Here is a 115,343-nt window from a genome sequence, read left to right as displayed (position 1 = left end):
TTTTATTCAAACATAAACAAGTATAGTGAAAAGATATTTGGATCAGGAAAAAGTGGGTTAATTACAATAAGCAAGTGTCCTCAAGAGATATTAGAAAGAACTTCAATAATAATAAATAAAGATAATATAGAAGCAAGATTTTATGTTGGATTCCCAGCTAGAGGAAGAAGTGTATTGGCTAAGGAATTAGAAAAGATATTATACAATATTGTTCCTAGTATAGTAGAAAGCACATTAATATACACAAATATTAATAAAAATAAGCTTATTGATAGAGTTAAATTAATAGAAGATCAAGAATACATTAGAGCTAACCTTAAGAAAAATAAATTAATTGCTTTTGTAGCAAATGGCTCTATACTTCCAAGAGAAAGTGGAGTTTCTTCAAAGCCATTAAAAAATGCTAAAAAATTTGAATCCCCTAAAGGCCTAGAGGTAGAATTTAATTTGCCAAATAGAGGCTCAATAAAGGGGATGGGAATAAAAGAAGGAATAACACTAATAGTGGGTGGAGGATATCATGGGAAATCTACCATTTTAAATTCATTAGAACTTGGAGTATATAATCATATCGAGGGTGATGGAAGAGAATTTGTTATAACTGATAATACATCTGTTAAAGTTAGAGCAGAAGATGGAAGAAGTATTAAAAATACAGATATATCATTGTTTATAGATAATCTGCCAAATGGAAAAGACACAATAAAGTTTACAACTGAAAATGCTAGTGGAAGCACATCACAGGCAGCAAATATAATAGAAGCAATTGAAAGTGGTTCAAATACATTATTAATTGATGAAGATACATCTGCAACTAATTTTATGATTAGAGATGACTTAATGCAAAGATTAGTTTCAAAAGAAAAGGAGCCTATAACTCCATTTATAGAAATAGTTAAGCCATTATATAAACAAAAAGATATTTCTACGGTTTTAGTAATAGGAAGTTCTGGAGATTATTTTGATGTAGCAGATTGTGTTATTCAAATGGATAATTATGAAGCAAAAGATGTAACTAAAGAAGCAAAGTCATTAATGAGAGGCGAAATAAATAAAAGAATAGAAGAAAAAGATATAAAAATAAATATAAGTTTTGATAGGAAAGTACAAAGAGGAACTATAGAAAGTACTTATAAAGGTGTAAAAATCAAAACTATGGGACTAAGCTCAATTATTATAAATAAGGAAAATATAGATTTAAGATCTGTTGAGCAAATAGTAGATAATGAGCAACTAAATTCAATTGGTGCTATTATGAAGTGGGCAGAAGATAATATGATGAAGAAATCATTACCTTTTGAAGAAATGATTGATTATATATATGAAGAGATAAATAAAAAAGGATTAATTTCTATAGATAAGATATATGGGGGATCTGGTAGCTTATCAATGCCAAGAAAACAAGAAGTTATGGCTGCGTATAATAGATATAGAAAGCTTATATTATAAGAGGAATCATGAGTATATAAATGCTATTTATATACTCATATAAGAATAAGCTGTATCAAAATAGATTTTGATATTAGCCGATGAAAAGTGAAGTTTTAATTAAAACTTCACTTTTGGCATATATATAATAGATAAAAATTTCCATTTAATTTTGGAAATTTATTTAAGTAAGTAAAATCAATGGTTTGATAGGGTATCACGTTTCGTGATACCCTTTAGAAAATTTAATAGAGGAGTTTTTGTAAATTTTGTCCAAAATGAACACTTAAATTGCGTATATAGTATAAATAAAAAAATAGGAGTGTTTCTTATGAGGGAAAAGGAAATATTTAGGGAGTTTAATGGAATTAACTATAAAGAAGAAGAAATTAATGAGTATATGAATTTTGCAGATATAGAAAATGGGAAATTAAGTAAAATAACGAGTGATATTAGAACAAAACTTGCTAAGAATAAGCTTAGAGAAGTTGGGATTTATGTTGAGGAAAATATTTTAGAGAAAGATGAAGTTGTAGAAAAAGTGATAAAGGGAACGGATATTGATATGCTTATGGCAGCAACAGCGGTTAATGTTGTTATGCCAATTCCATTTATGACTGGTGATGGCTACTCTTTTAATAGATTAATTTTTTGTACAAACAAAAGAATTATAATAGTGAATGCAAATTATCATAATAGTATGCAAGGAGTTAAGATATATAATAGAGAAGATATTAAACAGATAGATATGGGAGAAGAGATAAAGAAAAAATATAGATTTAAAATACTTTTAGACTTAAAGAGATATAAATCAAAGCGATTTAAAGTTGTTCTAAAATTTCTATTCCAAGTATTTTGTGCATATTTAATATCAAATGTATTTTCCAAATTTGCTTATATACTTTCAGATAAATCTAACTTTATAAGGATAACTATATTCATGATTTCTATTATAGCTTTTTTATATTTCTTTACTACAAGGCGAAGTCTTAACACAGAATTATTAATCGAATTAAGTGATGGAAAATTTTATGATTTATTAATTAGAAATACGGATTATAAAGAAATACACGAATATCTTTCGAGTATAAATTAATTTTTGGTAGGAGGACATTAGTTTGAATGATACAGATATTGTTTTAGGTATAATAAACAAAGATGAAAAAGCCTTAACTGAGCTAATAAACACTTATGGAAAATTAATTTATGGAGTAATAAATAAGATATTAAATAGTTATGTAGAAATGAATGAAATAGATGAATGCTTTAATGATATTTTAATAAGTCTTTGGAGAAATTTAGATTGCTATGATAGTGAAAAGGGAAGTTTAAGAAATTTTTTAATATCAGTAGCTAAATATAAGGCTATTGATTATAAAAGAATAATTAAGAAAAGCAATATATCATTAGAAATTAAAGAAGAGTTAGTAGAGGGTTCTTTTGAAGATAGCTTAGAACTAGATAATGATGGATTTTTTCATTTATTAAAGAGTTTAAAAGAAGAAGATAAAAATATCTTTATAAAAAGATATTTACTTGATGAGACAGTGGAAAAAATATCAGGAGATTTGGGGTTAAGTAAAGATTTAATTTATAAAAGAATAGCTAGAGGAAGAGAAAAAATTAGAAATAATATTGATAAAGAGTATAAAAATTTATGATAAAGTAGTTAAATATTTTAGGTTAATAACTTATCCTATAGATTATAAAATGGTCTATAGGATATTTATTTTTAACTTAATAAAAGATAGATTAATAAATGCTATAAAGGGAGAGATTTTATGTTTTCATATAAAGATACCATGGATAAGTTAATCAAAGATGAAGTAGATAGTGGAAATGTTGTTGGAGCAAATGTATTGGTTATACATAATGGCAATGAGATGTATCATAACACATTTGGATATGCTGATAAGGAAAATAAAATTCAAATGAAGAGAGATACAATTTTTAGAATGTATTCTATGACTAAGCCAATTACTGCAGTAGCTACAATGATTTTAGTAGAACGAGGAGAAATTGATTTGTGGGACCCTGTAAGCAAGTACATACCTGAGTTTTTAAATCAAGTGGTATATACTTCAGATGGGAAATTAGTTCCTGTAAAAAGAGAGGTTAACATTCAAGACTTACTTAATATGACTTCTGGAATTCCATATCCAGATGAAAATCATGAACCAGGAAGGCAAATGAAAAAATTATTTACTGGTTTCATAGAAAGAAGAAAAAGAGGAGATTCTCCTGATACTATGGAATATATAAAAGCTATTGCAAAGGTTCCTTTATTATTTCATCCAGGAGAAAAGTGGATGTATGGATTATCTGCGGATATATTAGGAGGAATAATAGAAGTAGTATCAGGTAAGAAATACGGACAGTTTTTGAAGGAAGAATTATTTAATCCATTAGATATGATGGACACAGGTTTCTTTGTACCAAAAGATAAGCTAAATCGTTTTGCAAAAAATTATAAATGGGATGAAGAAGTAGGAGAACTTTCCGTATTTAATATTAGTCATTTAGGTGAGTATTATGGAGAAGATGTAGAATTTGAATCTGGTGGAGCAGGACTTGTATCAACTATTGATGATTACAGCCATTTTGCTATGATGATGGTTAATAAAGGTGTATATAACGGAAAACGTATATTAGGACGTAAAACAATAGAGTTTATGGCACAAGATAAATTGACTTCAGAGCAAAAGGTTAATTATCAAGGTGATGGGGTAAGGGGATATGGTTATGGTTCCTTAATGCGTATTTTAATAGATAAAGAGGAAGCGGCTACTAATGCAAGTCTTGGTGAATTTGGATGGGATGGATGGACAGGTAACTATGTTATTATGGATCAAAAGGAAAATATAGTGTTTATGTATTTTATTCAAAGATGTGATTCAGGAGTTACCCCAGTTGTTAGAAAGCTTAGAATGGCTACTTATGCAACTTTAGAATAACAAAATAGTAGATAAAATTGTTTAAACACAATTTTATCTACTATTTCTTAAAACAAATATTCCTAAAACTTTTTTAATAGTGCTGTCATTTCTTCAACACCTTTACTTTGTGTAGTTACAATATTTTCAGCTAGTTTTCTAAGTTCAGGATCTTTTGTATATTTTAAAACATCTTTTGCAATGCCAATAGCCCCTTCATGGTGATATATCATTTCTTGAAGAAAGTTAGCATTAATATCGTTGGTTATTTCAACATCTTGCATTTCCTTAAACATCTTATCCTTCACTTTATTATATTCTTCTAGATATTTCTCAGAGTTCGCTTTGCTTGAAGGTTTCTCTTTTTCAAATTTAGCTTTTAGCTCTTGCATAATTGGAATTTGAGCTTCTTGAGAAGTAATGATATTTTCAGCAATTTTCTTAACTTCTGGGTTAGAACTAAATTTAACGATTGCTTTTGCCATATTTATGCCACCCTCATGATGAGGTATCATTTCTAAGACAAAGTCTAAATTAACATTCCCAGTATTAGGAGCAGCATTCATAGCATTCATCATATTTTTAAATATAGTTTGATATTCTTCATTATATCCTTGTTTTACTTCAATAGTGTTGGAACTATTAATAGCACTAGAAACATATTGAATTGGTGAAACTAAGCTAGCGTTTGTAAGTGATGTTGATATTAATAGTGATAAAAGTAAAATTTTCATAAATATCCTCCTAAGATTTATTCCTAGTTATTATTTCATAAAAAAATAAATATATACTAAGAGTAACATTAGTCATCATAGTACACTAACTTAAATGAGATTTGATATATACATAAAAATATAAGACTTTTATATGTTTTTATTTTCCTAAAACTTCATAAAGGTCTAATAATTCAGAGATTTCATAAGTAGGTTTAAGTGTAGTTTTGTTTAAAATTTTATTAGGGTTGTACCAACATGTATCTATTCCAAAGTTCACTCCACCTTGAATATCTGATGTTAGACTATCACCTACCATTAAGACTTTACTTTTATCATTATAATTTAAATTATTCAAAGTAATTTCAAATATTTTAGGAGTTGGTTTTGATATACCTACTTCTTCTGATATTACAATGTCATCAAAGTATTTAGCTATACTAGATTTTCTTATTCTATTACTTTGAACATCAGAAAGACCATTAGTGATAATGGCTAGTTTATAATTTTTGCTTAATGTTTCTATAATGTTGGCACTTTTACCATATAGGAATGATGAATGAGATAAATGTTTTAAATACGATTTAGAAAATGCAATTTCATCAAATTTTATTTTTAGTTTGTTAGATAATCTTCTAAATCTCTCAACCTTTAACTTTTCTTGGGTAATAAGACCACACTCAAATTCCTTCCAAATAGCAGCGTTGATATCAGAATAAATTTTTAGGTGATAATCTTCTCTATAATCTATATTAAATTCTAAAATTGCTTGTTCAAAAGCATATTTTTCAGACTTTTTAAAATCAAATAATGTTTCATCTGCATCGAATAATATAACTTCATATTTCATAAAAATCCTCCAAGTATTCATTTACATAATTAAAATATAGCATATAATTTTATAATTACGCCATTCAATTTAAATAAAGATAATATTTAATAATATACCACTAATACTAATTATTTTGGTTATTAATTAAAGTATATATAATATAATTTTAAAATTTACAATCTTTTATAATTAAACTACAATATTTATATTGGTTACGACATGACATATGTCATTATAGGAGAAATTATGAGAAAAATATCAGATAAAAATCTTTTGAAATATTATATAAACAAACATAGTATAAAAAATATATTAGATGAAGAAATTATAGAATACGTTCAGCTTCATCTTTTTGAGAATGAAGAATATATATTGCGAGCAGAAGATGATCTTGAATATTATTATTTACTTGTAGATGGTAAGATAAAGGTATCTTATCTTTTTGAAAATGGTAAATCAATGTTTTTAAAATTTTATAGTAGCTTTAATTCAATAGGAGACATAGAATTATTAAAAAATACTAAGATACTTTGTAATATTAATGCTATAGATCATGCATATTTAATAGCAGTACCAGCAGATATACTTAGAAAGAAGTTTATGGGAAATATTAAATTTGTAAGGCATCTAGCAGATTCTTTAAGTGACAAACTTTATGCAACTATCAATAATAGTTCATATAATTTTGTATATCCACTTATAAATAGACTGGCAACATATTTAGTTGAGCATATTAAAGATAAAGATTATATAATTTTAAATTCATCTTTTCTAGAAATTTCACAGTTCTTGGGTACAACTTATAGACATTTAAATAGGACTTTTAAAGAGTTAGAATTAAAATCGATTATAAGATGTGATAATAAAAAAATATACATTTTAGATGAAAAAAGGCTTAGAGAATTATCAAAGAGTATGTTTATAAAATCATTATAATACTTTATAAAGTAAGTTTAATTGTATTTAGGGTATAAGCTTAAATATATAAACAAGAAAAGCTTAGTAATAAGAATATCAAGTTTTTCTTGTGCTATATTATTTAATTTAGAATTGTAAAAGTACCGTAGTAATTTTAAATTGAAGCATAGTTTTCAGTTGCGATACAAATGAAATAACTTAATCTATTTGGCTTGCTTTCAAGTAAGAGATGAATAATTTATAAAAATTATTCATCGAGAAAGCACTTAAAAATTTTGATATATAAATAGTTAATTGATATAATATTTTTAATTTGATTTATATAATATAAGAATTTTATATTTTAAATAAAAGTATAAAATTAAAATGGATTGGGAGTGAAGATATGAAGGAACTAAAGGGGATAGAAGAAAAAATTCTTGATAAGGCATTATATCTTTTTGGAAAAAATGGATCAACGAATGTTTCAATTAGAACAATAGTGAAGGAAGCTGGAGTAAATGTAAGTGCAATAAATTATTATTTTGGTAGTAAGGATAATATGCTGAAATATGTTAAACAATTTTATATAGATAATATTACTCAGGCATATTCACCCTTAGATGATGAAGAGTTAAGTAATGAAGAGAGAATTATTAGATGTGCTAATGAAATTATAGAATATTCATTAAGATACCCAGGTGTGCTTGTTATGAATAAAGAGGCAACTGATTCAAAAGAAAAAGATGAGATGGATATAAAAATAATTGAAAATACAAGAGAAGCAAATAAAAAATTAGATAGTATATTGATAGAAGTTTTAAATTGCAAGGGTGAGGAAGTTAAATATAAAAGGGCTATATTTATTTCGTCTATTATATATCCATTTATGAGTGAAAGCCATGAACTTTTTGATAAAGAAATATCAGATAATATAGAATCAAGGTTTAAATATATAAAGTACATAATTAGAATGTTAAAAGAACATAAGTAAACTATAGACATAGGGGAAATTATCTCATTGATGAAATGAGATAATTTTTTTGTTAAATTTAAAACAAAATGTTTGAAACATATTGATTTAAATTTAACAAAGTCATATAATGAAGGTGGGAGAAATATTGAAATTTAAATTTTGGAGGTAGTGAAATGGCATTTAATAATCTTTTTAGTCCAATAAAAATCAGAGGAATGGAAATAAAAAATAGAATTGAATTTCCTGCAATGGGAACAAAGATGGTAAAGGATGAGAAGGAAGTTACTGATCAGCTTATAAATTATCATGTTGCAAGAGCTATAGGAGGAAATGGATTAAACTTCACAGAAGTATGTTCTGTATATGATAAAGCTGCACCAAAGAACTTTTTATCAATATCAGATGATAAATATATTCCAGGTTTGAAAAAGCTTGCTGATGCAATACATGAAGGTGGAGCAATGGCTGGGGTTCAATTATGGCTTGGCGGTTCAGCTGTATTATTTGGGGATCAAACTGCAATGGTAGTTGTACCAAGTGATTTTAAAGTAGATGGAACAGATTATGTTATTAAGGCTGCAAGTAAAGAAATAATAAATGAAGCTGTCAAGGCATTTGGAGAAGGTGCTAGACGTGCTGTTGAAGCAGGGTATGATACAGTGGAATTTCATGCTGGGCATAATTATACACCACACTCATTCTTAAGTAAGGCTTTTAATAAAAGAACTGATGAATATGGTGGAAGCTTAGAAAATCGTGCTAGATTTTTATTAGAATGCATAAAATCCATTAGAGAAAACATACCAGAAGATATGCCTTTATTTATGAGAATAGATGCTCATGATGATTGCGTAGAAGATGGACTTACTATAGAAGAAGTTATTCAATTTTGTAAATGGGCTAAAGAGGCTGGAGTAGATGTACTTGATGTATCTCGTGGAAACTTTTCAAGCGCAGCTGTAAAATACGAAGTGCCACCAGTTGACCTACCAAGAGGATTTAATGTTGAAAATGCAGCAAGAATTAAGAAAGAAACTGGAATGATTACTGTTGCTGTTGGAAGAATTAATGATCCTGAGCAAGCAGATGAAATAATTAGAAGTGGAAAAGCAGATATGGTTGTTATGGGACGAGCTCAATTAGCTGATCCAGAATTCTGTAATAAAGCTAAAAATGGAAATGTTGATGATATAATACGTTGTGTAGGGTGTAACCAAGGTTGTTATGATGGATTTACAGATCCAAATGTACCATTTATAACTTGTATGAGAAACCCAGCTTTAGGCAGAGAAGCTGAATTCGTTATTAAAAAAGCAGAAAACCCTAAAAACGTATTAATAGTTGGTGGAGGAGTAGCTGGACTAGAAGCAGCTATAGAGTTAAAAGATAGAGGACATAATCCAATTTTATGTGAAGCATCTAATTCATTAGGTGGACAATTTGTTCTTGCTGGCGCAGCACCAAGGAAAGAAGAAATGAAGGAAGCTGCTATTGCAATGGGAGAAATGGCTAAGAGAAAGGGTGTTGAAATAAGATTATCCACACCTGTAACTACTGAGGTAATTAAGGAAATAAATCCAGACGAAGTTATAATAGCAGCTGGTGCAGAACCAATAAAATTAAATGTACCAGGAGCAGATTTACCTCATGTAACTAACTCACATGATATACTTGCAGGTAAATCAAAAGTAAATGGAGATGCAGTTGTTATTGGGGGAGGGCTTGTTGGCTTAGAGGTTGCTGAATACTTATCAGGAAATATTGATAACATAACCGTAGTAGAAATGCTTAATGAAGTAGCAAAAGATTTAGGGCAATTAAGAAAGATTTGTGTTATAGAAAATCTATATCATGAAGGAATTAAAACTATAACAGAAGCAAAATGTATTGAAATAAAGGAAAAATCAATAGTTATAGATAAAAATGGAGAGATTAAAGAGGTCCCATGTGATTCAGTTATAGTTGCAATAGGAGCAAGATCTCGTAACTTTGAAGAAATATCTGACTACTGTAAGGAAAATAATATACCATATCATGTAATTGGTGATGCAGTAAGAGCTCGTAGAGCACTTAATTGTATAGAAGAGGCATCTGAAGTAGCAAGAAAAATTTAATATATTAAATATGTAGTGGTATCTAACTTAGGTGCCACTTTTTTTGTGCAAATAATTAGATTATTATTAAACAGCATTAATAGGTTGAATTGAAAAATTTAAAATGATAATATTTTATTGGTTGAAATATGTATGAAAGGGGTACTATTTATGGAGGAATTTCTAAATATATTGCAAGATTACATCTTGGTTATAGAAGATAGTAAAATAAAATTCCATAATAAGGCACTAAAAGATTTGTTAGGACATAATTTAGAGATGTTAGAATTGATTAAGGAGCAGGCTAAATCAAATAGATACATAACTATAAATGATAAATATAATAATAAAATTACAGTTGAACCTATTATTAAAGACATTACTATAGATGGAACAGAATTAAGATTGATAACTTTAAAGGAGTTAAAAAACAAATCATATAATATATTTGATTTAGAGTTGATATTAGACAACATACCTGTATCTGCATGGGCCAAAGATATAGATGGTAAGTATGTATATACTAACAGAAGGTATGCAGAACTCTTGAAGCTAGATAAATCTCAGATAATAGGAAAAGATGATACTCATTTTTGGAATATGTATCAATCTAATATCTGTAGAAATGAAGATTTAAGGATAATTGAAAACAAGGGGTATTTTGTTGATAAGCAAAAGGTTAGTATAAGAAATGAAGATGTGTGGTTTAATATAATAAAGTTTGCAATTTTAGATGAATGTGAAAAAGTAAAGATCATTATAGGACTTGCAGACAACATAACTGATGAAGTTACTTTAAGTGAAAAGAAAAAGCTTTTAGAACATGAAATTCAAATGGAAACTTTAAAAAATGAGTTTTTTACGAATATATCACATGAGTTTAAAACTCCATTGAATGTAATAATTACTGCAAATAAATTAATTAAAACATACTTGGAAAATGAATTTAAAGAAAACTTAAATGATATAATTCTTAAAAAATATGTTACTTCAATAGAAAAAAATTCTTTTAGATTAGAACGATTAGTAAATAATTTAATAGATATAACGAAAATTGATTCTGGAGATTATAAAATATCTATGCACAATTATAATATTATATCAGTAATAGAAAATGTAGTCTTAGCAGTAATAGATTATATTAGCTCTGAAGACATATCAATAATATTTGATACGAGTGAGGAAGAAAAATTTGTAAAGTGCAATAAGGATAGTATTGAAAGGATAGTATTGAATTTATTATCTAACTCAATAAAGAATATTAATGGAAAGGGAAATATATTAGTTAATATTAATGCATATGAAGATTGTGTAGATATAACTGTAAAGGACAATGGGCAAGGAATTCCACAAGAATACATAGAAAATATTTTTAACAAATTTGGACAAGCTGATAAAGGCTTGTCAAGAAAACATGAGGGTAGTGGATTAGGCTTATTTATAGTTAAATCATTAGTAGAAATGCATGGTGGAGCTATTAGCATAGAGAGTGAAGTTGGATTGGGCACTGAAGTGACAATAAGACTGTATTCAAATGAAATAGAAAATGGTGAAGAAATTAATGAAGAATTAGGGGATCTTATTAATAAATGCGATAAGGAGTTCTCGGATATTTATAATATTTAAATTAGCTTTATTGATGTGTATACATATTTAGATTTATAAAATGACGAAATATATGAACATTATAGTATTGATATCCATCTAATAAGTGAAATACTTAGCTAAGTAAAAATTAGGAGGAGGAAGATGGAACTTATTTCAATATTAAATTTTAAAAAGAAAGCTAGTGTAGAAAGGGCTAAAAAAGGAAATAAGGATGAGTTTTTAGCACTAATAAATGAAAATAAATTGAGTATTTATAAAGTTGCAAAAGGCATTCTTAACAATAAATACGATATAGAGGATGCAATACAAAATACTATTATAAGAGCTTATGAAAAAATAAATACTCTAAAAAATAATGATTTATTTAAAACTTGGATAATTAGAATTTTAATAAACGAATGCAATGAAATAATAAGAAAAAATAAAAGAGTAATATCATTAGATGAAGGTATAAATCAAGCAACATATAACGATGTATATGAAGATATAGATTTAACGAGAGCTATAAGTATGCTATGTGAGGAGTTAAGAACAGTGACAGTGCTATTTTATTTTGAGGACATGTCAAGTAAAGATATAGCAATAATTTTAGATATACCAGAGGGTACTGTTAGATCAAGACTTTCAAGAGCTAGGCAACAATTAAGGAAAGTTGTTGAGGAGGTAGATTTAAGTGAAAATGTCTGATGATATTTTAGATAAAAAAATTAGAGATAAAATAAGTTCTGAGAATTTATATCTTCCACAAAATATCAATGAGGTTTTTGATAAAGCAATAAATAAGGCAAAAAATAAAAGAAAAAATAAATTTAGAAATGTTGTAGGTATATGTGCAGCATTACTTATAATAACTATGTTTTTTGGAGAAACCATAACTACTTATGCAAATAAGATGCCTATTATATCAAATGTATTAGAATTGTTTAAGACAAGTAGATATGAGGATTATGATAAATACTCATCTGAGTTAAATATAACTAAGGAGAGTAATGGTCTAAAGGTAACTATAAATAATGTTATTTATGATGGATCAGAGTTATCTATTTTTTATACAATAGAAAGCGAAACATCAATGAAATATGTGCCTATTTTATTAGTGAATGAAGTTAAAATAGATGATAAAGTTACTTCATTTGGATATGGAGAAAGTGGAAAGTTTTTAGATGATAATAAAGTATATGCAGGAATTAGAAGTTATCATGTAGGCATAAGGTCTATGATTTCTAAGGAAGAGCAAGAAAAGTATTTTTATGGAGGAGATATAGAGATACCAGATGAATTTATGCTTTCTATAAATATTAACAAAGTAGGAGATATTAAAGAAACTGAAATTACTAATGGGGAGTGGACTTTTGATATACCAGTTAGTAATGAAAAGTTAAAAGGAATGGTTAAAGAATATGATTTGAATATTGATTTAAGTAATATTTATCAAAATTCTGCAATTAGTAAACTTATATTAACTCCTATAAATACAACAATTCAAGGATATATAGGCTTAGAAGATATGGATTTATATTTCATGGTTATTGACGATAAGGGTAGGTATATAAGCCAGAAAGATGGAAGTGGATTTGGTAGTACTGATGATGATAGTAATTATAAGTTTTATTTTAACACTAGCTTTGAGCAGGCAGTTGAAGATACTAAATGGTTAACATTTATACCTTATGAGAGAAATTATGCAAGAATTAAAAAGGAAAATATAGGAGAAGATAACGGTATAATAGAGGATTTTAGCTTGAGTGAAGAATTAAATATTAATGGAGAAACAAATCTGAAAAATAAGGCGGGAAATGATTACGCAACAATTACAAGAATAGAAGTTAATAATGGGAAAACTAAGTTATATTATAAATCTGATTATGGGTTATTAGCAGAACTAAAAGAAATTGTGGATAAAGATACTGATGAAGTAATAAAAGCTGTGGATAATTTGGAGTCTAAGGAGTATAATACTACAAGATATTTAGCTGAAACAGGAGAGGTTATAGTAGAATTTAATGGTGAATTAACTGGAGAAAATTACGAGATAAAATATTACGATATATCAGAAAAGGTAACTGTATATAACAATAGTACATTTACTGTTGATTTGAATAGATAGTTTTATAAAAGTACAATCAGTTTGAAATGGTTGTACTTTTATTTTTATTAATTATATAGGGATATATTTATAAGTTTTTTATGTTTCTGGCTATAATGTAAATACATTAAGATAAAATTACCCCATGATAAAATATTGTAAGTTTAATAAAATATATATAATATAAACATAAAATGTTGTTAAGTTGATGATAAAAATACATAAAAATTTCTATTCTACTATATATTTTTAAGGTATTTACAAAAAAAGTAAATATAATATACAATTTATATATAGGGGTTATAAAATAAAATTTTTTTAACGGTATTACTATGTGCTGTAGTTTTATTAATTGGGGTGAGTAGGATTGAAAGTTCAGCGGCAACTAATGAAGTTCAACCTAGAGCTTTAATATGTGATTGTGGAGGAACTTTTTCTGGTCAGACAACAAGTTACACATCTTGGGCTTATATAGGACAAGCAACATATCAAGATAATTCATATTATATTTGTAAAAAATATTCAATAACAAAGACAACAACTTATAGATGCAATAGGTGAGGAGCAGCATATAATCAAAGTTCTACAGAATATAAATGGGAACATGCTCATTAATTAAAGGAATAAATATAAAAGAAACATAGTTTTTACTATGTTTCTTTTATATAATCGAAAATAATTGGGGGAGTAGCTTGATGCTTGAAATCAAAGATTTATTTAAGATTTATAATAATTCAAAAGGATTAAAAGGGATATCTTTTAAATTAAATAATGGAGAAATACTAGGGCTAGTTGGGAATAATGGAGCGGGAAAATCTACTTTAATGAAAGCCTTAATGACATTTTTAAAGGTTGATAGTGGAGAAATTTTGTTGGATGGAGTAAATGTATTTAAAAATCGTGAGATTTTATTGGATAAATCTGCAGCGGTAATTGAGAATATGGGATTTTATAAGGAGTTAACAGGATATGAGCATTTAAAAATGATTAAGAGTATTAGAGGAATATCTGATGAGGATTTTAATGAAATCCTGGAGTTTGTTGATATAGGAAAAGCGTTTAAAAGGCGTACCTCAACTTATTCTTTAGGCATGAAGCAAAGACTTGCAGTAGCAATAGCGCTTTTATCAGCTAAAGAAATCTTGGTTTTGGATGAACCAACTAATGGATTAGACCAAAAAAGTATCATTCGTTTAATTAAGCTTTTAAAGAAGTATAAAGAAAAAGGATATTCAATATTAATATCATCACATACTTTAGCAGATTTAGAAGAACTTTGTGATAGATTTATATTTTTAGATAATGGGAATATAATTAATGAATTAAATAGAGATGAAATTAATATAGATACTTATAATTTCAATATTAGAGAATCTTTAAATGAATCCCATTTAAAATTATTTGAAGGAAATTATGATGAAGAAAATAATCTTATAGTATCAACTGAAGAAACCTTAAGTAATACAATCAACAAGTTAATTACAAATAATATAAAGATTAATTCAGTTGAAAGAACAAATAATAATTTGAAAAAAATATATTTGGATTATTTTGAAGGAGATAAATAATGGGGAAGATAATATATTGGGATTTAAGAAGGGCTTTTAAAAATAAATTAACCTATGGTGTATTAATTTTACTAGTTGCTGTTAATATAGCATTTGCTATGAAATATAATGATTTATATAAGGATGTGAAAAGTAACGTATTATGGCCAGTTAATAATAATATAGAGGCTTTCCAAGGACAAATAAATTACTTTAAGGAAATAGAAACTATAAGACCGTTAGATGAAAATGAGAAAAATTTAGTTAATATGTATGAGAAGAGGATGGAAAGTCAAATAGAAAAGAAGGAAGCCCTAATAAAGGGTGATAATAAAAGAATATTAGCAAGTGAAATAGATGCCTTAAAGGAATCTACCAAAAATAAAGGCTTTGGATCGGATGAGGGATCAAAGTATACGTATGATAGGGAAAGAATATCCCTTCTAAAGTACGAATATATGTATGAAAATAATATAAAATTAATTCAAGGAGATGAATTTTATCCAAGTGGATTAAATTTATTTATGCAGATATCTAATAAAATATATATTATTTTGTTACCACTAGTTTTTGTTTTATTTTCAAGTATGAGTATTTCAGGAGAGTTTGAAGAAAAGACTTATAAGATATTATTTTCTTATCCAATAAAAAAGACGAAAATATTATTATCAAAGTTTTTAAGTAGTTTTATTATATCATCATTCATAGTTATTTTATCATTTATAATTCCATTAATAGTTGGAACCAAAATTACTAAACTTGGTGATATAAATTATCCAGTAGCTATATTTAATAATAATACACTTCTTCCAGCACAAGAAACCTTTATAATAGATTACACTAGTATAGAACCAATGCTACGGATAGTAATAAAAATGTTCTTATATAATTTTATTGTAGCTTTATTTTTTACAGCTATTGGTATACTTATTTCATCATTATTTAAAAATAAAATTGCACCATTAGCAATACTAGGACTTGGAATTACATCATTATATATTTTTCCAGATATGATTGGAGTTAGTGATTTGTTAAATCCAATAGTGTATGCTAATTCTTATGAATTTGTTACAGGAATAAAAACATTATATAACCCAAGCTTAAAAATTTATTTGGTTGTACTTTTAATGCTGGCATTTTCAATTACATTTATAGCATTAAGTGTTTTAAGGGTTAATAAAATGAATTTAGTTGACTAAGTCTAATTAAGAGCTATAAGGGATAAACTTGCACATGACACTTTTTAGATTAACATTACAAATTTACTCTAGGTATATATAGGTTAATAATATATAATATCTATATATAAAATTAATAAAGGTGTGGTGAGTAAATTTTTATGAAAGGTAATAAGATTCAAAAGCCAAAATTTCTAGATGATTTTGAAGAAGTAGAAGATATCATAGAAGAAATAATTGAAGCTGATAAAATTCAAAATAAGATAGTAGAAAATATAGAAATAAATAATATGAATAATAAAGGAGTTACAATAGACTCTTGTATATTTAAGAATGTTGTATTTGAAAATTCATCACTTAGAAATGTAGATTTATTAGACACAAGATTTGAAAACTGTGATTTATCTAATGTCGATTTAGGAGATGGAAGCATACATAGAGTAGAATTTATTAACTGTAAACTACTTGGAGCAAAATTAGATGAATGTAATATAAAGGACGTCGCGTTTCGCGACGCCCTTGGCAAATATATAAATTTATCTTATTCAAAGTTAAAAAATGTATGTATAGAAGATTGTAATTTTAAAGAAAGCATGTTTCAGCAAGTTAAACTTGATAAAGTTAATTTTAATAATGCAGATTTAACTTCTGCATATTTTAATAAAACATCACTAAATAAAATAGATTTGACTACATGTGATATTACTGGAATAGATGTTGAAATAAATGATTTATCAGGTGCAATTGTTACTAGTATGCAGGCATTAGATTTAACTAGATTAATGAACATAGTTATTAAATAATGAAAATATAATTATATTTTCTATAAAGAAGACAGTATAGAGTTTTAATTAATAAAATTCTATACTGTCTTTTTATAGATTAGTTAGTATTTAAAGGAGAGATAAACTATATTAATTTAGCTGATTTTTTCCCAAGCACCAAATTGATTTGAGCCAGGGGTTTCACCTTGAGTCCACCATTTAGCTTTATATTTAACACCGTTATACATAACAATATCACCAGCTACATAAGCTTTAGTAGGACTATAGGCTGGAATCTCTGGTGTTGTATCATTAACAACAGTAATTGTTGCTTTAGCAGTAGTTATTAATCCTTTACTATCAGTAACTGAGTAAGTTAAATTGTAAGCACCAGCTTTAGTTGTATCAACAGTGCCAGTAACAACTATTTTACTAGTTAAATCACCATCTTCTTTATCAGAAGCAGTAACACCGGTTAGAGGGTTAAAGCTTGTACCGATATTAATTTGTTTATTAGCAACTCCAGTAATTACAGGAGCTGTATTTTCAGTAGGAGTTGATCCATCAGGAAGTACTCTTATTAATTTCCAATATTTTGTGTTGGCAGGGGAGCCATCATCTGTAGGAGCTATATACCAAGAAATACATTCATATAAAGCATCTTTATAGACAACTTGATCTCCATATTTGTAAGTTTTACTTGGATCATAGAATTGTTGTCCAGGTTCTAATGCTCTGAGAACAGTTATTATTCTTTCTTTAGTTGTAGTTAATCCCTTACTATCTGCAACTGTATATTTAAGAGTATAATCACCAGCTTTGGATGTGTTAACTGATCCAGAAACAGTTATTTTACTAGTTAAATCACCATCTTCTTTATCAGAAGCAGTAACTCCTGTTAGAGGGTTAAATGAATCACCTAAACTAATTGAAGTATTGGAAATACCTTTTAATGTTGGAGCGTAGTTTCCATTTGCAGGAACATTGGATGGTCTCATTCCATTAAACGTTAAATTCTTAACTCCTCCAAAGCATAGTTTAATTGATCCTGCTAATGAAGCTGTTTCTCCAACTCCGAGGTTTTGCCATCCTGATGATGTTATTGTAACTCTATTAAAATCTCCAATATCTTCAATTGTTGCAGTTCCACCTTGTGGTTGAGCGAATATTGCTGATTTAGGTAAATCAAAACTTACCGTCCAGCCTTTATCTATTGCTTTATCTGTTTTATTTGTAACTTTAATATCATAAGTGTAATTTGGATGATCATATTTTCCTCCAAATACAACGTCTACATCAGTTTGAGATAATCCTGGAATAGAATCATCTGTTACTTTACAATTTCCTATTGCATCTAAGCCAGATTTTAATCTACTTGTTAGTGTATCTCCAAAAGTATATTTTCCTTCATTTATATTAGTAGAGCCTGGTTTATAATTAGGGTTTGGTCCAAAGTCTCCATTCATTACCCATATTAATGCTCCACCCAAGTTTTTATTTTTAATATATTCTACTCTTTTATCTATGGACTTTTCATTTTCAAAAGATAGGAATACTTTCTTTTCATTTTGCCAAACGTATGGAACTCCACCAACTTCATCAAAATAAACTTTTAGATTTGGATCATTTTCCATTAAGTTTAGTACATGCCATAATGGATTTGCTCCTGCAGGATCTAAGACACCATTATTATCTACGTCATCGCCCCAAACATTATATATTCCTATGGCAGGAGTTTTACTAGAGCCGTGCAATCCATTAGTCCCACCTTGTACATTTTCCCATCCTCTTGTATAGTAAGGGATTCCCATAATTATTTTTTCAGGAGGTAAGACTCCTCTATAGTATTTATAAGCCCAATCCATATTTAATGTAGGCATAGCCATTTGTATAGTTTCTCTATCAGCTGGATCAGGATAGATATTAGCTAAGTTTTCAACAAACTCATTCCAACCACCGTGGAAGTCATAAGACATTACACTAAGAAAATCTAAATATTGAGCATAAGAATTATCAGTCATTCCACCAAGAACCCATGAAGATGCAGTTACTGCAGCTGTTTCAAGATACTTTTTACCATCTTGTTTTCCAGCAGCATCAAGCTTTTCTCTTAATGTCTTCATTAATAAGTTATATCTTTCATTTAGTTTGCCTCTTCTAGGTTCAGCTAAATCTTGATCATCTGGATTACCAGAAGTTGATGTTGCAGATGGATATTCGAAGTCTATATCTATACCATCAAAATTATATTTCCTTACAAACTCAACACATGAATCAGCAAAAGTATTGATGCCTTGATCAGTATCTAGCATTGTATAAAACCCTCTACTACCAGCCCATCCTCCAACAGACATCAGTAGCTTTACATTTGGATATTGCTTTTTCATTGTTTGAAGAACATTGAAATGGCCCTTATAAGGTAGAGTTGGATCTAAGGTAACAGCTTTACCATTATGGCTTAGTGGATGATCTGCAAAGGTTTCTTCAATAGCAGCATGCTTATCTCCAAGTGTTATTTTATTAGTCGTTGGATCAATCATTCCAAAGGAGTATTGAATATGAGTTAGAGATTCCCATTGCAAATCTGCAGCATCAAAGTATCCTTGGACTTCGCTTTTATATGCCCATTCAGGGAAATATCCAATTACTTTTCTGCTTAAATCTGTATCGCTAACACCAGAATCTGTTGGTGTTATATTTTCATTATTATTTGTGACAGCAGCTTGAGGTTGTATTGATAGATTAAATAGGGTAAACAGTGAAAGTGTTATTCCAGTTACTATTCTTTTAATTTTAATTTTTTTCATATCTTCCCTCCATAAATATTAATCGAAAAAGGTGATAGAAGTGGCTAACAAATAATGTTAGCCATCTTCAAATTATAAATAGTTAGATGAACTAACTAATTTTTTCCCAAGCACCCCATTGATTTGCGCCAGGAGTTTCACCTTGTGTCCACCATTTAGCTCTATATTTAACACCGTTATACATAACAACGTCGCCAGCTACATAAGCTTTGGTTGGGCTATAGGTTGGGATTTCAGGAGTTGTATTATCAACTACTGTGATTGTTGCTTTAGCAGTAGTTACTAACCCCTTACTATCAGTAACTGAATAAGTTAAATTGTAAGTTCCAACTTTAGTTGTATCAACTGTGCCAGAAACAACTATTTTACTAGTTAAGTCACCATCTTCTTTATCGGAAGCAGTAACATCAGTCAATGGATTGAAGTTTGATCCAATCTTAATCTCCTTATTAGCAACACCATTAATTACAGGAGCTGTGTTAGTTGTATTTTTTTCGGAAACAGTTATAGTAACTGCTGCAGTAGCTTTTAAACCTTTACTATCAACAACTGAGTAAGTTAAATTGTAAGTTCCAGCTTTAGTTGTATCAACAGTACCAGAAACTGTTACTTTACTAGTTAAATCACCATCTTCTTTATCAGATGCAGTTATACCAGCTAAGGGATTAAAAGAATCACCAACGTATATTTGTTTATTAGTAGCTCCATTAATTACTGGTGCAGTATTATTATCAGGAGATGTTGCGCTACCATAAATAAATTGTCTTCCCATTTCAGGTGATGTTGAATACATTCTTTGAGATAATTCAACACTTACTAATCCATCTAGATTATCTATAGATTCAGCAATGTTTAAATCAAAAGATACTGTTTGGCCAGGTTTCATAAGTTTTCCATCATATGAGCCAGAAAAATCTATTACGTAATATCCATTTTCTTGCTTAACAGCAGGACTTGGATGTTGAGCACCTGTTATAGTAATACCATTTGTCTTAATATAAAGCTTTACATTTTTTAGAGTTTTAGCTGCGGTTTCAACAGAGCTAAGAACTTCACCAGATTCACTTAATTTTTCGTTGTTTGTAAAGCTTAGATTTATTGTACTACCGCTTCCCCATGCAGGTTTACTTGTAGTTAATTTAGAAGTTACATTAAGCTTATTATAAGTTAATGTATAGTTGTCTAGACTAGCGGAGCCAAATAGGGCTTCCTTAGTTACTTTTGTAAGTTCATCACGTTTAGTAGATGTTGTTTTAGCATCTTGTGAAGCCATCCAAGCAATCATTCCACCTAAATTATGATCTTTAACATATTTAGCTTTTTCTTGGATTGATCTTGCATTATCATAGGTAAAGAATGCACCTGTTGTTTCATTATATAGATAAGGGGCTTTAGCACTATCATCCCAATATTCTTTTAAACCAGTATATTTTGATTTTAATTGGCTAAGAGCATTGTATGACCATACTCCACCAGCACGACCACCTTCACCATTCTTTATTGGAGCTTCATTAAGAGCACCTGGTGTTGGAGTAAGGTCTGCATCTTTGTTAACTACTGCAGCTGTTCCAAATAATCCAGGGTTAGCAGCATCTGGTCCATTATTACTTACTTTTTCCCAACCACGTGTATAATAAGCTGCTCCAATGACTATTTTTTCAGGTTTAGCTCCGTTTGCAATATAGTAATTAACACTTTCATCAACAGAAAGGCATTCTCCTTTAAATGGAGATTTAGGATTAGTGTAAAGTGCTGTTTGATGACCACTAACTGTGCTCCAGGCACCAGCCATATCGTAAGTCATAATATTAGCAAAATCAATTACATTAAATAATTTTGCTACATCTATTCCTTCATCAACTTTAGCTTTTCCAGCTGGGATAGCAACTGAAAGTTCATAAGTTTTTCCAAGTTCAGCACCTTGCTTATTTAAGGCATTTTTTAAATCCTGCAATAAAGTAATAAAGTTTTCTTTGTCGGCAGGAGTTGCTTTAGTAGTTCCTTCATCATTAGTATTATCAACTGTATCTGGATCCCTAAGGCTAGCTGGGTACTCCCAATCTATATCAACAAAATCCATATTGGTATATTTAATAAACGCCATAACATTTTTTACAAAGTTTGCTCTTATTGAAGGATTAGCAGCTATAACTGAGAAGTCACCTGATTTAGACCATCCACCTAAAGATACTCCTATTTTTAGGTTAGGGTTTTCGCTTTTTAACACTTGGAATGCATTTAGAATACCTCCATTTACATCTCCATAAGTTACGCCAGCATTTCCTAAAGGATGACCAGTAGCAGCATCTTTATCAGTAAATTTTAAAACACCTTGTGCATCAAAATCTACGAATGCAAAATTAAGGTGAGTTAATTGATCAGCAGGAATATCTTTAGGATAAAAATTACCTTGACCTCCCCAGATTGACCAGTCTCCATAATACATTACATTACGATATTTCTGATTAGATTGTTGAATAGCAGTAGGTGTAAAATCGGTAGTAGAATTAACTTCAGCCCTAACTGGTGTAACACCTGTTATTAGCATTGCTGCTATTGCTGTTAATGCAACAATAGGCTTTGATTTTTTATAAAGCTTTTTCCTTATCATAATATTAAATCCCCTTTACAAATTAATTTCTAAATTAATTTAATTCATTTTTTCCCATGGGCCCCATTGAGTTGCTCCAGGGGTTTCTCCTTGGGTCCACCATTTAGCTTTATACATAACTCCGTTGTATAAAACTATATCTCCAGCAACATAAGTCTTAGTTGGACTATATGTCTGAACTGAAGTATCGATTACTGTTATTGTAGAACTTATTGTTGTTGATAAGCCTTTACTATCAGAAACTGTATAGCTTACATTGTAGATTCCTGCTTTAGATGTATCAACTAATCCATTAACAATAATCTTACTAGTTAAATCACCATCTTCTTTATCAGATGCAGTAACTCCTGCTAGAGGATTAAAGGTATCTCCAATATTAATTTGTTTATCTTTAACACCACTAATCATTGGAGCAGTATTGTCGCTAGGAATTGCTGGTGAACCGAATTTAGCAAATATCTTTGAATGTTCATATTGAGAACTTATTCCTTGATTATTTTCTATTTGAGAATCTCTATTTAGTGACCAATAAGAAGTCATTCCAATATTTTTAGATTTAGCATGGTCAACTACTAATTGAGACCATGCTGGAGTAAATATAGGATCTGAAGAACTTTCATAACCTACAGAGACTGTAGCACCAATTTTTGAATAAGCTTCAGAATCAGATAAAGTAGTGTTGGCAAATTTTTGGTAAGCATCTTTTATTTGATTCTTTGTTGAGTCTATTGCTCGTATTGAGGCTGTGCCATAATTTTCTCCAGGAAGCAAAGTACCACTTCCATAGCACATAGCCATTATATTTATATATTTTAGAGTAACATTATTAGATAAATAAGCATCTAATAAATCTATTTGAGTTTGAGTTAAACCAGATGGTAAAACAGGAACAGTTAATGTTACTTCTACTCCTGTAGTGTCTTGTAACATTTTAATAGCCTTTGCATTAGCAATATTGCTTTGTTTATTTTGAGCACCACCTTCAACATCTAAATCTATTCTTGTTAATGCATATCCATTTACTATATCTAGATAGGTATTATAAAGAACATTTACATCTTGAGAAGTTTGCCAAAATGCAGTTCCACTAGCTCCACCAAAAGATATAGTTGCATCACCACCACTTGCTCTTAGGTCCTTTAGAGACTGTTTAATTCCGTTATATTGATTATCATTTTTTCCTTCACTTAAAACAGAATATCCTCCCCAGCCCCAATTGATTTTCCCATTTGTAACACTACCAGTTGATTGTATAAAAGCTAAGTTAAAGTATTTTATACCAGTTTCATCTGATAATTTTTTTAGATTAGCAGGTCCTCCGCCATCATTCCCCATATAGTATCCATTTTTAGTTACCCAGCCCACCATATCAACATAAGGAGCGTTAACTTGTGCAGGCCAATTTTTTGTTCCTAAACCAGCATTATAACTACCGACGTTTGTAGCTGCTTTAGTAATAAATGAAGTGGATGTAAGTGTAACGAAGGTTGTCAAAAGTGTGCAAATAACTTTATTAAGAAAGTTTTTCTTCAATTATATTTACCTCCTAACGATATATTTATTTATTCTCATCTGTATATTGAATGAGGATCTTTTTTGGAGTAGGTAAATATCTAATAATTTGATATTAGATTTAAAGTAAGTTAGATATTTTTAGAAAAAATAAGAGACTCACTTTAAACATTTGTGCATATAAAATATATTCATTTGCTTATTTAAAATGTAGAGTTTTCTTTATTAGATATATAAAATATACATTTTATATATTGGAAAATGTTTTCAAAAGGTTTGTCAAATATCCTAATAAGTATTAATATACTAATCAGAAAATGTTAAATGGTAATTTATTAGATTTCTCTGAAGTGTTTATTAGTTCCTATATTTTGTGAAGTGATAATGAATTATTTAGGAACAAAGAAGTTAATAAATAATAAACAGTAAAGCTTATTATTTCATCGAAGGTAAACACATCACCTCCTTTACAATAAGTGGTATATACCACTTATTTACAATATAAACTATTAGTTAAGTAATGGCAATAGGTTTTCAAAAAAAGTCGAACGATTAATATTATTTTGAAAAATTTGTATGTTGTTTATGAAGTATAATTAAAAAGAAAATGATAAATTTGAATTAAAATATAAGTACATTTAATTAAACTAATAAGTGTGTATTTTATAAGAATCATAAAAAGAAAGCACATAGGATATCTTATTAATTTAAGGTAGGAGTGTGGGAGGTAATTATACTATTAGAGTATTTGATAAAAAGCTGTATCTTAAAAGGATACAGCTTTTTATTAAAATATTATATTAGCAGCAATAACAATTACAGGTAATGTAATTATAGTTCTTTCTATAAAAATTATTAACAGTTGCTTTAGTGATACAGGAATTTTTGATCCAAGTAGAACTCCTCCTACTTCAGACATATATATTAGTTGAGAAACGGAAGTGCAAGCAACTATAAATTTAGTCATATCACTAACTATAGTGTTTGCAGCTAAAACGGATGGTAATAGCATATCAGCAAATCCCACAACTAAAGTTTGTGAAGCCGCAACTGCTTCTGGAACTTGTAATAATTTAAGATATGGTATGAAAGGTAGCCCTAAAACCTGAAATATAGGAGTGTACTCAGCTATTATTAAAGCTATAGTAGCAAGTGCCATAACAACTGGAAGTACTCCAAGCCACATATCTATTACATTTTTAGTTCCCTCTATAAAAAAGTGATTTATGCCGGAATTTTGAGAGGCTTTATCTAAAGCCTTCTTATATCCCCAAGAGAAAGATGAATGTCCATCTGGTATTGATTCATCGTTTTTCTTTTCTTTATTATTATAATATGTATTAGGAATTTTACGTAATGGATAGATTCTTGGCATTATAATAGCAGCGACAATTCCAGAAATACTAACTGTTAAATAAAATGGGATAAATAAATGAGATAATCCCACTGTATCTATTACAATTAAGCTAAAGGTTATTGAAACAGCAGAAAAGGTTGTACTGATTATAGCTGCTTCTCTTTTAGAATAAAATCCTTCTTCATATTGTTTATTTGTTAATAGTATTCCAAGAGTTCCATCTCCAAGCCAAGAAGTTATACAGTCTATAGATGAACGACCTGGTAATGTAAATATTGGTCTCATAACTTTAGTAAGTACTGTACCAAAGAATTCTAATAAACCAAAATTTAATAATAGTGGTAGTAAAAGTCCTGCAAAAAAGAAAATAGAAAATAATATTGTAAGTAAATCATTTAATACAAATGATCCTGTTGAATTACTAATTATAAGTTCAGGACCAACCTTAAATAAAGATAAAATGCAAAATATAGCTCCAAGTACTCTAGCAGCAAACCAAATATTACCTATATTAAATAAGGTGTTTAGAAATTCATTTTTTATAATAAAGTTTGGTTTAAAAACCTTAGCTATTATACTCATGATAGCTGATATGCAAATTGCTATTGTTATTATTAGCGTTAAGGAATCTCCAAGAGATTTAGTTAAGAATTTTGATAAAATTGCTATTGGTATTGTTATTTCTCCATTAAAACTAATAGGAATCATAAATAAAAACATTCCTATTAGAGATGGAACAATAAAGAACAATGGTGATTTTAATGAAAATTCATCTTTAGTTAAGTTTTTCATTCCGGTCTCCTTATATTCAAAAAATTAATATTTATACATTGAATTTTATTTTAATACATTTTTATACATAAAATCAATAGATTTTTATACAAATTTACCTAAAATTTATGCAATGAATTATATATTTAGGATGATTTCTAAATATATGAATATATCTAATTTGATTTATAAATATGGAAAAAGTAATGTTAAGAAGATATAAAATAGTTAAGAGATTCGTTTAGTAAAAATCTGAAAGTTTAAAGCTATATAATAATATTTTCTCCTAAGGATAAACTAAATTTAATTAAATTAAGCAAAGGAGAAATATTTTATGCGTAAGAAGAATTTAATTACATATTTAGTTATTTTTAATTTATTAGCCATATTAATAATATTATTAGGCAAAATTTCAGTATTAAAAAATTTTATAAATGTAATTTTTTCAGTAGTTGTCATACCAATAATATTTGGAATATTTTTATTTTATATACTAAAACCTCTTAATGATATATTTATAAAAAAGAAGATAAAAGGAGGAAGAGCAGCAACTTTAACTTTATTAATTTTCTTTTTTATTGCAGCTGGTGTTATCAAATACTTTGGGGATTATTTCATTGAGCAATTTATGAATTTAAAAACAACATTCTTTAGTATAGTACAAGAGAAAGGTAATCTATATGAAATAGATGAAATTTTTAAAGGGGATATATTTAAATTAGATTATTATGAGAAGTTTTTAGGTGATATACAAAAATATGCTATTTTATTAGCAAGTGGTTTAAGAGGAATATTCGATAAGGGAATGCAATTATTTTCTGATGTTTTACTTGTTATATTAATAGTATTTTATCTTCTTAAGGACGAAGATAAAATTAAAAAGAGTATAATTAATATATTTTCTAAGAAATATAAGTATAAAATTTGTGATATTGTAGAAGAAAGTGATGAAGTATTATCATCGTATATTTTAGGTCAAGCTAAGGTGGCACTTTCATTATCTTTAATGGTTTTTATCGGATATAAAATTATAGGAATGGCAAGTCCACTACTTTTAGCATCAATTACTTTTGTATTAGCATTTATACCATTTGTAGGCTTTTTTATATCAATGATTATTCCATATATAATTGCAATAGCTTCAGGCTGGAATATGATTATAAAATTATCTGTATTAGTAGTAATTGCCCAAACACTTAAGGGAAGAATTATCGTACCACTAATAATGGGAAAAACAATGAATATACATCCAATAACGGATATTTTTCTAGTAGTTGGAGCAGCTAGTCTAATTGGCCCAATAGGAGCTTTTGTAGTAGTACCTGTTTATGCAGTAAGCAAAGTTATCTTTAGGCATTTTAATAAAGAGGTAGAGGAAAAATTGAAAGAGTTCAAAGAGTAAATTATATTATGTAGAAAAAAGATATAAAAAAAATTATAATTAAACAAAGAATAATATCTGGGGGATAGTAGGATGAGAACTAGAAGTAAAGTTAAAAACTCTAATAGAATTGTAGTTAAAGTAGGAACTTCAACATTAACATATGCAAATGGCAAAATTAACTTAACTAGAATAGAAAAGTTGACTAGAATATTATCAGATGTGATGAATTCAGGAAGGGAAGTTATATTAGTTACTTCAGGAGCAATAGGAGTTGGAGTATCTAAGCTTAAGTTAAAGGAAAAGCCTAAGACTATAAGAGAAAAGCAAGCAGTTGCTGCAGTTGGGCAATGTGAGTTAATGCATATTTATAGTAAGTTTTTTGGAGAGTATAGCCATACTGTTGGTCAAGTTCTTTTAACAAGAGATGTAGTTGAAGATAATCATATTAGAGAAAATGTTTGTAATACATTCGAAACTCTAATAGAAAATGGAATAATACCTATAGTTAATGAAAATGACACTGTGGCTATAGATGAAATAGAAAATATAGTTAGATTTGGAGATAATGATAACTTATCAGCTATAGTGGCTAAATTAGTGAATGCAGATCTTTTAATAATATTATCAGATATAGAAGGGTTTTATGATTCAGATCCTAGAAAGAATCCAAATTCAAAATTAATAATGGAAATAGATGAAATTACTCCTGAGCTTGAGGAGTGCTGTGGAGGTGCTGGAAGCAATCTTGGAACAGGTGGAATGATTACAAAGTTAACTGCTGCCAAGACTGCTACTGAATCTGGAGTAGATATGGTACTAGCTAACGGAGAAGATCCTAAAATAATTCTAAATATATTAAATGGCGAGGAAATAGGAACACTATTCAAAAGCTTATAAGAATCTTTTGAAATGTAAAATGTAGAAGGTAGAACTGAAAATGAATGATGTTTTGCTATGTAAAGTTTAAAAATAAATTAGTAATAGATTGAAAAATAAAAGTGAAGGAGAATTATTAATGCCAAGTATTTATGAGTTAGGTAAAAGAGCTAAAGAAGCATCATATGATTTAGGAATAGCATCAACTACTGAAAAAAATAAAGCATTAGAGTCAATGGCAAATGCTTTAATTAACAATACAAATGAAATCATAAAAGCAAATAAAGAAGATTTGGATAGAGCAGTTCAAAAAGGAACATCCAAGGCTATGTTAGATAGATTATCATTAAATGAGTCAAGAATAGAGGATATGGCTAAGGGATTAAGAGAGCTGATAGCTTTAGAAGATCCTATTGGAGAGGTAATAGAAATGTGGAAAAGACCAAATGGTCTTCAAATAGGAAAGCAAAGAGTTGCAATGGGAGTTATAGGAATAATATATGAGGCTAGACCAAATGTAACATGCGATGCAGCAGGACTATGTTTAAAAACAGGAAATGCTGTAATACTTAGAGGTGGTAGTGAAGCTATAAATTCTAATAAAGAAATAGTAAAGATACTAGCTAATGCTGTAAAAGAAGCCGGATTGCCAGAGTTTTCAGTTCAATTAGTTGAAGATACTAGTAGGGAAACAGCATTAGAAATGATGAAATTAAATGAGTATATAGATGTTTTAATTCCAAGAGGTGGAGCTGGGCTTATCCAAACTGTTGTGAAAAATGCAACTGTACCTGTAATTGAAACAGGGGTTGGAAATTGTCATATATATGTAGATGAAGATTGTGACTTTGATATGGCAAAGGATATAATAATAAATGCAAAAACATCAAGACCAGCAGTTTGTAATGCAGCAGAAAAGATGATTATAAATGAAAATATAGCAAATGAGTTTCTTCCAATCATAGTAAAAGCATTAAGAGAAAAGAATGTTGAAATAATTGGAGATGAAAAAGTGAAAGCTTTAATAACCGATGTTAAAGAAGCTTGCGAAGATGATTGGAGTAAGGAGTATTTAGATTATATAATAGGTGCAAAAATAGTGAAAAATGTAGATGAAGCAATTGATCATATTAATAAATATGGTTCAGGGCATTCAGAAGCAATAGTAACAAATAGTTATAAGAATTCACAAAAGTTCTTAAATAAAGTTAATGCAGCAGCTGTTTATGTAAATGCTTCTACTAGATTTACAGATGGAAGTGAATTTGGATTTGGGGCAGAAATAGGAATAAGTACTCAAAAGCTTCATGCAAGAGGACCAATGGGATTAAAAGAGCTTACAACTATTAAATATATAATCTATGGTAATGGACAAGTAAGATAGATTAATAAAATATTAGCATCTTATAAAGTTGTATTTCCTTAAGAAGAAAGGCTTAGCTTAGATTTACAAGCTTTTTTATGGATGAGTTTCAAGTTGCTTTCTAATATAAAAGATGTAGTTACTTTAATGAAATATAAAGTAACTACATCTTTATATAAGAAAAGTTAAAATTACTTTAATTTTATAGTGAACTCTTCACCAACTTGTTTGTAATCACTACTCATCTTACCGCTTTCTTTTGGAAAGGCTACTGCATATGGTGTTAATGTTAATGCCTTTGCATCTTGAGAAAGTTCAGTTTGATTTTTCATTAAACCAGTAGTCATTTCTTCATGAGAACTGTAAAATTTAACTTCGTTTCCTAAATTATCATAGCCTCTTAATTCTAATGAATAGATGTTATTTCTATCTTTATTTTCAATAGAGTAGTAAATCTTTCCACCCACAGCATTACCTCTATATTCATTAAGTGTTATCTGTTGACCATTATCTAATGTAAATGAATTATTTAAATTTATACTATTTGTATTTTTAGATAATGCATCACCATTAGAAGTAAACTCAAACTTCCATGGGCCTTCTACTTTAGTTTCTATTTCGCCTATGTGTAAAAGAGCTTCATCATATTTTATTTCTATATACAAATCTCCTCTTTCTAATTCTTTATTTAATGTATATGAAAGTACATTTTCTTTAGTATAATTATCAATTTTCTTTCCAGAACCTCCAGATGAACTAGATGCTTTCTTACCATTAATATACACATTTCCAAATACCATTATATTTCCGTTATCATCTAGTTTTTCATCTGATTTTACTGTTGTTGATACAATAATTTCATCTTTGTCTAAAATAACTTCATTTAATTGAACTGTTATTCCATTTTTACTTACAGCCTTATTAACTATAGTGCTATATTCATCTAAGTTATCATTAACTCCTAGATAATTTTTTATATCAAACATGGTTAATTTAACTGCTGCAATTACCTCATTACTAAATATTGAGCCAAATACTGTTACGCCTAGAGCTACCATTATAGTTGCTGCAACTATATTTTTATTAAACCTTTTATATTTTTTATTTGATAGACTTTTATTAAATGTTGTATCATATCCTTCATCTACAGAATTTTTAATGATATCATCCAATTTTGAAGAAACTTGTATATCATCTATGTTTATATCTTTCATTTCTATGCTTCCCCCATATATTCTCTTAATTTTATTAAGGTTCTATTTAGCCTGCTTTTAACTGTTCCTAGTGGTAAATTGGTGTTAGTGACTATATCTTTTAATGATTTATCTTCTAAATATCTCATTACTATTAAGTCTCTTTCTTTTTCAGATAGCTTATTTAGAGCGCTTTTTATATCCTCATTAATATCACTTTTATTATCTTCAGATATTAAGTTATTTTCATAATCATTTATATCAACTAAAACAACCTTGCTGTTTTTCTTAATATAATCCTTACAGACGTTCACAATTATTCTTGTTATCCAAGTATTAAAATGTTGAGGTTCTTTTAGTGTCTCTAATGACTTTATTGCCTTTATTATTCCATCATGAACACAGTCTAAAACGTCATCTTCATTTTTTAAGTATACAAATGCTACTCTATATAGTTTTTCTTTAATTGGCTCTATTAATTTTATAAAGCTATCCTTATCGCCTTTTACAGCTTTTTTGAATAATAGTTCATTAACCATTATTAATGCCCCTTTCTGAATCGATTCACATTATAGACGAATAAATATATAAAAAGGTTCCATAAATATTAAAATATAATAAATAAATTTTTTAGATATTATAAAACTATGACAATTATATTACTATTCTTAAAGTAGATATATATATAGAAAAGATAAAATGATAATATTATAATTATAATATATTAAAAATTGCAATTTAAAAGGAGTATTATATGGAGAATAAAATTGAGTTTAGAAGTAAGTATTTTAATGAACTTAACATAAGTGAACTTTATGAAATAGCTAAAGTTAGATATGAGGTTTTTGCTTGTGAGCAAAAGATTACTTGTGAAAATGACTTTGATGATAAAGATAAGAAGTGTGTGCACTTATTTGCAATAGATAATAAAGATGGGGAAGAAAGTGTAGTGGGATATTGCAGATTACTACCACCAGGACTATCTTATGAAGAGGCATCTATAGGAAGGGTGTTAGTTTTAAAAGAGTATAGAGGAAAAAAGTTGGCTAAAGAAATGATGATTAAAGCAATTCAAGAGATACATAAGAATTTTAAACAAGAAAAGATAACAATATCAGCGCAAAGTTATATAAAGGAATTATACAATTCTGTAGGGTTTAAGGAAGCCTCAGAAGAATATGATGAAGCAGGAATTCCACACATTAAAATGAAGTACGGAATATAATGTATTAAGAGGGTTTTATGAGAAATTTCAAATTTAGAAGTGGGGAAAAGAATTATGAGTATATTTATAATATTACTAATGATATTAATAATATCCATAAGTATAACCATTTCAACAGTCAATAGCTATAAAAAATATATTTATAATATTGAAGATATTCCTAGTGAAAGTGATGCAATTATAGTACTAGGGGCTGGAGTTAGAGTAGACGGAACACCATCAGATATACTAGCAGATAGATTAGAAACTTCATTAGAAGTCTTTGAAGCTGGACTAGCAAACGTATTTTTATTAAGTGGAGATCATGGTAGAGAAGAATATAATGAAGTTGGATCTATGAAAAAATATATCTTACAAAATGATATAGATGAAAAATTAATTTTTATGGATCATGCAGGCTTTAGTACTTATGATACAATGTATAGAGCAAAAGAGATTTTTAAAGTTGATAAGGCAATAATAGTAACGAACGAATATCATTTGCCAAGAGCTTTATATATAGCTAAAAAATTAGGAATAGATGCTTATGGAATAAAGTCAGATAAAAGACAATATCAATTGATGGATAGTTATAAAAAGCGTGAAGTTTTAGCACAATTAAAAGATTTTATTTATGTAAATATATTAAAACCAGAACCTAAATTTTTAGGAGAAGCAATTCCTGTAAGCAGCTCAGATGGAAGAGTGACTGAAGACGAAAAGAAATAATTTAGAGTAAAATAAAAGTGAGGTACTAAGTCCTCACTTTTATTTTTAATTAATTATATCTTCATGTGCTATACGAGTTGCTGAAAAATTTAATTCTCCATTTTCTTCAATTATATCAATGACGATAGGCCTTATATCAGTAAGAATTATATTACCATGTATAACTGAACTGTGATTTTTACCATTTAGTACATAATTTAAGATTAAATCTGACTTTTCCATAATTGGTGAAGGGTATATTTCTTCATTAATATCACTACTCATTGCTTTTATAGTTCCTAACTCAATAGGATGGCCACCTATTCCTGTTCTTTCAATAGTCGTATTTTCTAAATTATAAGCTGTATGATTCTTTATATATAGAGTTGTATTGTGTCTATTAAAGTCACTACTAAAAAGCAACCAAGAAACAGGAAATTTTTGAACTTCTCTTTTCATTACAAGCGCTCCTCATTTAAATATTTATTATATATCTTTACCAGGTATTCTTTCAGTATTAAAAATTAAATTATTATCTTCTTCAGTTATAGTAATTACTATTGGTCTTATATCGGTATTAATAACATCATCATAGACAACTAAGCTATATCTGTTTTCACCTAGCACATAACTAAATATTAATTCAGATTTATTTACTATTGTTGTTGAACAAATTTCCTCTTGAGTATCATTACTATTAGGCTTAATAGTGCCTAATTTGATAGAATGTCCTCCTGGACCTGTGTGTTGAATAGTTACGTCCTCTAGTGTTTTTGAAGTATTGTTCCTTACGTAAACAATTATATTCCTTAGATTAAATTGGTTTCCTGTAAAAAGAAAAGGCATGATTTTCTTTATCAATTACATCTCCTTAAAATTAGTCGTTTGATTTATGCTTAAGATTAAATATTAAAGTGTTATTTTCTTCAGTTATAGTGATAGTTATTGGTCTAACATCAGAAAAAATTATTTTATCGTATACTGTTGAGCTATATTTTTCTCAGTTTAGAGTATAACTAAAAATAAGTTCTGATTTTTCTCTTGAAGTTAAGATACACATTTCTTCACTAGTTTTTTCCATTGATTTAATATTTCCTAATTTAATGGGGTGACCACCGTTACCTGTGTGCTCAATAGTACATTTTTCTAAATCCATAGATGTATTGTTAATTACATGAATTACTATATTCATGCTCGCCATAGTAAAAACCAAAATAAAATCTCCTTTCAACAATATATTCATTTAAAATATACATATAAATATTATCTACATTGTACCACTTTGAAACTTTATTGTAAATATATGGTGATGAAGTGAAATTTTATATCAATAAATATAAAATTTCCTTAATAATTAAACCATATAATCAAGCAAATATTTAAATATGGATGCTTAACATAATATTCGTATTTATTTAATAAATAGTTTAACTAATGGCAGTTGTTTAGCTTTAATATTAATATATTATGTAAAAATGGTAGTATTTAAGAAAAAGTGCAAAAAATATGTTGATTAAATACGAATGAAATGATAATATATCTATATAATATTCGAAAATGAGGGGGCTATCATGAATAAATTTTTTAAACTTAAGGAAAATGGAACAGATGTTAAAACTGAATTAATGGCAGGATTAACTACATTTCTAACAATGGCATATATTTTATTTGTAAATCCATCTATCTTAGCAGCAGCAGGAATGGATAAAAATGCTGTTTTTGTTGCTACAATTATTGCAGCAGCTATAGGAACTCTAGTTATGGGATTAGTAGCTAATGTACCCTTTGCACAAGCACCAGGAATGGGACTAAATGCATTTTTTACATTTACAGTAGTATTGGGACTTGGATTCACATGGCAACAAGCTTTAGCTATGGTATTCATTTGTGGAATTATTAATATTATTATTACTACTACAAAAATAAGAAAAATGATAATACAAGCTATTCCTCATTCACTTCAATATGCAATTTCAGGAGGTATAGGTCTCTTCATTGCATTCTTAGGTATTAAGCAAGCACATTTTCTTACTTTCACAGGAGAAGCTGCTAATCAAATTACTTCATCAGGAGACTCGTCAATATTTAACAGTGTGAATTTAGCAATGACTGACTTTAAGGACCCAGTAGCTTTATTAGCATTAATAGGATTAGTAATTACTCTTATATTAATGCTTCTTAAATTCAAGGGTGCAATTTTATTAGGAATTCTTTTAACTACAGTTGTTGGCATCTTTATGGGAGTAACTCAAGTGCCTGACTTTTCACAAATTAGTTTTGGGATTCCAAGTATAGCACCAACATTTTTTAAGTTAGATTTTGTTGGATTATTTAGTGATCCATCTAAAATATCTTTAGTGTTGATTACGATATTTGCATTTTCTTTATCAGATACTTTTGATACAATTGGTACATTTTTAGGAACAGGAAGAAAAGCAGGAATATTTGATGATAATGATGAAAAGCTATTTGAAGGTGGAAATAATTTTTCATCAAAATTAGAAAGAGCTTTATTTGCAGATGCAACAGCTACTTCAATAGGAGCTTTATTAGGAACAAGTAATACAACAACATATGTTGAAAGTGCAGCAGGAATTGGACAAGGTGGAAGAACTGGATTAACTTCAGTTACAGTAGCTATTTTATTTATATTATCATTATTTATATCACCTATAATGGGGATGGTACCATCAGCAGCTACTGCTCCAGCGTTAATAGTAGTAGGTATCTTAATGATGGAATCCTTCAAAAATATTGATTGGAGTGATTTTGAAGTAGCTATGCCAGCATTTTTTGTAGTGACATTCATGCCTTTTACAGGAAGCATTTCAAATGGTGTAGCAGCTGGATTTGTAACATATTGTTTAGCTAAAATAGTTAAAAGAGAAGCTAAGGATGTACATCCAATAATGTATGTTGTAAGTGCTTTGTTCTTAATTAATTTTATTATTAATGGTATAAAGTAAAATTTAAATTACTGTAAATGCAATATGTAGTTTTTAAAATTACTATATTATTAAAGATTTTAATTATATATAAGATAAATTTAGCAAAATAGAGAGAGGACAACCTCTCTCTATTTTTTATAGGAAAATAGGTGTTTTCATTATATATTCTAATCTTATTTAATATTTATATATATATGACTATATGATATATTTAAATATAAATTTTAATAAATAAATTTTGTGGAGGATTTTTTATGGGTAAACCTTATGGTAGGAGCTATGTACTTATAACTGGAGCTACTACTGGGATTGGATATGAATTAGCAAAGCTGTATGCTAATGATGGAAATAACTTAATTTTAGTTGCAAGAGATGAGGAAAAGCTAGAAAAGGTAAAAGAAGAGTTAATGTTATTATATAATATTAACGTTTATAGCATATCTTTAGATTTATCTGAGGATAACTCCTGTGAAAAACTATTAAGTTTTGTTGATAAAAAAAATATAACTGTGGATATTTTAATAAATAATGCAGGAATGGGGTCCTTTGGTTACCTAAGTGAAATAGAAAGAGAAAAAGAATTAAATTTAATAGATGTAAATGTAAGAGCTCTAACAGAATTGACTAAGATGTTTTTACCAATAATGATAAGTCATGGTGAGGGGGCTATAATGAATGTTGCTTCGACAGCAGCTTTTTGTGCAGGTCCTAAGATGGCTACCTATTATGCATCAAAAGCCTATGTGTTAAATTTTACAGAAGCTATATATGAAGAATTAAAGGGAACGGGAATAAGGATAAGTTGCTTGTGTCCAGGACCTGTAAGTACTGGATTTCAAGATAAAGCAGGAATAAGAAAAAAAGAATCTGCTAAAAAAGCATTAATGACACCAAAAAAAGTAGCAGAAGTAGCTTATAGGGATTTTAAAAAGGGAAAGCTAATAATAATTCCTGGATTTAAAAATAAGGTCATTGTTGCGGTGAATAAGATTATTCCTAGAAGCTTATCTAGAAAGATAATACTAATGATGAATAAGGGATAGGTGAATTATTACTATGATAGAAAACATTAAAGACGAAGTTTTAGAAATCTATGAGACACTTATAGAAAATGGAATTATATTTTATTATGGAAGCGAAGTTATACCTACAGGAGAAGTAACTAGTTTTAATATAAATGATAACAACTATATAGAGATAGAATTAGATGATTTTGAAACATATGAGATTAGTGTAGAGGACTTTGAGGAATATCATTCAAAAGAAGGCGCTAATTATCATACTTGGCCTGATATAAGAAAATTTGATAAAAAACTAGCAGAACTTAAATAATTTATAATGGAAAATGGACAATTGATAATTAAGGACGGAATTCAGCCTAAAGCTGAATTCCTTTATTTTTTTATTTTTAATAATTCACCTTAGTGAATTATATCCATAATTATGCATTGTCCATTATCACTTGTTAATTCCTAAATATAACTTCTTCTTTAGAGAACATAAATTTAGCAAATATAATTGATGCAACTATATAAACTAAATGCCATCCAACTACTAAAGCTATATGTTTAATGTCAAATATTCCAACGGTAAATTCTTTCATTAAGCAAATTGCATTAGTTATAGGAATGTTAAAGAATGCTGGATTTATTCCTTTTGCATCCATCATGTAAGGCAAGAAAGCTAAAATCATAGTAGGCATTGTAATTGCAGCTAAATAAGAATTTGCTTCTTTAGTTGATCTTGCATAAATACTTACTGAAATTTGTAATGCTGATAATGTTACTAATACCAAGCAGCCTATTATTAACATACCTAATATAGTTGATGGTGCTAAATTAAATTGTATTTCACCTTCTCCAAAATTCATGAACTTTTGCATTGAAAATACCATAGCAGCTAAGTTAGCAATCAAAGCTATAAATGAAACTGTACATAAAGCTGTTATTTTACCCCAAAGTAATGAAGATCTCTTAGCTGAAGTTGATAAAAGTGGTTCAAATGTAAATCTTTCTTTTTCACCTGCACCAAGATCTGCTGCCATACCTACAGTAGAAGATACCATAAGAATTACAATTAATGTTGGAATCATAGTTAGAAGCATTGCAGCACCACCATTAATATCTTCATTATCAGTGTTTATTCCTGATTTAACACTAACTTCAAATGGAGTAAGTATAGTTGAGTCTATTCCTTTATCGGCTAGGCGTTGTTCAACTATAGATTTTTTATAGTTTTCATATATTTCACTAATCATGCTACTTGCAATCATAGATTTATTAGATTCTTCATCTATTAATAATTCAATAGTATCGTTTTTTCCTTGAGATATGTTTTCATCGAAATTCTCAGGAATTTTTACGATAAGCTGAATATCCCCATTTTTTAGGGAGTCTGTTGGAGATTCTGTTTCTGGCATTTTAATATTATCTAGAGATGTTATAGCTTTTGCCATAGAAGAATCCTTATCGCCATCAATATATATATTAATTTCTTTTTGTACGTCTGATTGAGTTTTCTCCATTGCAGATGACATGAATTTAAACATTATAGGATAAATAAGTATAGGGAGAATTAAAGTAAATACTAATGTTTTTTTATCCCTTACAATGTCTAATAGTTCTTTCTTTAAAACTGTTAAAAAGTTATTCATTAGACTTACCTCCTATAAGTTTTAAGAATGTTTCTTCTAAATCTTCATTATTATATTTATCTTTTAATGTACTTAATGTGCAATCTTCTATTAATTTACCCTTATTTATAATTACAACTCTATCACATAATTTTTCTACTTCCTTCATAGAATGACTAGAAAATAGTATTACTTTATTTTCGCTTTTACATTGTAGTATGAAGTCTTGTACTATTCTAGCAGCACTAACATCTAAGCCAGTAGTTGGTTCATCAAATAGCATAATAGATGGATTATGAACTATTGATCTAGCGATAGATATTTTTTGTTTCATACCTCTAGAATATTTTCCAACAGGCTTGTTTATATAATCCTCCATACCAAAGCTTTTTGCTAAATTATCTATTCTTTCATCAGCTTCTTTTTTAGTCATTCCATAAAGATTTGCAAAGTATCTTATATTTTCTCTGCCGCTTAATCTGTCATATAAGCCTACGTCTCCCCCAAATAGAATTCCTATTTCTTTTCTGACACTTTCAGGGTTTGATTTTACATCAATTTCATTAACTTTAATTTTACCTTCTGTTATTTCTAGCATAGTAGAAATCATTCTTAAAGTTGTTGTTTTTCCTGCCCCATTTTCACCAAGTAAACCAACTATTTCACCTTTATTAACTGAAAAAGATAAATTGTCAACTACTTTGGTGGCTTTAAATTTTTTACTAACATTATCTAGTTTAAGCAAATTATTAACCTCCTCATTTAATTAATGGTATTTTATATTCCATTAAGAGTTATAATATACAATATTATATCAGCAATAAAATTGATTTTCAATATAATTATAGAATATTTTTACAAATAAGTCATTGAATATAAATACGTAAATAAAAAATTCAATAGTCTAGAATTTTTATTCAAAGAAGTGTATATTTATGCAGATGTGTTGTATAATATAATAAGCAATAAATAAAACAAATACTATCTAAAATATATATCAGCAAATATGCTATTAATATGTGAAGTAAGTGAATTATAACTTAATATTTTCAATCTATATAAACTTTATTGGGGTAAGATGGAAGTTTAAAGAATCTTAGAGAATATGTGCATAATTATTAATATTAAATTCCTTGACAGATATTTATATAAAATATAGAATATTATAAAAGGATAATTAATTATCAAAAAGATAATTAAAGAGTTAAAAAGTACACTTTAAATTGGTCCTGTGAGGCCAGAAAGGGAGTATATAAATATGTTATATTTTTATTCACAAAATAATTGCATAGCTATGTCAGTAAGGACGTTTTCTAATGCTGATATTAAATATATAAGGATAGTAGGAAGAGAACCATAATTTGTTCTCTTCTTATTGTCCTTTTATTTTTAGGTAAGTAGAGCTTTTATAAAGTGTATTTTTAGCTAAATATATTTAAATTAAGGAGGGCTAAATATGAAAGCAAAGCTAATATTAGAGAATGGTATGATTTTTGAAGGCAAGGCTTTTGGATATTTAAAAGACAGTATAGGAGAAGTAGTATTTACTACAGGAATGACAGGCTATCAAGAGGTTTTAACAGACCCATCATATTATGGACAAATAGTTACAATGACCTATCCTCTTGTAGGTAACTATGGAATTAACTTAGAGGATATGGAATCAAAGTCACCGAAGGTTAAAGGATTTATAGTTAGAGAAAAATGTAATTTTCCAAATAACTTTAGGTGTGAAATGGATCTTGAAAATTACTTGAAGCAAAATAAAATAATTGGATTAGAAGGCATAGACACTAGAGCTTTAACAAAGGTTTTAAGAAATTATGGAACTATGAAAGGGATGATTTCCTTAGAAGAAGTTGCTTTAGAGGATGTTAAGGAAAGAATAAGCTCTTTTTCAAATAAAGAAGCAGTTAGTATAGTTAGCACTAAAGAAAAGTATTCTGTAGAAGGCAAAGGAAAGCACGTAGCAATAATTGACTTTGGAATAAAGGAAAATATAATAAGAAATTTTAAGAATAGAGGATGCAAGTTAACTGTATTTCCAATGAATGCAACTGCAGAAGAAGTTTTAGAAGTAAATCCAGATTTAGTGTTTTTATCAAATGGACCTGGAGACCCAGAAGATTTAGGAGATGTAATAGAAAATATAAAAAAATTAGTGGGAAAGAAACCTATAGTAGGTATATGTTTAGGACATCAGCTTTTAGCATTAACTTTAGGAGGAAAAACTACTAAATTAAAATTTGGACACAGAGGATGTAACCATCCAGTTAAAGATTTAGAAGAAAATAAAGTTCATATTACATCACAAAACCATGGATATGTGGTTGAAACTTTGCCAAATGATGTTGTAGCAACACATATCAATATAAATGATGGAACTATTGAAGGAATGAAGCATACAAGCCTTCCAATATTCTCAGTTCAATTTCATCCAGAAGCAGCAGCAGGCCCAAAAGATAGCGAATATATATTTGATAAGTTTATAAAATATGCACTATAGGAGGATTTAGGATATGCCATTAAATAAAGATATTAAAAAAGTTTTAGTAATAGGATCAGGTCCAATAGTTATAGGTCAAGCAGCTGAATTTGATTATTCAGGAACTCAGGCTTGCCAAGCATTAAAAGAAGAAGGAATAGAAGTAGTTTTAGTTAATTCAAATCCAGCAACTATTATGACTGATTCAGAAGTTGCTGATAAGATATATATAGAGCCACTAACAGTGGAGTTTTTAGAAAAAGTTATAGATAAGGAAAGGCCAGATAGCTTACTTACAGGAATGGGTGGTCAAACAGGACTTAACCTTGCTGTAGATTTATATGAAGCAGGAATTTTAGATAAATATAATGTAAAAGTAATTGGTACATCTATTCAATCTATTAAAGAAGGTGAAGATAGAGAGCTTTTTAGAAATATGATGAATAGAATTAATGAGCCAGTTATACAAAGTGAAATTATAACTGAAATAGAAGCAGGGGTTGCTTATGCTACAAATATTGGATACCCAGTAATAGTTAGACCTGCATATACATTAGGGGGAACCGGTGGCGGAATTGCCGAAAATGAAACAGAACTTAGAGAAATATTAGCTTCAGGATTACAATTAAGTACAATTGGCCAAGTTCTTTTAGAAAAATCAGTTAAAGGATGGAAAGAAATAGAGTACGAAGTAATGAGAGACTCTTATGGAAACTGTATAACTGTATGTAACATGGAAAATATAGATCCAGTTGGGATTCATACTGGTGATAGTATAGTTGTTGCACCATCTCAAACTTTATCTGATAAAGAATATCAAATGCTTAGAACTTCAGCAATAAATATTATAAATGCAGTTGGAATAGAAGGAGGATGTAATGTACAATTTGCATTAAATCCAAATTCATTTGAGTATGCAGTAATAGAAATTAATCCTAGAGTTTCAAGATCATCTGCTTTAGCATCTAAGGCAACAGGATATCCAATAGCAAAGCTTGCAGCAAAGATAGCATTAGGCTATGGATTAGATGAAATAAAAAATGCAGTAACTCAAAAGACTTATGCTTGTTTTGAGCCAACATTAGATTATGTAGTAGTTAAGATTCCAAAGTGGCCTTTTGATAAGTTTTATGCAGCAGATAGAGCTTTAGGAACTAAGATGATGGCGACTGGAGAAATAATGGCAATAGGTGCTAATTTAGAAGCTGCACTTTTAAAAGGAATAAGAAGCTTAGAAATAGGAAAATATTCTCTAGATCATCCTAAATTTAAGGAATTAAGTATTCAAGAATTGAAATCAATCGTAGTTAAGCCTGATGATGAAAGACTATTTGCTCTTGCTGAAATGATAAGAAGAGACTATAGAATAGAAAGTATCGCAAAAATAACTGGAATAGATATATTCTTCTTAGAGAAATTCAAATGGATAGTTGAAGAAGAAACTAGATTAAAATTAAGCAAGATAGAAGATTTAGATAAAGAATGGTTATTAAACTTAAAGAAAAAGGGATTCTCAGATAAAGCTATAGCAGATATGCTTAAAGTTAGTCCTGAGGATGTTTATAAGTTAAGAATGATATGGAATATCAAGCCTGCATATAAGATGGTTGATACATGTGGAGGAGAATTTGAAGCTTTATCACCATATTACTATTCAACTTATGAACAATATGATGAAGTAGAGGTATCAGATAGAAAGAAAGTAATAGTTATAGGTTCAGGTCCAATAAGAATAGGACAAGGTATAGAATTTGACTATGCTTCAGTACACTGCGTAAAATCGTTAAAGAAAATGGGTATTGAAACCATAATAATAAATAACAATCCAGAAACAGTAAGTACAGATTTTAATATATCAGATAAACTTTATTTTGAGCCATTAACTGAAGAGGATGTATTAAATATAATTGATAAGGAAAATCCAGATGGAGTTATACTGCAATTTGGTGGTCAAACAGCTATAAAACTCGCTAACTTCTTAAAAGAAAAGGGAATTAAAACTTTAGGAACTACAGCAGATCAAATAGATATGGCTGAAGATAGAGAGAAGTTTGATGAGCTATTAGAAAGATTAGGAATAGATAGACCAAAAGGTAAAGGTATTTGGAATATGGAAGAAGGCTTAGAGGAAGCTAGGGAATTAGGTTTCCCAGTATTAGTAAGGCCTTCCTATGTTCTTGGTGGTCAAGGTATGGAAATTACTCATGATGAAGAAGAATTAAAGTATTACTTAAAGAATACATTTGCTAAAGATAAGAAAAACCCTATATTAGTAGATAAATATTTAATGGGTAGAGAAATAGAAGTAGATGCCATATCAGATGGAGAAGATATATTAATTCCAGGAGTAATGGAACATCTAGAAAGAGCTGGAGTTCACTCTGGAGATTCAGTAACTATGTATCCAAGTCAAAATATTACTTCTGAAACAAAAACTAAGGTTTTAGATTATACTAAAAAATTAGCAGTAGCAATTGGAATTAAGGGAATGATAAATATTCAGTTCATAGAATTTAAGGGAGAACTTTATATTATAGAGGTTAACCCTAGAGCATCAAGAACTGTACCATATATAAGTAAGGTAAGTAAGGTTCCAATAGTAGATTTAGCTACTAAAGTTATGCTTGGACATAAATTAAAAGATTTAGGATATGGAGTTGATATATACAAGGAGCCAGAATTAGTATCCGTAAAGGTACCTGTATTCTCAACACAAAAATTACCTAAGGTTGAAGTATCATTAGGACCAGAAATGAAATCAACTGGAGAAGTTTTAGGGGTAGGAAGAAATATAAAGGAAGCTTTATATAAAGGGTTTGTTGCAGGTGGAATGTATCCTTCAAATAAAAAAGGAAAGATATTAGCGACTATAAATAAGCATGATAAAAAGGAATTCTTACCTATAGCTAAAATGCTAGCTGAAGTTGGATATAAGTTTGTTGCAACAGAAGGAACGGCTAATCTTTTAAGAGAAGCTGATATTGAAGTTGAAGTAGTAAGAAAGTTACATGAAAATGCACCTAATATATTAGATGTAGTAAAAAATAAGGAAGTAGACTTAGTAGTTAATACTCCAACTAAGGGAAATGATTCCAAGAGAGATGGATTTATTATAAGAAGGGCTGCTGTAGAAAGAAATATAGGTGTTATAACAGCTTTAGATACATTAAGAGCAATAGCTGAAGTTAAAGTTTTTGGTGTAGAAAACAAAAACTTAGAGGTTTTTGATATAACAGAATAATAATGAAGAATTAAATGGAGATCTTATGGACGTATTGTTTAATAAGATCTCTATTTGTTTTTTACTTTTAATAGGCGAAATGAAGAAGGAAACTTATGTATTTATAATTATTTATATTAAGAATGAAAAAAATAATTGTATATGGGTATACTATAATATTGGTAAACATAGTATATAAAGAATGTACGTCAACATAATAAAAGTACTTTTTATTATATAAATATTTATATAAATTTTGACAATAAAAAATAAATTTCTACAATAAAAGAGTATTTTTATAATTATTATGTAAAAATTATATACAAGTATTGACATGAAACGTATGTTCGTATAATATGAATGTAGAACTTATGTTTGGTTGGAGGGTAATATGAATAATGATATTTTTGTAAAATTAAATTATAAAACAATAGGTGAATTTAAGAGTTTAATAATAGATAGACAACATATAGATAATGAAAAAGAAAAGTATTTAATGTGTACAGGTAAATATGATAAAAATGGTTGGACTTTTATATTTAAAGCAAATAGTATGAAGGAAGCTGAAGATTTTATAAATAATAATTCATTAAATACAAAAAAGAACGTTATAAAAAATGTTCTAGATAATAATATATCATTTATGGAAAATGAAAAAATTCATATTCCTGCATGGATATAAAAGTATAAGTTAATATAAAAAAAATAAGGCAGAGGGATACTCATCAAGAGTAAACTTTTCTCTACCTTTTATTGAATTTAAAATTGTGAAGTTATTTCTCAATAAAATAAAAAAAGCTAAGCTTGTCAGCTTAACTTTTCTTAAAAATTTTTTATATAAATTTATATATCTAGTAAATTCTTTGTATAGTTAGTATAAAGATTTCTTAATTCACTCATTTTATCTTCTAATTCAAGCGATAAATCAGATGCTAGAGCATAATCTTCATTAGATAAAGCTAATTTTATACGAGTGAATAAGCTTTTTGTTGTATAAGTGTCTTTCATTATATAATGTCTTAAGTTATCTATAGTCATCCAATTTGATATATCTAAATCTAATGCATTCTCAGAGTGAAGCTTTTTAAATGATCTAACTTCAGCAGCGTGATTTAGTATAACTCTATGAACAATATCTGTAGTCCATCTTTGAATTGTAGCAAGTTTAAAGCTATTTATTAGTTTATCACTAAATACATCATTTCTTTTTAATATATTTAGTTTATTTGAATACGTATCTAATTGAATTAAGTTTTCATATACAGTAGCAGGTGCTTTACCAAAGTATTCATTTCTTTCTTTCTCTGTGTAGAATTCAAATACGTCTTCTTCACTTCTATAAGCTCTAGTTTTTTCTAAATAAGATGCATCATCACCAGGTTTTTTTGATAATTCTGCTAAAAGCTCTTCTTCAGTTTTATCATTTTCAAGAGCATATATTATTCCATCAAGCATTGACATATATGAAACAGAAAGAGCAAGATATATATTTGTATGAGGATTAGGTGATCTAAGCTCAAATCTTGTTGCTAATGGATTTGTTAAATCTCTAATTAAGCCTATTAATATGGTTCTATTTCTTGATGGATTATCAGGAGATACTCCAAGTGAAGTAACTATACATATAGGTGCTTCAAAGCCAGGCTTTAATCTTTTAAAAGCTCCACTAGTTGAAGAGATAAATGGATTCATAATTTCATAGTTTTTTAATACTCCCATTATAGCTCCATATCCTATGCAGCTTAAGAAATCTTCTTTAGTTGCATGGAATAGGTTTATTCTCTTTCCATCTTTCAATTTTAAACTAACGCCTAAGTGTATGTGCATCCCAGAACCAGCAACATCATCTATTGGTTTTGCTTTAAATGTAACATCTAGGCCATGTCTTCTGAATGTTTCTTGAGTTAATATTTTTACGAAGATTTCATTGTCAGCAGCTTGAATAGCATCTGAATATTTCCAGTCAATTTCAAGTTGTTCCATTATATGATTGAATTGTCCATTAGTATCAAGCTTTGATTTTACTCCACCAACTTCTTTATGTCCCATTTCAGGTTCGAATCCATATGATTCCATAAGAAGTAAGGTTTCCTCTAATGCAGTTCTAACAGCACCTTTAGTTCTTGTCCAATATTGTTCTTGTAATACTTGAGATGTAGATAATTCTTCTATGTGAGCTTGTTCATTTGGAGTTTTAACCCAAAATTCTAATTCAGAAGCTGAAGTTATTACAATTTCATCTATATCATCATATTCAATTCTAAATGGTTCTAAAGTTTTAGGTTTATTTTTAAAGATATCTAAAAGAGTTGATTTAAATGTATTTATTGCTGAATTAAGAATATTTCTTGAACATACTGATTTATTATTATGAATTAGGAATGAAGGGATTCTAAGAGTTCCAATAGGTTTGTTAGTTAATGGATCAATATGATCGAAATTATAGTCAACAAACCAATTAGCATTAATGTCTGCTACCATATCTACTTTTGCATCATTTAATGTTGCGATCCCAGGAAGTACAACTGAAGAACCATCTGTTTGAATAGCTACTCCATTTAAAAATGAGTCAATATCATCTAAAAATAATCTTGTTGGAATTTTTTCATCAGTATCATTGCCTGATAAATCTATTCCAACGATAGATACAAATTTTATTTCAGGATGGTCTTTAAAGATTCTAAATAAGTCTTCTTTATTATGCTTTGATTTTGGTATTGTAAAAATTAAATCTTTCATAAAATCTTCCTTGCCGAAACTTAACAAGGAAAAGTCACTTCCTTTCTGCTTTAAATCGAATATTAAACTGGTCTAGACGTCATAATATTCGTAAAATTCTTTAATTTATAAAGCAATTCTATTATATACATGATATGATGTCAATAATTAATTTAACAAAATAATGTAAGAATAATATTAGAGAGATATATAGGATTTTTAAATAAAAATATGCAGGCTTGTTATATCTTCAAGTGAAGATATAAAAAAACAAACCTACATACTTATATTTTTTATTTAGAAGAAATATCTTTAATTGAATCATTTATTATCTCATTAGGATAGCCTAAATAGGATAATAGTTTTATGGCATTTCCTGTATTACAAATGCCTTCTTTTAATTTAAAATCAAAAATTAAACCTTCATTTTCATCAACATCTTCACAAAAATAATATTTTAAATATTTATCATTACAAGTTTCGGCTAATTCTAAATCATGTGTTGCAACAATTGAAAGTGCATTTCTATTCATAATATATTTTAAAATCTGTTTAGATGTAGCTATTCTCTCAATTGGGTTTGTTCCTTTAAATATTTCATCAATTATGCAAAATGCAGGTACTTCTTCTTCTAATGAATTTAAAATTCTAAGAACAGCATTACATTCTTCTAAATAATAGCTAGTACCAGATAAAACATCATCTGAAATACTAAGTGATGACATAACCCTAAAGAAAGAAGCATTATAATCATCACATAAACATGTATAAATAGATTGAGCTAATAGGATATTTAAAGCTAGAGTTCTCATGAATGTAGATTTACCAGACATATTTGAACCTGTTAAAATAACTCCCTTGTTATTTAAATTTATACTGTTAGGAATACCATTCTCTAATAATGGATGACAAGCATTTTCTATTTTAAATAAATTATTTTTATTATCAGTAAAGTTAGGTAAACTATAATTTTTTAATTTAGTTCTATAAGAAGATACAGAGATATAAGCTTCTATTTTACCAACTAATGCATAGAGTTCTATTAACTCTTGTCTATTTTTCTTGATAATATTGATTATAGAGTAGTAAGATCGTATTCTAGTTAAAAATAAAGCATTTATTGTTTCTATAAATATATCTAAAGCTCCTTGAGAATAGATAAATAATGTCTTTTTATCTATTTTAGAAAATAGATCTACTCTTTCTTTTATTTTGTCTATTTCGTCTTTTAAAGTAGGATCGTCAATTTTAGATAGTTCCTTAGAAGCTCTAATAAAGTTACCTAAATATTGAAGTGAAGTAAGTTCATATTCTATTTCAGATGCTGTTCGTAGTGAAATGAACATGTATATGGCGAAAATTCCTATAAAGGTTGGAATTTTATCAGCGCCATCAATAATAAACCAAACTAATGTTACAACTGAGCTTAAAGCTATTAGATTGTATAATAATACCTTTGATTTATTTACAACTGTTTCTGTATTAAATAAATTAAATATCTCACCTTTTCTTTGTTTTCCTAAATTAGAAAATATCTGTTGTATTGTACTTCTTAGATTTTCATCATTTTTAAATTTTTCTATTATTTTATTTCTTTTTATTAATTCAGCACTATTAGTTTTTGGTGTTCTTAAAATATAATATAGCATTTGTTCGCCTAGAGTTGATGAACAATTGCTTATTTTCTTAAAGACCTCATCAATATTTAAATCATGAGCAGTTTGATCATCTATGTCATGAAAGGTATTTTCATTTAAAGATTTAGGACCATATTCATAATAAAATTTATGTATCTTATTAAAGTCAAATTTAGAATCATATGAATCTGGCCAAGAGGAGATTAAGAAAATTATTTCATTAAACTTTCTTGATTTATCAAAGAGTTTAGAAGAGATAACAATAAGTATAATAAAAAGAAAAATTCCTATTTGATATATTCTGCCTCCTAACTGTGTTCCTAATTTAAATGTAAAATAAATAGTAGCTATAGACAAAGCTACAAAAATGAATGTAAGATACTTATAAATTAATAACTTTCTTTTCAAAAAACCACCCCTATTATATTAATTGTATTATTTATTATAATATAACATAGATGGGAAAAATAGTATTTGAAAGTGATTTATAAATGTATAGAAGTTAAATAACAATATAAATCTGTAGATTTATATTAAATAAAGGTATAAAATAAAATATAGAATTAAAGAAAATGGAGTGAGATTAGGTGGACAATAAGAATAGGCCAATAGGTTTTTTTGATTCAGGAGTAGGCGGATTAAGTGTAATGAAAGAAGCAATGAAAGTAATGCCGAATGAGAACTATATATATTTTGGAGATTCTAAAAATGCACCTTATGGAGTAAAGAGCGTTGAAGAGGTTAGAGACTTAACATTTAAGGCTGTAGAATTCCTATTAAATAAAGGGGTTAAGGGCATAGCTATTGCTTGTAATACAGCAACTAGCGCAGCTGTTGCAGATCTTAGAAAAGTGTATCCAGATTTACCTTTGGTAGGTATAGAACCTGCATTAAAACCAGCAGTTGAACTTAACAATGATGGAAATATATTAATCATGGCAACATCAATGACACTAAAAGAAGAGAAATTTAACAAGTTAATGAATAGATATAAGGATAGAGCATCAATAGTTCCTGTACCATGCCCTGGTCTTGTAGAATTTATTGAATCTGGTAAGTTTGATGGGGAAGATGTTGAAGCATATTTGTTTGAAAAAATGAATACATACAATGATGGTAAAATATCTTCTATAGTTTTGGGATGTACACATTATCCATTTATAAAAGACACTTTAACTAAGATTATAGGAAAGGATATTACTATAATAGATGGAGGACTAGGAACAGCTAAAGAGTTAAGGAGAAGGTTAAATGAGAAAAACTTATTAACTGAGTCAAAGGAAAAGGGAAACGTTGAAATATTTAACTCTTCAAATAAAAATGAAGTTATAGATTTGAGCTATAGATTATTGAATCAATAGAAAAATCTTTAACTGAATCTAATAAAAAATAAAAATATAAATATTAAAGATAATAATATTAGACTTATAGTTTTATTCTATAAGTCTAATATTTTGAAAATATTTGTTAAAATGTTGACAAAATTCCTGGAAATTGATATATTATATTAAAGGGAGTTTTCAGAAAATTTAAACAATTATAAAGTACTGGGGGGTATGTTTTATGGAAATTAAAATAAAAGATGTATTGGGAGAAGATATAACTATAGAGGACGCTATTTTATTAAGAGAAATGATTAGAAATAGTATAAATATTGGAGTATCCCTTGATTTTGAAGGATTTGAGAGAATCCCAACTACTTTTTTAAATGTTTTACTTGGTGATTTAATAAATAAATTTGGGAGAGAATTTATTTTTAAACAAATATATGTTAAAAATTTATCAAATTATACTGATTATTCTAGGGTAGTTTTAGGTACCTCTTTTCAATAAAGCATAGAGAAATCTATGCTTTTTTTATTAAATAATATATAATTACCATAAGAAGAAAAAAATATATAACTCCAGTTTTAAATTATAAGTGGATATATATATAACTTTGAATTTATAGATTCAAATATGACAATAATAATAGAAGATTTAATTTTGAAAGGAGATTTATTATGAAAAATCCAATAGTAACTATAAGTATGGAAAATGGAGGTGTTATAAAAGCTGAATTATATCCAGAAATAGCACCAAATACAGTAAGAAATTTTATAGACTTAATAAATAGAGGTTTCTATGATGGCATTATATTTCATAGAGTAATACCAGGTTTCATGATTCAAGGGGGATGCCCAGAAGGAACAGGTATAGGTGGACCAGGTTATAGCATTAAAGGCGAATTTTCTAGAAATGGATTTAAAAATGACTTAAAGCACTCAAGAGGAGTTCTTTCAATGGCGAGAACTATGATCCCTGATTCTGCAGGTAGTCAATTCTTTATAATGGTTGCAGATGCACCTCATTTAGATGGACAATATGCATCATTTGGGAAAGTTATTGAAGGAATGGATATTGCAGACAAGATAGTAAATTCAAAGAGGGATTATAGTGACAAACCTTATGAAGATCAAAAGATATTAAAAATGACAGTAGATACTTTTGGAGAAACTTATGATGCTCCAGAAATAATAGAGGATTAATAGAGAGTTTAGGAGGGGTTATATGCTTGACAATAATAAGTGTATTTTAGTTTATAATGTTCCTGAAAGAGAGTTAAATATTTTAAAAGAAGAAGGAATTAGGCTTTTAGAAATATCATCAGAAATGGTTGAAATGACTATTAGGGATATAATAAATGGATTAAAGTTCGAGACATTTAATTCAAATCCACGAAGAGAATCTGTTATTCTTTTTAATAATTTTTCTGATGAAGAGCTAAAAGGAACTATAAGAAGTATTAGACAAAAATTCAAAGGCGGAATATTAGCAACAGTAACGCCGACTTCAATGGAGTGGAAATTTAATTATTTAGTAGAGCACTTAATTGAAGAAAGAGAGTGGTACTTAAAACAACAGAAGGGAAGATCTCAAAGTGAGTAGAGTTGGGGAAAAGATAAAAGAGGCTCGACTTAAAAGTGGAATGAGCCAAAAGGTATTAGCTAAAAAGTTAGGTGTAGCAGAAAAATTTATAAATGAAGTTGAAATGGGAAGAAGAGTAGCTCAAGAATCTTTAATTGAAAAAGCATCAAAAATATTAAATTCTGATTTTAATGATGTTAGTATGGTTGTTACTGATGAAGCTTTAATTGAAGAAAGAAAAGCTATGAAAGAAGTTAAAAATAAGACTTTTAAAGGAAATATAGAAAAGGACGAGGTTTGGACTAATGCCTTTTCATCTGTTTTAAAGAATGTTCCTGTTCTAGATTATTCATTAAAAAATAATAAGGGATTTAAAGAATTACCTATACACTCAAATAAAGTTGAAGGATATTCTCAAGATAAGGTTCTATACTTAGAGATTCAAGACGATGAGATGTCTGGATTTAGAATGTTAAAAGGAGATTTAGCTTTTGCTACTTTAGTAAAGGAAGTAAGCAATAATGGAATATTTTTAGTTGAATATAAAGGGAAAAGAGCAATAAGACAAATAAAGAACTTAGGAAATTCTAAAGTCTTATTGGTTAGCAATGCAGGAAGTCTATTAACTGAAACTATGAATCTTAACGAGATTTCTGTATTAGCGAAATTAGAGAGAGTAGAAATAAAGTTATAAATAAAAAGTTGTTTTGGATTAATAAATTCAAAACAACTTTTTTTTATAATAAAACTCATCAATATATAAAACAAATTACAATTTAGGTTCCCACTTTACAAAAACAATACATATATTGATATAAACAAAATTTGTGAGGTGAGAACTATAGAAAACATAAATCCAAATAAGGTAGATGCAGGATTAGGACTTATACAAAATGTACCAAAGAATGTATTGAGTAAATTAGGAATAAGCTATGGTACTAGTTTTTCAGAGGGAAGTACAATAGAAGTCACTATAATATCTGGAGATAGTCCTGAGAATGTAACTAAAATTGTAGAGGACTTAGGAGGAAGATATGAAAATTTAGGTTTTGGATTTGGAATAGTTAATATACCTGTTGAAAATTTGTGGAGATTAGCAAATAGCAATTCAATACAATATATAGAGTTACCTAAAAGCTTATATACTACAGATGCTCAAAGTAATAGGGCTGCCTGTGTAAATACAGCTAGAGAGAGTTTTAATATTCAAGGTGAAGGAATTTTAATTGGATTTATAGATTCAGGGATAGATTATACTCATCCAGCATTTAGGAATGAAGATGGAACAACAAGGATAGATTATATATATGATTTAAGTGATAATGGGAAAATATACAATAGGGAGATTATTAATACTGCGCTTCAAAATCCGGATCCATTTTCTGTAGTTCCTTCTTATGATAATACAGAACATGGAACTCATGTTGCTGGGATTGCTTGTGCTGGAGGAAATATAAATCCATCCTTTTATGGGGTAGCCCCCAAAAGTTCAATTGCAATGGTTAAATCTACTAGAGGCCAATTTGCACTTAGTACTAATATAATGAGAGGATTAAAGTTTCTTGTTGATAGAGGTAAGGAATTGAATAAACCATTAGTAGTTAATATAAGTTTAAGTACAAATGATGGAGCTCATAATGGTACAAGTCTTTTAGAGCAATATATATCAACCATATCAACATTGGAAAGAATTACAATTGCCATTGCCGCTGGAAATGAGGGAGATGCAGCTCATCATGTTGGTGGAGAGCTTACAGGAGAAAAAAGAATCTCTATAAATGTAGCTGAGGATGAACCTGCCGTAGTATTAAATTTATATAAATCTGTTTTATCCAATATAGCTATAAGAATAACAAGCCCCACTGCAGCGACAAGTGGAGAGGTAGTAATAAGGGAAGGCTATACTGAAGGAATAATAGGAAGGGATAGATACCAGGTTTTTTATACTGGGCCTAAACCATTTGATTTAATAGGAGAAATATCAATTGCATTACTAACAAATAGTCAATATATATCATCAGGGCAGTGGGAAATTAGATTATCATTACAAAATGAGTATAAGGGTATGTTTGATATGTGGTTGCCAATATCTGAAGGATTAAATATTAATACAAAGTTTTTACAACCAACTGTATTAAATACACTTGGAATTCCTGCAACAGTAAGCAATATAATTGCAGTTGGAAGCTATAATTATGTTACTAATAATATATCTTCTTTTAGTGGAAGAGGAAGGCCAGCAATATTTCAGACAATAAGACCAGATTTAGTAGCTCCAGGAGAAGGTATTTCAGCACCAACTCCAAACAGGTCATTTGATACTAAAAGTGGTACATCTATGGCTACTCCACATGTAGCTGGAATTGCAGCATTAATGATGGAATGGGGAATATTAAAAAGAAATGATCCATATCTATTTGGTGAGAGGTTAAAGTATTATTTAGTAATTTCAGCTAAGAGGCCAAGAACTGATGTAATATATCCAGATCCGAGTTGGGGATATGGTCAGGTATGCTTAAATGCAGCTATAGAAGCTATAATAAATAATATTGGTTTTATAGGATCTAGAAGTAGTAAATTATATAGAAATGATGGCGTGAATAGCATCAATGAAGATTCGGATAGTGATAATGAGGCAGATGAAGATTCGAATAACATAGTGAATATAGATAATAAAATCAAAAATAGTGATGAAGATGGTAAAAGTGAAAGTTTAATTAATAGAATTTTGGAGGAGAAGGAAGTGGATGTAAAAAGCAATGATTACAGGCAGCCAAGTATATACAAGGACTTTGAAAGAGAAACATTTCAAAACTATAAGGATTATAACGAGGTGGTAGGTTTTATAGTTGAATATACATCAAGAGAAGAATTATTAAAGATAAATAATCTTCCAGATGCATCAGTTACAATATTAGATAATAACTTTGCTATAGTTTATATACCTTTTAATAGAATTTTAGAAGTAGAGCCATACGTCAAAGATATAGTTTCAATAGAGGTACCAGTAATTTATACATTAGAACAATCCTCTCCAGTAGAAGCTAGTGGTGCTCCTCTGTTTCATAACAATCCATTTCTAAAATTAAATGGAAGAGGGGTTGTAGTAGGTATTGTAGACACAGGTATAGATTATTTAAATAATGAATTTATGAGGGAAGATGAAACTACAAGGATATTAAGGATATGGGATCAGAGCTTAAATGGCGAGAGTGATATTTATGGCGCTAAGTTAGGTGTTGAATATAATAGTGATCAAATTAATCAAGCTATACAAGCAAATAAGAGAGGAGAAGATCCATATGCCATAGTTAAAACAAAAGATGATATAGGACATGGAACTATGGTAGCTAGTTTAGCTGGAGCTAGAGGAATAAATCCTGAAGTTATGGGAGCAGCCCCAGATTGTGATTTTGCAATAGTTAAGTTAAAGCAGGCACCTAGCGTTATATTAGATTATGCAGGAGTTAGCACTCCAGGAACAGGAAGATATGCAACTGTTGAAGTATTATTGGCTGTAAGATATTTATCAAGATTAGCAAGTGATATAAAAAGGCCGATGGTAATATGCGTCCCTCTTGGAAGTAATACAGGAGCTCATGATGGAACTAATGCTATTGAAATAATAATGGCAAATACAAGTAGCCAATTGGCGGTTGCATGTGTTACAGGGACTGGAAATGAAGGTGATACTGATACTCATACAGAAGGTAAATTTGATAAGCCAGGTCAAATAAAGAATATAGAAATTAGAATAGGTAAAGGCCAAAAAGACTTAAATTTTCAAATATATATTCAGCAACCAGATAAAGTTTCACTAGGAGTGGTATCTCCTTCAGGTGAAGTTGTTGAAAAGCTAACAGTAAGATTAAATAAAGTAGAGAATATAAGTTTTGTTTATGAAGGTACACGAATGAGAATTTCTTATATTTATCCAGATCCTGTTACTGGAGATGAGATAATAAGCGTAGAAGCAAGGGGACTTAAGGAGGGAATATGGCAGTTTAGGCTTTATGGTGATTATATAGTTGATGGAAGGTATTGGAGCTGGTTGCCTCAAAGAAGCTTGTTAGACCCTGATACTAAGTTCTTAAGTCCAAGTCAATATACAACATTAACGGTTCCTGGAACGTCAAGAGGGGCAATAGTAGCTGCGTTTTATAATCAAAATAATAATGCAACCGTAGGTCAATCAGGCAGGGGATTTACAAGGGATGGAAGAGTAAAACCTGATGTTGCGGCAGGTGGTATAAATGCGGTAGTTACAATGCCAGGAGGTGGAACTAGAGTAGTAAGTGGTTCATCTGTTTCAACAGCTATTACAGCAGGTTGTTGTGCATTAATAATGCAATGGGGAGTTGTAGATGGAAATGATCCTAATTTGTATGCAACAGAAATTAGAACTTATTTAATAAGGGGAACAAGTATGAGGGTAGGAGATATATATCCAAATGAACAATGGGGGTATGGAGCAGTAGATATGAAGGGAGTGTTCGATTCTATAAGAGAAAATCTAACTGGTGGTGTTAGTCAAACAAGAGATAATGAAGAATATAGAGTGGGGAATCTATTTGTAAGCAAACCAACAGATATATAAAAGAACCAAATTGATGGCAAAGGCATATATTGATTAAAGGAAAAATATTAAAGGAGAAATGTATGGCTCAAAAAGGTAGATTAAAGGTACAATGTTTTGTTAATGAAACTTATATACCTATTGAAAATTCAAGGATAGTTATAAGACCATCGATTGGGAGTCCAGAAACAAATGATATAGTTTTAACTACTAACTCTATGGGAGAATCAGAAATAATAGAATTAGATGCACCTCCTTTAGAATACTCACAACAGCCAACAGGACAGGTCCCATATAGTATGTATGATATAAGAGTAGAGAGGGAAGGATTTCAAAGTATATTAATAAATAGGTGTCAGGTTTTTCCTGATGAATTGGCTTTACAGCCATGTAATATGATTGAATCTTTAAATAGAGCATACAGAACTGAAACTATAAATGTTCCACCTAATACATCAAATATTTCGCCAACTGGACCAAATGTATCACCGACAACAGGAAATATTAATGAAGTAATAAATATAGGTCCAAATGTTTTAAATGGAAATTATCCAGAGAAAATACCTGAAGAAGAAGAAAAGCCATTGCCACCTCCAACGAGCGGAGTTGTTTTGCAAAAACCAGTTGTACCCGAATTTATAGTTGTCCATGCTGGAGGCCCCAATAATACATCAGCGCCTAATTACAGAGTTCCTTATAAGGAGTATATAAAAAATGTTGCATCATGTGAGATATATTCAACTTGGTCAGAAAATACAATACGTTCAAATGTTTATGCTATAGTTTCATTTACTTTAAATAGAATATATACAGAGTGGTATAGAGGTAAGGGAAAGAATTTTGATATAACAAATTCTACAGCATATGATCATGCATTTACTTATGGAAGAAATATATTTGAAAGTATTAGTGAAGTAGTAGATGATATATTTGCAACTTATGTAAGAAGGATGGGAAGAAAGCAACCGCTATTAACCCAATATTGTGATGGTAAAAATGTATCTTGTCCAGGTTGGATGACGCAATGGGGAAGTAAGTATTTAGGCGATCAAGGTAAAACTCCATATGAAATATTAACGAGCTTTTATGGAAGTGATATTGAATTAGTTACTGCAGAGCAAGTTAAAGGAGTACCAAAATCATATCCTGGATATGATTTAATAATAGGGTCATCGGGAGTAGAAGTTAGTACTGTACAGGAATTTTTAAACAGAATATCCCAGAACTATCCTCTAATTCCTAAGGTTGCCCAAGATGGGATATATGGAGCTAATACAGCAGAGGCAGTTAGGGTTTTCCAAGGAGTTTTCAATTTACCTAAAACTGGTGTAGTTGATTATGCAACTTGGTATAAAATATCAGATGTTTATGTAGGAGTAACAAGAATAGCAGAATTAAGGGGAAGTGCAAGAAGTGTTCAAAGAATATTTGTTCCTCCAAGGTCTTTTGATAACTACTATGATCCTACAATTCCTAAGTTTGATTACATGGATGATATGGTATGATAAGGAGATGAATTGGAATATTTCCAATTCATCTATTTTTTTCATAAAAATAGTTATATAATGAACATGAATATATAAGTTTTTTTATTACCTACAACAGAGCGGATACATATTTAAAATTAAGGGGGACAGTTATGAAAGGTACAGTTGTTTCTACATGGCTAAGGACATGTAGAGATTTATATGGAAATGAAGTTATAAATAAAAGTTTAAAATCAGTAAATTGGTCAGAAAACATAGTGTTTACACCGTTAGAAGATGTAAATGATCCACAGATATTTAATTTAATACAGACTATAGCAGATAATGTAGGTACTTCAGTAAATGAGCTGTGGCAAGTCATTGGAGAAAATAATCTGCAGAAGTTTTCAGAAGATTATCCTATATTCTTTAAAAGAGTAAACTTATATAAGTTTTTAGATTCACTTAACTTTATACATTCAATAATAATGAAAAAGATAAGAGGTTCTAGGCCACCTAAGATGCATTTAGAGCCAATATCAAATAATAGTATATATCTTACATATAAATCTGATAGAGAATTATTTGATTATTTCTTAGGTTTGTTAAATGGAAGTGCTAAACATTTTGGTGAGACTATAGAGATTAGAGAAGTAGAAAGAAAAAAGGGAGAATTAAAAGTACATATTAATTTTGGAAATACAATTCAACATAGTAAGAGGTACATATTCAGTAATAGTTTATCAAGAATAGGATTAAAGAGTTTGGAATTAAAGATGACAGTTCCAATATTTATAATTACTACTTGTATTAGTATATTACTTGCAGGATTGTCAAAGGGATTAATTATTGGAGTCATTTCTGGAATTGTATCTGCATTTGTATGTTATATGACAATAAAGCCTTTAAATGACATAATAGAAAATATAGAAAATAATAATTTTGAGGCTGTAGATAGAAGTATTTCTACAAATGATAAGCTTGAAAAAATATATAAGGGAATATCAAAGTTAAAAGATAATATTGGTAAAGATTCAACATCAGCTAGTCTTGCGGCTAATGAATTATCAACATTTACCAAAGCGATGCATAATACAACAGAAAAAATGAGAAAAACTACAGAGGAAATATCTAGTTATTCAGAACAAGTTTCAGAGTTAGCAATGCAACAAGAATTAAGTACTGAAACTCTTGTAAAGCAAACAAATGAAAATATTTTAGCTTTAAAAGATCTTGTAAAGACCGAAGATAAAAATAAAAATGAATTAGATAAATCTGTTGAAAAAATTAATCAAAGTCATATAAATGTGGACAAGTCAAGTGAAGCTATAAAAGAATCATTAAAATCATTTATGGATGTAAAGGAAAAGGGGAAAAATCTTCAAAGAAAAGCAGAAGATATTACTAATATAGTATCTTTAGTAGCAGGGATTTCGTCTCAAACTAATCTTTTAGCATTAAATGCTTCAATAGAAGCTGCAAGGGCTGGAGAGCAAGGACGAGGATTTGCTGTTGTAGCGGAAGAGGTAAGAAAGCTTGCAGAACAATCACAACAAGCTGTTAAGGATATAAATAGTAATTTATCGTTCTTTGCAGAAGAAATTAATTCATTAGTAACAAGTATAGAAAGCCAATATAATATATTGGAGCTAGAAACAGATAATTTAGAGAATGTTAGAAAGATAAGCTTAGAAGCTAATGAGTTGATTAAAGTTGTATCAAATGAAACTAATAAATCAATAATCCAATTAAATAATGAAGTTAAATCAGTAGAAGAAATGTTTAAAACTATTGATTCACTAGCTTCTATTGCAGCAGAAAATGCAGCATCATCTCAACAAGTTAACCAAGATATAGAAGAGTTTACTAGAAATATTCAGGATATGATAGATACTCTCCAAAAAATTAAGGATGTTGGAGATAACTTTGAAAATGATGTAAATATATAATTAAAAAATTACACCCCATGGACTCAATTTTTGAGGCTGGGGTGTTTTGTTTTATGAATTAATTTAATTCTTTTTTATGTTTAAAATAAAAATAAATTGTTTGTGCTATAAATACCAAGCTAAGCATACCAAAAAGAGGATATAATGATCCAATTAATTTTGAAAATCCTATTCTTGATATAGGAAGAGCAATAATTAGAACTATGAAGATTGCTTTCTTAAAGTCTATATTAAAGCTATTATCTAATGTTTTACTTATGGAGTAAACATCAGAAACCTCAGTGGAAAACATTTCTAACCAAATTACAACTAATAATAATGCTTGAATTACATTGCCAAAGCGTTGTGCTACAAATAATAAAGGTATTTCATATTGATGTATATATGGTTGGTTTATCATTAACAAAAAGTTTATAGCAAAACTTAAACAAGCTAAACCTATTGCACCAAGTGTAATTCCATAAAACATAGTTTTAGGTTTTTTTATTTGATTACTAAGAGGCACTAATACACCAAGACAACAAAGAGTATTATATCCAGCATATAGTATTGTAGATAATGTGATACCAGTCTTTTTAGGTTCAAATTTAGTTAAAAATTCTATAGAAATCATATCTTTACAAAACATAAAATATAGTATGGTTATTGTTGTTATAGTAATAACAAGAGTTGGAACAATAAATGAATTAACTTCAATTAAACCATCTGTATCTCTTAAAAGAAAGAAAACTGCTAAAGCAACCATTATTAAAGATCCAATTATCTTAGGAATATTAAAAAATTGATTTATTAATGCACCACTACCAGCTAATATTATTGACGCACTAGAAATTAAGTATAGTGTAGTAATTACACCAGTAATTTTGCCGAGTAAATTTGGACTTACAACCTTAATTACATCACCATAAGAGTTTAACTTATATTTAATACTAATTTTAGAGACTATAGAACCCATAATTATATAAAATATACCACAAGCTATAATTCCTATAAAGCTTGATACTCCATATGATGTGAAAAATTCTTTGATTTCTTGTCCAGAAGCTAACCCAGCGCCAACAATTGTTCCAATAAAAACAACTGCTATTTGAAAAATTTTAGAAAATTCACGTTTCATTTTTAATCCCCCTATTTACTATCTATTAACAAATATATATTTATAAAAGCACTTTTATTCTTCAAAAATGAATAAGGTATATTTTCTTAGGGAAAATAACTTTGAGGAATATATATAAGGAGGTAATTAAAGTGAAAAAGAGGAATTTGTTTAAATGTTGTTTAGTAGTAATTATGAGTTTTTATTTATTATCTGCATGTGCAAAAAAAGAAAATAATGAAAAAGCTAATATAGATTTATTTAATCCAAAGGAAGCAGCAAAAATTGCTGAAAGTTATTTAAACTATGTTAAGGATGACAATATAGAAGAAGCAAATAAGCTATGTACAGAGCAATTGATAAGTAAAAATAAGGAGATTTCTACTGGAACATCAAGAATAATAGCTTATGCGCCTGATAACATGATAGAATCTTCGGGTTCAGCTTATGCGATATATAATGTAATTAGAAATTCAGCATCAGAACCAAAATGTGATTTAGATAATTATGCAATAAAGGTTTTAAAAATTGGAGATGAATATAAAATTGATGAAGTTAAATCAATGAATAAAAAGCAAGTTTTTGTAAGAAATAAATCCTTAAGAATAATTGGAGAGGATGGGGGAAAAAGTGATCTAATACTAACATTAAATAATTTACCTAAGGATGTTTATGTAAGTGAAAATAAAATAATGTTATATAAGGAAAAAGCTCCATCTGAGGCATTTGGACCAGTATCATTAGGATATAAAGGACAAAAAGTAGCTATCTCCACAATAGGAAATAATAAGGCTTTTTTATCAATTGCATATATAGAAGAAAGTAAAGCGGCTCAAGGGCAAGGCGGTGGAGAAAGTGCAACAGCAGGTGCAAATCAAAATTCTAATATTAGTAGTGATTTAGAGGAGCTAGTAGATAAACCAATAGCTAAGAAAGTTGTACCTTTAGATATACTGGATAATGTTAAAATGGAAAATTTGGTGTTTTCAAAAGAAGAGGGATATTTAATCGTAGAATATTTAAATGCTAGTGGGTTAAATAGAATAAATGTATATAAAACAGCTGATGGAGAACTTGTTAAGTTAAAATTTAATGAAATGTTTCCAGAAGATAAATATAATATAAATTTAAAGAGCTTTGATAAAAGTGAAATTACTGTTGAGGTAAGTGGTAAGGAAGGTAGAAATGATATTAATATAGATGTTATTGGTGGATATAAAGCAAATATGGAAGAAGAGGAAGTTAAAAAAAATATTTAAAATACTTAACATATAAAAATAATGTAGTAGAATAAAAGTACAACTTAAATATAGTGGTACTTTTATTTTTTTATTAGGAGGAAATAATGAAAGAATGGAATGGTAAGAGATATCATAGTTTAAACTATTATCTTAGAAATAAATTTAATGAAAAAGTATATAAGATATCCTTAGATGGAGGATTTACTTGTCCAAATAGAGATGGAAAAGTTGCTAAAGGAGGTTGCACATTTTGTAGTGCTAGAGGATCAGGTGATTTTGCTGGAAGTAGAACCTTATCTATAACAAAGCAATTTGAAGATAGAAAAGATATGATGGAGAAAAAGTGGAAGGATGGAAAGCTAATTGCATATTTCCAAGCTTATACCAACACTTATGCACCAGTAGAAGAACTTAGAAGAAAATATAGAGAAGCATTAATGCAAAAAAATGTAGTAGCTTTATCGATAGCAACAAGACCAGATTGTATTGATGATGATGTTTTAGAGTTTTTGACTGAATTAAATGAAAAAACATATTTGATTGTTGAGCTTGGACTACAAACAATAAATGATGAAAGTGCTAGAAACTTTAATAGAGGATATGACTTTGAAGTATTTGATAATACATTAAAAAGATTATTAGAAAGAAACATTGAGGTAGTTGTACATACTATTTTTGGATTACCAGGTGAAACAGAAGAGGATATGTTAAAGACAGTAGATTATATAGCACACTCAGGGGCAAAGGGTATAAAGTTCCATCTGCTTCATCTAATGGAAGGGACAAAAATGGTTGAGCAATATGAAAGTGGTGAACTAAAGCTATTAACACAGGAACAATACATAGATTTAGTTTGTAAGGGAGTTTCTATGATTCCAGAAGAAATGGTAGTGCATAGATTAACAGGAGATGCACCAAGGGAATTGCTAATAGGACCAATGTGGAGCTTAAAAAAGTGGGAAGTATTAAATGCCATAGATAAAGCACTAGAGGATAATGATATATGGCAAGGAAAGAATTTTAAATAGTCTAATTATTAAAGATGAAGAATTAAAATATAAAAATTAATAATTGATCAAATTTCAATTTAAAATATGGGGAGGTATTTTTATGAATATAGATGTAATTATATCTGCAGATCATATTAAAGAAGAATATCTAGAAGATAAGACCGTAGTAGTAATAGATATGCTAAGAGCTACATCGGTTATTACAACAGCATTAGCAAATGGAGCAAGGGAAGTTATTCCTATGCTAACCGTAGAGGAAGCCTTCAATAAGAAAAAAGAACTTTCAGAAAAAGGAATAGCCACATTGTTAGGGGGAGAGCGAAGAGCTATAAAAATAGAAGGATTTGACTTTACTAATTCACCATTAGAGTATACGAGAGATAAAATAAAAGGAAAAAGTATAATATTAAGTACCACTAATGGAACAAGAGCAATAAATTTAAGTTTAAAAGCAAGTAAAATACTAATAGGTGCGATGATAAATGCTAAAGCTGTTATAGATAGATTGAATGAAAATTCTAGTGATGTTGTATTTATAAATTCAGGTACAAATGGTCAGTTTTCTATGGATGACTTTATATGCTCAGGGTATATGATTAATTTATTATGTAAAAAGGGTATTTATAATTTATCTGATATAGCTAAAACAGCTAAATATATATATGAAAATAATCAAAATATAGTAAGCTTTATAAAAGAGGCAAGACATTATAATATATTGAAAGATTTAAATTTACAGGATGATCTTGAATATTGCTGTAAAAAAGATATATTAGATATAGTTCCAATAGTAAATAAAAATACAGGCATTATATCATTAATAAATGACTGATAATAAATTTCAATTAATTACAATTTTTCTATTGACAATGGTAAAAAAAGAATATATCATAATATTAGATTGATAATCAATATCAGTTAAAGAGAGAGAAAATATTATTAGAAGCTCCACACTTTTAATAATATGAAGTATATACAAATAAATTAAACTCCTATAATTATAGAATTTATTTCAGTAAAAGATGACTAATAGCAACGCTTAGTCGTCTTTTATTTTTGTTCAAAAATATGTAGAATATATAAAAAAACTTTTTGGTAATTTTATCATGGTAAATATATCAACTTGCTGATGAAAAAAATATTTGATTATTAATTTTTATATAAAAATTAATGTACTTAAACTTTGGAATGACGCAATCTAAGGAAGAATGAAAAATTAATAAAAATATATGTAAATGTTATGAGTTTTATATGATGTTTTTTATGGTAAAAAATGAATATCAAAAATTAAATTGGCATTAATAGAATAATATTAAATAATTAGAAACTAACTCATATTTAGACCCCCTAAACATTATGTTAGTATAATGGCACAGATGAACAAACAAATCTGAAGGGGGAATTACAAATGATTAAATCAAAATTAATGATGTTATTAGCATCAACAGGATTAACAATAGCCTTAGGAGTAGGAAGCTTTTTTATGCCTTCAAAAACTGAAGCACCTAATAATGATGCTACAAAGATTCAATCTAACAGTGAAACTTCATCTGAAAATAAGGAAACAAAAACTGATGAATCTAATAGTGTAGTAGAAACAAGTAAAAATACAGTAGCTTCAGCAGATAAGGTTTCAACTGAATCTAAGACTAATGAAAATAATGAATCTTCAAATAATAAACAAACTGCAAATAGTAAGACTGAAACAGGTGTACAAGCTGATCAACAAACAGAAAATAAAAATTCAAATGAAGATTGTTATACTGATGGACAATACACACCACAACAAAAGCCAGTGGTTACTCCATCACAAGGTTCCAACTCTAATTCAGGGCAAGAATCAAATCAAAAACCAAATGTTTCAGATAGTAGCAGCTATATAGCTGAAATTGAACAAGCCATATTCCAAAGAGTAAATCAAGAAAGAGCAGCAGCTGGGCTCCCTGCATTAAGCTATAATGGAACTATGGAGCACTATGCTAGAATTAAATCTAAGGATATGGGCGATAGAGGATATTTTGATCATAAAGATCCGCAAGGAAAGTTAATTACTGAACAAATGAAGGCAGATGGAGTATCATATAGTGCTTGGGGTGAAAACATTGCATACATACAAGGTGTAAGTGGTAATGCGACTTTAGCAACACAATTTATGGACAACTGGATGAACTCATCAGGACATAGAGCAAATATACTATCATCAAACTTCAGTAGCATAGGTATTGGTGTTTACAAAATAGGAAACACATATTATGCAACACAAGAATTTTATAGATAAAAATGAAAGATATAAGATAACGTGGATAGACTAAGTTACGATTATATATAACTTATAAAAGCTATTATTTTGCAATATGACTTGCAAAGTAATAGCTTTTAATTTTATATAGAATATTACAGGAGTGACGTAATTATTTTAGTAAAGGTATTATTAGTATAAATAAAACTTAAATATTATAGATCACATTTCACTATATCTATATAAAGATAAAACAAATTATCCTTTGATAATTGATTAAATAGTAGTAGTAAATTTGAGGTCTTTATTTTTATGTTTATTCTATTTCTTTTAGATATAGTCAATGACTCACAAAAGGAGTATTTTTCTATAATCTTAACTGCTTCATCAATATTTTTGAAATCTAGGACTACATTATTGAATTCATATATAGAATTTGTAGTACTAGTATTAGTATTTGATATTTTTGATTCCTCAAAGTTTTTATTTACATTTTCAATATTTGATGTCACCTTAAAACCTTCTTTCAAAACTTAAAATCCATATAAAATATTCATATTATTATTGCCGTGGATATAATAGATAAATAAAATGCATATATTTATTAAAATAATACTTATATAGAAATATTTACCTAGAATAAATTATATATTATTTTTTAAAAAAGTCAAAAATACTATTTATTTTAGATGTAATATACTAATAGTATTAATTATGTAAATTGATAATTAAAACAGAAAAATATTATAAATAATATTTTAAAATATAAAGTTAAATATAAAATTATATAAATTATAAAGCATATGAATTAATGTCATAATTATTATTGGCTTTAAATTACTATTCTTAGGTTTATATATTAAATATGAATAAATAAAAATAAAAGAAGGTATAGAAATAGCTAGTACATATATGAGTGAATAATAATGTCTACAACTAAAAATAATTGAAGATATAATAGTTATAGCAAATTTATTTTTAATAAATTTATTTACTATATTAACAATTAGTAAGATTATTCCTGATTCTAATATTGGAACTATAAATATAGAGAGTATAATAAATATAAAGCTTATACTTATATTAGGCGAATATAATTTATTTTTATATATTGATAGAATAGTGAATGGAATAGTAGAAAGATATGATATTATCGATGCTAAAATAATGAATTTAAAAGGGTTAGGTTCTTAATATAATAAATTAGTTTATTCATAAAAATGCTCCTTAATGACACTATAGATTTTAAAAGTATGTATTATGTATATTATAATGTGCTTTATTAATAAAATGATATAGTAAAAAGAGCTTTATATTATGAAGCTCTTTTTACTATTCTTATTAGTTTTTATTTAATTGTATTAGACTACTTGGAAAATAAAGAATTTTAAATAATATGATTCATCAGAATTCCATAAAATTGGATGATCAGCACTTTGGGTTCTTATTTCTACTTGTCTTAATGTTCTTCTAGCATCATGAGCAGCTTCTTGAACTGTCTTTTTTAATTGCTCTTCACTCATATAGTGTGAACAAGAGCAAGTAGCAAAGTATCCGCCTGACTTAACCATTTTTAAGCCTCTAAGATTTATTTCTTTATAGCCTCTAATTGCTGATTTGATAGTATTTCTTGACTTTGTGAATGCTGGTGGATCAAGTATAACAACGTCAAATTGTTTACCTTCTCTTGACCAATCTCCAAGAACATCAAAGGCATTATGACATTCGAATTTAACTATATCTTGTAAGTTGTTAAGTTCAGCATTTCTTCTTGCACAATCAATAGCATGTTGGGATACATCTATACCAAGAACTGATTTAGCACCAGCTATACCAGCATTTAAGGCAAATGAACCTGTATGAGTAAAACAGTCTAATACATCCTTATCTTTACATACTCTATGCATAGCAGCTCTATTTTCTTTTTGATCTAAGAAGAATCCAGTTTTTTGACCATTTTCTAAATCAACTATGTATTTGACTCCATTTTCTATTATTTGAATATTTGTATCAAAAGGTTCTGTTAAGAAACCTTTAGTTTGTTCAAGTCCTTCAATTTCTCGTGTCTTAATATCACTTCTTTCATAGACTCCCTTAGCACCATATTCTTCAACTAGAACTTTTACTATTAGATCCCTATACTTATCCATTCCTAAAGTAGAAATTTGAATTACATAGTAATCTTCAAATTTATCAACAGTAAGTCCAGGTAAAAAGTCAGCTTCACCAAATATAAATCTACAAGAAGAGGTATCTATAACTGTTTTTCTATATTCAAATGCATTAGCAAATCTCTTTTTAAAGAAATCATAATCTATTTCTTCATTGATATCATTTGTCATTATTCTTATAGTTATTTTACTTCTATCATTTATGTAGCCTTTTCCAATAAAGAATCCTTTATGATTATATACCTCAACTATATCACCGTTTTCATAATCGCCATCATATTCATTTATCTCATCAACATATATCCAAGGTCTTCCTTGCTCAGCTCTTTTATTTTTTCCTTTATGTAAATAAAATTTACTTGCCATATTGTAGCTCCTTCCTAAATTAATCTTATAAGATTATATCATAACTATAACAAAATAAATATTAAACTTGAATAATATAGGTTAATAATAAAATTATTTGTATTTAATAATAAATATGTAAAACTGAAAAATAAATCAATAAAATATAAATAAATTATTAAAAAATAATGTGTAAATAAATTGACTTTAATAAAATAAGTGCTATAATATTAACAATAAACTAAATGTAATAAAATGTAATAATGTATATATTTAACTATTTATTCAATTAAATAGAATTTGTTTATATCTATTTTGAATAGCTAAATATATTAATGTGCATATTTATTATACTAATAATAAAAAGGGGGCAAATTATGAAAAAAAGGTTTATTTCTTTACTAGCGATAGGCTTAACTTGCATGATGGTACTTGGAGGTTGTGGAAGCAAGGGTCCTGAACAATCACAGAATGGAGAGTCTGGTAGTGTACAAATGGATAGTGAACAAGTTCTAAATACTATTTATTTTGAGGTGGTTACATTAGATGCAAATGATTGTACAGATAATCAAAGCTCATCTATTCTTAGTGCAGTAGAAGAAGGATTAGTAAGAATTGAAAATAGTGGAAAAGGCGATGAAATAGTACCAGCTGGGGCAGAAAAATGGGAAGCATCAGAGGATGGATTAACATGGACATTCCATTTAAGAAAAATGAATTGGTCGGATGGAGAACCTGTAGTGGCAAAACACTATGTTGATTCTTTCAAAAGAATATTAAATCCAGATAATGGTTTTGCTTACTCTTTCTTAGCTTATGATATAGAAGGAGCAGAAGAATACAATACAGGTAAAGGTTCACTAGATTCTGTAGGAATAAAAGCTACTGATGATTATACCTTAGAATTTAAGTTAAAACATTCAGTACCTTACTTTGTATCAAAGGTATCCTATGCAGTATTCCATCCAATTAGATTAGATATTATAGAAAAATTAGGTGACCAATATGCTAGCAATATTGCAGATAGAGTATATAATGGACCTTTTAAAGTAGAAAGCTGGGACAATGGAAATTCAATGGTATTAGTAAAAAATGATACCTACTGGGATGCAGATAATGTACATCTTCAAAAGGTTAACATGACAAATATTAAAGAATTTGCTACTCAAGCTCAATTATTTGAAGCACAAGAATTAGATATATCAGGAGCTCAAACAGATTATATAGACAAATGGACTGAAAGAGCTGATGCAGGTGAATTCCAAAAGCTAACAGGATCGGATCCAGGATCATTCTATTTATATTTCAATCAAAAGAGTGAATCAGCTAATGGAATATTAAAAAATGCTAAAATAAGAAAAGCTATTGGACTAGCTGTAGATAGAGATGTTTATACAAAAGATTTAGTTGGTAGATATCAATCAGCATATGGAGTAATTCCAACAGCTATAAATGTCGGAGATGAAAAATATAGAGATAAAGTAGAAGGACCTTTAGAAAGCGATGCAAAGACTTATGTAAATAATAAGGAAAAACTTCAAGAACTATTTAAAGAAGGATTAAAAGAATTAGGACTTCAAACAGATGATTTAAGTCAATATGAATTAACTTATTTATCTCAAGGAAGTTCAGAATTACAAAAACAAAGAGCTGAATGGATGGCACAACAAATTAATGGAAATTTAGGAATTAAGATTAATGTTGAAACTCAAGGTGACTGGGGATTGTATAATGATATATTAGAAAAGTTAGAATATGATTTTACAATGGCTGGATGGTCAGCAGATTATAATGATCCAATGACTTTCTTAGATATATGGGTATCAAATGGTGGAAATAATCATACTGGTTATGCTAATACTGAATATGATGAATTATTAGCGTCTGTATATAAAGAAACAGATCAAGCTAAAGTAACAGACATTTATAAAAAGCTAGAAAATAAATTAGTTAATGAAGATGTTGTTATGTCACCGTTCTACTATACTGATAAATATACATTCTATCAAAACTATGTTAAGGGCATTCAATTTACTTCATTTGGTGCAGTGTATGAATTCAAACATGCATATATACAAGGGAAAAACTAATTAAAGTTATCATATAAAATTAGTATGATGCACATCAACTATTGTTGATGTGCATTAATTCAATATAGAAAGGGTGGGAATATGGCAAAGTATGTTGTAAGAAGATTTTTTGAAATGGTTATTACACTTTATTTAATTGGAACAGCTACTTTTTTTCTTTTAGCTGCAATTCCAGGAACAGCTATAGATAAGAAGATTCAAAAGTTGCCAGAGCAAACAAAACAAATTGTTATAGCTAAGTATGGTTATGATAAGCCTGTAGTAGAGAGGTATTTTATAACAATAAAAAATTATATTGTAAAGGGTGAATTTGGTGAGTCTTTAGTACATGCAGGTGATACACTTTCAAGCATAGTTAAAAATAAGATGCCAGTTTCATCAAGGCTTGGAATACAGCAAATAGTAGTTGGAGTAACACTAGGTATTCTTTTAGGAATAGTTGCTGCAATGAATAGAGGTAAAATCATTGATTATGTAATTTTAGTAGGAGTAATGCTACTTGCTTCAGTTCCTTCGCTAGTATTATCACTATTATTACAAAAGTACTTAGCAAAGGGTCCGTTATTAAATTTACCTATAATAGGATGGCCAAAAGGAACAGATATTTGGTTTGGAGGGTGGAAGTACACACTTTTACCTACATTAGCGGGTGCAGGAACATATTTAGCTTATTATGCAAGATTGATGAAGACAAGCATGTTGGATAGTATAAATCAAGATTATACACTTACAGCTAGAGCAAAAGGATTATCAGAAGTGGAGATAGTTAGAAGGCATGTTCTTAGAAATTCATTTATTCCAATAATTACAGTATTACCAGTAGCGATATCAGGAGTAATTTCTGGATCTTTCTTTATAGAAAGGGTTTTCGCTATTCCAGGAGCAGGTCAATATTTTATTCAAGCTGCAAATGATAGAGATATTCCAATTTTAATGGGATTAACGTTACTGTATGCATTAATTTATCTTATAGCAATATTTATAACTGACATACTTTATACAGTTGTAGACCCGCGTATAAGATTAGTTAAGTAGATAGGAGTGTAACTTTATGAATAAATTAGAGGTAAAAGATAAAAGATTTGAACTTGTAGACTCATCTACATTAGATGGCGATTTAGTTGTAAGGCCCAATATTAGTTATTGGCAAGATGCTTGGAGAAGGCTTAAAAAGAATCCAGTTGCTATGGGTGCCTTATTTGTATTAGTTGCTATTGTGCTAATGGCAATTTTTGCTCCAATAATAAGAAATATGGATTATCAAACTGTTGTAACAGAAAAAAAGAATTTATCTCCTAGTAGTGAGTTCTGGTGGGGAACAGATGCTATGGGAAGAGATTTATTTACAAGAGTGTGGATAGGAACAAGAATATCAATAAGCGTAGCATTGATTGCTACTGTAATAGATATAGTAGTTGGATGCTTATATGGAGGCATAGCTGCATATTTAGGTGGAATAGTAGATGAAATAATGATGAGAATAGTTGAAGTATTAAATAGTATTCCATACTTAATAATTACCTTACTGATTTTAGTTGTTTTAGGAAATGGATATTTTCAGTTAATGTTAGCTTTATGCCTAACAGCTTGGACTGGCACAGCAAGAATGATACGGGGACAAATTCTTCAATTAAGAGAAAGCGAATATGTTTTAGCGGCAGAGGCTCTAGGAGCATCTCCAATGAGAATAATTTTAAAGCATTTATTACCTAACACAATTGGATTAATAATATTAGATGTTGCATCAACAATTCCAAGTGTAATAGTTTCTGAAACAATATTGTCATTTTTAGGCTTAGGATTAAATATTCCAGCATTTAGTTTAGGTTCGTTATTATCAGCAGGACAACAAGCCATGGCATTTTATCCTTATCAATTGCTATTCCCTACGATAGTTTTATGTTTATTAATATTATCATTTAACGTTTTAGGTGATGGCTTAAGAGATGCTCTAGATCCAAAATTAAGACAATAGGAGGTATATAAGGTATGGAAAAGTTAGTGAAAATAAATGAATCAATTCTAGATGTTAAAAATCTAAGAGTATCTTATCATACTTATGCAGGAGAGGTACAATCTGTTAGAGGGGTGTCTTTTGAGGTTGATAGAGGCGAGGTATTAGCTATAGTAGGAGAATCGGGATGCGGAAAAAGCGTTACAGCTAGATCAATTATGGCATTAATACAAGCTCCACAGGGAGAAATTAAAGCGGACAGTAAGATATTTTATAATGGAGAAGATATATTAACTTATGATAAAAAGAAGGTTAGAGAGTTCAGAGGTGGGGAATGTGCAATGATATTCCAAGATGCATTAACCTCTCTTAATCCAACTATGAAGGTTGGTAAGCAAATAATAGAGAATTTAGTAGCACATAGAAATATGGATAAAAAATCTGCACGAGAAGAAGCTATAAAGATACTTGAATCTGTAGGAATACCAAATGCTGAAAAGAGAGTTGATCAGTATCCACACGAATTTTCAGGTGGAATGAGACAAAGAGTTATGATTGCAATAGCAGTTGCTTGCAATCCTAAAATTTTAATAGCAGATGAGCCTACAACAGCTCTTGATGTTACAATTCAGGCACAAATACTTGAACTTATTAATGAATTAAAAGACAAGCTCAATACAGCAGTAATATTAATAACTCATGATTTTGGAGTAGTTGCGGGAATGGCAGATAAAATTGCTGTAATGTATGCTGGACAAATTATAGAACATGGGGAAAAGAGAGAGATATTCTATGAGTCTAAACATCCATATACTTGGGCACTTTTAAACTCAGTTCCTAAGCTTGGATGGAAAGGGAAGCAGTTACTAGACACAATAAAAGGAACACCCCCTGATTTAATTGCACCACCAGAAGGATGCGCATTTGCAGCTCGTTGTAAATATTGTATGAATATATGCTTAGAAGAGGAACCAAAGGAGTATTCATTTGGAGATACACATAAGGCTAAATGCTGGTTATACAGTGAAGAGATTCCTGAGGAAATTTTAAAGAAAATTGAGGAGGAAAGAAGAAATGGCTAATGAATCAAATATAATTTTAGAAGTAAAAAACTTAAAAAAGTATTTTAAAATTGGGAATAAAGATATTTTAAAAGCAGTAGATGATGTTTCATTTGCCATAAAAGAAGGAGAGACTTTAGGATTAGTTGGAGAGTCAGGATGCGGAAAGACAACTTGTGGAAGAACTGCTATAGGATTGTATAATAAAACTTCTGGGGAAGTTCTTTATAGGGGTAAATCAATAGATGAATTAAAAGGTAAAGAAAAAAAACAATTTAATAAGGAAGTTCAAATTATATTTCAAGATCCTTATGCATCGTTAAATCCAAGAATGACTGTTGCTGATATAATATCAGAAGGAATAGATATTCATGGTATAGCTAAATCAAAAGAGGATAGGGATAAAAGGGTTTATGAACTATTAGAGTATGTAGGATTAAACAAAGAGCATGCAAATAGATTTGTACATGAGTTTTCGGGTGGACAAAGACAGAGAATAGGTATAGCTAGAGCTTTAGCTGTTGAACCTAAATTCATTTTATGTGATGAACCTATTTCTGCTCTAGATGTATCAATTCAAGCACAAATTGCTAACTTATTAATTAATTTACAGAAGGAATTAGGATTAACATATTTATTTATTGCCCATGATCTATCTATGGTCAAGCATATTTCAGATAGAGTAGCAGTTATGTACTTAGGTAGTATGGTTGAATTGGCTGAATCGGAAGAATTATTTAATAATGCTAAACATCCATATACAGAAGCCTTAATGTCAGCAATTCCAATAGCAGATCCTGATATAGAAGAAAATAGGGAAAGAATTATGTTAGATGGAGATGTTCCTAGCCCAATTAATACTCCAAAAGGATGTAAGTTCCAAGGTAGATGTAGCAAATGTATGGATATATGTAAAAATGAATACCCGGAATTTAAAGAAGTAGAGAAAGGGCATTTTGTCGCTTGTCATTTATATTAATTAAATTTTAGGAGATAAACACATGAAAAGTTTGAATGGAATAATAAATGATTTTGCTAAATGCGTGCTTGTTGGAAGTTTTATATCTTTAGCAATTATTTTTGGTTTGGGGGTAATTTCTTTATTAATATCAAAGTTTAATTGGCAACAGTCATTAAATATTGTAAGAAGTGCATTGCTTATAATTGGACCATTAGGAATGATTTTGGGGGCCCTTTTAATACTAAAGAAAAGAGATGAGAAGGAATTATTATTTATTGACCAGTGGAAAAAAAGGTATAGAGTATTTTCATATAAAATAGTTTTAATAACAGTTAGTTTAATTATCATTTTGTATGGAGGAATTATAGATTGGATTATAGTGAATTCTAGCATAATGAACTGAATTATTTTGTGTTAAATTTAATTATAAATCCCATTCTTTAAGGAGTTTGGGATTTTATTTATTTTGATGAATATTAAATATAAATGTAAATATAATTATAGTATAAAGCAATTATTTGGGGAGATATATATGATATTTAAGGCGATTGTTATACCAACTCCAAGAAGAATTAGAAGATACGTGGAGAATAAAATTGATGAATTAACTTGTGAAAGTATAACAAAAGATAAGGTTGAAAATAAGGATTTAGAACATATTGATATGACAAAAGATACATTTAAAAATTTTGGATTATCCATCAGAATCTTTTAAATAAAAAAACCACCTGTTTCCATAACAGGTGGTTTTAGGGGAGATATAATCTATATGCTAATATAGTTTGGGGGAACTATATTAGTTATTTTCCAGATGTTTATCAATCAAATTTTGGATTGTAGGGGTACATCTGTAGCCTCTGCATCCACCTGTACAAGCTCCTGTTGCCTTAGAAACTTCTGCTACAGTGTGGGCTCCGGCTTTGATTGCATCTTTAATTTTGGATCTTGGTATTGCCTTGCAAGTACAAACTTTAGTAATCTTATCAAGGACTTGTTCGTTTAAGTTATTTTCCATTTAGTTTTCCTCCTATATTAAGAAATCGACTAAGGAAAATAAAGGGGATAAAAAATAAATTTAATGTTTATTCTTTATGTTTATATTATATATTTAGCAATAAAGAAAGTCAATACTAATTGATAAAAATTATTAGTTAATTTTTAGTATTAATAATACACATTATAAATATATTTTGCCAAAAATATATTTAAATATTCTTAAATATTCTTAAATATAATCTTTTATATTATTTTACTTTGTAGTAGAATATAGTTATTATTAATATAATGATGTATTAATATTATTTCATTATAATTAGTTAAAGACTGTGATTAGGAAAAGTACTTAGTTGGATACTTTAAGAGAGTGACTGGTTGGTGAAAAGTCATAGAGAATATTAAGGAAAATCACCTAGGAGTTTGAGGCTGAAAGGTTTATAATTACTGATTAAGTTTTTCACGTTATCCTGCGTTAAGGGATAGAGTATGTTTGTACTCGAATTCAAATAGTTTTTCATATTTATTTATGGGGAACTTCTAACCTTAGGTGGTATAGCGAATAATCTTCGTCCTATTGGGCGGAGTTTTTTTTATTTGAATCTATATATTTATTATTTTATAGTTGATGTTAGCTAATGAATAATTACTAAACTATAGTTAATAATGTAAAATATAGATTTAAGATTAATAATTAGTAATAAGTATATCCTTAAAGCAATTAGCTTTTATTATGAAGTAATTAACAGAAGGGAGTTAAGATATGTACAAAAAGGTTGAATTACCAAAGGGTTTTGTTGGTATGGAAAAAGAAGTAGCTGACCTTTGGAAAGAAAATAATGTTATCAAAAAGAATTTTGATATGAATCAAGATGGTGAATATTTTACATTTTATGATGGACCTCCAACAGCAAATGGAAGACCACACGTAGGGCACGTTTTAACAAGAGTTATGAAGGACATTATCCCAAGATATAAGGTAATGAAGGGATATAAGGTTATAAGAAAAGCTGGTTGGGATACTCATGGATTACCTGTTGAACTTGAAATTGAAAAGAAATTAGGTATTTCAGGTAAGGAGCAAATTGAAAGCTATGGAGTTGAAAAATTTGTTACTGAATGTAAAGAATCAGTTTTTACTTATGTTAACATGTGGGAAAAGATGACTAATCAAATAGGTTATTGGGTAGATATGGAGAAACCTTACGTTACATATCATAATTCATATATAGAATCTGTTTGGTGGGCATTAAGTCAAATGTGGGATAAAGGTCTTTTATATAAAGGTCATAAGGTAATGCCGTACTGTCCAAGATGTGGAACAGGACTATCTTCTCATGAAGTTTCACAAGGATATAAAGATGTTAAGGATTTAACTGCTATAGTTAAGTTTAAGGTTGAAGGCGAAGAAAATAAATATATACTAGCTTGGACAACAACTCCATGGACATTGCCATCAAACTTAGCATTATGCGTAAACAAAGCATATGACTATATTGAAGCTAAAGTTGGAGATGAAATATTAATAATTGCTAAAGATTTAGCTTCAAAAGTTTTAGGTGAAGACTACGAAGTAGTTAAGGAGTTTAAAGGAACTGAATTATTAGGAACTAAATATGAAAGATTACTTCCTTTTGGTGAAGTTGAAGGAAAAGCTTTTGAAGTTATACATGGAGACTATGTAACATTATCTGACGGTACAGGTATAGTTCATATAGCACCAGCTTATGGTGAAGATGATAGCATAGTTGCAAAGAAGAATGGAATTGGATTTATAAACTTAGTAGATGCAAGTGGTAACTTCGTAGAAGAAGTAACTCCTTGGGCTGGAAAGTTTGTTAAGAAGTGTGACGAAAGCATAGTTAAGTATTTAGATGAAAACAACAAGTTATTTAAATCTGAAAAACATCTTCACTCATATCCACACTGTTGGAGATGTGATACACCACTTCTTTATTATCCAAGAGAAAGCTGGTTTGTTGCAATGACTAAGCTTAGAGATAAGCTTTTAGAAAATAATAATAAAATTAATTGGTATCCAGATAACATTAGAACAGGTAGATTTGGTAAGTTCTTAGAAAATGTTATCGACTGGGGTATATCAAGAGATAGATATTGGGGTACTCCACTTCCTATTTGGGAATGTGAATGTGGCCACAAAGAATGTATAGGAAGTATAGCAGAGTTAAAGGAAAAAGGAATTAATGTTCCAGATGATATAGAGCTTCATAAGCCATATATAGATAACATCCATTTAAATTGTCCTAAGTGTAGCAAGGAAATGACAAGAACAGCTGAAGTTATTGACTGTTGGTTTGATTCAGGATCAATGCCTTTTGCACAATTACACTATCCTTTTGAAAATAAAGAGCTATTTGAAAAGAACTTCCCAGCTCAATTTATCTCAGAAGCTGTTGACCAAACTAGAGGTTGGTTCTATACATTATTAGCTATTTCAACAGCAATATTTGATACTAATCCTTTTGAAAACTGTATAGTTTTAGGACACGTATTAGATAAAAAGGGATTAAAGATGTCAAAATCAAAAGGAAATGTTGTGGATCCATTTGAGGTTTTAGATGCACAAGGTGCTGATGCAACAAGATGGCACTTCTATACTGCAAGTGCACCATGGCTTCCAACAAGATTCTCTATTGATGATGTAGCAGAAGCTCAAAGAAAGTTCTTAAGCACTTTCTGGAATGTATATTCATTCTATGTGTTATATGCAGAATTAGACAATTTCAATCCATTAGATTATAAAGATTTCAAATCAGAAAATGTAATGGATAAGTGGATAATGTCAAAACTTAATACTCTAATTAAAGATGTAGATAACAATTTAAATTCATATCAAATAACTCAAGCTGCATTAATCATTGAAGAGTTTACAGATGAGTTATCAAATTGGTATGTAAGAAGAAATAGAGCAAGATATTGGTCAGAAGATTTGACAGAAGATAAGATTGGTGCTTATGTAACTTTATATAGAGTTTTAACTACTTTAGTTAAAGTAGCTGCTCCTTTTGTACCGTTTATAACAGAAGAAATTTATCAAAATCTAGTTGTTGGATTAGATAAATCTTCTACAGAGAGTGTACACTTATGTTCATGGCCAGTTGTAGATGAAAGTGCTATTGATGAAGAACTAGAGAAAGAAATGGATTTAGCTTACACAATAGTTAAACTTGGAAGAAGTGCTAGAAATGGTGCTAATATAAAGAATAGACAGCCACTTTCAAAAATGTTATTATCAACAGATGCAATACCAGGATACTATGGAGATATCATAAAGGATGAGCTTAATATAAAATTAGTAGAGTTTGGTGCTGATTTATCACAATATGTTAATTTTGAAATTAAGCCTAACTTACCTGTATTAGGTAGAGCGTATGGTAAATTAATTCCAGGAATAAGAAGAGAAATAGCTTCAAGAAATCAAATGGAATTAGCACAAAAGCTTCAAAGTGGAGGAACTGAAACTATATCAGTAGATGGAACAGAAATAGTTTTAAATAGTGAGAGTGTTTTAGTAACAATGCAAGGATTAGAAGGATATGCTTTTGCAGGTGAAGGTGAAATAGGTGTTGTTTTAGATACAACTATTACAGAGGAATTGAAAGAAGAAGGTCACCTAAGAGAAATAATATCAAAGATACAAAACATGAGAAAAGAAAGAGGCTTTGAGGTAGCAGATAAGATTAAGTTATTTGTTGCAGATAATGATATGCTTATAGGTGTTGTTAATAAGTACTCTGATGTAATAAAGAGAGAAACACTAACTCAAGAAATTGTTATTAATGAAAAAGTAGAGTATACTGAAATTGTTATAAATGGTGAAAAGCTAAATATGACAGTTGAAGTAATTAACTAAATTAAAAAATAAGTTAATAAAGTTAGAGGTTTTATTAAACTTCTAACTTTTTAACTCTAATATAGTTTTTCAATTGCTAGATAATTAATATGTAGTTAATTAAATGGTGGAAGAGGGCTATTTAGTAGTGATAAATTTAAAAAAATTCTATTTAATTTTTAGGTAAATTTAACGATTCAAGAATTATATGAAAATCATGATGTTATGGAATATTTTGGTTAAAAGTGACATCTTTATTGCGAATATATAGTGAATTATTATAAAGAGAGACCTTGAATATTGTATTAACTATTTGCAAATAGTATAATATATAGTTAGAATAGGATAAAAGATTATAAAGAAAAATGGAGTGATGTTGGTATGGCTACTTCTATAAAAGATGTTGCTAGAGAAGCGGGCGTTTCAATTGCTACTGTTTCCAGAGTTTTAAATGATATAGATGTTGTAAATGAAGATACAAAAAAGAAGGTTTTAGACGCTATAAAAAAACTTGGATATAGACCTAATATAGTAGCAAGAAGCTTAAAGACGCAAAAGACAAAAACAGTCGGTATTTTAGTTCCTGATATTTCAAGTGGTTTTTATCCTGAAATAGTTAGAGGAGCGGAGGATGTTGCTAATATATACGATTATAACGTGATATTGTGTAACTCTGATTTTGATGACGAAAAGGAAAAGGAATATTTAAGAGTACTTAAAGAAAAAATGGTTGATGGAGTTATATATATGAGTTCATCATTACAAGAAGAAACTTTAAATATTATAAATGAATTAGATTTAACTACAGTATTAGTTGAATCCAAAGATAAAGAAGAAAGTTTACCAAGTGTAATAATAGATAATATAAAGGCTTCAGAGGAAGCTACTAATTATCTATTAAATAAAGGATTAAATAACATAGCATATGTAGGTGCTAAAAAAGATAGTATGAATGCTTGGGGAGACAGATACATAGGATATGAAAACGCCTTAAAAGAAAAAGGCCTTAATGTAGATGAAGATTTAGTTTATACTAAAGGATTAAAAGTTAAGACTGGATATGAGGCAGTTGAGTACTTTGAAAATAGTAAGAAGAGTTATGAAGCTGTAGTATGTGCTTCAGATGAAATTGCTATGGGAGTAATAAATGCATTAAGAGAGCGTGGTAAAAAAGTTCCAGAAGATGTAAGCGTTATAGGATTTAATGATAATGCAGTTTCTTCAGTTTTCTATCCTAAGATAACAACAATAAAGCAACCAAGTTATGATATGGGATCAGTGGCTATGAGAATGCTTATAAAGATGTTAAATAAAAAGGAATTAGAAGAATCACAATATGTTCTTGACTATCAGCTTGTAGAGAGAGAAAGCTGTAAGTAAAGTTTTAAGTAGGAATACTGAATAATATATTCAGTATTCCTACTTTTTTACATTTTATGTATTGCCACAAAATAGAAAGCATGATATAATTATGTTAATATATTATTAAACGTTTTCAGTTTCAACTATGTGTATGAGAAAGTATGATAGTGTATGGTCTGATTAGAAGTGGGTTATCTAATCAATAAGAAAATGTGAGTTATGGGTTACAAAAAAACAACTTCAGAAAATGAAGTTGTTTTTTTGTTTTATTATAAATTTAAAGAATTCCTTCAGTTTTTAATATGTTTTCTAATTCTTGAACTTTTTCTGTTAATGTAACAAATTTTTCTTTTAATACATTTCTAGGAAGATCAGTGTCATCTAGAACACTTACTATATCTTCTACTGTTTTTAAGGCGTCATCAATATCTTTTTGGGCTATTTTTAAGTTAGATTCCTTCATAATTCGTCTCCTTTATGTATATAAACATAATTAATATTACATATATTTATCCTATCACTAATAAATATTAGATGCAAGGCATATATTGTATAAGTAATTCATAAGAGGTGAGATTTTGATAAATTATATTTGGTTTGGAATGATATTTTTAGGAGTGCTAATTGGGTTGCTCACAGGAAATGGAGAGGTAATATCTAAGGCTATAATATCTTCAGCTGATTCAACAGTTTCTCTTATTATAGGATTGGTTGGTCTTATGTGTTTTTGGTGCGGAGTAATGAAAGTAGCAGAAAAAAGTGGTTTTACTAGCAAATTAGCAAAAGTTTTAAGGCCAATTTTAAAATTAATATTTAAAGAAGCAGCAAAAGATGAAAAAGCTTTAGGTGCAATAGTAATGAATATAACTGCTAATATGATGGGGCTTGGAAATGCAGCAACTCCATTTGGAATTAAGGCTATGCAAGAAATGGATAGATTAAATAAGGAAAAAGGAACAGCTTCAAATGATATGTCTCTTTTTCTAGTTTTGAATGCAGCTTGCATACAGCTGGTTCCATCTACAGTAATTTCAATAAGGGCAGCTTGTGGATCAAGTAATCCAGGAGCAATAATAATGCCAGCTGTGTTGGCAAGCACTATTGCAGCAGTTATGGGAGTTGTTTTTTGTAAAATACTACAACGATATTTTTAAAAGGGGGGGATTTTTAAGGTGTTTCAATATTTAACGAAAAGCATAATTCCAATAATAGTTATAATAATTATTACTTATGGAATGTTTAAGGGGAGAAAAGTTTATGAATGGTTTATAGAGGGAGCCAAGGATGGATTAAAAGTTTGTTTGAATATATTTCCATACTTATTAGCTATGATTATAGCTGTAAACATATTTAGAGAGGCAAAGTTATTAGATATATTAAATAATATGATAGCTCCAATAGGTGGGGTAATTGGACTACCTAAAGAAGTTATCCCATTAGTATTAGTCAAGCCTTTGTCAGGTAGTGGTGCTGTTGGAATCTTAACAGACATCCTAAAGACTTATGGACCAGATACTACTATAGGATTAATATCTTCAGTAATTATGGGGACAACTGAAACTATATTTTATACAATAACAGTTTATTTTGGTGCTGTGCAAATTAAAAAAATTAGACATACATTGTGGGCGGCAGTATTAGCTGATATAACTGCAATAATAACTGCGGTTTTTCTAGTAAGTAGACTTTTATTATAAATAGAAAAAGGTGTACAGAATAATTAATAACTTTTAAATAATACGTAATAATTTTGTAACTAGTTAATAAGCAAAATATTCTATAATAAATTATATAAATAAAGGAGGGAAGTGTTTAAGAGATGGAGTGGAATGACAGATTATTTTTGTCAGATGAAGAAATAAAAATTTTAGCTATATTTTTAGCGTATGGAGTAGGATTAGGAGTATTAGTTGGTCTATTTGTTGGAAACATACAACTTTGCTTTGCTTTAGGGGGAGTTATATCTATTTTGATTTCACTTATAAAAATTTTTATAGGAAGAGTTAAGAAATCAAATAAGATTCATATATAAATACAATGAAAAAAATAAACATTACGAATAATATGTATTTTCTTTTAAATAAGCTATATAATTATTAATTATATAGCTTATTTAATTTTCATATAGGGGCAGGTGATGTTATGGCTTCAGAAAAGTTTTATATTATTAGTAGTAAAGTGTTGCCGGAAGTTTTTAAAAAGGTTTTAGACGTTAAAGAAAGTCTTTTTACGGGAAAGGCAAAAGATATAAGTGAAGCTGTAAAACAAACAGGAATAAGCAGAAGTACATTTTATAAATATAAGGATTATGTTTTTCCTATGTCAGAGGGGATAAATAGTAAAAAGATAACCTTAGTTGTACTACTATCTCACGAAACTGGAACTTTATCTAAGGTTTTAGATTGTATTGCTTTTAATAAGGGAAATATATTAACGATAAATCAAGATATACCTATAAATATGGCTGCAAATGTAACTATAACATTAGATATATCTAATATGAAAAAAGATTTAAAACACTTAGTTAATACTTTAAGAGCATTACCTAATGTTGTTAGTGTTAAGGTATTAGCTATGGAGTAAAAAAGAGGGAGTGAATTTATGAATAAGGAATTCTATAAGAATAATAGAGCTAAGGTGTTAGAATGTATTGAAGATAATTCTTTACTAATTTTATTTGCAGGAAATGCACCAAAGAAAACTGCTGATGAAAATTATCATTTTACGCCAAATAGAAATTTTTATTACTTAACTGGAGTTGATGAAGAAAATCATATTTTAGTTTTATCTAAGATTAATGGTAAGGTCAATGAATATTTATTTATAAAAGAAGTTGATCCTATTGCAGAAAAGTGGGAAGGAAAAACTATTAGAAAAGAAGAGGTTCCTGAAATTTGTGGAATAGAGGATATTAAATACCTTGGGGAGTTTGATAATTTTATAGAAAAATTAGTTCTTAATAAAAAAGAATTAAATATATATCTTGATCTAGAAAAAGGTAATGCGTCATATAAATATGCGAATGAAGTTAACAATAAATATTATAATATAAATATTAAGAATGCTTTTAAAATTATAGGGGATTTAAGACTTATTAAGACTGAGGAAGAAGTTAATACAATAAGAAAAGCAATAGAAATTACAATAGAAGGCGTAAAAGAGTTAATGAAAAATTCCAAGCCTGGTATTAAGGAATATGAACTAGAAGCATATTTTGATTTTATATGCAAGAAAAATGGAGTAAAAGATTTTGCTTTTAAAACTATTGCAGCAGCAGGTAAAAATGCTACAGTACTACATTATGTAACGAATGATTCAAAATTAAATGATGGAGACTTAATATTATTTGATTTAGGTGCTCAATATAAATACTATAATGGTGATATATCAAGAACCTTCCCTATTAATGGTAAATTTACTGAAAGGCAGAAAGAGGTTTATAATGCTGTTCTTAGAGTGAATGAAAAAGTTATTAAGGAAATGAAGCCAGGAGTTAAATTTCTTGATTTAAATAAAAAGGCAAAGGATTGGATTTCAGAAGAATGTATTTCTCTTGGATTAATGACAGAAAAAGATGATGTTTCAAAATTCTATTATCATAGTATAGGACATAGTTTAGGAATGGATACACATGATATAGAATTAGAAAATAGAGATGTTACATTTGAGCCTGGAATGATATATACTGTTGAGCCTGGAATATATATCGAGAATGAAGGAATTGGAATTAGAATAGAAGATGATGTTTTAATTACCGAAGAAGGAAATGAAGTATTAACAAAAGAAATGATTAAAACAGTAGAGGAAATAGAAGAATTTATGGCGGATAAATAAGATTATTAGAAATTAATATTTACGTTATAGTTGATTTGACAAGTTAATATCTGTATAATATAGGTATAAATTAAATGTGAATAACGACAAGGGTAGAGGAGCGATACTTAAGAGTACTATTAATGAGGTAAGCACAGTGATTTAATAGGAAAGGAATTATCGCCGAAGCGTATGATTGATGCTTTAAAATCATATGGCTGGGGTTGCATAAAATATATGTAACACTGTCACAAACTTGCTTTGTGGTGAGCTATCGCTTGAGGAATTTTACTTTTTCTATTATAGTTTAAAGTATATTTAGAGCCTTGAGTGAAAACTCAAGGCTCTTTTTAATTTCTGCCCTTTAATTATTTACAAAATTACATTAAGGGGGATTAAATATGAATAATAAAAAAAGTTTAAAAGTAGCATTATTGACTATTATGATGATATTACTATCAACATCAATAGTCTTTGCAGAAGAGGTAGATATAGCTACATCTAATGCAAATCATTATGGGTTATTAACTTTAATACCACCTGTTATTGCAATAGTATTAGCTTTTTTAACGAAGAATGTAATTATATCTTTATTTATTGGAACATTATCAGGAACTTTCTTAGTACAACTAGTGGACAATTCACTTTTTAATGCTATTATAAATTCGTTTTTGGATTTTGTATCTAGAGTTTTAAACTCATTAGCTGATCCTTGGAATGCTGGTATAATTCTTCAGGTATTAGTTATAGGAGGAGTTATACATTTAGTTGCTAAGATGGGGGGCGCTAAGGCTGTTGCAGAAGTACTAGCAAGAAAAGCTAAAACTGCCAAAAGCACTCAAGTAGTTACTCTTTTATTAGGATTAGCTGTGTTTTTTGATGACTATGCTAATTCATTAATAGTTGGACCTATCATGAAACCAGTATCAGATAAAATGAAGATATCAAGAGAAAGATTAGCATTTATTATAGATGCAACAGCAGCACCAATAGCTGGATTAGCCATTGTATCGACATGGATAGGATTAGAGGTTGGTTTAATAAATGATGCCTTTATTAATGGTATAGGTCAAGAAGTTGATGCTTTTGGGATTTTCTTACAAACTATACCTTATAGATTTTATAATATACTGATACTATTTTTTGTATTTATTACTTCAATATTATTAAAAGAGTTTGGACCTATGTATAAGGCAGAAATAGAAGCAAGGAGAAGGGGATTAAATTCTAAAGATGAAGAAGTTGCAGTAGAGTCCAATATGGATCATGCTGAACTTGAACCAAAAGAAGGGATAAAGCTAAGTATATGGAATGCCATAATTCCAATCGGTGTACTAGTTGTGACGGCATTACTTTGTTTCTATTTTAGTGGTTACTCTGCAATAATGGGGGGAGATGACGTTTCACTTCAACAAATAATTACTAATTCACCATTATCATTTAAAGCTATACAAGAAGCTTTTAGTGCATCAGATGCATCTGTTGCGTTATTCCAATCAGCATTAGTAGCAAGTATAGTATCTATAATAATGGGAGTAGCTAAAAAAATATTTACAATTTCAGAAGCTATAGATACATGGATAGACGGTATGAAACCTTTATTAATAACAGGAGTAATATTATTATTAGCGTGGTCACTTAGTTCTGTAATAAAAGATTTAGGAACAGCAAAATATCTTGTTTCATTACTTTCAGGATCATTACCTAATTTCTTATTACCAAGCCTTATATTTATACTAGGTGCAATTATTTCATTTGCAACAGGAACTGCTTATGGAACTATGGGAATATTGATGCCGCTTGCAATACCATTGTCATATTCGATGAATCCTGATATGAGTTATGTAATTGTTAGTACAAGTGCAGTATTAACAGGAGCTATTTTTGGTGATCATTGTTCACCGATATCAGATACTACTATTCTTTCATCAATGGGAGCTGGATGCAATCATATAGCACACGTAAATACTCAAATGTGGTATGCTTTATTTATAGCATCCATAACAATTATATTTGGATATATACCAGCAGGTTTTGGATTACAGTGGTATGTAGTTCTCCCGATATCAATAATAGCAGTGTTCTTAGGAGTACAAATATTAGGTAAGAAGGTTGAAGAAGTAAAGTAAAAAATGATAAATTAACTTGGAATAATAATTAACTAGTATTATAGTCTAGTTATATTAAAGATTTGAAATACCATATATAGTAAATGAAGCTCTACAAGATGTTTATTTGTAGAGCTTCATTCTAAGTTGGAAATATTTATTTAAGGTTTCCACCATGGAAATAAAGTCTGAATACTTCATTTCCTTTATGAGATATTGATTCAACTCCATTAAATAAGGATAAATCTCCATCCCACTTACATTCATAAATAAAATCTTCATCTTCAAAATATTTTGGGCCTCTGAATGGAGAATCTTCGGATACATTTTTTAAAGCTTTTTTTAAAAACTTGTTAAATCCAGATGGTGTTTCATTAAGAAGAACTTGTCCTTTATAATTCATCCCCCAGCAAACCTTTTCATTAAGCCAAACTAATTCCTCGCCTATGAATTCCTTATCTCCAACATGACTATCAAGGTAATAATAATTATATTTTTTATAAGCGTAGTCTTTTGAGTTTGGTCTAGATGATTTTTCTTTCTTAGCTCCAGAAGCATAAGTGTTTTTCTTAGCTTCTACAATAAAATCTTTAAATTTAGATAAGTCTCCCATATAAGTCTCCCCCTTTTTATACAACAAATAAATTATATAAAAAAACTATAACTAAATCAACAATTTTTGTAAAAATATACTATATTTAGGGTGAAATGAATGTATAGATTATCATGAAATATATAGATATAATATTATTTATAAAAAATATATAAGATTATGAAAGGAGAAAATATGAATAATTTAGAAAAGCTTAGAGAATTTATGAAAAAAGAGAAAATAGATTATTATATTATTCCAAGTAGCGATTCACATCAAAGCGAATATGTTGCTGAGTATTTTAAGGAAAGAGAATTTATATCAGGATTTACAGGTTCAGCAGGAGTACTCTTGGTTGGGTTAAAAGAAGCATTTTTATGGACTGATGGTAGATATTTTATTCAGGCAGAAAGAGAACTTGATGGAAGCGGAATTTTGCTTATGAAAATGAGAACTCCTGGATATCCAACTCTTGAAGAATGGATAAAGGAAAATATTAAATCTGAAAAAACTTTGGGGTTTGATGGAAGATTATTTTCAGTTAATCAATACAAAGTATTTTTAGACATTGCTAAAGAAAATAATTTTAGTATTAGCATGGAGTACGATTTATTAAAAGATATTTGGATAACAAGGCCTGAATTACCAAAAGGTAAAATATTTATACATGATGAAGTTTATTCTGGTAAATATGCTTCAGAAAAATTACAGCAAGTTAGAAAATATATGAAAGAAAAAGGTGCTAAAAATTATATAATATCTTCTTTAGATGATATAGCATGGCTTTGTAATATTAGAGGAAATGATGTTAAATTTAATCCCGTAGCACTTTCTTATGTTCTTATAAATGAAAGTCATGCAAACTTATATATAAATAATGATAAGGTAGATAATTATACAAGAGAGAAGCTGAAAAATGAAGGCTTTGAAATATATGAATATGATGAAATAGAAGAGCATGTGAAATTAATAAAGGGTACGACTATGTTGGATCTAAATAAAGTAAATGCTAAGATATATTCATGCTTAAGTGGTGATATAAAAGTGATAAATGAAATGAATATTACTACAAAATTAAAGGCTATAAAAAATGAAGTTGAAATAGCAAATACTGAAAAATCTCAAGTTAGAGATGGTATTGCTATGGTTAAATTTATAAAATGGTTAAATGATACTCTAGGAAAAGAAAAGGTAACAGAAATATCAGCAAGTAAAAAGTTAACTGAATTTAGATCTAAAGGAGAGAACTACAAGGGTGACAGCTTTGGAACTATAGCAGGTTATAAAGATCATGCAGCTATGATGCATTATTCAGCGACGGAAGTAACTGACTATGAGTTAAAAGAAGAAGGGCTGTTTCTTGTAGATTCTGGTGGGCAATATCTTGATGGAACAACAGATATAACTAGAACTTTTATTTTAGGAAATGTAACTGAAGAAGAAAAGAGAGATTTTACCCTTGTACTAAAAGGACATATAGCTTTATCAACAGCAAAATTCTTAAAAGGTACTACAGGAATGAATTTAGATATATTAGCTAGAAGGCCATTATGGAATTATGGAATAGATTATAAGTGTGGAACAGGTCATGGTGTTGGATACTTCTTGAATGTCCATGAGGGACCACAGGGAATAAGACCAGAAGGAAATTTAACAGTATTAGAACCAGGAATGATAATAACTAATGAGCCTGGTGTGTACAAGGAAGGTAAGCATGGAATAAGAATAGAAAATACTCTTTTAGTGGTAGAAGATATAAATTCTAAAGAGTTTGGAGAGTTCTATAGATTTAAGACGATATCATACTGTCCAATAGACTTAAATGGAGTAATTGTAGAAATGCTTACAAACGAAGAAAAGGATTGGTTAAATAACTATCATAAAACTGTATTTGAAAAGTTAAATCCATATATGAATGATGAAGAAAAGGAATTTCTAAAAATTCAAACAAGAGAGATATAGTTATTAATGAAAAAGGTACAGTCTTATAAATCTATTTAATTTAAGATTTAATTTATTAAATTTCAAGTAAGATTTAGTATCTTGAAAAAGTGAATTTTTTATTTTATGAAAGGGCGGTCGCGTTTCGCGACTCCCTTTATACTTGCATATTAACTTTTTATAAAGTGGATTACGAAACGAGAGCCTTTTTTAAACCGTTAATTTTACTTAATTAAAGATGTTTTTAAATTTAAATAGAAATTTTGGGGTATATTATATATGCGCAAAATGGAGGCTCGAATTAGAACTTCCATTTTTACTGGTTAATATCAAAATTTATTTTGCTACAACCAAGTTTTCTTATCATAAGAAGTTACTCCTTAGGTGGTAAAATAAATTTATTAACAAGTAATGCTATTAAAATACCAAAAAGAGTTTCTATTATTCTATTAACTGCATAATAGAATGGGTCTGTGAAAGCGTGAATAGTAGTTACTCCAAGAAATGCAATGCATGATACATTAATTGCTCCAGGCTTTTTTAGTAAGTTACAAGAATAGATAACTACTATGATACCGATAGATATAGATATATAAATTAATATCTTACTTAAAGTCATGAATTCAATATTAAATTTGAAGTATCTACAAATAATTAAAAATAATAATCCTATAATTGCTCCAACTATTGTTCCAAGGCCTCTGTTTATTGCCATTTTAACTGAGTTTGCAACTGTATCTTGTACACAGATAACAGCAGTTAAACAAGCGAAGAAAGGCTCATTAGGAAATAGTAATAAGCACAGAAATACTGAAACTGCAGTTTTTATGGTTCTAAGTCCAACTTTAGGAATCATGAAATTCATATTATTTTCTCCTTAATCTTTTGTAAATATATTTATTTTATTTATTATTTACATTTTCTAATTTTTCATTTGTCTTTTGTTTTTTACTTTTTGGTGGATGAATATATTTGTTAATAATTAGAGCAATTATTATTCCAAATGCTGTTTCTACAGTTCTTCTAATGGAATACATTAATGGATCATCATATCTATGAGAAATAAGTATCCCAATCAATACAATAGAAGCAATAGAACACGCAGCAGGCTTTTTTATAATATTACAAATATAAATTATTAGTGATACACCTAAAGCAGTTATTACTGTTGCAAATGATGTTAAATTTAATTTGTTAATTGTGAAAAGTAATAAAACTCCTAATGTACCACCAAGTAAAGTACCTATCAATCTATTAAGGCCAATTTTAACTGAATTTTCTACTGTATCTTGCATACAGATTACAGCTGCTATTGCGGCAAAAAGAGAATTTGGCCAAAATATAAGGCAAATTAAAACTGAAAGTCCTGTTTTAATATTTCTAGAACCTAGATGAGGTAATTCAAATTTTTCCATAGCATCAACTCCAATCCCAATCCCTTATACATATTATATCATATAGATTATACAAAATTAGCATGGAAATATAACTTGGGTTGATGGGATTATGTGAAAAAGTGTAAGTGCCTTTAGAGTAACAATTATATTTATAAGTATGTAGTTACTAAATAGAAATAAATAGTAACCACATACTTATAAATATATATTGCAGATGCAGTTATTGATATTATAAAATATAAATATTACAAATATGTTTAATAAGGATTGATTATATGAGTTTTTGGCTTTATTTATTAATAGTAGAAATAATTCCATTAGGGATGTTTATTTTAGGGGGACTATTTGAAGCGAGTTCTACTAAATATCCAGATACGAAAATTGGATATAAAAATAAGTATTCATTAAAGGATAAATATTCATGGGAGTATTCAAATAAATTAGCAGCTAAAATATATGGAGCTGTAGGTACAGGGGTATTTATTTTTAATGCAATATTATTATTTATAATTGGTGAAAACACTTTTACATTTATATTGCTATTTAGTTTATTTATGGTCTTATTATCAAGGACAATGATAGATAAGCTAATAAAAAAGAAATTTGATAAATAATGATGTATTAAAAAGAATTGACAGTATTTTTAATATAGAATATCATAATAATAAATAAAAAATGCGATGAAAAGAAGAGTAGTAAAGAAAGAATGTCTTAAAGAGAGCTAGGTAAGGTGAAAGCTAGCGACAAGAATCTTTATGAAGATGGACTTGGAGCATATTTCTTGAGCTATAAATGTTAGAGAAATACGGGAGCAACCGTTATATTGCAGGGTGATTAAATTCACCTATTGAGATATTTATTGTGAAATAAGTATGAATTAGAGTGGTAACACGTATAATACGTCTCTATATAGGTCTTAATATACCTATATAGAGATTTTTTTATTATAAAGAAGATAACAATGTTAGGGAGGAAAAATGGTATGTGTAAGAAGACATATTATATAACTACACCAATTTATTATCCATCAACTAAACTTCATATTGGAAACACTTATACAACTGTAGCAGCAGATGCTCTTGCAAGATATAAGAGATTAACAGGATATGATGTAATGTTTTTGACTGGAACAGATGAACATGGTCAAAAGATACAAAGAATAGCAGAAGAAAAGGGAATAACACCAAAGGAACACGTAGATGAAATAGTATCAGGAATAAAAGACTTATGGAAGATGATGAATATTAGCTATGATAAATTTATCAGAACAACTGATGATTACCATATAAAAGCTGTTCAAGATATATTTAAAAAATTATATGACAAAGGAGATATTTATAAATCATCATATGAAGGTTTATACTGTACTCCGTGTGAATCTTTCTGGACAGAAACTCAATTAGTTAATGGTAATTGTCCAGATTGTGGTAGACCAGTAGAAAAATCAAAGGAAGAAGCTTACTTTTTTAAGATGAGTAATTATGCTGATAAGTTAATGGAGTATATTGAAGCACATCCAGATTTTATACAACCAGAATCAAGAAAAAATGAAATGGTTAATAATTTCTTAAAGCCAGGCTTACAAGACCTTTGCGTATCAAGAACTAGTTTTAACTGGGGAGTTCCTGTAACTTTTGATGAAAACCATGTTGTTTATGTCTGGATAGATGCACTTTCAAACTATATAACAGCATTAGGATATGGTAGTGATAATACAGATTTATATGATAAGTATTGGCCAGCAGACGTACATTTAATAGGTAAGGATATTTTAAGATTCCATACTATCTATTGGCCAATTATGTTAATGGCATTAGATTTACCGTTACCAAAGCAAGTATTCGGACATGGATGGTTACTTGTTGATGGCGGAAAGATGTCTAAATCTAAAGGTAACGTGGTTGACCCAGTAACTTTAGTTGAAAACTTTGGTGTTGATGCAGTTAGATATTATCTATTAAGAGAAATACCATTTGGCTCAGATGGATTATTTAATAATGAGATATTTATAAAGAAGATAAATTCAGATTTATGTAATGATTTAGGAAATCTTTTATCAAGAACTGTAGCTATGATTGAAAAATATTTTGATGGAGTAATTCCAAATAATAATGTAAAAGAAGCTATAGATGATGAATTAATAAGCTTAGCATTAGAAACTCCAAAGAAAGTTAATAAGGCTATAGATGATTTAAGAATCCCAGAAGCATTAGAGCATATATTTGAATTAATAGGTAGAGCTAATAAATATATAGATGAAACAACTCCTTGGATATTAGCTAAGGATGAAGAAAAGAAAGAAAGACTTGGAACAGTTTTATATAACTTAGTAGAAAGTTTAAGATTCTCATCAGTTTTACTATCTGCATTCTTACCAGATACAAGTAAGAAAATTAATGAGCAAATAAATGCAAGCAATACTACATTTGAATCATTAGATAATTTTAATGGAACAATAGTTGGAACTAAGGTTCAAAAAGGTGAAGCTTTATTCCCAAGAATAGATGTAGATAAAAAATTAGCAGAGTTAGATGCATTAAGAGAAGCACAATTAGCAGCTAATAAAAAAGAAGAAAAAAGAGAAATAACTCCAATTAAAGAAGAAATAACTATAGAGGACTTCGAGAAAATAGATTTAAGAGTAGTAAAAGTATTAGAATGTGAGCCTATAAAGAAAGCTAAAAAGTTATTAAAACTAAAAGTAGATTTAAATGGAGAAGAAAGACAGGTAGTTTCAGGAATTGCACAATACTACAAACCAGAAGAACTAGTTGGTAAATATGTAGTATTAGTAGCAAACCTAAAACCTGTAACATTAAGAGGAGAATTATCACAAGGTATGATATTAGCAGCATCAACAGATGATGATAGCTTACTAAAATTAGTAAATCCAGGAGAACTACCAACAGGAAGCGTAGTTAGATAATTAAAGAATGAATAATGGATAATTGACAATGGACAATTTTGGATGAAATTTCTCCAAAAGGAGAAATTTCTAATAATATATTTATTACAAAAACTCAGCTATTAGCTGAGTTTTCTCCATAATTATCAATTGTGCATTATAAATTGTCAATTAAATATAAGGGGGTTTTTATGAATATAATTGTTGGAAACGCATGGCCTTATGCAAATGGTCCATTACATTTAGGAAGAATTGCAGTATTACTTCCAGGTGATATAATTGCCAGATATCATAGACTTATGGGAGATGAAGTTGTATTTTTATCAGGAACAGATTGTCATGGTACTCCAGTAACTATGAAAGCAAAGGAAGAGGGGATAACACCATTAGAAGCAACTATTAAATATCATGATGAGTTTAAGAGATGTTTTGATAGTTTAGGATTCTCTTTCGATGTGTTTGAGAAGACTCATTCTGATTATCACGAAGAAAAGGTTAAGGCATTTATCCTTGAATTATATAATAAGGAGTATATATATGAAAAGGAAATCGAGCAAACGTATTGTGAAAATTGCAATGAATTTTTATCAGACAGGTATATAGAAGGAAAGTGTCCACATTGTGGAGAGATTGCCTCAGGAGGTCAATGTGAAAACTGCTTGAAGGTAATAGATTCAGAAGAACTTTTAGATAGAAGATGTAAGCTTTGCGGAAATGAAACAATATTAAAAGAAACAAAACATTTATTTTTCTCACTTTCAAGTTTTGAGAATGACGTTAGAAGACTTTTAATTAGGCAAAAGGGTTGGAGAGAAAATGCTCAAAAAATAGTAAAGAGATATTTAGATGAAGGATTAAGAGATAGAGCGGTTACAAGAGATTTTAATTGGGGAGTAGATGTTCCTTTAGAAGGATATGATGATAAAAAAATATTCGTTTGGATTGAAGCTGTAATGGGGTATTTAACAGCTAGTATGAAGTGTTTAGAAGAAAGAAATGAAGATTGGAGAGAATATTGGCAGGGAGAGGACTCAAGGGTTTACTTTGTTCATGGTAAAGATAATATTCCTTTCCATACTGTAATATTTCCAGCTATATTAGCGGGAATTGGAATAAAAAATCCTAATTTGAGAGTTATATCAAGCGAATATATGAAATTAGAAGGAAAAAATTTTTCGTCAGTTAAAAATTGGGCTATATGGGGTGACTATATAGTTGATAATTATGATGTTGATGAATTTAGATATTACTTAGCATTGAATTCTCCGGAAGTAAAGGATACTGATTTTACTTGGAGAGATTTTATAAATGTAGTAAATAGAGATTTGGTTAGTTCATTAAGTAATTTTGTTAATAAAACAATTGATTATATAAATGAAAATTATGATTCGAAGATACCTGATGGAAATATATCAAATGATTTCAAAAATGAAATACTAAATTTATATTTTGATGTAGGAGATAATATAGAAGAAGGAAAGTTTAAAAATGCAATTTTAGATATTATGTCTTATGTGAAAAAAATGAATAAATATATTGAAAATGAATTATTAAAGACAAGATCAGAAAAGAGTAACAAAGAAATTAAAAATAAGGTTTATGAGTGCATACAGTCAGTTGTAAATTTATCCAACTTATTAGAACCTTTTATACCTTATACTTGCAACAAGATAAGAGAATCTTTAAGTTTAGAAGAGCCTATATGGAGCTATGTAGAAAAGCAGAGTGGAGAAATTTTAAATTTAGAAATATTATTTAAAAAACTTGACAAAAAAAGGGCTTCTGAAGAAGTTAAAAGACTAAAAGAAGAGAAGTTTTAATATTAATTATAGAAAAACCCTAGATTAAATCACTTTGGGGAATAATTTAATCTAGGGACCATTAGATGGTTTTAGGGGTAAATAATAATGCTTTAACTACTTTACAGTTATTATAATACATTAATAATATGACAATAGTGTGACAAAAAAATAAATAAACTGTGAATACAATATAAATATTCTTCTTAAAATAACTAGATAAATTTCAAAATAAAGATAACTTTACATGCTATTTAATATTTACAATTTTAGCTATTAGTTGTATAGTAATTTTGTTAACAAAATATTAATTTTATGTTAACGGTTGAAATTATTTAAATTATAAGGAGAATAATTGATGGACAAGTTCGCTATTTTAACAGGTTTAATAGGTGGATTAGGCTTATTTTTATATGGCATGAAGCTTATGGGAGATGGTCTAGAAAATGCTGCAGGTGAGGGCCTTAAATCAATACTAGAAAAGTTAACGAGCAATAAGTACATAGGAGTTTTAGTAGGGGCACTAGTTACTGCGATAATACAAAGTTCCAGTGCAACGACAGTTATGGTTGTAAGCTTTGTAAATGCTGGATTAATGAACTTATTTCAAGCGGCAGGAGTAATAATGGGAGCTAATATAGGAACAACTATTACAGCTCAAATGGTATCTTTTGATTTAGATGCAATTGCACCATTATTCATAGGCGCAGGTGCTATAATAATGCTAATAGCAAAGAAGAAAAGAGTTAGAGATATAGCAAGTATAGCTTTAGGATTTGGGATTTTATTCATGGGTATGGGCGTAATGGCTGATGCTATGAAACCAATTGCTGAAGCAAGTTGGTTTAAAGATTTTGTAGTTGTAGTTGCAGACAATAGTATTTTAGGTCTAATGGCAGGGCTTGGTATGACAGCTGTTGTGCAAAGTTCATCAGCAACAACTGGTATTCTAGTTGCTTTAGCGACAACTGGTGCAATAGATATGCACTTGGCATTTCCTGTAATATTAGGTTGTAATATAGGAACTTGTGTAACAGCAATATTAGCATCATTAGGAGCAAATAGAACTGCAAAAAAAGCTGCATTAATACACTTACTATTTAACTCATTAGGAGCATTAATTTTCCTACCATTTATAAATCCATTTATAAGATTGGTAGAATCAACTGATCCAACAAATGTAGCAAGACAAGTTGCTAATGCGCATACTATATTTAATATTACTGTTACTGTGTTATTATTACCGTTATCAGCATATTTAGTTAAAATAGTTAACATGATTCTTCCAGGTGATTCTGAAATAGAAAAAGAAGGAGCTATTTATTTAGACAAAAATTTATTAGAAACTCCTATCGTAGCGAATGGACAAGTATTTAAAGAAACAATAAGAATGGCAAATAAAGCAAAAGAGAATTTAGAGTTAGCTATGAAAGCACTCACAGAAAATAGTACAGAATCAGCCGAGAAGGTATATAAAAATGAAAAAATAATAAATGCATTAGAAAAGGATATAACTGATTACTTAGTTGAGCTTTCACAACTGGATTTACCAGAAGAAGACATAAAATTATTTAGTTCAACATATCACGTAATTAATGATATAGAAAGAATTGGCGATCATGCAGAAAATATAGCAGATTTAGCCTTAGAAAAAATGAACAAGAATATTCATCTTGGAGATAATGCTAAAGAGGAATTATCTTTAATATTTGATAGAACTATTAAGGCTATTGAGATTGCTATTGGAAGTTATAATAGTAAAAATTCAACAGCTCCAAAGGAAATAGAGCAAATAGAAAATGAAATAGATAAATTAGAGAAAAAGTTTAGAGAGAATAATATAAAGAGATTAAATGAAAAATCATGTTCTGCAGCATCTAGCGTTATATTCTTAGATTTAATAAGTAATCTAGAGAGAATTGGAGATCATGCCAATAACATTGGAAATGCAGGGAAAAAGCATAATTTATAATAGTATATAAACAATATAAGAGAGTCTGCTTAATTTTTTAGCAGACTCTTTCTATTTTTAGTTATAAAGTCTAATATATATTAGATAAAGATAAAATGTGTATTATATCGCTTTTTGTAATATAATAATATTTATAATAATTTCAGAAGGGAATTGGAGGAATAGATATGGAAAATAAATATGTAATATTTGATACACATGCTCATTATGATGATGAAGCTTTTGATGAAGATAGAGAAAGTGTATTTAAGCAAATTAAGGAAAATGGAGTTATAGGGATATTAAATTGTGCATCTAGTTATGAAAGTATATCAAAAACAAATAAATTGACTTTAGAAAATGATTTTATCTATGGAGCTTTGGGAATACATCCAGAAAATGCAAATGAATTCAATGATGATGTAGAAGAAGAGATTTTAGATTTAATTGAAAAGAATAGAAAGATAATTGCTGTTGGGGAAATTGGATTAGATTATTACTGGGATGAGAATCCATCAAAAGATATACAAAAGAAAGTTTTTAGGCAACAAATGAAGCTTGCAGAAAAGTTAAACCTTCCTGTTGTAATACATGATAGAGAAGCGCACGGAGATACATTGGAAATTATGAAGGAATTTCCTAAAGTAAATGGAATAGTGCACTGTTTTTCAGGTAGTACTGAATTTGCTATGGAATGTATAAAACTTGGATACTATATTGGAATAACAGGCGTAGTTACTTTTAAGAATGCAAAAAAAATAGTTGAGGTAGTTAAGCATGTTCCATTAGAAAAATTATTGGTCGAAACAGATTGTCCATATATGGCTCCGGTACCAAATAGAGGAAAAAGGAATAAATCGGACTATATTGCTTATATAATAGAACAAATAGCTATAATAAAAGAATTAGAGCCTAAAGAAGTTAATTTGGCCGTAAATGATAATTTTAAGAGGTTGATTGGAAATAGTTTATAAAGTAAAATAAAAAAGTAATAATTTCAAAAATTTAACAATTTTGATGTTTTGTTATTACATAATGTTGAAATTGTAGAAAACTTAAGTCTACTTTTTATGAAAGGCTGCAAAGTTGCTATAATTTATAATTTATATTTTGAGTATGCATATGATGCATTTATCCGCAGTTTTATTAATGCAGGAGGTCTTAATTTGACAAAAGCGCTTAATTCAATTATAATGCAAAAGACGCTCTTGCCAAAGGAGGTAAAGTAGATGGTAGAAAAATGTAAGGAATACATGAAAAACAACTTTTCTAACGGTCCAAAGGCAAAAATACTGATAGGTGTAGTACTAGCTGCTATTGTTTTATCAGTGACGTTCATAAACATGAGAAAGACAGTAACAATGAAAATAGACGGTAAAGAAGAAACGTTTGTCACATATAAGGGGACTGTTAAAGATGTGTTGGATACGAAAGGGGTAGAAGTTAACCCTAAAGATAAGGTTCAACCAGCTTTAAATGGTAAGGTATCTGAAGGAGATACAATATCTATTAAGAGAGCTGTTTCAGTAGAACTGACTGTAGGAGATAAACAAGTAAAAATTGATACTGCAGAAGATACTATTGAAGAAATGCTAGAAGTAGAAAAAGAAGAACTTAAGAATCAAGGAATTGAATTTAATGAAAATTTGGACGAGATAGCTCCTGCATTAAGTACGAAAATTACATCGGATTTAAAAATTAACCTTGTTAAGGTTGAAGTTAAAAAAGAGTTAGCCAAAGAGGCTATTGATTTTGATGTAGTAGTTGAGTCAGACGAAAACCTTGATAGTGGACTAGAAGAAGTGAGACAAGATGGAGCTTCAGGAGAAAAGGAAGTCACTTATGAAATAGTTTACAAAAATGGTGCTGAATTTTCTAGATCTGTAAAAAGTTCCAAGGTATTAGCAGAGCCAGTTAATAAAGTAATTGCACAAGGAACAAGAAAAGCTTTTGCAAGTAGAGATGGTCAGCTATTAAATTATAAGAGCGTAATATATTGTGAGTCTACTGCATATAGTGGAGGTGGGATTACAGCAACAGGAAGTGTACCTGTTAGAGATCCAAATGGCATAAGTACTATAGCGGTTGACCCAAGGGTTATTCCTCTAGGAAGTTTAGTTTATGTAGAGGGATATGGAAAGGCTGTAGCGGCAGATACTGGTGGTGCTATTAAAGGAAATATCATAGATGTATATGTAAATTCTGAAGCAGAAGCATATACCGACTGGGGAAGGAAGTATAACGTTCCTGTTTATATTTTAGCTTATCCAGGAGAATGGTAAAATAAGAGGGTGCTCTAAAGTTAGAGCACCCTTTTATTTTCTAATTAATTTGACATAATAAGAATATAAGGATAAATTATTATTTAGATGTAATAAATAAAGTATATCTTTATTTACGGAAAGGAAGTAAATATTTTGATAAAAGAGGTTATTGTTGTTGAAGGTAGAGATGATATAACTGCTGTTAAACAAGCTGTTGATGCTGAAGTTATAGCCGTTGGTGGATTTGGAATAAATGCTAGAGTAATAGAAAGAATAAAAGAGGCTCAAAAAAGAAAAGGTGTAATAGTTTTAACAGATCCTGATTTTGCAGGAGAAAAGATTAGAAGCATAATAGCAAAAAGAGTAAAAGGAATAAAGCATGCATATATAGCTCAAGAAGATGGAATAAAAGGTGACGATATAGGTGTAGAAAATGCAACTCCTGAGGTTATCATAGAGGCATTAAATAGAGCGAAAATATCAGAAGAAGTAGTTAACGAAATATATACTTCAGAAGATATGTTTCATTTTAAACTTACGGGCGATGTTGACTCAAAAAGAAGAAGAATAATCTTAGGAAAAGAGTTAGGAATAGGGTATGGTAATGCAAACCAAATGCTAAGTAGATTAAATAAATATTCTATAACAAAAGAAGAATTTATTGCAGCAATAGAGAAAATAGAAGAAAATTTAGGGGTGAAAAAGTAATGGAGATACAAGATGTAAAAACGGCTGAGTTAGTTAAAAAATATAATTTTAAGTTTTCTAAGAGTTTAGGTCAAAACTTTTTAATAGATGATTCAGTTCCAAGAGATATAGTAGCTGGAGCTGAAGTAGATGAAAATGATTTAGTAATAGAGATAGGACCAGGAGTTGGTACGCTAACAGCTCAATTATTAAATAAGGCTAAAAAAGTAGTAGCCATAGAATTGGATAATGATCTTATACCTATTTTAAATCAAGAAATAGGAGATAATCCTAAATTTACATTAATACATAATGATGCTTTAAAGGTTAACTTTAATGATATAATCGGAGAAGAAAAAAGTGTAAAACTTGTTGCTAATTTACCTTATTATGTTACCACACCTATAATTGTTAAGTTATTAAAGGAAGGTTATAAATTTAAATCATTAACTATAATGATACAAAAGGAAGTTGCAGAAAGAATGAATGCAGATCCTGGGAATAAAGATTATGGATCTCTTTCATTATTAGTTCAATATTACTGTAATACTAAAATAGTTAGAAGAGTACCGCCTCAATGCTTCATACCAAGGCCAAAAGTTGATTCTATAGTTATAAGATTAGATAAATTAAGTGAACCGAAAGTTAAGGTTCAAAATGAAAAATTATTTTTTGATATAATTAGGAATTCTTTTAATATGAGAAGAAAAACTCTTTGGAATGGTGTGAAAAATATTGGATTAAGTAAAGAAAATTTAGAGTTAGCATTTAATGAAGCTGGAATTGATCCGAAAAGAAGAGGGGAAACTTTAACTATAGAAGAGTTTGCAACTTTGTCAGATAGAATATATGAAAAAATGTAGTATTTTTAATTCTTAACTTGAATTTATAAAATTATTTTATAGCTTAAATAAGGCTCGTGAGAAATTTGGTGTAATATCAAATAATCTCACGAGTTTTATTTTTAACATATTTAGATATGCAATGCATATAATGTATTGAATTAATGTAAAGTGGAGGTTCTAGAGGTTTGTCACAATTAAATAAGTTGTATAGAAATTTTATTATTTTACAAGAAGATGAAAGAGGTTACTCTAATTCTAATGACAAAACCTTATCAGGATATTCAAAGATAGAGGCAAGGGGAGATACATGCAAAATTTCTTTTTATGCTCAAAATCTAAGGAATGATGATGATTATTGCATTATGGCTATATGCAATAAGAAAGATACTAAGAAAATAGTAGACTTAGGCAAGATCACTATTTCAGATGGTGGCAAAGCAGAAATAACAAAGGAATATTCTGTTGATGATATAGCAGGATTAGGATTATCTTATGATAAGATATCAGGAGCGGCAATAGCTAAGGTGAAGGATGGAATTCCAATTATAATAATGTGTGGATTTATAAATGGAGAACAACCAAGTGAAAGTTGGAAGAATTACAAGATAGTAAAATCTGCTCATGAAAAAATAAAGGATAAGATTGAATACATTAAGAAAGATGAAAAGAAGAAAAAGGAAGAAAATAAACATCACGAAAATAAACATCATGAAGAGAAGAAAGAAGAAAAGATCTGTGATGAACATAGAGAAGAAGATATTAGAAGTGAAAGACCTATTATAGAGGAAATTGATAATATTGATCCTATAAATGTAGAAGATGAAGAATATTTAGAAGAAGCGAAAGAAGAAAAGGAAATTGCAGAAGAACCTAATGATTTAGAAGGGATTATTAGCGAAGATAATCCGTTTATTGATCAAAAGATTGCAGAAAATCCATTTGATAATAAAACTGGGGATCTTAACTATTATGGAATGAATTCATTAAATAGAGATAGTGATAAGAGTAATATTGATGAAGAAGAAACTATCAATGAAGATAATCCATTTGTTGATAAAGATATTGCAGAAAATCCATTTGAAAATAAAGCTGAAGGCATTAATTATTATGGAATGGATTCATCAAATAGGGGCAATAATAGAAATAAATTTGATGAATACGAAGAAAAGATAGAAGAAAAAGTAGAGGAAATGGTGGAAGAGGATCCAAAGGTATTTACAATAAGGGGAAGTGTCGGAGAATACTTCGAGGGAATTGCTAATGGATTTGAACACTGCAGAGGAGAATATCAAGAAATAAAATACTGTAAGTGGTATAAAATTCCGGTTCATGATTTGCATGAAATGTGCAATATGTCAAATTATAATAGATATACAGTAGCATATTATCCAATGCTTAATTATTATCCATATATAAGAAAGTATGGACATTTTATGCTTGGATATAAGTGTGATAAGGATGGAAATCTAAGATATATAGTTTATGGTATTCCAGGAAAGAAAAATAGGGATGAGCAACCTTATGAAGGAAAAACTGGATTTGTAACTTGGATTAGTAATGAAACTAGGGATGGAATGGGATGTTGGTTAATGTTCTACGATTTCAGAAATTCAACTGTTGTAGTACCTATGCAATAGAGTACTATAATAAGGTGTACTTATAAATCCTAATGAGTATATTAAATGAATAAGAAAAAAATCTATGTAATAACCCTAATGGTATTCCTGATGTTTCTTATAGTCTGTATGAAAAATCTATTTATAAATGATATAAGGAAAGTTGCAATTTCAAATAATAATATAGAAAAATTTGATGTTTATTTGTTGAGAGAGGGAAAATATAAAGTTTCACTACCAGTAGGGTGGGAAATAGATGATAATTCTAATAGTTATATAAATATTAATTTCAATGATGGGAATGATATTTATGGAAATATATCTATAACAAATGGTGATATTGAAACTATTTGTAATGATATAGCTATAAATAAAGATGATATAAAAATAGTAGAAGATGATAGTACTTGGCATATTATAAATAAGGAAAAAGACAATACTATAAATAAATATTATCTTAGAGATTACTCAGAGGGAAAAGTTCTTATGATTAAATATTCCTATATAAAAGGGAAAGAAAAAAATAGCATAAATGTTGTCTTTGATAGTATATCAAAGAGTTTTCAATAATCATTTAATAAGATTTGCTATTAAAGAATTAAAGTATTATAATTTATTTATAATTAGGAGAAGCTAATGCTTCTCCTAATTAACTATAAGTTATTGTAGGGATACTATTGACTTTTTAATAGAGGGGGAAGGATATAATTGAAAAAGCCAATAAAGAATATAATCACTATATTAGTAATAATACTGTCGTTTAACTTAACATCTTGCGGGATGATAGATAATATAAAAAATAAATTTAGAAGTGACAATGGTTATTTTGATTACTTAGGAAGTGGAAAAGTAGACGTTATAAGTATTCAAAGTGTTAGGGATAAGTCATTCAAATTTCTTGTAACAGATGATAAAGCTATATTAAACATGTATAACCTTTTATCAAAAGCAAAGGTAAGTGAAAAAAAATCTGATTTACAGCCAGACTATATTTTTGAAGTGAAAATTGGTGATGAAGTTAAAACTTTTAATTATGTAGTTGGAGCTTATGATGGAAACTTTTATAACGATGATATAAGTTTTACAGTTTCTAAAAGATTAGATGAAGGGATTCTTCAAAATTTATCAATAATTAGGAAGCCTAGGGATTTTGAATACATATATTATAATCCTATATTAGATGTTATGAATTTGCAAAAAGAAGCTCTTAATAATGAGAATAATAAGATTGGAATTGATATACAAGAAGATGTAGATTGTTTAAAATATATATTTTCTTCAGATATAGAAGATTTTCTTACGAGAGCTAGAAAGATTACACCTAATGTAGAGATGGTAAATAATAATCAAAATGATTTTGATATTGTTATAAACATCAAAAATAGAGGTCATAATTCAACTAATTATAAGAGTAATATAACGGTGCAAGATAAGAAAAATAACATAGAGTATTATTATTATGTAGTTGGGGAAAATGAATTTAAGGAATGGAATATTTCGATTTATACAAAGGATAATATTCCAAAGGAAATAGAGAAAAATTGGTAGGAGGTAAGTGATATGTCAGGTTGTTCAACTTGTCCAAGTCAAAATAAATGTAGCTCAAAGGATACTGTTGGAGCACAAGGTTGTGGTAAGTTATTACCGAAGTATGGTGAAATAAAAAATGTAATTGGAATAATAAGTGGTAAAGGTGGAGTTGGTAAATCTACAGTTACTGGAATACTAGCAAGTACATTAAGAAAAAAAGGATATAAGGTAGGCGTTTTAGATGCTGATATAACAGGTCCTTCAATGCCAAGATTCTTTGGTATAAGTAATAAAAGAGCGGTTATTGAGCCTATTGATGAAAATAATTTTAAATATAATCCAGTAGAATCAAAAGGTGGAGTAAAGGTACTATCAATGAATCTACTAATACCAAAAGAAGATGATCCTGTTGTTTGGAGAGGTCCTATAGTTACAAGCGTTCTAACTCAATTATTTACTGATACGGTTTGGGGAGAACTGGATTACTTATTAATAGACATGCCGCCAGGAACATCAGATATAACTTTAACAGTAATGCAAAGCTTCCCTATTACAGAGCTTATTATTGTTTCAACACCACAAGACATGGTATCTATGATAGTTAAAAAGGTAATAACAATGGCAAATAAGATGCCTTTACCAATAAGAGGTGTTGTGGAGAATATGTCTTATATAAATTGTCCAGGTTGTGATACTAAAATGAGAGTATTTAGTAAGAAGTCAGCAGAGGAACATGCTGAATATTTAGGGGTGCCTTTAATTGGAGAACTTCCTATAAATGTAGATTTAACTGAAGCTTTAGAGCAAGGAATAGCAGAGGAATATGTAATAAATAATGATTTATATTCATTAATTTTTGAAGGTTTGTATTAGTAGGAAATACATAAAATATATATTGATGGGTAAAATATTATTGATATTAATATAGAAAGGAAGATTATAGTATGGAAGCTCATGTAGATAAAGATACTTGTATTGGATGTGGATTATGTACATCAATTTGTGAATCAATTTTTGAAATGGATGATGATGGGAAGGCTGTAGCTAAAAATCCTGATGTTCCTAGTGAATTAGAAGATGAAGCTAAGGATGCAGAAGCTAGTTGTCCAGTAAATGCAATAAGCGTATCATAATAAAAAGATGCTTGATATCAAGCATCTTTTTATTATTAAAAAAAATCTACTATTTTATCTTGAGTCATTTTAGGCTTATTACTAGTGCTACAGCTCAAGTTATTAGAATCAATATTAACTATTGCACCAACACTTAAATAATCACTTACTTGAGTAAGTGGAACTTTAACAACAGTATCATCATCCAAAGCCACAAAAGCTTCAAAATAATTATAGTCAATAATTTTACCTTTCAAAATAACACCACCTAAATATTAATAATGTTATTTTGTGCAAAATCAAAGAATATAATACAAGAAGTAAACTATTTATAAAGGTCCTTATAAATTATTTTAAATACCTTTAATGCTTCTTCTATCTTAGGTTTTAAAAGGTTCTTCCTAGATTCATATTCTTCTTTTCCCTTTTGAGTTAAGGAATAAACTTTTTGAAATTTCTTTTTAGGATCATCCCATTCACCAATTACATATTCATCTTTTTCTAGTTTTTTTAGTAAAGGATAAATACCACCAGTACTAGGAATCCAAAGTCCGTTTGTACGCTCACCTATCTTATTTGCAATGTCATTTCCATTTGAAGGACCAATACTAAGTATATGAAGAACATATATAGGTAATAGTCCTTTAGTAAATACTTGACCAACGGATTCCTTTTCCTTTTGAATTTTTTTTAATTCTGAAAGTTTTCTTTTGTATTCTTCATGGAGTCTTTTTTCTTCCTCTTTTATATCTTCTATACTGCTTAGGTGAAGGTTGTAATTATCCATATTAATTAACCTTTTGAATTGCTAGTCCAAGTAACCCTGGTCCTCCATGTACTCCTAAAGCAGGGCTTATTTGAGAGATATCAAGACTAACTATGTTTTCTAAGCCCTTTAGAGATTCCATGAAATTTTTGGCTTCTTCTAGAGCTCCACCTTGAAGTACCCAAACTTTACAAGGTCCTAAAGCAAGTTCATCCTTTAATATATTTGTAAGCTTTAATATTGATTGTTTTCTTCCTCTAGCTTTACATACAGTATAGTAGATACCTTCTTCATCAACAGTTACAATAGGTTTTAAATTCAACATTTCTCCTATTGTACCAGATATCTTTCCTATTCTTCCGCCTCTTTTTAAGTATTCTAATGTATTTATCGTAAAGTATCCAGTAATACGTTTTCTTATTTTTGGAATTTCAGATACTATTTCTTCAAATGTTTTTCCGTCATTAATTAAATTAGCTACTTCTAATGCAACAATACCCTCAGGCATAGCTAAAATTTTTGTATCAAATACATAAGATGTTAGCTTAGGATGATCCTCTAGTGCTAATCTTATTGAGTTAAAAGTTCCTGATAGGCCGCTAGAAATAGTTACAGCAATAACATGGGTATATCCTTCATTTTCTAATGAAACTAAAATTTCTTCCATATTTTCTGCACTAGGTAAAGAGGTTTTAGGAACTTCTTTTTCTAAGTTATTGTAAATTTCGTCAGCAGATATATCTATCTTATCTCTATATTCTTTATGAGAATAAGCAATTCTAAGTGGAAGTAAATGAATATTTTTTTCTTTAAGTGTCTCAAGAGATAAATCACACGCGCTATCAACTATTAATGCTATTTTTTGCATAAAAATCCTCCTAATATCAAATCATTTAATATAATTCTATCATCTCAAAATCTTCAAAATCTATACATTTTTATTATATCATAGCAAATGTATATATCAATACTGATAATTAAAAACTATATCACTATTGATATAGTTTTGTTAAGAGAAATTTTTATTTGTCAACTTTAGATAAGTATAAAAAGAAGTAAATATAGAAGAAAATACCACGTATTGGAAGTATATCTATTGAAATCTAATTATATTATAATTTGAAATGAATATTTTTAGAGCGTATAATGAATACTATAATAAATACAATATATTGTGTAACGGGGGTAGTTTAAGTGCTATATGTAGTAAAAAGAGATGGGAGAGAAGTTTCCTTCAATTCAGTGAAAATAGCTACGGCAATAAGAAAAGCAGGGGATGAAATAGGGGAAAAGCTTAAGGAAGTTGAATTATTAGATATTGTAAAAAAGGTAATAAATTATATTGAAGAAACAGGCAATGAAAAGATAACAGTTGAAGAAATTCAGAACTTAGTTGAAAAATCTTTAATTGATAGTAATTATAGAAATATAAAAATTGCATATTCGAGCTATAGAAAAGAGAGAACTAAGGTTAGAGAAATAAAATCAGATTTAATGAGGGCTATTGAAAAGATAGGTATAGAAACTGATAGGGATAATGCTAATGTTGGAAATAATTTTAGTTCTAAATTATTAAGAATAGCATCAGAGTCTAATAAGTGGCATAACTTAGCTATGATGCCAAAACATCTAGCAAAAGCACATGAAAATGGAGATTTATATTATCATGATTTAGATAGCTATAACCTAACCATTAATTGTTTACACATACCGACAAAAGAAATATTAGAACGAGGATTTAATACAGGTTATGGAACTATTAAAGTCCCTAAAAGGATAGAAACAGCGGCGGAACTTTCTTGTATATTACTTCAATCAAGTCAAAATGATATGTTTGGAGGGCAGTCACATCCTGACTTTGATAATGATATGGCTGTATTTGTTGATCTTACAAGAAAAGAAATAAAGTTAGAATTAGAAGAGCTTGGATTAGATAAGGATAAGATAGAAAAATTAGCAGAAGAAAGATTAAAAAAGAAGATACATCAAGCAATGCAAGGTGTTGTTTATAATTTGAATACAATGCATTCTAGGGCAGGATCACAGGTTCCTTTTAGTTCTATAAATCTAGGGATACCAAATTCAGAGGATGCAGCATTAATATGTGAGATATTCTTATTAGAATATGAGAAGGGATTAGGCAAGGGTGAACAACCAATATTCCCTAATATAATATTTAGAGTTAAAGAGGGAATAAATAGAGAGCCAGAAGATAAATATCATTATTTATATCAATTAGCATGCAGAGTTGCAGCTAAGAGGATGAATCCTACATTTATGAATATAGATGCTGATTTTAACAAGGAATATTATGATATGGGATATATGCCAGCAACTATGGGGTGTAGAACTTATTTAATGAAAAATATTAATGGAGAACCAGGATGCAAGGGAAGAGGTAATATTGCTCCAGTGACAATGAATTTACCTAGAATAGGAATTCAAGCAAAAGGAAATATTGATGATTTCTTTGATATCTTAGATAAAAGATTAGAGTTAGCAAAGGAATCATTACTTTATAGATATGACGTATTAAAGAAACTTAAGGTTAAGGATTTACCTTTTGTTGCAGGGCAAGGCTTACTTAAGGGGTCTGAAGGCCTATCTCAAGAGGATTCTATAGAACCTATATTAAAGCAAGGAACTTGGGGGATAGGGTTTATTGGGCTTGCAGAAACTTTAATTGCATTAACTGGCCATCATCATGGAGAAGATGATGAAGCTAGAAATTTAGGATTTAAGATTGTTAGTCATATAAGAAGTTTCATTGATAGAACAACAGAAGAAACAAAATTAAATTGGAGTTGTTATGCTACACCAGCAGAAGGACTTTCTGGAAAATTTATAAAGAAAGATAAAAAATCATTTGGAATTATTAAAGGTGTAACTGATAAAGATTATTATACTAATAGTTTCCATATACCAGTTAAATATCCTATATCAATAAAAGATAAAATTGACATTGAAGCTCCTTATCATAAGCTATGTAACGCTGGACATATAAGTTATATAGAAGTAGATGATACTCCATCAGGAGAATCAATAATGGATATATTAAATTATGCATATAAGTGCACAAATATAAGTTACTTAGGAATAAACTTTCATATAAGATATTGTAAGAGTTGCGGAAAGTATTTAAATAGTAGTGAGAGAAAGTGTCCAGATTGCGGAAGTGAGGATATTCAAGGGGTTTCAAGAGTGACTGGATATTTAAGTCTTGATGAAAGGTTTGGACCTGGTAAGTTTGAAGAAAGAGCAGATAGGATATCTCATTCTGGAAGTAAAAAAAATAATTATAGAGTTTTATAGAAGTTTATAATTATTAAAAAAGTAGGGTTTTTAAATAACCCTATTTTTTTTATGCTTTAAATAAATGCAAGATTTTTTATTTTTATTGCAATTTATTGTATTTATTTAGGCTATTAAAATATAATGAGCATAAAATTTGAAATAATTTTCTTAAAACTTGCAATTTTTATAATAATTAACCTTGTTTTACTTGTTTGAAGCTAGTGGATATGATAAAATGATTATTAATAATTTTCAAAAAATTATGAATTATTATCTGAAGTTGGGGTTAATTAATTAGCAATAAGTAAAATTAAAGGGGGAAGCTTATGTCTGTTAAAAATTTAAATAATGGCAAAGAAGTCTTTATTGTAGATACTACTTTAAGAGACGGAGAGCAAACAGCAGGAGTGGTTTTTGCAAATGAAGAAAAAATTGAAATAGCATCTATGCTAAGTGAACTTGGGGTTGATCAACTAGAAGTAGGAATTCCTACTATGGGTGGAGATGAAAAAGAAGCCATAAAACAAATTGTAAAAAGAAATCAAAAATCAAGTATTATGGCTTGGAATAGGGCAGTTATAAGAGATATACAAGAGTCAATAGATTGTGGAGTAGATGCAGTGGCAATATCAATATCAGTTTCTGACATTCATATACAGCATAAACTTAAAACTTCTAGAGAATGGGTTTTAGACAATATGGTGAAATCCGTAGAGTTTGCAAAGAAAAATGGTTTGTATGTATCTGTAAATGGAGAAGATGCTTCAAGGGCTGATAGAGAATTTTTGATTCAATTTATAGAAGCTGCAAAACAAGCAGGTGCAGATAGGTTTAGATATTGTGATACAGTAGGAATAATGGAGCCATTTAAAATCAAAGAAGATATAAAATATCTATGTTCTCAAACAAATTTTGATATAGAAATGCATACTCATAATGATTTTGGAATGGCAACTGCAAATGCTATTGCAGGAATCATGGGCGGGGCATCTCATGTTGGGGTAACTGTTAATGGTTTAGGAGAAAGAGCAGGAAATGCCGCATTAGAAGAAGTTTTAATGGCATTAATGTTTGTATATAACTATGAAGGTAATATAAATACTACTATGTTTAGGGAAGTTTCAGAATATGTATCCAGAGCATCAGGTAGAATATTACCGTCATGGAAAGCTATTGTAGGAGATAACATGTTTGCGCATGAGTCAGGAATACATGCGGATGGGGCAATAAAAAATCCTAAAAATTATGAAGCTTTTGATCCTGGAATAGTTGGATTAGAAAGGCAAATAGTTATAGGAAAACATTCCGGTAAAGCTGGAATTATAAATAAATTTAGAGAGTATGGAATAGAGTTGGATACTAATTCAGCACAAGATATATTAGAAATGGTACGAGCTACTTCAGTAAGATTAAAGAGAAGTTTATTCGATAAAGAACTTGTTAAAATATATAAAGAGTACTTGAGGATAAATGAAGAGAAAGTTAATTAAATAAAAGGGGGCAATAAATTAATGGGGGACAACTTAGTTTACAAGATACTAAAAAATCACTTGATTGAAGGTAGCGTAGGAGTTGGCAGGGAAATAGGAATTAAAATAGATAGAACATTAACACAAGACTCTACAGGAACAATGGCGTATTTGCAACTAGAAGCAATGGGAATAGATAGAGTTAAAACAAAGAAGTCTGTAGCCTTCATAGACCATAATATGCTTCAACAAGGATTTGAAAATGCTGATGACCATAAATTCATACAAACGGTGGCATCAAAATATGGTGTTTATTTTTCAAGGCCAGGTAATGGAATATGCCATCAAGTATTTTTGGAAAGATTTTCAGTTCCTGGAGATACTCTTATAGGATCTGACAGTCATACTCCTACAGCTGGTGGAGTTGGAATGCTTGCTATGGGAGCAGGTGGATTAGATGTAGCATTAGCCATGGGGGGAGGAGCTTATTATATAACTACCCCTAAGGTATGTAAAATTAATTTAATTGGTTCATTAAAACCAATGGTTACAGCTAAGGATATAATACTTGAAGTTCTTAGGATGATAACAGTTAAAGGTGGTGTTTCTAGAATATTTGAATATTGCGGAGATGGAGTAAAAACACTTTCAGTTCCTCAAAGAGCTACAATTACTAATATGGGAGCTGAACTTGGAGCAACTACATCTATATTCCCTAGCGATGAAAAAACACTAGAATACTTTAAAGCACAAGGGAGAGAAGAAGATTGGATAGAGTTTAAACCAGATGAAGATGCTGTATATGATGAGGAAATTACAATAAATTTAAGTGATTTAAAGCCTTTAGCAGCTAAGCCACATAGTCCAGATAATGTTGAAGAAGTAGAGTCAATCGGAAAAATAAAAATAGATCAAGTTGCTATTGGAAGTTGTACAAATTCCTCTTATGAAGATTTAATGAAGGTAGCTAGAATATTAAAGGGGAAAAAGGTGCATAAAGATGTAAGTTTAGTTATAGCACCTGGTTCTAGACAAGTTATGGAGATGATAGCTAGAAATGGAGCTTTAGGAGATATAATAAGTGCAGGAGCAAGAATATTAGAAAATTCTTGTGGACCATGCATAGGAATGGGGCAAGCTCCTGGAACGGATGGAGTATCATTAAGAACCTTTAATAGGAACTTTTATGGAAGAAGTGGAACACTATCTGCTAAAGTATATTTAGTAAGCCCTGAAACAGCAGCAGTTTCAGCGATAAATGGAGTTCTTACAGATCCGAGAGAACTTGATGTAGATATTAATATAGAAATGCCAAAAGAATTCCTAATAGATGATTCTATGATAATAGCTCCTGAGGAAGAGGGAGATAAAGTAGAAGTTGTAAGAGGACCTAATATAAAGCCTTTTCCTGTAAATAAAGAGTTAGGCGATAAGGTTGAAGGAAAAGTGTTAATTAAGGTTGAAGATAATATCACAACTGACCATATAATGCCATCTAATTCAAAATTATTACCATTTAGATCTAATATACCTTATCTATCAGAGTATTGTTTCAATACAGTTGATGAAGAATTTCCAAAGAGGGCTAAAGAAAACAATGGTGGAATAATAGTTGCTGGTAATAATTATGGACAAGGCTCAAGTAGAGAACATGCAGCATTGGCACCTTTATATTTAGGAGTAAAAGCTGTAATTGCTAAATCTTTTGCAAGAATTCATAAGGCAAACCTTATAAATAATGGAATTATACCAATGGAATTTGAAGCAGAAGTAGATTATTATAAGGTAGGAATTTTAGATGAGCTTTTAATAAGTGATATTAAAAGAGCTTTAGTTGATGGTAAAGCTAGAATAAAGGATATAACCAATGGAACTAGCTTTAATGTATATATTAACTTAACTAAAAAGGAGATTGATGTAATAAAGGCTGGCGGAAGGTTAAATTATGTTAAGATAAATAGATAATAATAAAATGAATAGACAATAATAAAATGAATGGCATGCAAAATTTAATTGTTTTGTATGCCATTTTTTATATTTAATAGGATATAATAAAGGTAAAAGTGTATAACATAGGGGGAATTATGAAAAGTAAGGGAAAAAGAATCATTTTATTAATGGCTATGGTTATTATAGTGACAGTAGGGGTATTTTTTATTCCTAGAGTTGAGGTGTTATTAAATAACTTTAATAACAAAGCTGTAGAGGATACTGACAATATAAGCCCTGATGAATATTTAAATGAAGATATAGAAAATATAGAAGTAAAAGATAATGATATAAAAACCATAGAAATAGTTGCTACAGGGGATTTTTTAATACATAAGGAGATACTGGAAACTCAATATAATGAAGAAAATAATACATATGATTTCAAAAATACTATTCAATATGTAAAAGATTATTTAAATAGTGCAGACTTAACTATTGCGAATTTAGAAGGAACACTTTCTGGTATAGAGAATTATGGATATTCAGGGTATCCAAGCTTTAATACTCCAGATGAATTAGCAGATGCTATGAAGTGGGCGGGAGTAGATGTTGTTAATAATATGAATAATCATTCTTTAGATAGAGATGTACGAGGGTTTAATAGAACTAGAAGTATTCTTAAAGAAAAAAAATTTGATATAATAGGAACAAGAGAGAGTACGAATGATAATAGGTATGTAATAAAGGATGTTAATGGAATTAAGGTTGGTATAATATCATATAGTTATTCAATGACTGCTGAAGGTGGAGCAAGGGGATTAAATGGTACAACTATACCAGAAGAACTTTATCCATTAATGAATACATTTAGAGAAGATACATTAGATTTAGATCTTCAAGAAATGAAAGAACAGATACTTGATATGAGAAATAATGGAGCGGAAGTTATTATTTTTTATATGCATTGGGGAGAAGAATATGAATTAGAACCAAATAGCACACAGATAAATATGGCTAAATTTCTAGCAAATCAAAATGTAGATATAATATTTGGGACACATCCACATTCATTACAACCTATAGATATTATTAAATCAGAAGATGGGCTTAACGAAACAGCTGTAATTTATTCAATGGGTAATTTTTTATCAAGTCAAAGAACTGAGAGGATACAAAATCCATATACAGAAGATGGAATTATTGTATCAGTAAAATTAAAAAAGAACATCAATACAAATGAGATTGAAGTTGAGTATCCAACATATATACCGACTTGGGTTAATTGGTATGAAAAGGACGAAAAATTATTTTATGAAGTTGTTCCTGCTACTATTAATGATGCAGATTACTTAACTGAAGAAGGAAAAGGTAGAGTGATTGAATCATTAAATAGAACTAAAGGAATAATAGAAAAATATAATGATAAAATTAAAATAAGAGATTAATTTAAATAAAGGAGTAATTTAAAAATAAAAGGGGATGTAGTCATAGATGAAAGATACTATAAGACTTTCAGGGATAGCTTATGAAAGTTTAGTTAATGGTCCAGGAATAAGAAGAGTATTTTTTTCTCAAGGATGCAAACATAACTGCGAAGGATGTTTTAATCCGGATACACATGATTTTAATGGTGGAGAAGAACGTAATATAGATGAACTAATTAAAGATGTAGTAAAAAATCCTATGATTAAAGGAGTTACTTTTAGTGGAGGAGATCCTTTTGAAAGAGCAGAAGAGTTTGCATATATGGCAAAAAGTTTTAAAGAAAATAAATTAAATGTATGGAGTTATACAGGATATACTTTTGAAGAAATATTAATTAATTTAGATAAAAGAAATGGTTGGAGAGAATTGATTAGTAATATAGATGTTTTAGTAGATGGTAAATTTGATAAAAATAAGATGAAGGATGGTTTGAGATTCAGAGGGTCAACCAATCAAAGAATAATAGATGTAAAAAGAACTTTGCAAGAAAAAAAAATATGTGAATTAGAGTATTAGTTATATTTATAATTTATAATACTAAGTTAAAGAGTTGAGGAAAAAAACTTACGGATTTTGTATAAAAGATGCTTTGCACTTATTGTTTTTAATCTTGCAGAATAAAACAACATTAACATTTCACTCTTTCACGCTTAAATTTTCACTAAATAAATTGCTTCGCAAAATACAACAATAGTGTTATAATAAATAAAAAAAATATACATATAGTATTCGTATATGCTTGAAGATATGGTTCAAGTGTCTCTACTAGGAAACCGTAAATATCCTAACTACGAAGATTCGATTATCGCCATGTAATTTGCTTTGGCCTTATTACTTGAATTATAAAAAAAAAGAAGACAAGCTTTTTAAGAATACTATAGAAAAGTAATAAAGGGGATAGTTATATGGAAAAGTTAAAAGAAAAAATAATTACTGAAGGAAAAGTAAGAGAAGGAAATATATTAAAAGTTGATTGTTTTTTGAATCATCAAATGGATATAAAGTTTTTAAATGAAGTAGGAGAAGCTTTCAGAGAAAGATTTAATGGTGAAAGAATAGATAAAATACTTACAATTGAAGCATCAGGAATTGGGATAGCAGCTATAGCTTCTCAATATTTTAATTATGCTCCAGTAGTTTTTGCAAAGAAAACAGAAAGCTTAAATCTTGATAAAGATGTATATGAATCAGAAGTGCATTCATTTACTAAGAAAAAGACATACAAAGTTAGAGTTGGAAAACAGTTTTTAAATGAAGGCGAAAACATATTAATTATAGATGACTTTTTAGCAATGGGTTGTGCAGCTAAGGGAATGATTGATATAGTTAAACAATCAGGTGCTAATTTAGTTGGAGTGGGAATAGTTATAGAAAAAGGATTCCAAGAAGGCAGAAGTATTTTAGAAAGTATGGGAGCTAGAGTCGAGTCATTAGCTATAATTGATAAATTTGAAGATAATAAGGTAGTATTTAGATAATTAAAAAATTAAGAAATTAAAGAATGAAAGAATTAGTGAAGAAACTCAACCTATGTTGAGTTTCTATTATTTATATAAAGGAAAGAATCTCAAGCAAATGCTTGAGATTCCACTATAATTCTATAATTTTTTACTCTTTCATTTTTCACTATTTACTAAGGTAGTATTCCATAACATTTCTTACCTTAGGTACAGTAACATGACTACTACCTCTACCTTTAACATCTTCTACAATCATAACTAAAGAAATTTTAGCTGTATCTGGATCTACAGATACAAACCAGCCATTTTCGGTTCCAGTAGTATCATCTTGGGTCTTCTTAATTTCAGCAGAACCTGTTTTACCTGCAACTCTAAAGCCAGGGACAGCTCCATCTGGAATAGTTGAACCAGAATCATTGATTAATGCAGTAAAAGAATCTATTAATGTTGGTAAGTATTCTTGTGCTATAGCACCTTGTTTCCAAACCTTTGCATCAGTATTTTCACTTATTACTAATCTTGGCTGCATTATATTTCCGCCATTTGCTAAGGCACTATAAGATAAAGCTACATTTAATGGAGTAACCATAAGTTCACCTTGTCCATATCCGGTATCTGCTAG

The 115,343-nt window shown here is 28.9% G+C and carries 99 protein-coding genes, 2 riboswitches and 2 other annotated features (2 of these 103 cut by a window edge); of the genes, 72 read left to right on the top strand and 27 right to left on the bottom strand.

Annotated features, from left to right (window positions below; translation table 11 throughout):
• The 4 genes from I2E83_RS10140 to I2E83_RS10125 form a co-directional block, all read left to right on the top strand.
• Positions 1-1,449 carry the 3' portion of an ABC-ATPase domain-containing protein gene (locus tag I2E83_RS10140; protein WP_195429663.1) on the top strand. Its footprint begins 252 nt before the window's first position, so only the last 1,449 of its 1,701 coding nucleotides appear in the window; its start codon lies off the left edge, out of view; it ends in the stop codon at positions 1,447-1,449.
• A 310-nt stretch (positions 1,450-1,759) separates the two neighbouring features.
• On the top strand, positions 1,760-2,524 hold the full coding sequence (locus I2E83_RS10135) for a hypothetical protein (protein ID WP_195263926.1): 765 nt from the start codon (positions 1,760-1,762) through the stop codon (positions 2,522-2,524).
• A 22-nt stretch (positions 2,525-2,546) separates the two neighbouring features.
• Positions 2,547-3,089: a sigma-70 family RNA polymerase sigma factor gene (locus tag I2E83_RS10130; RefSeq protein ID WP_195263925.1), complete on the top strand. Its 543-nt coding sequence runs from the start codon at positions 2,547-2,549 to the stop codon at positions 3,087-3,089.
• A gap of 120 nt (positions 3,090-3,209) precedes the next feature.
• Complete coding sequence (locus tag I2E83_RS10125) at positions 3,210-4,382, top strand: serine hydrolase domain-containing protein (protein WP_195263924.1); 1,173 nt, start codon at positions 3,210-3,212, stop codon at positions 4,380-4,382.
• A gap of 62 nt (positions 4,383-4,444) precedes the next feature.
• Here the strand turns inward: I2E83_RS10125 and I2E83_RS10120 are convergent, their stop codons facing one another.
• Together I2E83_RS10120 and I2E83_RS10115 are read right to left on the bottom strand one after the other, a co-directional pair.
• On the bottom strand, positions 4,445-5,095 hold the full coding sequence (locus I2E83_RS10120) for a DUF305 domain-containing protein (protein WP_195263923.1): 651 nt from the start codon (positions 5,093-5,095) through the stop codon (positions 4,445-4,447).
• A gap of 139 nt (positions 5,096-5,234) precedes the next feature.
• Positions 5,235-5,924: a YjjG family noncanonical pyrimidine nucleotidase gene (locus I2E83_RS10115; protein ID WP_195263922.1), complete on the bottom strand. Its 690-nt coding sequence runs from the start codon at positions 5,922-5,924 to the stop codon at positions 5,235-5,237.
• Positions 5,925-6,152: 228 nt separating this feature from the next.
• Here I2E83_RS10115 and I2E83_RS10110 point away from each other — a divergent pair, with 228 nt between their 5' ends.
• From I2E83_RS10110 to I2E83_RS10065, 10 genes are all read left to right on the top strand, one after another.
• Positions 6,153-6,842 (top strand): helix-turn-helix domain-containing protein, encoded by a 690-nt coding sequence (locus I2E83_RS10110; RefSeq protein WP_195263921.1) that lies wholly within the window; start codon positions 6,153-6,155, stop codon positions 6,840-6,842.
• A 367-nt stretch (positions 6,843-7,209) separates the two neighbouring features.
• Positions 7,210-7,797: a TetR family transcriptional regulator gene (locus I2E83_RS10105; RefSeq protein WP_195263920.1), complete on the top strand. Its 588-nt coding sequence runs from the start codon at positions 7,210-7,212 to the stop codon at positions 7,795-7,797.
• Between the two features lie 155 nt (positions 7,798-7,952).
• A complete protein-coding gene (locus tag I2E83_RS10100) occupies positions 7,953-9,893 on the top strand; it encodes an NAD(P)/FAD-dependent oxidoreductase (RefSeq protein ID WP_195263919.1) in 1,941 nt (646 codons plus the stop codon).
• A gap of 150 nt (positions 9,894-10,043) precedes the next feature.
• The gene (locus tag I2E83_RS10095; RefSeq protein WP_195263918.1) at positions 10,044-11,498 is read left to right on the top strand and encodes a PAS domain-containing sensor histidine kinase; all 1,455 of its coding nucleotides are present in this window, start codon (positions 10,044-10,046) and stop codon (positions 11,496-11,498) included.
• A 123-nt stretch (positions 11,499-11,621) separates the two neighbouring features.
• Complete coding sequence (locus tag I2E83_RS10090; protein ID WP_195263917.1) at positions 11,622-12,167, top strand: sigma-70 family RNA polymerase sigma factor; 546 nt, start codon at positions 11,622-11,624, stop codon at positions 12,165-12,167.
• Complete coding sequence (locus tag I2E83_RS10085; RefSeq protein ID WP_243242091.1) at positions 12,160-13,587, top strand: DUF4179 domain-containing protein; 1,428 nt, start codon at positions 12,160-12,162, stop codon at positions 13,585-13,587. The genes I2E83_RS10090 and I2E83_RS10085 overlap by 8 nt, the downstream gene beginning before the upstream one ends.
• A 336-nt stretch (positions 13,588-13,923) precedes the next feature.
• Positions 13,924-14,127 (top strand): hypothetical protein, encoded by a 204-nt coding sequence (locus I2E83_RS10080; protein ID WP_195263915.1) that lies wholly within the window; start codon positions 13,924-13,926, stop codon positions 14,125-14,127.
• 134 nt (positions 14,128-14,261) lie between these two features.
• Positions 14,262-15,134: an ABC transporter ATP-binding protein gene (locus I2E83_RS10075; protein ID WP_195263914.1), complete on the top strand. Its 873-nt coding sequence runs from the start codon at positions 14,262-14,264 to the stop codon at positions 15,132-15,134.
• Entirely contained in the window at positions 15,134-16,312 is a 1,179-nt protein-coding gene (locus I2E83_RS10070; RefSeq protein WP_195263913.1) for an ABC transporter permease subunit, read from the top strand. Before I2E83_RS10075 ends, I2E83_RS10070 begins: the two co-directional genes overlap by 1 nt.
• Positions 16,313-16,452: 140 nt before the next feature.
• On the top strand, positions 16,453-17,094 hold the full coding sequence (locus I2E83_RS10065; protein ID WP_195263912.1) for a pentapeptide repeat-containing protein: 642 nt from the start codon (positions 16,453-16,455) through the stop codon (positions 17,092-17,094).
• A gap of 116 nt (positions 17,095-17,210) precedes the next feature.
• Here I2E83_RS10065 and I2E83_RS10060 read toward each other — a convergent pair whose 3' ends face one another.
• From I2E83_RS10060 to I2E83_RS10045, 4 genes are all read right to left on the bottom strand, one after another.
• Positions 17,211-19,862, bottom strand: coding sequence for a glycosyl hydrolase family 18 protein (locus I2E83_RS10060; RefSeq protein WP_195429661.1), 2,652 nt, complete (start codon positions 19,860-19,862; stop codon positions 17,211-17,213).
• 91 nt (positions 19,863-19,953) lie between these two features.
• A complete protein-coding gene (locus I2E83_RS10055; protein ID WP_195429660.1) occupies positions 19,954-22,473 on the bottom strand; it encodes a glycosyl hydrolase family 18 protein in 2,520 nt (839 codons plus the stop codon).
• 39 nt (positions 22,474-22,512) lie between these two features.
• Positions 22,513-24,006: an immunoglobulin-like domain-containing protein gene (locus I2E83_RS10050; protein WP_195429659.1), complete on the bottom strand. Its 1,494-nt coding sequence runs from the start codon at positions 24,004-24,006 to the stop codon at positions 22,513-22,515.
• 766 nt (positions 24,007-24,772) lie between these two features.
• Positions 24,773-26,134 (bottom strand): YjiH family protein, encoded by a 1,362-nt coding sequence (locus I2E83_RS10045; protein WP_195429657.1) that lies wholly within the window; start codon positions 26,132-26,134, stop codon positions 24,773-24,775.
• 313 nt (positions 26,135-26,447) lie between these two features.
• Between I2E83_RS10045 and I2E83_RS10040 the strand changes: the two genes are divergently transcribed.
• The 3 genes from I2E83_RS10040 (at position 26,448) to I2E83_RS10030 (ending at position 29,757) form a co-directional block, all read left to right on the top strand.
• On the top strand, positions 26,448-27,515 hold the full coding sequence (locus I2E83_RS10040; RefSeq protein WP_195263907.1) for an AI-2E family transporter: 1,068 nt from the start codon (positions 26,448-26,450) through the stop codon (positions 27,513-27,515).
• A gap of 72 nt (positions 27,516-27,587) precedes the next feature.
• Positions 27,588-28,394: a glutamate 5-kinase gene (gene proB, locus I2E83_RS10035; RefSeq protein WP_195263906.1), complete on the top strand. Its 807-nt coding sequence runs from the start codon at positions 27,588-27,590 to the stop codon at positions 28,392-28,394.
• 118 nt (positions 28,395-28,512) lie between these two features.
• Entirely contained in the window at positions 28,513-29,757 is a 1,245-nt protein-coding gene (locus I2E83_RS10030; RefSeq protein WP_195263905.1) for a glutamate-5-semialdehyde dehydrogenase, read from the top strand.
• A gap of 170 nt (positions 29,758-29,927) precedes the next feature.
• Here I2E83_RS10030 and I2E83_RS10025 read toward each other — a convergent pair whose 3' ends face one another.
• Together I2E83_RS10025 and I2E83_RS10020 are read right to left on the bottom strand one after the other, a co-directional pair.
• Positions 29,928-30,950, bottom strand: a complete 1,023-nt coding sequence (locus I2E83_RS10025; RefSeq protein ID WP_195263904.1) for a DUF4179 domain-containing protein — start codon at positions 30,948-30,950, stop codon at positions 29,928-29,930.
• 2 nt (positions 30,951-30,952) lie between these two features.
• A complete protein-coding gene (locus I2E83_RS10020; RefSeq protein WP_195263903.1) occupies positions 30,953-31,468 on the bottom strand; it encodes a sigma-70 family RNA polymerase sigma factor in 516 nt (171 codons plus the stop codon).
• A 215-nt stretch (positions 31,469-31,683) separates the two neighbouring features.
• On the opposite strand from I2E83_RS10020, the gene I2E83_RS10015 reads away from it, so the two are divergent.
• On the top strand, positions 31,684-32,154 hold the full coding sequence (locus tag I2E83_RS10015) for a GNAT family N-acetyltransferase (RefSeq protein ID WP_195263902.1): 471 nt from the start codon (positions 31,684-31,686) through the stop codon (positions 32,152-32,154).
• A gap of 54 nt (positions 32,155-32,208) precedes the next feature.
• A complete protein-coding gene (locus I2E83_RS10010; protein WP_195263901.1) occupies positions 32,209-32,862 on the top strand; it encodes an ElyC/SanA/YdcF family protein in 654 nt (217 codons plus the stop codon).
• Positions 32,863-32,907: 45 nt separating this feature from the next.
• On the opposite strand, the gene I2E83_RS10005 is transcribed toward I2E83_RS10010, so the two are convergent.
• The 3 genes from I2E83_RS10005 to I2E83_RS18040 all read right to left on the bottom strand — a co-directional run bounded on the left by I2E83_RS10005 (position 32,908) and on the right by I2E83_RS18040 (position 34,054).
• Positions 32,908-33,300 carry a hypothetical protein gene (locus I2E83_RS10005; RefSeq protein WP_195263900.1) on the bottom strand — a complete coding sequence of 131 codons (393 nt, stop codon included), beginning with the start codon at positions 33,298-33,300 and terminating at the stop codon, positions 32,908-32,910.
• Between the two features lie 27 nt (positions 33,301-33,327).
• Entirely contained in the window at positions 33,328-33,702 is a 375-nt protein-coding gene (locus I2E83_RS10000) for a hypothetical protein (protein ID WP_243242081.1), read from the bottom strand.
• A gap of 139 nt (positions 33,703-33,841) precedes the next feature.
• Positions 33,842-34,054 (bottom strand): hypothetical protein, encoded by a 213-nt coding sequence (locus I2E83_RS18040; protein WP_243249633.1) that lies wholly within the window; start codon positions 34,052-34,054, stop codon positions 33,842-33,844.
• A 358-nt stretch (positions 34,055-34,412) separates the two neighbouring features.
• Between I2E83_RS18040 and I2E83_RS09990 the strand changes: the two genes are divergently transcribed.
• The 3 genes from I2E83_RS09990 to I2E83_RS09980 all read left to right on the top strand — a co-directional run bounded on the left by I2E83_RS09990 (position 34,413) and on the right by I2E83_RS09980 (position 37,121).
• Complete coding sequence (locus I2E83_RS09990; protein WP_195263899.1) at positions 34,413-35,807, top strand: NCS2 family permease; 1,395 nt, start codon at positions 34,413-34,415, stop codon at positions 35,805-35,807.
• Between the two features lie 236 nt (positions 35,808-36,043).
• Positions 36,044-36,832 (top strand): SDR family oxidoreductase, encoded by a 789-nt coding sequence (locus tag I2E83_RS09985; RefSeq protein WP_195429655.1) that lies wholly within the window; start codon positions 36,044-36,046, stop codon positions 36,830-36,832.
• Between the two features lie 13 nt (positions 36,833-36,845).
• Positions 36,846-37,121: a hypothetical protein gene (locus I2E83_RS09980; protein WP_195263897.1), complete on the top strand. Its 276-nt coding sequence runs from the start codon at positions 36,846-36,848 to the stop codon at positions 37,119-37,121.
• A gap of 133 nt (positions 37,122-37,254) precedes the next feature.
• Here the strand turns inward: I2E83_RS09980 and I2E83_RS09975 are convergent, their stop codons facing one another.
• Positions 37,255-38,442: an ABC transporter permease gene (locus I2E83_RS09975; RefSeq protein ID WP_195263896.1), complete on the bottom strand. Its 1,188-nt coding sequence runs from the start codon at positions 38,440-38,442 to the stop codon at positions 37,255-37,257.
• Positions 38,435-39,166 carry an ATP-binding cassette domain-containing protein gene (locus tag I2E83_RS09970; RefSeq protein WP_195263895.1) on the bottom strand — a complete coding sequence of 244 codons (732 nt, stop codon included), beginning with the start codon at positions 39,164-39,166 and terminating at the stop codon, positions 38,435-38,437. The genes I2E83_RS09975 and I2E83_RS09970 overlap by 8 nt, the downstream gene beginning before the upstream one ends.
• Positions 39,167-39,877: 711 nt before the next feature.
• On the opposite strand from I2E83_RS09970, the gene I2E83_RS09965 reads away from it, so the two are divergent.
• From I2E83_RS09965 to I2E83_RS09955, 3 genes are all read left to right on the top strand, one after another.
• On the top strand, positions 39,878-40,927 hold the full coding sequence (locus tag I2E83_RS09965; RefSeq protein ID WP_195263894.1) for a carbamoyl phosphate synthase small subunit: 1,050 nt from the start codon (positions 39,878-39,880) through the stop codon (positions 40,925-40,927).
• 13 nt (positions 40,928-40,940) lie between these two features.
• A complete protein-coding gene (gene carB, locus I2E83_RS09960) occupies positions 40,941-44,147 on the top strand; it encodes a carbamoyl-phosphate synthase (glutamine-hydrolyzing) large subunit (protein ID WP_195263893.1) in 3,207 nt (1,068 codons plus the stop codon).
• Positions 44,148-44,517: 370 nt separating this feature from the next.
• The gene (locus I2E83_RS09955; RefSeq protein ID WP_195263892.1) at positions 44,518-44,808 is read left to right on the top strand and encodes a hypothetical protein; all 291 of its coding nucleotides are present in this window, start codon (positions 44,518-44,520) and stop codon (positions 44,806-44,808) included.
• A gap of 161 nt (positions 44,809-44,969) precedes the next feature.
• Here the strand turns inward: I2E83_RS09955 and I2E83_RS09950 are convergent, their stop codons facing one another.
• Positions 44,970-46,865 carry a glutamine synthetase gene (locus tag I2E83_RS09950; RefSeq protein WP_195429653.1) on the bottom strand — a complete coding sequence of 632 codons (1,896 nt, stop codon included), beginning with the start codon at positions 46,863-46,865 and terminating at the stop codon, positions 44,970-44,972.
• A 272-nt stretch (positions 46,866-47,137) separates the two neighbouring features.
• Positions 47,138-48,889: a DNA mismatch repair protein MutS gene (locus I2E83_RS09945; RefSeq protein ID WP_195429651.1), complete on the bottom strand. Its 1,752-nt coding sequence runs from the start codon at positions 48,887-48,889 to the stop codon at positions 47,138-47,140.
• Positions 48,890-49,068: 179 nt separating this feature from the next.
• On the opposite strand from I2E83_RS09945, the gene murI reads away from it, so the two are divergent.
• The 8 genes from murI to I2E83_RS09905 all read left to right on the top strand — a co-directional run bounded on the left by murI (position 49,069) and on the right by I2E83_RS09905 (position 59,379).
• The gene (gene murI / locus I2E83_RS09940; protein WP_195263889.1) at positions 49,069-49,842 is read left to right on the top strand and encodes a glutamate racemase; all 774 of its coding nucleotides are present in this window, start codon (positions 49,069-49,071) and stop codon (positions 49,840-49,842) included.
• Between the two features lie 202 nt (positions 49,843-50,044).
• Positions 50,045-50,314: an STAS-like domain-containing protein gene (locus I2E83_RS09935; RefSeq protein WP_195263888.1), complete on the top strand. Its 270-nt coding sequence runs from the start codon at positions 50,045-50,047 to the stop codon at positions 50,312-50,314.
• Positions 50,315-50,484: 170 nt separating this feature from the next.
• Positions 50,485-51,009: a peptidylprolyl isomerase gene (locus I2E83_RS09930; RefSeq protein WP_195263887.1), complete on the top strand. Its 525-nt coding sequence runs from the start codon at positions 50,485-50,487 to the stop codon at positions 51,007-51,009.
• 22 nt (positions 51,010-51,031) lie between these two features.
• Positions 51,032-51,409, top strand: a complete 378-nt coding sequence (locus I2E83_RS09925) for a DUF3783 domain-containing protein (protein WP_195429649.1) — start codon at positions 51,032-51,034, stop codon at positions 51,407-51,409.
• Positions 51,402-52,082, top strand: a complete 681-nt coding sequence (locus I2E83_RS09920) for a helix-turn-helix transcriptional regulator (protein ID WP_195263885.1) — start codon at positions 51,402-51,404, stop codon at positions 52,080-52,082. Before I2E83_RS09925 ends, I2E83_RS09920 begins: the two co-directional genes overlap by 8 nt.
• Positions 52,083-52,220: 138 nt before the next feature.
• The gene (locus tag I2E83_RS09915) at positions 52,221-55,985 is read left to right on the top strand and encodes a S8 family serine peptidase (RefSeq protein WP_195429647.1); all 3,765 of its coding nucleotides are present in this window, start codon (positions 52,221-52,223) and stop codon (positions 55,983-55,985) included.
• Positions 55,986-56,047: 62 nt separating this feature from the next.
• Positions 56,048-57,469, top strand: a complete 1,422-nt coding sequence (locus I2E83_RS09910; protein WP_195263883.1) for a peptidoglycan-binding domain-containing protein — start codon at positions 56,048-56,050, stop codon at positions 57,467-57,469.
• Between the two features lie 134 nt (positions 57,470-57,603).
• Positions 57,604-59,379 (top strand): heme NO-binding domain-containing protein, encoded by a 1,776-nt coding sequence (locus tag I2E83_RS09905; RefSeq protein ID WP_195429645.1) that lies wholly within the window; start codon positions 57,604-57,606, stop codon positions 59,377-59,379.
• Between the two features lie 58 nt (positions 59,380-59,437).
• Here the strand turns inward: I2E83_RS09905 and I2E83_RS09900 are convergent, their stop codons facing one another.
• Positions 59,438-60,496 (bottom strand): transporter, encoded by a 1,059-nt coding sequence (locus I2E83_RS09900; protein WP_195263881.1) that lies wholly within the window; start codon positions 60,494-60,496, stop codon positions 59,438-59,440.
• Positions 60,497-60,627: 131 nt separating this feature from the next.
• Here I2E83_RS09900 and I2E83_RS09895 point away from each other — a divergent pair, with 131 nt between their 5' ends.
• The 4 genes from I2E83_RS09895 (at position 60,628) to I2E83_RS09880 (ending at position 65,004) form a co-directional block, all read left to right on the top strand.
• Positions 60,628-61,734 (top strand): hypothetical protein, encoded by a 1,107-nt coding sequence (locus I2E83_RS09895; protein WP_195429643.1) that lies wholly within the window; start codon positions 60,628-60,630, stop codon positions 61,732-61,734.
• An 83-nt stretch (positions 61,735-61,817) separates the two neighbouring features.
• The gene (locus tag I2E83_RS09890) at positions 61,818-62,744 is read left to right on the top strand and encodes a TIGR01212 family radical SAM protein (RefSeq protein WP_195263961.1); all 927 of its coding nucleotides are present in this window, start codon (positions 61,818-61,820) and stop codon (positions 62,742-62,744) included.
• Positions 62,745-62,826: 82 nt separating this feature from the next.
• Complete coding sequence (locus tag I2E83_RS09885; RefSeq protein WP_195263879.1) at positions 62,827-63,558, top strand: 2-phosphosulfolactate phosphatase family protein; 732 nt, start codon at positions 62,827-62,829, stop codon at positions 63,556-63,558.
• Between the two features lie 576 nt (positions 63,559-64,134).
• The gene (locus I2E83_RS09880) at positions 64,135-65,004 is read left to right on the top strand and encodes a CAP domain-containing protein (RefSeq protein WP_195429641.1); all 870 of its coding nucleotides are present in this window, start codon (positions 64,135-64,137) and stop codon (positions 65,002-65,004) included.
• A 176-nt stretch (positions 65,005-65,180) separates the two neighbouring features.
• Here I2E83_RS09880 and I2E83_RS09875 read toward each other — a convergent pair whose 3' ends face one another.
• Both I2E83_RS09875 and I2E83_RS09865 read right to left on the bottom strand, forming a co-directional pair.
• Entirely contained in the window at positions 65,181-65,477 is a 297-nt protein-coding gene (locus I2E83_RS09875) for a hypothetical protein (RefSeq protein WP_195429639.1), read from the bottom strand.
• Positions 65,478-66,326: 849 nt separating this feature from the next.
• Positions 66,327-67,502, bottom strand: coding sequence for a class I SAM-dependent rRNA methyltransferase (locus I2E83_RS09865; RefSeq protein WP_195429638.1), 1,176 nt, complete (start codon positions 67,500-67,502; stop codon positions 66,327-66,329).
• 356 nt (positions 67,503-67,858) lie between these two features.
• Here I2E83_RS09865 and I2E83_RS09860 point away from each other — a divergent pair, with 356 nt between their 5' ends.
• The 7 genes from I2E83_RS09860 to I2E83_RS09830 all read left to right on the top strand — a co-directional run bounded on the left by I2E83_RS09860 (position 67,859) and on the right by I2E83_RS09830 (position 74,262).
• Complete coding sequence (locus I2E83_RS09860; protein WP_195429637.1) at positions 67,859-69,571, top strand: peptide ABC transporter substrate-binding protein; 1,713 nt, start codon at positions 67,859-67,861, stop codon at positions 69,569-69,571.
• Positions 69,572-69,652: 81 nt separating this feature from the next.
• Entirely contained in the window at positions 69,653-70,606 is a 954-nt protein-coding gene (locus I2E83_RS09855) for an ABC transporter permease (RefSeq protein ID WP_195429636.1), read from the top strand.
• A gap of 16 nt (positions 70,607-70,622) precedes the next feature.
• Entirely contained in the window at positions 70,623-71,546 is a 924-nt protein-coding gene (locus tag I2E83_RS09850) for an ABC transporter permease (RefSeq protein WP_195429635.1), read from the top strand.
• Positions 71,547-71,560: 14 nt separating this feature from the next.
• A complete protein-coding gene (locus I2E83_RS09845) occupies positions 71,561-72,607 on the top strand; it encodes an ABC transporter ATP-binding protein (RefSeq protein ID WP_195429634.1) in 1,047 nt (348 codons plus the stop codon).
• The gene (locus tag I2E83_RS09840; RefSeq protein WP_195263871.1) at positions 72,600-73,565 is read left to right on the top strand and encodes an oligopeptide/dipeptide ABC transporter ATP-binding protein; all 966 of its coding nucleotides are present in this window, start codon (positions 72,600-72,602) and stop codon (positions 73,563-73,565) included. Before I2E83_RS09845 ends, I2E83_RS09840 begins: the two co-directional genes overlap by 8 nt.
• Before the next feature lie 22 nt (positions 73,566-73,587).
• Positions 73,588-73,950, top strand: coding sequence for a hypothetical protein (locus I2E83_RS09835; RefSeq protein WP_195263870.1), 363 nt, complete (start codon positions 73,588-73,590; stop codon positions 73,948-73,950).
• 129 nt (positions 73,951-74,079) lie between these two features.
• On the top strand, positions 74,080-74,262 hold the full coding sequence (locus I2E83_RS09830) for a hypothetical protein (RefSeq protein ID WP_195263869.1): 183 nt from the start codon (positions 74,080-74,082) through the stop codon (positions 74,260-74,262).
• Between the two features lie 81 nt (positions 74,263-74,343).
• On the opposite strand, the gene I2E83_RS09825 is transcribed toward I2E83_RS09830, so the two are convergent.
• Positions 74,344-74,562, bottom strand: coding sequence for a (2Fe-2S)-binding protein (locus I2E83_RS09825; protein WP_008681498.1), 219 nt, complete (start codon positions 74,560-74,562; stop codon positions 74,344-74,346).
• A gap of 301 nt (positions 74,563-74,863) precedes the next feature.
• Positions 74,864-75,120, top strand: a binding site (T-box leader).
• Between the two features lie 183 nt (positions 75,121-75,303).
• Here I2E83_RS09825 and ileS point away from each other — a divergent pair.
• Both ileS and I2E83_RS09815 read left to right on the top strand, forming a co-directional pair.
• Positions 75,304-78,414, top strand: a complete 3,111-nt coding sequence (gene ileS / locus I2E83_RS09820; RefSeq protein WP_195429633.1) for an isoleucine--tRNA ligase — start codon at positions 75,304-75,306, stop codon at positions 78,412-78,414.
• Between the two features lie 360 nt (positions 78,415-78,774).
• The gene (locus I2E83_RS09815; protein WP_195429632.1) at positions 78,775-79,773 is read left to right on the top strand and encodes a LacI family DNA-binding transcriptional regulator; all 999 of its coding nucleotides are present in this window, start codon (positions 78,775-78,777) and stop codon (positions 79,771-79,773) included.
• Positions 79,774-80,032: 259 nt separating this feature from the next.
• Here the strand turns inward: I2E83_RS09815 and I2E83_RS09810 are convergent, their stop codons facing one another.
• Positions 80,033-80,218 (bottom strand): hypothetical protein, encoded by a 186-nt coding sequence (locus tag I2E83_RS09810; RefSeq protein WP_195263866.1) that lies wholly within the window; start codon positions 80,216-80,218, stop codon positions 80,033-80,035.
• A 115-nt stretch (positions 80,219-80,333) separates the two neighbouring features.
• On the opposite strand from I2E83_RS09810, the gene I2E83_RS09805 reads away from it, so the two are divergent.
• The 6 genes from I2E83_RS09805 to I2E83_RS09780 all read left to right on the top strand — a co-directional run bounded on the left by I2E83_RS09805 (position 80,334) and on the right by I2E83_RS09780 (position 85,697).
• Entirely contained in the window at positions 80,334-80,909 is a 576-nt protein-coding gene (locus tag I2E83_RS09805; protein ID WP_195429631.1) for a nucleoside recognition domain-containing protein, read from the top strand.
• An 18-nt stretch (positions 80,910-80,927) separates the two neighbouring features.
• A complete protein-coding gene (locus tag I2E83_RS09800) occupies positions 80,928-81,452 on the top strand; it encodes a nucleoside recognition domain-containing protein (protein ID WP_195263864.1) in 525 nt (174 codons plus the stop codon).
• Between the two features lie 122 nt (positions 81,453-81,574).
• Positions 81,575-81,787 carry a hypothetical protein gene (locus tag I2E83_RS09795; protein WP_195263863.1) on the top strand — a complete coding sequence of 71 codons (213 nt, stop codon included), beginning with the start codon at positions 81,575-81,577 and terminating at the stop codon, positions 81,785-81,787.
• A 110-nt stretch (positions 81,788-81,897) separates the two neighbouring features.
• Complete coding sequence (locus I2E83_RS09790; RefSeq protein ID WP_195263862.1) at positions 81,898-82,338, top strand: ACT domain-containing protein; 441 nt, start codon at positions 81,898-81,900, stop codon at positions 82,336-82,338.
• An 18-nt stretch (positions 82,339-82,356) separates the two neighbouring features.
• Positions 82,357-83,589, top strand: coding sequence for an aminopeptidase P family protein (locus I2E83_RS09785; protein WP_195429629.1), 1,233 nt, complete (start codon positions 82,357-82,359; stop codon positions 83,587-83,589).
• Between the two features lie 85 nt (positions 83,590-83,674).
• Positions 83,675-83,850: riboswitch (Lysine riboswitch) on the top strand.
• 119 nt (positions 83,851-83,969) lie between these two features.
• On the top strand, positions 83,970-85,697 hold the full coding sequence (locus I2E83_RS09780; protein WP_195429627.1) for a Na+/H+ antiporter NhaC family protein: 1,728 nt from the start codon (positions 83,970-83,972) through the stop codon (positions 85,695-85,697).
• Between the two features lie 136 nt (positions 85,698-85,833).
• Here the strand turns inward: I2E83_RS09780 and I2E83_RS09775 are convergent, their stop codons facing one another.
• Positions 85,834-86,289 (bottom strand): DUF5680 domain-containing protein, encoded by a 456-nt coding sequence (locus I2E83_RS09775; RefSeq protein WP_195263859.1) that lies wholly within the window; start codon positions 86,287-86,289, stop codon positions 85,834-85,836.
• Positions 86,290-86,463: 174 nt separating this feature from the next.
• Between I2E83_RS09775 and I2E83_RS09770 the strand changes: the two genes are divergently transcribed.
• Positions 86,464-88,230, top strand: coding sequence for an aminopeptidase P family protein (locus tag I2E83_RS09770; protein ID WP_195429625.1), 1,767 nt, complete (start codon positions 86,464-86,466; stop codon positions 88,228-88,230).
• Between the two features lie 352 nt (positions 88,231-88,582).
• Here the strand turns inward: I2E83_RS09770 and I2E83_RS09765 are convergent, their stop codons facing one another.
• Both I2E83_RS09765 and I2E83_RS09760 read right to left on the bottom strand, forming a co-directional pair.
• Positions 88,583-89,074, bottom strand: a complete 492-nt coding sequence (locus I2E83_RS09765; protein WP_195263857.1) for an aromatic acid exporter family protein — start codon at positions 89,072-89,074, stop codon at positions 88,583-88,585.
• A gap of 37 nt (positions 89,075-89,111) precedes the next feature.
• Positions 89,112-89,624 carry an aromatic acid exporter family protein gene (locus I2E83_RS09760; protein WP_195263856.1) on the bottom strand — a complete coding sequence of 171 codons (513 nt, stop codon included), beginning with the start codon at positions 89,622-89,624 and terminating at the stop codon, positions 89,112-89,114.
• Positions 89,625-89,881: 257 nt separating this feature from the next.
• On the opposite strand from I2E83_RS09760, the gene I2E83_RS09755 reads away from it, so the two are divergent.
• From I2E83_RS09755 to I2E83_RS09695, 13 genes are all read left to right on the top strand, one after another.
• Positions 89,882-90,220, top strand: coding sequence for an SdpI family protein (locus I2E83_RS09755; RefSeq protein WP_195263855.1), 339 nt, complete (start codon positions 89,882-89,884; stop codon positions 90,218-90,220).
• Positions 90,221-90,277: 57 nt separating this feature from the next.
• Positions 90,278-90,516, top strand: a binding site (T-box leader).
• A gap of 72 nt (positions 90,517-90,588) precedes the next feature.
• Complete coding sequence (gene metG, locus I2E83_RS09750; protein ID WP_195429624.1) at positions 90,589-92,532, top strand: methionine--tRNA ligase; 1,944 nt, start codon at positions 90,589-90,591, stop codon at positions 92,530-92,532.
• Between the two features lie 170 nt (positions 92,533-92,702).
• Positions 92,703-94,331, top strand: coding sequence for a methionine--tRNA ligase (metG, locus tag I2E83_RS09745; protein ID WP_195429623.1), 1,629 nt, complete (start codon positions 92,703-92,705; stop codon positions 94,329-94,331).
• Between the two features lie 337 nt (positions 94,332-94,668).
• The gene (locus tag I2E83_RS09740; RefSeq protein WP_195429622.1) at positions 94,669-96,282 is read left to right on the top strand and encodes a Na/Pi cotransporter family protein; all 1,614 of its coding nucleotides are present in this window, start codon (positions 94,669-94,671) and stop codon (positions 96,280-96,282) included.
• A gap of 167 nt (positions 96,283-96,449) precedes the next feature.
• The gene (locus I2E83_RS09735) at positions 96,450-97,235 is read left to right on the top strand and encodes a TatD family hydrolase (protein ID WP_195263851.1); all 786 of its coding nucleotides are present in this window, start codon (positions 96,450-96,452) and stop codon (positions 97,233-97,235) included.
• 255 nt (positions 97,236-97,490) lie between these two features.
• Positions 97,491-98,543, top strand: a complete 1,053-nt coding sequence (locus I2E83_RS09730) for a G5 and 3D domain-containing protein (protein ID WP_195263850.1) — start codon at positions 97,491-97,493, stop codon at positions 98,541-98,543.
• 135 nt (positions 98,544-98,678) lie between these two features.
• A complete protein-coding gene (rnmV, locus tag I2E83_RS09725; protein WP_195429621.1) occupies positions 98,679-99,233 on the top strand; it encodes a ribonuclease M5 in 555 nt (184 codons plus the stop codon).
• Complete coding sequence (rsmA, locus tag I2E83_RS09720) at positions 99,233-100,075, top strand: 16S rRNA (adenine(1518)-N(6)/adenine(1519)-N(6))-dimethyltransferase RsmA (protein WP_195263848.1); 843 nt, start codon at positions 99,233-99,235, stop codon at positions 100,073-100,075. Before rnmV ends, rsmA begins: the two co-directional genes overlap by 1 nt.
• A gap of 167 nt (positions 100,076-100,242) precedes the next feature.
• A complete protein-coding gene (locus I2E83_RS09715; RefSeq protein WP_195429620.1) occupies positions 100,243-101,694 on the top strand; it encodes a hypothetical protein in 1,452 nt (483 codons plus the stop codon).
• A gap of 45 nt (positions 101,695-101,739) precedes the next feature.
• The gene (locus I2E83_RS09710; protein ID WP_195429619.1) at positions 101,740-102,243 is read left to right on the top strand and encodes a hypothetical protein; all 504 of its coding nucleotides are present in this window, start codon (positions 101,740-101,742) and stop codon (positions 102,241-102,243) included.
• A gap of 138 nt (positions 102,244-102,381) precedes the next feature.
• Positions 102,382-103,221, top strand: coding sequence for a hypothetical protein (locus tag I2E83_RS09705; RefSeq protein WP_195263845.1), 840 nt, complete (start codon positions 102,382-102,384; stop codon positions 103,219-103,221).
• Between the two features lie 12 nt (positions 103,222-103,233).
• A complete protein-coding gene (locus I2E83_RS09700) occupies positions 103,234-104,076 on the top strand; it encodes an Mrp/NBP35 family ATP-binding protein (RefSeq protein ID WP_195263844.1) in 843 nt (280 codons plus the stop codon).
• A gap of 71 nt (positions 104,077-104,147) precedes the next feature.
• Positions 104,148-104,336 carry a ferredoxin gene (locus I2E83_RS09695; protein WP_008681536.1) on the top strand — a complete coding sequence of 63 codons (189 nt, stop codon included), beginning with the start codon at positions 104,148-104,150 and terminating at the stop codon, positions 104,334-104,336.
• A 35-nt stretch (positions 104,337-104,371) separates the two neighbouring features.
• Here I2E83_RS09695 and I2E83_RS09690 read toward each other — a convergent pair whose 3' ends face one another.
• The 3 genes from I2E83_RS09690 to I2E83_RS09680 all read right to left on the bottom strand — a co-directional run bounded on the left by I2E83_RS09690 (position 104,372) and on the right by I2E83_RS09680 (position 105,949).
• Positions 104,372-104,572, bottom strand: a complete 201-nt coding sequence (locus I2E83_RS09690) for a hypothetical protein (RefSeq protein WP_195263843.1) — start codon at positions 104,570-104,572, stop codon at positions 104,372-104,374.
• Positions 104,573-104,640: 68 nt separating this feature from the next.
• On the bottom strand, positions 104,641-105,102 hold the full coding sequence (locus tag I2E83_RS09685; RefSeq protein WP_195429618.1) for a PadR family transcriptional regulator: 462 nt from the start codon (positions 105,100-105,102) through the stop codon (positions 104,641-104,643).
• A gap of 1 nt (position 105,103) precedes the next feature.
• On the bottom strand, positions 105,104-105,949 hold the full coding sequence (locus I2E83_RS09680) for a DegV family protein (RefSeq protein ID WP_195263841.1): 846 nt from the start codon (positions 105,947-105,949) through the stop codon (positions 105,104-105,106).
• A gap of 326 nt (positions 105,950-106,275) precedes the next feature.
• On the opposite strand from I2E83_RS09680, the gene I2E83_RS09675 reads away from it, so the two are divergent.
• The 6 genes from I2E83_RS09675 to I2E83_RS09650 all read left to right on the top strand — a co-directional run bounded on the left by I2E83_RS09675 (position 106,276) and on the right by I2E83_RS09650 (position 114,739).
• The gene (locus I2E83_RS09675; RefSeq protein WP_195429616.1) at positions 106,276-108,393 is read left to right on the top strand and encodes an anaerobic ribonucleoside triphosphate reductase; all 2,118 of its coding nucleotides are present in this window, start codon (positions 106,276-106,278) and stop codon (positions 108,391-108,393) included.
• Positions 108,394-108,701: 308 nt separating this feature from the next.
• Positions 108,702-109,865, top strand: coding sequence for a homocitrate synthase (nifV, locus tag I2E83_RS09670; RefSeq protein WP_195263839.1), 1,164 nt, complete (start codon positions 108,702-108,704; stop codon positions 109,863-109,865).
• Between the two features lie 21 nt (positions 109,866-109,886).
• The gene (locus tag I2E83_RS09665; protein WP_195429614.1) at positions 109,887-111,809 is read left to right on the top strand and encodes an aconitate hydratase; all 1,923 of its coding nucleotides are present in this window, start codon (positions 109,887-109,889) and stop codon (positions 111,807-111,809) included.
• Between the two features lie 119 nt (positions 111,810-111,928).
• The gene (locus I2E83_RS09660; RefSeq protein WP_195429612.1) at positions 111,929-113,221 is read left to right on the top strand and encodes a CapA family protein; all 1,293 of its coding nucleotides are present in this window, start codon (positions 111,929-111,931) and stop codon (positions 113,219-113,221) included.
• A gap of 46 nt (positions 113,222-113,267) precedes the next feature.
• Positions 113,268-113,777: an anaerobic ribonucleoside-triphosphate reductase activating protein gene (gene nrdG / locus I2E83_RS09655; RefSeq protein ID WP_195263836.1), complete on the top strand. Its 510-nt coding sequence runs from the start codon at positions 113,268-113,270 to the stop codon at positions 113,775-113,777.
• 193 nt (positions 113,778-113,970) lie between these two features.
• Positions 113,971-114,072, top strand: a riboswitch (purine riboswitch).
• 94 nt (positions 114,073-114,166) lie between these two features.
• The gene (locus I2E83_RS09650; RefSeq protein ID WP_195263835.1) at positions 114,167-114,739 is read left to right on the top strand and encodes a xanthine phosphoribosyltransferase; all 573 of its coding nucleotides are present in this window, start codon (positions 114,167-114,169) and stop codon (positions 114,737-114,739) included.
• Between the two features lie 148 nt (positions 114,740-114,887).
• Here the strand turns inward: I2E83_RS09650 and I2E83_RS09645 are convergent, their stop codons facing one another.
• Positions 114,888-115,343: the final stretch of a penicillin-binding transpeptidase domain-containing protein gene (locus tag I2E83_RS09645; RefSeq protein WP_243249632.1), read on the bottom strand. Its footprint extends 1,485 nt past the window's final position; the window shows 456 of its 1,941 coding nt (coding positions 1,486-1,941); the start codon falls outside the window, past its right edge — the gene reads right to left on this strand; it ends in the stop codon at positions 114,888-114,890.

The organism is Clostridium sp. D46t1_190503_E9 (assembly GCF_015555225.1).
GTDB lineage: Bacteria > Bacillota > Clostridia > Clostridiales > Clostridiaceae > Clostridium.
Note: the sequence above shows the minus strand (reverse complement) of the source record. Positions and strands in the feature narration are given on the sequence as shown.

Bases quoted from the DNA above. Each gene is read 5' to 3' on its own strand.
- I2E83_RS10135 (WP_195263926.1), top strand. From the start codon at position 1,760: ATGAGGGAAAAGGAAATATTTAGGGAGTTTAATGGAATTAACTATAAA.
- I2E83_RS10125 (WP_195263924.1), top strand. From the start codon at position 3,210: ATGTTTTCATATAAAGATACCATGGATAAGTTAATCAAAGATGAAGTA.
- I2E83_RS10120 (WP_195263923.1), bottom strand. From the start codon at position 5,095: ATGAAAATTTTACTTTTATCACTATTAATATCAACATCACTTACAAAC.
- I2E83_RS10115 (WP_195263922.1), bottom strand. From the start codon at position 5,924: ATGAAATATGAAGTTATATTATTCGATGCAGATGAAACATTATTTGAT.
- I2E83_RS10110 (WP_195263921.1), top strand. From the start codon at position 6,153: ATGAGAAAAATATCAGATAAAAATCTTTTGAAATATTATATAAACAAA.
- I2E83_RS10105 (WP_195263920.1), top strand. From the start codon at position 7,210: ATGAAGGAACTAAAGGGGATAGAAGAAAAAATTCTTGATAAGGCATTA.
- I2E83_RS10100 (WP_195263919.1), top strand. From the start codon at position 7,953: ATGGCATTTAATAATCTTTTTAGTCCAATAAAAATCAGAGGAATGGAA.
- I2E83_RS10095 (WP_195263918.1), top strand. From the start codon at position 10,044: ATGGAGGAATTTCTAAATATATTGCAAGATTACATCTTGGTTATAGAA.
- I2E83_RS10090 (WP_195263917.1), top strand. From the start codon at position 11,622: ATGGAACTTATTTCAATATTAAATTTTAAAAAGAAAGCTAGTGTAGAA.
- I2E83_RS10085 (WP_243242091.1), top strand. From the start codon at position 12,160: ATGTCTGATGATATTTTAGATAAAAAAATTAGAGATAAAATAAGTTCT.
- I2E83_RS10075 (WP_195263914.1), top strand. From the start codon at position 14,262: ATGCTTGAAATCAAAGATTTATTTAAGATTTATAATAATTCAAAAGGA.
- I2E83_RS10070 (WP_195263913.1), top strand. From the start codon at position 15,134: ATGGGGAAGATAATATATTGGGATTTAAGAAGGGCTTTTAAAAATAAA.
- I2E83_RS10065 (WP_195263912.1), top strand. From the start codon at position 16,453: ATGAAAGGTAATAAGATTCAAAAGCCAAAATTTCTAGATGATTTTGAA.
- I2E83_RS10060 (WP_195429661.1), bottom strand. From the start codon at position 19,862: ATGAAAAAAATTAAAATTAAAAGAATAGTAACTGGAATAACACTTTCA.
- I2E83_RS10055 (WP_195429660.1), bottom strand. From the start codon at position 22,473: ATGATAAGGAAAAAGCTTTATAAAAAATCAAAGCCTATTGTTGCATTA.
- I2E83_RS10045 (WP_195429657.1), bottom strand. From the start codon at position 26,134: ATGAAAAACTTAACTAAAGATGAATTTTCATTAAAATCACCATTGTTC.
- I2E83_RS10040 (WP_195263907.1), top strand. From the start codon at position 26,448: ATGCGTAAGAAGAATTTAATTACATATTTAGTTATTTTTAATTTATTA.
- proB (WP_195263906.1), top strand. From the start codon at position 27,588: ATGAGAACTAGAAGTAAAGTTAAAAACTCTAATAGAATTGTAGTTAAA.
- I2E83_RS10030 (WP_195263905.1), top strand. From the start codon at position 28,513: ATGCCAAGTATTTATGAGTTAGGTAAAAGAGCTAAAGAAGCATCATAT.
- I2E83_RS10025 (WP_195263904.1), bottom strand. From the start codon at position 30,950: ATGAAAGATATAAACATAGATGATATACAAGTTTCTTCAAAATTGGAT.
- I2E83_RS10020 (WP_195263903.1), bottom strand. From the start codon at position 31,468: ATGGTTAATGAACTATTATTCAAAAAAGCTGTAAAAGGCGATAAGGAT.
- I2E83_RS10015 (WP_195263902.1), top strand. From the start codon at position 31,684: ATGGAGAATAAAATTGAGTTTAGAAGTAAGTATTTTAATGAACTTAAC.
- I2E83_RS10010 (WP_195263901.1), top strand. From the start codon at position 32,209: ATGAGTATATTTATAATATTACTAATGATATTAATAATATCCATAAGT.
- I2E83_RS10005 (WP_195263900.1), bottom strand. From the start codon at position 33,300: ATGAAAAGAGAAGTTCAAAAATTTCCTGTTTCTTGGTTGCTTTTTAGT.
- I2E83_RS09990 (WP_195263899.1), top strand. From the start codon at position 34,413: ATGAATAAATTTTTTAAACTTAAGGAAAATGGAACAGATGTTAAAACT.
- I2E83_RS09985 (WP_195429655.1), top strand. From the start codon at position 36,044: ATGGGTAAACCTTATGGTAGGAGCTATGTACTTATAACTGGAGCTACT.
- I2E83_RS09980 (WP_195263897.1), top strand. From the start codon at position 36,846: ATGATAGAAAACATTAAAGACGAAGTTTTAGAAATCTATGAGACACTT.
- I2E83_RS09975 (WP_195263896.1), bottom strand. From the start codon at position 38,442: ATGAATAACTTTTTAACAGTTTTAAAGAAAGAACTATTAGACATTGTA.
- I2E83_RS09965 (WP_195263894.1), top strand. From the start codon at position 39,878: ATGAAAGCAAAGCTAATATTAGAGAATGGTATGATTTTTGAAGGCAAG.
- carB (WP_195263893.1), top strand. From the start codon at position 40,941: ATGCCATTAAATAAAGATATTAAAAAAGTTTTAGTAATAGGATCAGGT.
- I2E83_RS09955 (WP_195263892.1), top strand. From the start codon at position 44,518: ATGAATAATGATATTTTTGTAAAATTAAATTATAAAACAATAGGTGAA.
- I2E83_RS09950 (WP_195429653.1), bottom strand. From the start codon at position 46,865: ATGAAAGATTTAATTTTTACAATACCAAAATCAAAGCATAATAAAGAA.
- I2E83_RS09935 (WP_195263888.1), top strand. From the start codon at position 50,045: ATGGAAATTAAAATAAAAGATGTATTGGGAGAAGATATAACTATAGAG.
- I2E83_RS09930 (WP_195263887.1), top strand. From the start codon at position 50,485: ATGAAAAATCCAATAGTAACTATAAGTATGGAAAATGGAGGTGTTATA.
- I2E83_RS09925 (WP_195429649.1), top strand. From the start codon at position 51,032: ATGCTTGACAATAATAAGTGTATTTTAGTTTATAATGTTCCTGAAAGA.
- I2E83_RS09910 (WP_195263883.1), top strand. From the start codon at position 56,048: ATGGCTCAAAAAGGTAGATTAAAGGTACAATGTTTTGTTAATGAAACT.
- I2E83_RS09905 (WP_195429645.1), top strand. From the start codon at position 57,604: ATGAAAGGTACAGTTGTTTCTACATGGCTAAGGACATGTAGAGATTTA.
- I2E83_RS09900 (WP_195263881.1), bottom strand. From the start codon at position 60,496: ATGAAACGTGAATTTTCTAAAATTTTTCAAATAGCAGTTGTTTTTATT.
- I2E83_RS09885 (WP_195263879.1), top strand. From the start codon at position 62,827: ATGAATATAGATGTAATTATATCTGCAGATCATATTAAAGAAGAATAT.
- I2E83_RS09880 (WP_195429641.1), top strand. From the start codon at position 64,135: ATGATTAAATCAAAATTAATGATGTTATTAGCATCAACAGGATTAACA.
- I2E83_RS09865 (WP_195429638.1), bottom strand. From the start codon at position 67,502: ATGGCAAGTAAATTTTATTTACATAAAGGAAAAAATAAAAGAGCTGAG.
- I2E83_RS09860 (WP_195429637.1), top strand. From the start codon at position 67,859: ATGAAAAAAAGGTTTATTTCTTTACTAGCGATAGGCTTAACTTGCATG.
- I2E83_RS09855 (WP_195429636.1), top strand. From the start codon at position 69,653: ATGGCAAAGTATGTTGTAAGAAGATTTTTTGAAATGGTTATTACACTT.
- I2E83_RS09850 (WP_195429635.1), top strand. From the start codon at position 70,623: ATGAATAAATTAGAGGTAAAAGATAAAAGATTTGAACTTGTAGACTCA.
- I2E83_RS09845 (WP_195429634.1), top strand. From the start codon at position 71,561: ATGGAAAAGTTAGTGAAAATAAATGAATCAATTCTAGATGTTAAAAAT.
- I2E83_RS09840 (WP_195263871.1), top strand. From the start codon at position 72,600: ATGGCTAATGAATCAAATATAATTTTAGAAGTAAAAAACTTAAAAAAG.
- I2E83_RS09835 (WP_195263870.1), top strand. From the start codon at position 73,588: ATGAAAAGTTTGAATGGAATAATAAATGATTTTGCTAAATGCGTGCTT.
- I2E83_RS09830 (WP_195263869.1), top strand. From the start codon at position 74,080: ATGATATTTAAGGCGATTGTTATACCAACTCCAAGAAGAATTAGAAGA.
- I2E83_RS09825 (WP_008681498.1), bottom strand. From the start codon at position 74,562: ATGGAAAATAACTTAAACGAACAAGTCCTTGATAAGATTACTAAAGTT.
- ileS (WP_195429633.1), top strand. From the start codon at position 75,304: ATGTACAAAAAGGTTGAATTACCAAAGGGTTTTGTTGGTATGGAAAAA.
- I2E83_RS09815 (WP_195429632.1), top strand. From the start codon at position 78,775: ATGGCTACTTCTATAAAAGATGTTGCTAGAGAAGCGGGCGTTTCAATT.
- I2E83_RS09810 (WP_195263866.1), bottom strand. From the start codon at position 80,218: ATGAAGGAATCTAACTTAAAAATAGCCCAAAAAGATATTGATGACGCC.
- I2E83_RS09795 (WP_195263863.1), top strand. From the start codon at position 81,575: ATGGAGTGGAATGACAGATTATTTTTGTCAGATGAAGAAATAAAAATT.
- I2E83_RS09790 (WP_195263862.1), top strand. From the start codon at position 81,898: ATGGCTTCAGAAAAGTTTTATATTATTAGTAGTAAAGTGTTGCCGGAA.
- I2E83_RS09785 (WP_195429629.1), top strand. From the start codon at position 82,357: ATGAATAAGGAATTCTATAAGAATAATAGAGCTAAGGTGTTAGAATGT.
- I2E83_RS09780 (WP_195429627.1), top strand. From the start codon at position 83,970: ATGAATAATAAAAAAAGTTTAAAAGTAGCATTATTGACTATTATGATG.
- I2E83_RS09775 (WP_195263859.1), bottom strand. From the start codon at position 86,289: ATGGGAGACTTATCTAAATTTAAAGATTTTATTGTAGAAGCTAAGAAA.
- I2E83_RS09770 (WP_195429625.1), top strand. From the start codon at position 86,464: ATGAATAATTTAGAAAAGCTTAGAGAATTTATGAAAAAAGAGAAAATA.
- I2E83_RS09765 (WP_195263857.1), bottom strand. From the start codon at position 89,074: ATGAATTTCATGATTCCTAAAGTTGGACTTAGAACCATAAAAACTGCA.
- I2E83_RS09760 (WP_195263856.1), bottom strand. From the start codon at position 89,624: ATGGAAAAATTTGAATTACCTCATCTAGGTTCTAGAAATATTAAAACA.
- I2E83_RS09755 (WP_195263855.1), top strand. From the start codon at position 89,882: ATGAGTTTTTGGCTTTATTTATTAATAGTAGAAATAATTCCATTAGGG.
- metG (WP_195429624.1), top strand. From the start codon at position 90,589: ATGTGTAAGAAGACATATTATATAACTACACCAATTTATTATCCATCA.
- metG (WP_195429623.1), top strand. From the start codon at position 92,703: ATGAATATAATTGTTGGAAACGCATGGCCTTATGCAAATGGTCCATTA.
- I2E83_RS09740 (WP_195429622.1), top strand. From the start codon at position 94,669: ATGGACAAGTTCGCTATTTTAACAGGTTTAATAGGTGGATTAGGCTTA.
- I2E83_RS09735 (WP_195263851.1), top strand. From the start codon at position 96,450: ATGGAAAATAAATATGTAATATTTGATACACATGCTCATTATGATGAT.
- I2E83_RS09730 (WP_195263850.1), top strand. From the start codon at position 97,491: ATGGTAGAAAAATGTAAGGAATACATGAAAAACAACTTTTCTAACGGT.
- rsmA (WP_195263848.1), top strand. From the start codon at position 99,233: ATGGAGATACAAGATGTAAAAACGGCTGAGTTAGTTAAAAAATATAAT.
- I2E83_RS09710 (WP_195429619.1), top strand. From the start codon at position 101,740: ATGAATAAGAAAAAAATCTATGTAATAACCCTAATGGTATTCCTGATG.
- I2E83_RS09700 (WP_195263844.1), top strand. From the start codon at position 103,234: ATGTCAGGTTGTTCAACTTGTCCAAGTCAAAATAAATGTAGCTCAAAG.
- I2E83_RS09695 (WP_008681536.1), top strand. From the start codon at position 104,148: ATGGAAGCTCATGTAGATAAAGATACTTGTATTGGATGTGGATTATGT.
- I2E83_RS09685 (WP_195429618.1), bottom strand. From the start codon at position 105,102: ATGGATAATTACAACCTTCACCTAAGCAGTATAGAAGATATAAAAGAG.
- I2E83_RS09680 (WP_195263841.1), bottom strand. From the start codon at position 105,949: ATGCAAAAAATAGCATTAATAGTTGATAGCGCGTGTGATTTATCTCTT.
- nifV (WP_195263839.1), top strand. From the start codon at position 108,702: ATGTCTGTTAAAAATTTAAATAATGGCAAAGAAGTCTTTATTGTAGAT.
- I2E83_RS09665 (WP_195429614.1), top strand. From the start codon at position 109,887: ATGGGGGACAACTTAGTTTACAAGATACTAAAAAATCACTTGATTGAA.
- I2E83_RS09660 (WP_195429612.1), top strand. From the start codon at position 111,929: ATGAAAAGTAAGGGAAAAAGAATCATTTTATTAATGGCTATGGTTATT.
- nrdG (WP_195263836.1), top strand. From the start codon at position 113,268: ATGAAAGATACTATAAGACTTTCAGGGATAGCTTATGAAAGTTTAGTT.
- I2E83_RS09650 (WP_195263835.1), top strand. From the start codon at position 114,167: ATGGAAAAGTTAAAAGAAAAAATAATTACTGAAGGAAAAGTAAGAGAA.